The following is a 109,109-nucleotide window of genomic DNA, read 5'->3' on the forward strand; positions in this document are numbered from 1 at the left end:
CGACGCAGAACCTGCCGGAGGACGAGCGGGGCAATCCGAGCGTTTCCGAGATCATCAGCGCCACCGAGGACGGCATGACGCTGGTCTATACCGATAGCCCCGGCAAGCGGCTCGGTCTCGTCGACATCGCCGATCCCAAGGCCCCGAAGCCGGCCGGCGTGGTGGCGCTGGAAGGTGAGCCGACCTCGGTGAAGGTGGTGGGCGGCAAGGCCTTCGTCGGCGTCGTCACCTCTGAGAGCAAGACGAACCCGTCCGGCCATCTCGCCATCGTCGATATCGCCAGCAAGGCGGTCGAGGCGAAGTGCGACCTCGGCGGCCAGCCCGATTCGGTCGCCGTGTCACCCGACAAGGCCTATCTCGCCATCGCCATCGAGAACGAGCGTGACGAGGATCTCAACGAAGGCAAGCTGCCGCAGATGCCGGCCGGCTTCCTGGCGGTTCTCGCCGTGAAGGGCGGCGTTGCCGACTGCGCCAGCCTGCAGCGGGTCGACCTCACGGGCATCACCGAAGTGGCGCCGGAGGATCCGGAACCGGAGTTCGTGGCGATCAACGGCAAGAATGAAGCCGTTCTGACGCTGCAGGAGAACAACCACATCGCCATCATCGACCTCGCCACGGCGAAGGTGGCGCGGCACTTCTCGGCCGGCGCGGTGGATCTCGACAAGATCGACACCAAGAAGGACGGCAAGATTGAGCTGACGGGCAAGATCGAGGGCGCGCTGCGTGAGCCCGATGGCGTGGTCTGGCTCGACGACGACCGTTTCGTCACCGCCAACGAAGGTGATTACGAAGGCGGTTCGCGCGGCTTCACCATCTGGAACGCCGACGGATCGGTCGCCTGGGAATCGGGCGCCAGCCTCGAACACGAGGTGGTGTCGCTCGGTCACTATCCGGACAAGCGCAACAAGAAGGGCATCGAGATCGAGGGCGTCGAGGCTGGTACCTACGGCGGCGACCGTCTGATCTTCGCGGCTTCGGAGCGCGCCTCAGTCGTCGGCGTCTACAAGGACACCGGCGCGGCGCCAGAGCTTTTGCAGGTGCTGCCGTCCGGTATCGGTCCCGAGGGTGTGCTGGCCATCCCGTCGCGCAACCTCTTGGTCACCGCCAACGAGACCGATCTCGTCGAGGACGGCGGCGTCCGCGCCCACGTGATGATTTACGAGCGCGCCGAAGGCGTCGCGCAATATCCGACCATTCGCTCGGCTTCGGCCGGTGCCGACACCATTCCGTTCGGCGCCCTGTCGGGCCTCGCCGCCGACCGGACCACGGCGGCCAAGCTCTACGCCGTCACCGACAGCTTCTACTCGGCCGCGCCGCGCATCCTCACAATCGATGCCGGCAAGTCGCCTGCGGAGATCGTCGCCGCCACGCCGGTGACCCGCAACGGCGCCGCCGCCGAAGGTCTCGACCTTGAGGGTATCGCCACCCGCGACGACGGCGGCTTCTGGCTTGCCTCCGAGGGTAATCCGAAGAAGGATGTGAAGAACCTGCTCCTCAAGGTTGCCGCCGACGGCGCCATCCTTGAGGAGATCGAGCTGCCGGCGGACCTCGTCAAGGGCGCCACCAACTACGGCTTCGAGGGCGTGACGACGGTCGGTTCGGGTGCCGACGAGGTGGTCTGGCTGGCCGTCCAGCGCGCATGGGCCGACGATGCCAAGGGTGAGACCAAGCTCCTCGCCTACACGCCGGCCAGCAAGAGCTGGGGCGCGGTGCGCTATCCGCTCGACAAGGCGGCCGATGGCGCCTGGATCGGCTTGTCGGAGATCACGGCGGCGGGCGACAAGTTCGTGCTGATCGAACGCGACAACCAGATCGGTGGCAAGGCAGCGCTCAAGGCGCTCACCATCGTCGACGCGGCGGCCATGAAGCCTGCGGCGCTCGGCGGCGACCTGCCGCTCGTGACCAAGACCGTCGCCCGTGATCTCATCCCCGATCTCAAGGCGTTCAACGGCTATGTGGTCGACAAGGCCGAGGGCTTCGCCATCGACGCGGCCGGCGACGCCTATGTCGTCACCGACAACGACGGTGTCGACGATTCCTCGGGCGAGACGCTGTTCCTGAAGCTCGGCAAGGACTGGGCGGCGAATTGATCCGGATAGGTCGCACGGAGTGAGACATGCCGGCGGCGGCCTCGGGAGAACCCGGGGCCGCCGCAGCATTTGATACCGTTTCCGTCGGGTTTCGACCTTTCGGCCGGAACCTGACGGAAGCGGTATCATGGCGGATCATGGCCGGCAGTGACTCCCGGTGAATCGCGATGAACCCGCATGGACTTCAGCGAGTCCTCAGGATGGGGAAATCGGCTGGGCCGGCGCGCTGTCAGTCAGTTGGCAACCTTTTGGCCGTCCGTCGCCAGCACCTCGACATCGGCGTTTTCGCCCGAGACGACGCTGACCACGCGCTGGAACTGACCGTCCTCATGGTTGGCGATGACGGTGTAGTCGCCTTCGGCCAGGACGAAGGAGGGGAAGGCGCCGACGCCGGTGGTGACGAGGTCGCCGGCCTGGGTCAGGATCGACCAGCGGGTGTCGGCGATGGCTTCGCCGCCCTCCGTGCTCACCAGCTTCAGAGTGACCTTGGCGGCCTTCTCGGTCAGCGTGATGTCCGAGAGTTTGCCCGCCTTGACGTCGATATCGGCGGTGGTGCGGGCGTTGGCATCGCCATAGTTGGCGACGACGTTGTAGACTTGGGCCGGCAGGCGCACGATCTGGCCCGGGGCGACGTCGAGCGCGACCGCCTTCGGCTCGCCGTGCGCGTCGAGCTCCTGGGAGAAAATGTCGAAGCTGAGATCGCTGCTATCGAGCGGCGGCCGGTCCTTGCCCGTCACTGCGGCGAGGCGCACGCCACCGGCGTTGAGAATCACCGACTCCGCTTTCAGGCCGGTTCCGACCACGACGTGCTCGGTGGTGCCGGCGTAGCCGAAGCCGCAATAGACGAAATAGCCACCCGGTTTCAGAACGAAGTCGGCCGAACCGCCGCGCCGTTCGGCCACCAGCTCACGGCTGCCGTTTGGCCCCTGCGCCTCGGCGAACACCCGCCAGACGACGCCGGCGCCAAGCGGCGGACCGTCGGGGGTGAGACGCGCCGTCATCGACAGCGTTCCCGTTTCGCGAGGAGCGACGGTGGAGAGAGGTCTCGTCTCGATGGTGGGTTCGGTGCTGGGCGCGTAGGGCGTCGCCGCCTCAGGAAGCGCCGGCGCCGAGCCGTCGCTCGGCGGTGGCATGAGCTGCAACGGGCCCGATCCCGGCTGCATGAAGCCGGGCATCGGCGCATCGCCCGGTCCACCGGGTGACGCCAACCCACCGGGCGGCGGTGGGGTCTGGGCCAGGGCCGGCGTCGCAACCACGGTCGCCAGCGCAACGGCCATGACGATCCATCCGTCGCGGGCAACGTTCCACCATGCCATGCGTCGCAGTCTCGCTACAGCCAAGCTCTTCATGGCGTCAGTCTTGGCCGATCATCGTGTTGATTTCAAGTCCGGCTCGGGGTGCGGGCACCACCATCGACGCTGCCCTGATGCTCTTGCAATCATAGGGTTCAACCCGAGTGGCTTCCGATCTAGGTATTTCCATGAGGGTCGAACGGGGATATGTCGTTTCGGCGATCCCATTCTCCTCGGAGCCCTCCGTTCATGAACGCCACGCTCGACCTGTTGCTCACCCGCCGTTCCGTTCCGGCCCAGATGCTCGCCGCGCCCGGTCCGAGCTCCGATGAGCTGCGAACGCTCCTGACCATCGCCTCGCGGGTGCCCGACCACGGCAAGCTCGCGCCGTGGCGTTTCATCGTCTTCGAGGGTGAGGCGCGTGTCGAGGCCGGGCGACGGCTGAGCGAGATCGTCGTGGAGCGCCGCCCGGAAATCTCCGAGGCGCGGCTCGATGAAGAGCGTCGTCGCTTCTCCATGGCGCCGTTGGTGATCGCAGTCGTCGGCCGGGCGGCCGAGCATGCCAAGATTCCGGTCATCGAACAGATCTATTCGGCCGGTGCCGTCTGCCTCAACCTGGAGATCGCCGCTCACGCCATGGGCTATGCCGCCTGCTGGCTGACCGACTGGCCGGCCTATGACGCAGAGGCGCGGGCCGCGCTCGGGCTGGCCGAAGGCGAGACCCTGGTCGGCTTCATCCACATCGGCACACCGACCATTACGCCGACCGACCGACCGCGTCCGGCGCTGGAAGATATCGTCAGCCGCTTTGGAGATTGAGGCGGGCCCCAGCACCTTCGGCGCCGCAGGCCACAAAAAAAACGCCGCGGGGATGTCCCGCGGCGCTCGTTCAACTCAAGAAGGCCGAAGTCACACGCGAGCGGCACCGGCGAGGGCCGAGAAGCGCGGCGCCGGCTGCGCGGTCGCGGCGGTGGCCGGAACGTAGAGGCCGCGCCGGTCGGGGGCCGGCTTGAAGGCGTCGGTGAGGCCGACCACCGTCTCGGCGGCGCCCAGCACCAGGTAGCCGTCCGGCGCCATGGTCTTGGCGATGCGGCCGAGAATGTCGACCTTGGTGGCCTGATCGAAGTAGATCAGCACGTTGCGGCAGAAGACGATGTCGAACTGTCCGAAGCTGGCGAAGCTGTCGAGCAGGTTGAACTTCTTCCACTGCACCATGGAGCGGAGCTGCGGCGAGATGGTCCAGCTTTCGCCCTGCTGGGTGAAGTATTTCAGCAGCAGTTGGATGGGCAGGCCGCGCTGCACCTCGAACTGGGTGTAGGTACCGGCCTTGGCGCGATCCAGCACCTCGTTGGAGATGTCGGTGCCGAGGATCTCGATCCGCCAGCCGGCGAGCTTGCTCTCCATCTCCTTGAGGCACATGGCGAGCGTGTAGGGCTCCTGGCCGGTGGAGGCGGCGGCGCACCAGATGCGGATCTTCTTTTGCGAGGCGCGGGCCTTCAGAAGCTCCGGCATCATCATCTGCGTGAAGTGTTCGAAGGGCGTCTTGTCGCGGTAGAAGAAGCTCTCGTTGGTGGTCATCGCCTCGACGACGGCCTCGGCGAGCGCCGTTTCGCGCGGTTCCTTCAGCTTGGCGACCAGCGCGGCGATCGACTGCAGGCCGGCCTTGCGGGCCACCGGCAGAAGACGGCTTTCGATGAGATACTGCTTCTCGTTCGACAGGACGAGGCCGGAACGGCTCTTCAGGAACTGACGCAGGTAGTCGTATTCCGCCGGACTCATGGACGGCCTCCGAGCAGGATCTTGGACACCTTCCGGCCGATTTCGTTGAGCGGCAGAACGTCCGAGCACATTCCGGTATGGGCGGCGGCGCCGGGCATGCCCCAGACCACCGACGTTTCCTCGTCCTGGGCGATGGCGCTTCCGCCGATTTCGCCGATCTTGCGCACGCCTTCGGCGCCGTCGGAGCCCATGCCGGTCAGCACGACGGCCAGCGTCGCGGTCCCGTAGATTTCGGCCACCGACTTGAACAGCGGGTCGACGGCCGGCTTGCAGAAGTTGACCGGCGGCGCGTCGGAAAGCTTGACGACGACGTCGTTGCCGTTCTTGACCAGCAGCATGTGCTTGCCGCCGGGCGCCACGTAGATGTGCCCGGGCTGGATCACCTCGCCGTCGCGGCCTTCGCTGGCCGGACGGCCGGCCGCCTTGGTGATGTGTTCGGCCAGGATGGCGGTGAACGTCGGCGGCATGTGCTGGGTGATCACCACCGGAACCATGCCGATGGACGAGCCGATTTCGCCGAACAGCGTGTTGAGCGCCTGCGGACCGCCGGTGGACGAGCCGATGGCGAGGATGCGCGGGCGCACCGAGGAATAGGATCGGATGGTGAAGCTGGCGGGGCGCGAGGCGCGCAGCGCGCTCGGCGGGACGGGCGCGTTGGACTGCATCGCGCCGGTCAGCGACCGGGCCATCGGCCGCCCGCCAAGAGTCTGGCCGGGCAGGCCGCGCTTCCTGGCCCGCTGGCCAAGGTTGATCACCTTCTCGATGAGCTCGCGGCGGAACTCGGCCGACGTCGTGACGCCGGAGTTGGATTCGGGCTTGGGAACGTAGTCGGCGGCGCCGAGCGACAGAGCCTTGAGCGAGATCTCGGCATTGCGGCGGGTCAGCGTCGAGGCGACGACGACGACGAGGTTCTTCTTCTTCTCGATGAGAAGGGGCAGGGCGGTGAGCCCGTCCATGTCGGGCATCTCGATGTCGAGGATCACGACGTCGGGGTTGGACCGCAGGACGTCGTCCACCGCGAGGCGTCCGTTGCGATGGCTCGCGACCACGGCGAGGTTCGGCTCTTCGTCGAGCCAGCGGCCGACCAGACCGCGAATGACAACGGAGTCGTCGACGACCATCACGCGGATGGGGTCGGTTACGGTTCCGGAAGATGAAGGCGCGCGCGCGATGGCCGACATTAAATCGGTCTCCAATTTCGCATCGATCTGTGAACCGTCAGAGAAGCCCGACTTCCTGGAACTTGGCTTCGACAATTTCCCGATCAAAGGGCTTCATGATGTATTCGTTGGCGCCGGCGCGGATGGCCCGGGCGATGTGGCCGACGTCGTTTTCCGTCGTGCAGAACACCACCTTCGGCGTATCGCCGCCATCCAGCTTGCGCAACTGGGCGAGGAACTCCAGGCCGTCCATGACGGGCATGTTCCAGTCGAGCAGGATGGCGTCCGGCATCGTCTCCTGACACTTCTCAAGGGCCTGCTGGCCATCCTCGGCCTCGAGAATGGTGAAGGACAGGTCTTCGAGAATGCGCCGGGCCACCTTGCGGATGACGCTCGAGTCGTCGACCACGAGACAGGTCTTCATTGTTTCGCTCCTCACGGCGGTGAAGCCGGCTTTCTTGCGTCGTGACGTCAGGCGGCCATGTCGCCCTGCATGCGGCCGAGCACGCGCTCGACATCCAGGATGACCATCAGCTGACCCGACAGGCGATGGACCCCGCCAGAGATTTCGGCCCAGCGACCATCGAGGTTGGCCGGGTTGGCCTCGCGGCCGGCGGCGTCGAGGTTGAGCACTTCGCCGACCTCGTCGATGATGAGGCCGTAGGACTCGCCGCGATACTCGATGCCGACGGCCATGATGCCGTGGTTGCCTTCGCGCTGCGGCAGGCCGAGGCGGCGGCGCATGTTGATCGCCGTCACGATGCGGCCGCGCAGGTTCAGCACGCCGGCGACTTCCGGCGCCGACAGCGGCACGCGCGTCATGCTCTCGGGCACGAAGACGTCATGCACCTTGTGGATGGGCAGGCCGAACAGCTGGCCGCCGATGAACACGGTCACATACTGGATCTGGCCGGAGTGGCTGTCGTTGGCGGCAGCGCCCGGGGTGTGGCTGGTGGCGGTCATGCTGCAATCCCATAGTCAGCGCTGGTGATTTCCTTGAGGGCGGCGATCAGGCCCGGACGGTCGAACTTGGCGACATATTCGTCGAAGCCGGACTGGCGGCCGCGCTCGATCGAGGCTGGCGTGCAGAGAGCCGACAGGGCGATGATCGGCGTGTTCTTGAAGCGGGCGTCGCGACGCAGCATCTCGGCGAACTCGAAGCCGTTGACCACCGGCATCTCGATGTCGGAGACGATGACGTCGAAGGCGGCGCCCTCGCCCAGGAGGCGCATGGCCTCGGTGGCCGACGAGCAGACCGTCACGTCGAAGCCGGCCGCCTTCATCACCGGGCCCAGCATGTTGCGGAAGAAGGCGCTGTCGTCGAGGAACAGGAGCTTGCGCGTCAGCGCGGCCGACGAGATTTCCTTGCGCTTGAACCAGTCCTCGAAGGCCAGCGGCAGGTAGTGGCCGATGTCGAGGATCTCGGTGGCCTTGCCCTTGATCACCGCCGAACCGAGCACGCCCGGCACGTCGGAACCGACCTGGATGTTGAGCGACTCCTCGACGATGTCGACGATCTCATCGACGACGAGGCCCATCGAGCGGCCGGCGTCGGAGAACACCAGCATCGGCTGGGTGCCTTCCTCGCGGCGGCGCACGTCGTAGTTCGGGTAGACCAGCGGCATCAGAGAGCCGCGGTACTGCACGAGGTCGCGGCCGTTGGAATGCTCGATCTTCTCGATCTCGAACTCCTCGAGGCGGGTGACCAGCGACAGCGGCACTGCCTTCGGCTCGGGCGAACCGGCGCGGAACAGCAGCATGGAGATCTTGGCGTCGTTGTCGACACCGCGCGCGGCGTCGGCATCGGCGTGGTTGTCGAGCGCGTCGGTGGCGACGGCCGTGCCGATGGCGCTGGCGACACCGTTGGGATCGACGATCATGATCACCGAGCCGTCACCGAGGATGGTGTTGCCCGAGAACATGGTGATGTGACGCAGCATCTTCGACATCGGCTTGACGACGATTTCCTCCGTGTGGAAGACGCCGTCGACCACCAGGCCGAAGGTGACGTTGCCGACCTGCATGACGACGATGAAGCCTTCGTCCTCGCTCTTCTCGGCCGACACGTCGACCTTGAGGAGGCCGGCCAGCGGCACCAGCGGCAGCAGCTTGTTGCGCAGGCGGAGGACCGGAGTGTCCTTGATGCGCTCGATGCGGTGCTCGGAGTTGTTCTGCACTCGCACCAGCTCGACCACGGAGAGCTGCGGGATGGCGAAGCGGTCGCCGCAGCTTTCGACGATCAGCGTCGAGACGATGGCCAGCGTCAGCGGGATCTTGATGGTGAAGGTGGTGCCCTTGCCCTGCGTCGACTTGAGGTCGACGGTGCCGCCGATGGTCTCGATGTTGGTGCGGACGACGTCCATGCCGACGCCGCGTCCGGACACCGACGTCACCTTGGCGGCGGTCGAGAAGCCGGGGGCGAAGATGTACTTGTAGATCTGGCTTTCGCTCATCTTCTCGAGTTCGGCTTCGCCGGCGAGGCCGTTCTCGACGATCTTCTGCTTGATGCGGTCGAGGTTGAGACCGCGGCCGTCGTCGGCGATCTCGATGATGATGTGGCCACCCTCATGGTAGGCGGCGAGGCGGATGGTGCCCTTCTCGGTCTTGCCGTTCTTGCGCCGGTCCTCGGGACGCTCGAGGCCATGGTCGGCAGAGTTGCGGACCATGTGGGTGAGCGGGTCCTTGATCAGCTCCAGCACCTGACGGTCGAGTTCGGTGTCGGCGCCGACCATCTCGAGCTCGATCTGCTTGCCGAGCTCCTGGGCGAGGTCGCGTACGATGCGCGGCAGCTTCTGCCAGGCGTTGCCGATCGGCTGCATGCGCGTCTTCATGACGCCTTCCTGCAGCTCGGCGGTGACGTTGGAAAGGCGCTGCAGCGGCACCTTGAATTCGCTGTCCTCGTGACGACGGACGATTTCCAGGAGCTGGTTGCGGGTCAGCACCAGCTCGGAGACCATGGTCATCAGGTGTTCGAGCGTCTCGACGTTGACGCGGATCGACTGGCTGGAGACCGAGCCCTTCTCGCTCTTGGCTTCGGCCTCGGCCTCGCCTTCCTCGGCGGACTTGGCCTTGCCCTGCTTGTCGTCCGGATTGGCCTGCTTCATGCGCGCCTCGATCTCGGCGGCGACGCGGGCGAAGTCGATGCCGGCGGGGGCAGGGGCGGCCGCTTCCTCGGCGGCGGGTTCGTCGGCGGCGACCTCCACTTCGACGGCCGTCTCGCGGAAGGCGCGCTCAAGCTCGTCGAGCGACACTTCGCCGGGGCGAAGCTCGCGCTCCAGCACTTGGGCCACCAGCGTGCCGGCGGTCTCCTTCTTGTCCTTCTTGGGCGGCTCCTTGCGGGGCGCGGCCTCGGCCATCGACATGGCCTCAAGCTGCGAGATCAGGTCGCGGTCTTCGCCCTTGGGCTCTTCGCCTTCGGCAGCTTCGAGCTCGGCCAGGATGCCCTTGATGCGGTCGATGGTCTGCAAGACGAGGCTCACGGCCTCTTCCGTGACGGCGGCGCCCTCGCGGAACTTGCCCATCAGCGTCTCGGCGGCGTGCGCCAGCGCCTCGAGGCGCGGCAGACCGAGGAACCCGCAGGTTCCCTTGATCGTGTGAACGAGACGGAAAATGTTGTCGAGAATGCGGGCGTTGTTCGGCTCCTGCTCGAACTTCACCAGTTCCACGTCCACGGTATCGAGCGACTCGTTTGTCTCGGTGAGAAATTCACGCAAAAGGTCGTCCATACTTCACCCCCAGGGAAGGCCGAACCGGAGGCGCCGCATCCTTCTGGGGCGCTCGCTCTACCAGCCGCTTTGGGAGGAAGTGTCCCGTCAAACTGTTAATATTGATTGAAGTGTCGGCTTCAAACGTGCGTTTGCGGCGCACATGTCGACGAGGGTCGACGCGCGCCACATGGCATGATCATCAGGAGGATGCCGGGACTATCAGTAATTGTGGAGGCGCTTAACGCTTTATTCAGTTTGCTCGACCGGAAGGGCGGTCTCGATCGCCTTCGCCTCGAAGATCACGGTGTCGCCGTCCTTGGAGATGTCGATGGCGAGGCCGGCCTCGCGGGCGAGTGCGCCGGCGTAGTAGGGCTGAATGGCGTGGGCGTCGACATGGTCGCCGAGATCGCCGGCCAGGAGCTCGGCGACGCGGGGCGGAATGCGCGAGGCGGAGCCGGTGGCCTCGATGCGTTGGGTCGGGAAGGGTAGGTCGCCTTCGACACGCACCACCACCCGGCCGCCGCGGGGAACCGCCTGCAGCGAGATCAGCAGCAGGTTCAGAAGCAGCTTGACCTGGTTCTTCGGCAACAGGCGGCGGGTCGCCTGCCAGTCGATGTCGGCCTTCTCGCTTTCCATGTAGCGCTTGGCCACGGTTTCGGCGTCGCCGAGGTCGACTTCGGCGCCGACAGAGCCGGCGGCGCCGAAGGCGAGGCGGGCGAACTGCAGCTTGGAGGAGGCGGTGCGGGCGCTCTTGCGGATGAGGTCGAAGGCGAAGGCCTTCATTTCCTCGTTGTTTTCCTCGTCGAGAACCTCGAGGCCGTTGGTGATCGCGCCGACCGGCGAGATGATGTCATGGCAGACGCGCGAGCAGAGCAGGGCGGCAAAATCCAGGGCTTCCAGCTTGGCCAGGTCGGACATGGGCGGTTCCATTGGGTTCAGGGCCGACGACGGGCATGGCCCACCGACGAATCGGGCGATTGTTTGGGCTCATGGATAACGCCCGCTGCCGGTGCTCACAAGCATCGGAAGCCGGCAGACAGCGCAAAGATCGATGACATGTTGGTCAGGGCGCCCGGTTTGTGGCGGCGGCATGCACCGGCGCGCGGGGAAACCTGACGATTTCAGTAGGCCAGCACCCTCAGCACCTCGGGCCAGCGGGCCGCCGCGGCGGCGATCATCGCGTCGGGGTTGGCGCGGAAGGTCTGTCGTTCGTCCTCTGAGGCGAAGAGGTAGAGGCGGCTGCGGTGGATGGCGAACAGCGTCGGATTGCCGGGCTGGGCGACGCCGCGCGCCACGGCCGCCAGCGCGTAGCCGCCGAAGCCGGGGATGTAGGCCGCCGGGGCGGCGCGGAAGGCGGCGGCGTTGGCTTCGCTGGCGAAATGCCAGTAGGTATCGCCATAGACGACTTCGTAATCGGGAAGGCCCTGGATGGCCGCGTCGCTGACGAAAAAGGCCACCGGGTCGTAGCCACCGAGCGACAAACCGGTGTAGGGATCGAACACTATCCTTTCGTCCAGTGCGTTTACCGGCTGGCAGGGGATGAGGAGAAACAGCGACAAGACAATGGCGCGGGCGATAAAACTCGCCCAATCTTGCCGTCGTGATGTCTGATTCGTCTGTATGCTCATGATGCCACCGGCCGTCCCCAGGGTTCATCTTGGCAGGGCCGGGTGTCGGCTAGGTTAATGTTAGGAAGGTCTCGTCGCCCCGTCATGACGGGCGGTTGGCAGGCGGGACATGGAGGGAATGCCGATGTCGTTGCGTCTGTCGGCGCTGAAAGCGCTGCCGTTCCTCCTGCTGGCCTTCGTTGTCGCGGCGGTGGTGCCTGCCGCCGCCCAGCAGGCCCAGCAGACCTACTCGTCGTCGGAGCTGGTCGACACCGGCCACAAGTTCTTCGGCGAAATGTCGAGTGGGCTTGCCTCGGCCATCGAGCGGGCGGCGTCCGAATACGGACAGCCCAATGGATATATCCTCGGCCAGGAAGGCTCGGGCGCCGTGTTCGGCGGTCTGCGCTACGGCGAGGGCGTTCTCTACACCCGCAATGCCGGCAACACGCGCGTCTACTGGCAGGGGCCGACCTTCGGCATCGACTTCGGCGGCGATGGCGCCCGGACCATGATCCTCGTCTACAATCTGCCGTCGGTTCAGTCGATCTATCAGCGCTTCGGCGGCGTCAACGGCTCGGCCTATCTGGTCGGCGGCTTCGGCATTACCGCGCTTCGCCAGGGCAACATCACCCTGGTCCCGGTGCGCACCGGCGTCGGCGCCCGCCTCGGCATCAATGTTGGCTATCTCAAGTTTACGCCGCAGGCCACCTGGAACCCATTCTGACGGTCGAACGGCAACGAACGGCGGCGTCCGCCACTTTTTTCGCCATGGGATGGGCGCGGATGTCGGTCCGCCCTTGACCGTTTCGTTACCAATGCGCGACAAAAGGTGGATTGGTCGGGGACTGATCTGCCGCGGGATGGCATGACGTGATCGAGACGGTGCTGATCTTTCTGGCGGGAATGCTGACGGCGGGGCTTGGCGCGTTGCTGCTGATGCCGGCGATCAACTCGCGCGCCGTGCGTCTCTATCGTCGCCGGCTCGACCAGCAACTGCCCCGTTCGGTCGCCGAGATGGCGGCGGCAAAGGACGCGATCCGGGCCGAGATGGCCGCGCGCATGGCGCGGATCGAGGTCGAGCTCGACATCGCGCGACGGGCGGTGGCCAGCGCCCAACTTCGCAGCTCCGAGGACCGGCGGCTGACCCGCGCACTCGAGGCGGAGAAGGCGAACTTCGAGGCGACCATCGCCGATTACGAGAAGCGCCTCGAGGAGGCTCACTCGATCGCCCGCTACGCCCACGAGGCGGTTGCGCGCGTCGATGCCGAACGGCGCGACCTGCAGCGCCAGATCAGCACCCGGGCCATGGAGGCGGAAACGAGCCGCGACGAGGCGGAGTCACTGGCCGCCGACATGAAGATGGCGCTGGTCGAGGCCGAGGCGCGCATCGCCGTGTTGTCCGAGACCATCGCCGATCTCACCCACACGCCGCCACTGATCCAGCCGTCGGCGGTTTCCAGTGCGCCGCCCGCTCCGGTCATTCACGTCGACTTCGGGGCGAAGGCCGAGCGGCAGGCGGACAAGCCTGCGGCCAAGGGCAACGCTGCCGACGAGGCGGACGACGAGGCCCGCATCGACGACCTCGCCAACCGGCTCAAGCTGTTGCGCGCCCGCAATGCCGTCGCGCGCCAGCGCATCGAGTCGGCGCTCGCCAAGGGAACCGAGCCGTCCGGAAAGGGCGACGCCCCTCAGTCGGGCTCCTCCTGACCCCTTCCATTTTGCCGAGGGCGGTCCAGCCGCGCCTTCAGCCGGTGCGGTGGCGTGCCGGCCGCAGCCGCGCGATCAGGCCGCCTGTGGGGCCGAAGGCGACGGACAGCGCGTAGAGGATGCCGGCGGCGACGATGATCGCCGGTCCTGACGGCAGGTTGGCGGCGAAGGACGCGGTGAGGCCGGCGACCGACGACAGCGCTGCGAAGGCCATGGCCAGCGCCGTCATGGCGCCGAGCGAGCGCGTCCAGAAGCGGGCGCTGGCGGCCGGCAGCATCATCAGACCGACGGACAGCAGCGTGCCGAGCGCCTGGAAGCCGGCAATGAGATTCAGCACCATTACCAGCATGAAGGCGACGTGGATGATCGCGCCGCGACCTCCAACCGCCTTCAGGAAGCCGGGGTCGACGCACTCCAGCACCAGCGGCCGCCACATGACGGCGAAGGCCAGGACGGTGATCGAGGCGACGATGCCGATGAAGACGAGCGCGGTGTCGTCGATGGCCAGCACCGAGCCGAACAACAGATGCATCACGTCGACCGCCGAACCGCGCGCCGAGATCAGGATGACGCCCAGCGCCAGCGATACGAGATAGAGGGTGGCGAGCGAGGCGTCTTCGCGGAGTGGCGTCAGGCGGGTGACGGCGCTGGCCATCAGGGCGATGGCGAGGCCCGCCGCGAGACCGCCCGCCGTCATGGCCCAGAGGTTGAGCCCGGCGAGCAGGTAGCCGGCGGCGACGCCCGGCAGGATGGCGTGGGCCATGGCGTCGCCGGTCAGCGACAGGCGGCGCAGCATGAGGAACACGCCGACGGGCGCTGCGGCGACCGAAAGCACCAGGCAGCCGGCAAGCGCCCGCCGCATGAAGGCGAAGTCGGAAAAGGCGGCGAGGAGATCGGCGGCGGTCATGGGGCGGGCTCGGCCTCGCAGAAGGGGGCGGCTTCGTCCCAGGCTTCGATGTGGCGGCGGGCGGCGGCGAGGTTCTCGGCCGTCAGTACGTCGGCGGTGGCGCCCTCGGCGATCAATCGGCGGGCGATCAGCAGCGTCCGCTGAAACCGGCGGCGCACCAGTTCGAGGTCGTGCAGCACGGCCACCACGGTGCGCCCCTCGGCGTTCCAGCGATCGATGAGATCCATCAGTTCGCCGATGGTGCGGTCGTCGACGGCTGTGAACGGTTCGTCCAGCAGGATCAGCGGCGCGTCCTGGAGGGAAAGGCGGGCAAAGAGCACCCGCTGCAGCTGGCCGCCTGACAGCGTGTCGAGCGGGCGCTGTTCGAAGCCGACGAGGCCGACGCCGGCAAGCGCCCGCGCCACGTCTTCGTCGTCATCGCGGCGGAAGCCGCCGAAGGCGCCGCGCCGTTGCCACAGGCCCATGGCCACGAAGTCGAACACCGGCAGCGGGAAGGTGCGATCGATCTCGCTGAGTTGCGGCAAATAGGCGATCTCGGTTCGCCGACAGCCGCTGACATGTATCTCGCCGCCGATCGGCCGGATGTGCCCGATCGCCGCCTTGAGCAGGGTGGACTTGCCGGCGCCGTTGGGGCCGACGACGGCCGTCATGCTGCCAGCGGGAAAGCTGGCGGAGAGATGGTGAAGCGCCGGGTGGCGGTCATAGCCGATCGTGGCGTTCCTGAGGGTGAGCGAGGCGCCGCCGGTCGGCCGGCCCTGTCGGGCGAAATCCATTATCGCAGCACCCATCCGATGATCGTCCAGATGCCGGCGACGAGAAGGCCGGCGCCGGCGAGGCGGGCAGCGAGACCGAAGCGCAACACCGACGGCCGTATGGCGATGGTGACGGATCGACCGGGGTCGGCGGACGAGGAAGACCTGGAACGAAGGGAGGATTGCGGCATGGCGGCCCCGGGCTCGAAGGCAAGATCGAGGCGGAAACCGTTATAGTATAACGTTTTGCCGGTCAACTGCCGTCACCGCTGTGCCGCAGGGTACCTTAAAATGCATCGAGAGTGGCGCGGATCAAATCTTATTTACCCGGCAAGATCATCCACATACATTCCTGTATGTAAATGTAATTATGTCAGCGAACAGGAAACAATTTTCACAGATAGTTCGGTTAACGGAAACTTGATGGAAGCCTTCGCCGAGCAAGAGCTATTTACGACATATGCGAGGTGCATGCTTGAAGTCTCGGAGGTTATTGTTTACTAGGTATAAAAGGCAACACGATTCCCCCAAGGTCGCAGCAAGTGGTCACCAGCATCCTCTTTTCCTCCGTTCGGCAAAATGCAGGGGAGGCGGCCGTCGCGGCCGAGCCCGACCTCATGAAAACCTTCCTGCTCGCCTATGAGTCGGTGATCGAGACACTCCGGCCGAGCATGAAGGTGGCCGGCCTCACCGAGCCACAGTGGCGGGTTCTGCACGAGCTGAGAGCGCGGTCTCCGATGATCGCCTCCGAGCTCGCGGCCAACACCTTCGTCAGGGCGTCCAGCCTGTCGCGCATCCTGCGCGACCTTGAGGCGCGCGACCTGATCGCCCGAGCCCAGCAGTTCGAAGATCTCAGGAAGACGCTCGTGTCGCTGACCGACTACGGTCGCAAGACGATCGCGCCGATCGAGACGGCCTATGCCGAGCTTGGCCAGCGCATCGCCGGCGCCGTCGGCCGCGAGGCGGTGGACGCCTGTGCCGCCGCCTGTTCGGGCATCGTCGAGCAGATCGGCGCCCGTCCCGGCGTCGACTGAAAGCCGTTTCATCTTCGTGTTGCGTGATGTTCCGCCGGGTGTGCCGTCTTGACGGACCTCCCGGCGGATTTTTGTCAGCTCTGCGGCTGCGCCGGCGCGGTGACCAGCACCTTGTCGATGCGGCGGCCGTCCATGTCGACGATCTCGAACCGCCAGCCGCGCCAGTCGACGACGTCGCCGGTGGACGGGATGGCCTTGGTCACCGACAGCACGAAGCCGGCCAGCGTCTCGTAGTCGCGCTCGGGATCGTCGAGACCCTTGCAGTTGATCTTCTCGGCCACGAGATCGACGCCGAGGTCGGCGTCGATCAGCCAGCTGCCATCGCTGCGTTGGACGATCTCGCTGAGCTCCTCGTCGGCCTCGCCGCCGAGATTGCCGACGATGGCCGTCAGGATGTCGGCGGCGGTCACCATGCCCTCCACCGAGCCGTATTCGTCGATCACCATCACCATCTGCAGCGGCGAGCGGCGCAGCGTGTCGAGCACGTCCAGCGCGGAGGCGGTGTCGGGCACCATGTCCACCTGGCGGATGCGGCTCCGGATGTCGAGCGGTTCGCCCTTCAGGTGCTGGTCGAGCAGGTCCTTGGCCTGGATGACGCCCTGCACCATGTCGATCGAGCCGGTGAACACCGGATAACGCGAGTGGGAGGAGGTGGCGATCGCCTCGATGATGCGCCGGTCGTCCCAGTCGAGGTCGATGCCGGTGATGTCGGGGCGGGGGATCATGACGGCGCGGATCGACCGGTCGCTGAAGCGCATGACGCCGGCCATCAGCTCCTTCTCCTCGGGTTCGAGGATGCCGGAGTTGGTGCCTTCGGCGATCACCGCCTTGATTTCTTCTTCGGTCACCGTGCTCTCGCCGGTCGCCTTCAGGCCGAGAATGCCGATGATGAGGCGGCTGGAGCGCTCGAGCACGAAGACTAGCGGCGCCGCGATGAAGGCGACGCCCAGCATCGGCCGCGCCATCAGGGAAGCGACCGCTTCGGGGTTGGTGAGCGCGATCTGCTTGGGCACCAGCTCGCCGATCACCAGCGAGAAGTAGGTGATGAGGCCGACCACGACGGCGATGGACAGGGCCGAGGCGAAGGAGGCGGGAACGCCTTCGTCCAGCAGGAACTCGGCGAAGGGCTCCGACAGGGTGGCGCCCGAATAGGCGCCGGCCAGGATGCCGACCAGCGTGATGCCGATCTGCACCGAGGACAGGAAACGGCCGGGATTGGCGGCGAGCTTCAGCACCGTCGCTGCGCCCTTCGATCCCCTGCCGGCCATGGCTTCGAGGCGCGGACGGCGGGAGGAAACCACCGCCAGCTCGGACATGGCAAAAAGACCGTTCAATATCAGGAGGATGAAGATAACGCCGATTTCAAAGAGGTAGCCCATGGGGTGCGGGGGTGACCCGGCTGCTCCGTCACAAGTTGCAAGTCCACGAAAAATACAGGCTGTTCGGCCTTCCCGCTAGGGGTTCGACGCCGACATTTGCGTCGCGCCGGGCGGCGGCCCGATCTATCACCGGCGAATCGACCGTCTTTCGCCGGCCGGGGAGTGCGCAATCCCCTCGGCGTCGACGAGCAGATGGGTGAAGCCGGCGATGGCCGGCTTGCCGGCCGGCGACAGGCTGCCGGCGCCTGTAAGGTAGACGGGCAGGCGCAGGGCCGCGCCCGCGAGCGCCACGAGGCCGGCGGCGACCGAACGCGGAGCATCAATGCCGCCGGGGGCGCCGAGGGCGAAGCCGTCGAGATCGATGCCGATGGCGGCAAGTCGGCGCGACGCGAGGTGGTCTCGACCGAGCCGGAGCGCGGCCGCCGGACCGGCGATTTCCAGGATCAGCGACAGGGCGCCGTCGGCGAGGCCGAGTTCCGCCTCGGTGACCGACAGGGCGACCGCCATCCGGTCGGCCGGCGTGAAATCGTCGTGAACCGGAACCAGAACCGCCCGGGCGCCGACGGCGATTGCGGCGCGCGCGGCGTCGGGGTCGGCCGTTGCGACGGTGAAGGTGACGCCCGGCACCTCGTCGCCGCTCGCAATCAGCGGCCATAACAAGGTCGGTCGATTTACCAAGTCTTTTCTGATGTTTCTGCTGAGTAACTGGAAGATGAACGACATTTACTAATCCTTAACCATTCTTGATGAGAATGATTAACAAATAACTAACCGAGGCTGCAGAGCCTCGCCCTTCGACTTGCTGGAGTATTCGGAGGGCTCTTGCTGGTGAATGCCCATGAATCCGGTTTTCCAATGGGTCTACGGGACGCCGGCGCAGAAGACGACGGCGCCGCCGACCGCGTCAACAGGCATTTCGGGTCGCATCGAGCAGGCGTTCGACGCGGCGAGCGATACCACCGGTACCTCCTTCCAGTATCTTCTCGACACCGCCCAGCGGGAATCCTCGCTGCGGCCCGACGCCAAGGCCGCGACATCCTCAGCCACCGGCCTGTTCCAGTTCGTCGAAGGCACCTGGCTGCAGACGCTGAAGGAAGAGGGGCCGTCGCTGGGCCTCGGGCAGTACAGCGCCGAAATCACCCGGACGACCGGAGGCCGCTATCAGGTGGCGGACCCGGCCATGCGGGAGAAGATTCTGGCGCTGCGCGAGGATCCGGACGTCTCGTCTCTGGTGGCCGGCGCCTTCACCCGCCGCAATGCCGAATCCTTGCGCGACGACATCGGCCGCGACGCCACGGCCGGCGAGCTCTACATCGCCCATTTCCTCGGCGCAAAGGGCGCCTCGTCGCTGATCGGCGCCGCTGGCAGCGATCCGACGTCGAGCGCCGCCGACCTTTTCCCGCAGGCGGCGCGGGCCAATCCGGCCATTTTCTACGAGGGCGGGCGCGAGCGGACCGTCGCCGAGGTCTACGCCAACCTGACCGGCAAGCACGGTGGCTCGGCGCCGGTCGCCGTCGATGCCGGTCATGTCGTCGCCCGGCTGGACAGGCCGGACGAGCCGGTCTCCACCCGATGGGATCCGGCGCTCGGCTATACGGATGCCGAGACCGGCGGCGGCGCGTCGCGACGCATCGCCGAGGCGGAATCGGCGCTCACCGCGCTCACCTCGACGGATAGCACGCCCAGCTCCGGCTGGACGGCGGCTGAACCGACCGATGCCTTCTCGGCCATCTATCGCACTGACGCGCCTGCCACGACCACGGCCGCCTCCGCCTTCTGGCAGGGCTTCAGTCTGTCGCCGAACCTGTTCCACACGGCCGTCTCCGACGACGCCTCCAGCCTCGCCGCCACCGTCGCCCAGGCGGCCGATACCAGCGCGGCGCTGAGGGCCAGCCAGCCCGGACAGATTCTCAATCGCGGCTTCAAGGCCAGCGGACCGCTCGACCTCGCCAGCTTCCTCAACGACGGCTGACGTGTTCGCCGCGTCCTGTCCGAGCCTGCGACGCATCCGCCTGCCGGGGCGGATGCCGTCATGATCGATCTCGCCGCCCTCGCAGGTTTGTTCCTGGCGGCGCTGATGGCCGCCACCGTCCTGCCGATGCAGTCGGAGGCGGCGCTGGTCGCGCTTCTCGTTGCCAGCACGCATCCGGCCTGGCTTCTGGTGGCAATCGCCGGCTTGGGCAACGTGCTCGGCTCGCTCGTCAACTGGCTCATCGGGCGCGGCATCGAGCGGTTCCGCGATCGCCCGTGGTTTCCGGTGAAGCCCGCCGCCCTCGACCGCGCCCAAGGCTGGTACCGGCGCTATGGCAAGTGGTCGCTGCTCCTCAGCTGGGCTCCGATCGTCGGCGATCCGCTCACCGTCGTCGCCGGCCTGGCCCGCGAGCCTCTTCCCGTGTTCCTCGCCCTGGTCACCGTCGCCAAGGTCGGCCGCTACGCGGTTCTGGCGGCGGCAACCCTCAGCGTGATCTGAGCGCGACCGCCAAATATCATGGTGAACCAATCCTTAAGGGTCGGCATGGGATCATCCCGTCGATGACCGCTGGCGCGTGATGCCGGCGCATGAGCGTAACGGGGCGAGGGCATGGGGCGGTTTCGGCTCATCGACTGGATGGACAACGCACCGGCTCCGGCGCGGGCGTCGGCGGTGCCGGCACTGGTCAGGAGCTATGTCCACGGCGACCTCACGCCCGAGGCGCGCGAGATGATGGAAGCGGCGCTGACGCTCATCGCCGACGACCCTTCGCCAGACGTCCGCCGCGCGCTTGCCGAGGCGCTGTCGATCCACGAGACGGCGCCGCGCCACCTGATCGTAGCGCTGTCGCAGGATCTGCCGGCCATCGCCGAGCCGATCTTCCGCCGCTCGCCCTGCCTGATCGACAGCGAACTCACGGCAGCGGTCGCGCTGGGTACGCCGTCGATCGTCAAGGCCGTCGCCAGCCGTCCCTGGATTTCCTTCGAAGTGGCCGACGCCATCGCCGCCGAGGGCGACCGAGAGGCCGTGCTCGCCATGCTCGCCAACCCCGGCGCTGATCTCGACGGCGAGGCCTTCGCCGCCATTGCCGACCGCCTGGGCGCCGACGGCGAGATCCGAGAGGCGCTGTTCGCCCGCCGCGACCTGCCGCTCGCCGTGCGTCAGTCGCTGATTTCGGCGCTGGGCGAAAAACTCGGCCGCTTCCTGGTCGGCCGCGCCTGGATCGCGCCCAAGCGAGCCGGTGTCGTGCTGCGCGAGGCCTGCGACAAGGCGACGGTGTTTCTCGCCGGTTCCGCAGAGGAGGCCGAGCTGTCCGCACTGGTCGAGCATCTGCGGTCAACGGGGCAACTGACGACGGCCCTGCTCATCCGCTCGATGTGCGAGGGCCACATCCGCTTTCTCGAGGCGGCGCTCGCCCGCCTGTCCGGCCTGCCGGCCACCCGCGTCTACGCCCTGCTGATGGACGGCCGGGCCGGCGCGCTCCGTGCGCTGTTCACGCGGGCCGGCTTGCCGGAGCGCAGCCATGCCGCGTTTCTCGCCGCTCTCGAGGTTTGGCGCGAACTCGATTACGACGGCCGCGAGGGCGACAAGCCGCGCTTCGGCCGCCGCATGGTCGAGCGCATCCTCACCCGCTATCAGGAGTTTGCGCCGGGCGAGGTGGACGACCTCCTCGCGATGCTGAGGCGGCTCGCCGCCGAGAGCGCCCGCACGGCGGCACGCGAGATCCTCGAATCGCGACGCGAGGGCCGCTCAAGGGCAGCGTGACCCATCAGTCGGTCGCTTCGATCCGCACCGATATGGCGTCGTGGCGCCAGTATTCGAGATCGCAGTCGATGATGCGTCCGCGCTGGTCGTGGTTGATGCGGGTGATCTTCAGGCCATAGGCGCCGTCGGCGCAGCGAAGTTCGGCCGCCGGCAGGCCGCGAAGGGCGATGGGCGTGATCTCGAAATAGGCCGAACCGTAGTCGATGCCGTAGTGCTCGAGATAAATCCCGGTCAGCGAGCGGTTGAGATCGAACTCCAGGATATCGGGAAAGACCGCCTTCGACAGATAATGCTCGACGAACAGCACCAGCCGGCCGTCGATGCGCCGACGGCGCCGGACCCGCCAGAACTCGGTGCCGTCGGGGCATTCCATCAGGCGACAGACGGTGGCCGGTGCCGGCGCCGAGAGCGCCTCAATCAGTTCGGTCTCCGCCCGTCGCCCCTGGTCGGCGGCCATGACGTGGAAGTTGGATCGCTGCAAGGGGTTGTAGACCATGCGCGGGCCGGTGGCATACCAGCCGCGGCGATTCTCCCGGAAGATCAACCCGTCGATTTCCATGTGCAGCAGCGCCTCGCGCAGCGTGATGCGGGTCGTCGAGTAGATCTCCACCATCCGCCGCTCGGACGGCAGGCGCCCTGTCGTGGCAAGGCGCCCCGCCGCGAGATCGCGCCGCAGGGTCTGTTCCAGACCATCCTCGGCCCTGTCTGTTTCCATCGCCTCGCGTCCTCCATGCGTCGACGTCATGCGCCTGTCATCGCCTCTCGCTAATAGCAGGTCGTCTGGTCTAGACCAAGGAGGCAAGTCGTGAAACGTCACGCCGCTATTTCGCTCCCGCTCTTCGCCCTTCTCATCGGCACCGGTAGCGCCCAATCCCAGGACATCAAGGCGCTTGAAGACGCCGCCCGCGCCGAGGGCGCCATCTACAGCGTCGGCATGCCCGACGGCTGGGCCAACTGGAAGGACACCTGGGCCCAGCTGACCGAGAAATACGGCCTCAAGCACAGCGACACCGACATGAGCTCCGGCGAGGAAATCGCCAAGTTTGCCAACGAGGGCGTCAACGCCACCGCCGACATCGGCGACGTCGGCCTGGAATTCGGCCCGATCGCCGTGGCGCGCGGGGTGACGCAGCCCTACAAGCCCACCACCTGGGATGACATTCCGGCCTGGGCCAAGGACGCTGACGGCCACTGGATCATCGGCTACACCGGCACCATCGCCTTCCTGATCGCCGCCGACGTCGCCAACCCGCCGGCCTCCTGGGCCGATCTCCTCAAGGGCGACTACAAGGTGTCCATGGGCATGGTGGGCTCAGGCGCGCAGGACAACGCCGCCGCGCTGGCCGCCGCCATCGCCATGGGCGGCAGCGAAAGCGACCTGCGTCCGGGCGTCGAGCTGTTCGCCAAGCTGGCCGAGCAGGGCCGGCTTCTGGCCAATGGCGTCAATCCGGCGATGATGGAGAAGGGCGAGGTCCAGGTGGCGCCGATCTGGGACTTCAACGCCCTCAACTACCGCGACGTGGTCGGCCGCGACAAGTTCAAGGTGGTGATCCCCGCCGACGGTTCGGTAACCTCGGGCTATGCGACGATCATCAACAAGTACGCCAAGCAGCCGAACGCCGCCAAGCTGGCCCGCGAGTACATCCTGAGCGACGCCGGCCAGATCAACCTCGCCAACGGCTATGCCCGTCCGATCCGCGTCGATCGCCTGACGTTGCCGGCCGAGACCACCGAGAAGCTGCTTCCGGCCGAACAGTATGCCAAGGCCCGGCCGATCAACCCGGAACTGTGGACGAAGAAGGAAGCGACCGAGTTGACCCGGTTGTGGCGCGAACTGGTCGTTCCCAAGCTGTGACGGCTTGAGGGGCTCGCCCTTCAGGATCGCCTTCGGCGCCGCTCCGGCGCCGGAGGCATCGTCAAATCCACCCGCGGATGGCGGGCCATGGGGGACACGGCATGACGAAGATGGTTTTCATCCTGCTCGACGGGCTGCGCCACGGCACGGCGCGCGACTGCCTCGGCTATATGGAAGGGTTGGTGGCGGCCGGCGAGGCGCAGGTTTACGAGGTGCGAAGCGAGTTGCCGTCCATATCGCGACCGCTCTACGAGACGCTGATGAGCGGGTTGCCGCCGGTCGTCCATGGAGTCACCAGCAATGCCGTCGTGCGCCGCTCCAAAGTGAGAAACGTTTTCTCGCTGGCAACCGAAGCCGGCCTCGCCACCGCCGCGGCGGCCTATCATTGGTATTTCGAGCTTTACAATCAGGCGCCGTTCTCCCCGGAGTTCCGGCATGTCGAGGATTTTCCCGGCGACATCCGGCACGGCAGCTTCTACTGGGCCGATCCCTATCCCGACGACCATCTGTTCGCAGATGCCGACGTACTCATCCGTCGCCACGATCCGGATTTCCTGCTGCTGCATCCGATGAACATCGACGATGCCGGCCATCGATATGGCGGAGCCTCGCGCGAGTACCGCAATGCCGCCCGCAATGCCGGCGACCTCCTGGCACGCTATCTGCCGCAATGGCGGCAGGCAGGCTATGCAGTGCTGGTCACCAGCGACCATGGCATGAGCGACGACGGCAGTCATGGCGGGCCACACGAGACCGAGACCCATGTGCCGCTCTACACCGTCGGCGCCGACGTCTTCACGCTGGCGCCCGATGCCAAGCCGGCGCAGACGGATATCGCCGGCCTCGCCTGCGCTGTCCTTGGCATTGCCGACCACGGCTTGCCGGTTCCCGAGGGGGTGCTGAGGTCCGAGGGGCGGGGCCATGGGCGTGCATAACCTCTCCATGCGCCTTCTGGCGCTGCCCTTCCTGATCGTGCTGGCGGTGCTGGTCGTCTGGCCGCTCGGCAGCGTGGTGCGCGACAGTTTCCTGTCGGGAAGTGCCTGGTCGTTCGACAACTACCAGTCCATTCTGTCGGATCCTTACTATCGACAGTCCTTCATCATCTCGCTCGCCCTTTCCGTGGTCACCACGGCGATCGGCGTGCTGCTCGGCTTGCTCACCGCCGTCAGCCTTCGTCGCCGGTCCGGTCGGCTTCGGCGCAGCGCCATGGCCTTTGCCAACATCGGCGCCAACTTTGCCGGCGTGCCCCTCGCCATGGCCATCATTTTCCTGTTCGGCATGAACGGCGCGTTCACGCTCATCCTCAAGGGACTCGGGCTGATCGGCGAGTTCAACGTCTATTCGGTGACCGGGCTGGTCATCGCTTACAGCTATTTCCAGGTGGCGCTGGCGACGCTGCTGATCACGCCGCTTCTGGACTCCGTCGGCCGTGACCTCGAGGAGGCTGCGATGCTGATGGGGTGCGGCCCCTTGCGCTTCTGGCTCCGGATCGGCCTGCCCGGCGTGGCGCGGCAATTGATTGCCGTCGCCACCTTGCTGTTTGCCAACGCCATGGGCACCTATGCCACCACCACGGCGCTCACCGGCACCAGCGTCAATGTCGTGACGATCCGCATCAGCGAGCTGGTGTCCGGGGATGTCTTCTCCGATCCCAACCTTGCCAACGCCATTGCCATGCTGCTGCTGGCGGTGCTGCTGGTGCCCATCGTCGGCAGTCAGTTCGCCGCACGGGAGAGGCGATCATGAGAGCGCCGCGCATCGACGCGTCGCGCGTCTTTCTGGCATTGATGGCTCTGGCGCTGCTGCTGCCGCTCGTCGCCACCTTCCTCAACTCCATCGCCTCCGACTGGTCGGGCACGGCGCTGCCCGCCGGCTGGACAGGGCGCTATTACGCCGACATCCTTTCCGACGAACGTTTCCACGCCGCCGTCCTGCGGTCGGTTGCCGTGTCGGCGATCGCCCTGGTGCTCGCAACGCTCATCATGGTGCCGGCGGTTGTTGCCGCCCACATCTACTGGCCGATGCTCGACCGGTGGATGGCAAGACTGGTGATCCTGCCCTATGCGGTGCCCGGCATCATCCTGATGGTCGGCTATCTCCGGGTCTTCTCCGGGCCGCCACTGCAGATCGTCGGCACGCCGCTGGTGCTGGTCCTGACCTACGTGCCGGCCTGCTTTCCGATGTTCTACATCAGCCTCAAGAACAGCCTGCGCGGCCTCGATACAGCCGAACTTCTCGACGCCGGCCGTCTGCTCGGCATCAGCGACCTGGCCATCCTGTGGCGAGTCGTGCTGCCATGCATCCTGCCCGGCGTGGCGCTGGCGGTGGTCCTCAACTTCGCCGGCCTCATCTCCGAGTTCGTCTATGCCAAGATGCTGGTCGGCGGCAACTTCGAGACGCTGCAGATGTACATGTTCGCGCAGCGCAGCCTCAGCGGCCGCGTCTCCAGCGTCATCGTCATCCTCTACTTCCTGATCATCCTCGTCATCACGCTGGGCGCGTTCCGGCTGGTGCGGGAAACGGAGCGTCGGCCATGAGCCACCTTTCTCTCAGCGGCATTTCGGCCGGCTATGACGGCGTGACCATCCTCGACGACATCGACCTCGCGGTCGGCAAGGGCGAGATGCACGTGCTGCTCGGCCCGTCCGGTTGCGGCAAGACGACGCTGCTGCGCTCGATCGCCGGCCTCGTGCGTCCAAGCCAGGGCGAGATGGTGCTCGATGGCCGGTCGATCGGACGGCTGGCACCAAGGGATCGCGGCATCGGCATGGTGTTCCAGCACTATGCGCTGTTCCCCAACATGACGGTGCGTCAGAACCTCGCCTTCGGCCTGCAGCATCGCCGCATCGACAAGCGGGCGATCGCCGACAAGGTCGACGGCGTGCTGGAGACGGTGTCCCTGACCGACCGGGCCGACATGCGCCCGCACCAGCTGTCGGGCGGCCAGAAACAGCGCGTGGCGCTCGCCCGCGCTTTGGTGCTCGAACCCAAGCTGCTGCTCCTCGACGAACCGTTGTCGGCGCTCGACGCCCAGATCCGCAAACGTCTGCGCGACGAGCTGAAGCGCATACAGCGGGACATCGGCCTCACCAGCATCCTGGTGACGCACGATCAGGACGAGGCTCTGACGCTGGGTGACCGGATTTCCGTCATGGAGGGCGGCAGGATCGCCCAGACCGGTGATGGAACGGACATCTACTACCGCCCCGCCAGCCTGTTCGTGGCAAGGTTCATCGGCGACGCGAACATCATCGAGGCCTCGGACCTGGGGCGTCTCACCGGCCGGCGCGAGCAAAGGACCGCGGTCATCCAGCCGCATGCCATGCGGATCGGCGAGGAAAAGGGCGAGGATATCCTGGTCCTCCGTGCGACCGTTCGCGAGACCAGCGTTGCCGGCGCAACCGTGCGCTACCTGCTGGAAGCGGCCGGCGTTCCGCTGAAGGTCGAAGGCCAGACGTCGGCCGAGGGGAATTACCTCGCAACGGGGGAGGAGACCAAGGTGTCGCTGCGAACGAGGGACGTTCACTTCATCTGAGTCAGCGGACGCGTGGCAAGCCGCTCGCACAGGCGAGCCGGCGGCGACTCACAAATCGCGGATGATGACGCCGTCGTCTTCCTCGTCGACGTGCCCATGCTTGGCGATATAGGCCTCGGTCACGTCGAGCAGCGTCTGCGTCAGCGCCGAGCCGACGCGGTTCTGCTCGTCCTTGGCGCGTTCGCGGACGATGGCGCGGATGGCGTCGACATGCTGGTTGACGAGATCGATCGGCGTCAGCGCGCGGTCGGTGATGCGTTCGAGCAGGGCGCACAGGCTGCCGGCGACCCGGGTGGCCAGCGGGAAGCCGAGCGTGGTCGACTGGCCCTTGATGTCGTGGACGGCGCGGTGGAAGGCGCGCTTTTCCTCGCCTTCGCGATAGTCGATGGCGGCCCAGGCGTCGCGCGTCGCGAACATCGTCTTGACCTCGTCGAGCATCCAGTCGTCGAAATGCGTCGACAGGATCTGCAGCGCCGCCTCGGCGCGCTTCACCGGATCGTCGGCCGGCGAGCGACGACGGATCTCCCGCACCTTCTTGCGGAGGTCGTTCTTGGCCTCGATGTACTCGGGAGCGTCGGAAGGCTTGGACATCGGCGTTGGTTCCGTCGATTGCACGGTAGAAGACCGCAAGGGTCGATTGTCGTCGTCGTCGCTTAAGGAAACGTAACGGACCTCAGGTCCGGAACTGTTCGGTCAGGACGCGCTCCTCCCAGCCGTGGTTGCGATCGAACAGGATGAGGCTGCGCTGGCGCACGTCGGCCTTGATGGCGACGCGCAGCACGTCGCGCACTTCCTGGTGGTCGGCGGCCACCGAGACCGGCCGCTTCTGGTGCTCCAGCACGTCGATGACGATGGAGCAGCGGTCGGGAATGACAGCGCCGCGCCAGCCGCGCGGACGGAAGGCGCTGATCGGCGTGACGGCGAGCAGCGGCACGTGAATCGGCAGGATGGGGCCGTGGGCAGACAGATTGTAGGCCGTCGAGCCGGCAGGCGTCGCCACCAGCACGCCGTCGCAGCTCATTTCCTCGAGGCGCACCTTGTCGTCGATCGAGATCCGGAGCTTAGCCGCCTGATAGGTCTGCCGCATCAGCGACACTTCGTTGAAGGCGTGGGCGAGATGGGTGTCGCCGATCACCGTCCTCGCCTCCATGGCGAGCGGGTGCAGGGCGGTGACGACCGAATCGGCCAGGCGCTCCCGAAGCCCCTCGACGCGGAACTCGTTCATCAGGAAACCGACCGAGCCGCAGTTGAGCCCGTAGATCGGCTTGTCGGAGTTGATGAAACGGTGGAGCGTCTGCAGCATCAGTCCGTCGCCGCCCAGCGCCACGATGGTGTCGGCGTCGTCGGCATCGACATCGCCGTATTCGGCGACGAGGAGGGCCCTGGCTTCCTGGGCCTCTGGCGTGTCGCTGGCAACGAAGGAAAGGTGCTCGAAGGAAGGGCGTCCGTTATGCGGCATCAGGTCCGTCGCGTCAGTCGTCCGGTGGTTCAATCGCTCCGACAGGCCGCCACCGTCCCCTGCCACACGCGACATTCGGACGATGCGCCCGCCGCAATTGGGGGTCCACTTTCGTAGGATATGATCTAGCATGGCCCCGTTGAAAAGGAAACGTGCCGCGCCGGCCCCCGATTCTCGCCGACCCGGCAACCTTCGGAAGTTGCGGGAGAAGCCATGTCGAAATCCGTCGACGACCTGCGTATCGTCAGCGTCACCTGTCCGGACGAGGCGACGGCGCTCGCCATCGCCCGCCTCGTCGTGGATCGACGCCTCGCCGCCTGCGCCAACATCGTGCCGGGCGTGCGCAGCGTCTATCGCTGGATGGGCGAGATCAGCGAGGACAACGAGGTGCTCCTCACCATGAAGACGCGCGAGGATTTCGTGGAGTCGCTGTTCACCGCCATCGTCGCCAACCACCCCTTCCAACAGCCGGCCATCGAGGTGATGGCGCTAGCCGGCGTCGGTCGTGGCGTCGCCGCCTGGATCCGGGCGGAAACCGGTGGGGAGGGCAGCACGGCGCTGCCGAAGGGGTTCAAGTCCGTCGAGTAGGTGCGGGTGCCTCTTTCGGGCAACAAAAAACCCCGGCGAGGCCGGGGCGAAACCGAGCGCGGCGCGAAAGGGGAAAACGCGCCGCTGCTCGCTTGGCTCGATCGTGTCAGACCGCTTCCTGGATCTCGTCCGGCTCGCGCAGCACGTAGCCGCGGCCCCAGACGGTCTCGATGTAGTTGCGGCCGTCGGTGGCGTTCGCCAGCTTCTTGCGCAGCTTGCAGATGAACACGTCGATGATCTTGAGTTCCGGCTCGTCCATGCCGCCGTAGAGATGGTTGAGGAACATCTCCTTGGTGAGCGTCGTTCCCTTGCGCAGGGAAAGCAGCTCCAGCATCTGGTATTCCTTGCCGGTCAGATGCACGCGGTTGCCGTTGACCTCGACGGTCTTGGTGTCGAGGTTGACCACCAGATCGCCGGTGACGATGACCGACTGGGCATGACCCTTGGACCGGCGAACGATCGCATGGATGCGGGCGATCAGCTCGTCCTTGTGGAACGGCTTGGTCATGTAGTCGTCGGCGCCGAAGCCGAGGCCGCGCACCTTGTCCTCGATGTTGCCCAGACCGGACAGGATGAGGATCGGCGTCTTGACCTTCGACACGCGCAGCGTCCTGAGAACCTCGTAACCGGACATGTCCGGCAGGTTGAGGTCGAGCAGGATGATGTCGTAGTCATAGAGTTTGCCGAGGTCGATACCTTCCTCGCCAAGATCCGTCGTATAGACATTGAAGCTCTCGGACTTCAGCATCAACTCGATGCTTTGTGCGGTCGCGCTGTCGTCCTCGATCAGCAAAACTCGCATTCCGTTATCCCCTTTTTCTAGGGCCTCGGGCCCGACCTTCTGTCGGAAGCGTGTCCGGTCTTCCGCCGGACATGGGCTATCGGGGCCAAGGCTAGTACCGAATGGTTAACAAACAATGATTCTCGGCCGCAAGCTTTTTGACGCCATTCCGCCAAAAGTCCGGGCAGGTCCTTAAGAATCAACGATAAATTGGCTTCGGTTGTCCTCATGCGACAAATTAAGAAATTTGCCTAAGCGATTCTGCCGACTCCACGAAGATTCCTTGTCCACACCCCGGTCGCCCCGCGCCGGTCTCCATCGCACTCATGAGCAAAGTATTAACGCCGGACCTTAACGAAGCGTTACACTCCCCCCATGGACGCGAATCATTTCGGAAACCTTTTGCCCGGAACACGCCGATGACGCTGGATCGTCTCGCCGCTGAAATCGCCGCCCTCCGCCCGCTCGAGATTTACGGGCGGGTTGCCAGCGTGCAGGGCATGCTGGTGGAGGTGGCCGGTCCGGTGCAGGAGATGAGCGTCGGCGCCCGCCTGTCGGTCAGCGGTTTCGGCGGCGCCCAGGTGCCGGTCGAGGTGGTCGGCTTCAACAACGGCAAGGCGCTGTGTCTGCCCTTCGCCTCCATGGAGGGCGTGCGGCTCGGCGCCAAGGCGACCATCGCCACGTCGTCGGCATCGGTGCGCCCCTCGGAAGGCTGGCTCGGTCGGGTGATCAATGCCTTCGGCGAACCGATCGACGGCAAGGGACCGTTGCCGCTGGGGCCGAGCGAGATGCCGCTCAGGGCCTCGCCGCCCCAGGCGGCCGAGCGGGCGAGGGTGGGCGATCCGATCGACCTCGGGGTGCGCGTCCTCAATACGTTCGCCACCTGCTGTCGCGGCCAGCGCATGGGCATCTTCGCCGGTTCGGGCGTCGGCAAGTCGGTTCTCCTGTCCATGCTGGCCCGCTACACCGCCTGCGACGTATCGGTGATCGGTCTCGTCGGCGAGCGCGGCCGCGAGGTGCAGGAGTTCATCGAGGACGACCTCGGCGAGGAGGGGCTTGCCCGCTCGGTGGTGGTGGTCGCCACCTCCGACGAAACGGCGCTGATGCGGCGCCAGGCCGCCTACATGACTCTGACGGTCGCCGAGTATTTCCGCGACCAGGGGCAGGACGTCCTCTGTCTTATGGACTCGGTGACGCGCTTTGCCATGGCCCAGCGCGAGATCGGCCTGTCGGCCGGCGAGCCGCCGACGTCCAAGGGCTATACGCCGACGGTGTTCGCCGAGCTGCCGCGCCTCCTGGAGCGCGCCGGGCCCGGCCCGGTGGGCGGCGGCACCATCACCGGTCTCTTCACCGTTCTGGTCGACGGCGACAATCATAACGAGCCGGTGGCCGACGCGGTGCGCGGCATTCTCGACGGCCATATCGTCATGGAGCGCGCCATCGCCGAGCGTGGCCGCTACCCGGCGGTCAACGTTCTGAAGACGGTGTCGCGCACCATGCCCGGCTGCGTCGAGCCGGAGATCCGGCCGATGATCCGCGACGCGAAACGGCTGATGGCCACCTTCGCCGACATGGAGGAACTGATCCGCCTCGGCGCCTACAGGCGCGGAAGCAACCCGGACGTCGACCAGTCGATCGACGTCTCCGCCCCGCTCGAGGCCTTCCTGACGCAGGGAAAAGACGAATGCACCCGTCGTTATGATGGCTATCGCGATCTTGCTCACCTTTTGGAAAGCACTGTCGGTTTACGATACGGGCATTCCGGGGAGTAACTTGAAATGAAATCTCGCAACAGTCTCATCCGACTCAAGCGGTTTCAGGTCGACGAGAAGCGTCGGCAGGTGATGCAGATCGAGATGATGATCGCCGAGTTCGAGCGCATGGCCTCCGAGCTCGACGAGCAGATTCTGGCCGAGCAAAAGCGCAGCGGCATTACCGACATCACCCACTTCGCCTATCCGACCTTCGCCAAGGCGGCGATGAGCCGTCGCGACAACCTCATGGGGTCGGCCAACGATCTCAGAGGGCAGCTCGAGGCCGCGCAGGCGGCGCTCAGCGAGGCCGTCGAGGAGATGAAGAAGATCGAGCTTCTGGAGGAGCGCGATCAGATGCGCGAAAAGACGGCCCAGGACGCGGCCGAGCAGGACGCGCTCGACGAAGTGGCGGCCCGCCGCTCCTATCATCACGCCGGCTGATTCATCGGCCGGCTTTCGTCGTCTTTCAATCGCTCCGGATCGTTTTCGGGCGGGCATGCCGAGCATGCCCGCCTTTTCGTTCGGCTAACCGAACCTCGCGTCGGTCAGGGCGCCTGCCAGCTGGTGGCGACACCGGCGCCGGCGGTGCCCGAGATCTCGATCGTCACGGTGAGGTCGCCCGGCCACATCCTGTCGGGCAGGGCGCGGGCGGCGACCACGGTGGTCAGCGCCACCAGCGCGGCGGCGATCCAGCTCAGGAGTTTGGTCTTGCGGGCCATGGCGTGCTGCCGTTCTCGTCGGGCGCGGCCCCTTCCGCGCCATGATGTCACCTTATTGCCACCGGCTTGAACGAGCCCCGAACCCGTCGTTCATCTGCCGTTCATCGCAGTAAACGAATGGTAAACGGGCTGTTTGGGCCGAAAACGGCAAAGCGATACCGGCATTGGAAACGCCAACGCCGCCATGAAAGTTCCATGGCGGCGTCAAAAATGTGGCGAAAACGGGTCTGATGACGCGCGTCAGGTATTGAACTTGAACAGCATGACGTCGCCGTCGGCGACGACATACTCCTTGCCTTCGTCGCGGGCCTTGCCGAGTTCCTTGGCCTTGGCCTCGCCATAGGCGATGTAGTCCTCATAGGCGATGGTCTGGGCGCGAATGAAGCCGCGCTCGAAGTCGGTGTGGATGACGCCGGCGGCCTGGGGCGCCTTGGTGCCCTTGACGATCGTCCAGGCGCGCGTCTCTTTCGGGCCGACGGTGAAATAGGTGATCAGGCCGAGGAGGTCGTAGCCGGCACGGATCAGCCGGTCGAGGCCGGGCTCTTCCAGGCCGAGCGTTTCCAGGAACTCCTTCTGCTCGGCGTCGTCCAACTGGGCCACTTCCGCTTCGATGGCGGCCGAGATGACCACCGCCTTGGCGCCGAGCCTTTCGGCCATCTCGAAGACGCGGGCCGACTGGCTGTTGCCGGTGGCCGCCGCCGCTTCCTCGACGTTGCAGACGTAGAGCACCGGCTTGGACGTCAGGAGGTTGAGCGCGTCGAAGGCTGCCTCCGATCCCTTGGGGATGCTGGCGGTGCGGGCCGGGCGGCCGTTGCGCAGCTCCTCGAGGGCGAGGTCCATCAGCTCGACCTGTTCCTTGATGTCCTTGTCGCCGCTCTGGGCACGCTTCCGAAGAGGCACCACGCGACGCTCGAGGCTGTCGAGGTCCGAGAGCATCAGCTCGGTTTCCACCGTCTCGGCGTCGCTCACCGGATCGATGCGTCCCTCGACGTGGGTGATGTCGTCGTCCTCGAAGCACCTGACGACGTGGACGATGGCGTCGACCTCGCGGATGTTGCCGAGAAACTGGTTGCCGAGGCCTTCGCCCTTGGAGGCGCCGCGCACCAGGCCGGCGATGTCGACGAAGGTGATGCGGGTCGGCACGATCTGCGCCGACTTGCCCTTCTCGGCCAGCACGGTGAGGCGCGGGTCGGGAACGGCCACCTCGCCGGTGTTCGGCTCGATGGTGCAGAAGGGATAGTTGGCCGCCTGGGCGGCCGCGGTCTTGGTGAGCGCGTTGAAGAGCGTGGACTTGCCGACGTTGGGCAGGCCGACGATGCCGCACTTGAAACCCATGGTGATCAGGCTTTCGTCTGGAGCGATGTGTTGGCCGAGGTGTTAGGGAAGCCTGCCGCCGGCCGTCAAGCGATTTATCTGTGAAGGCGTGCCGAGGCGGTCGCCATCAGCGCCGGGTTCTCTGGGCCAGAAGACCTTTCAGGATGGCGGCCATGGCGTTCTTTTCCGGCGGCTTTTCCTCTGTCGTCTCGCCGGCCGATGCCGGCCGGGCGACGGTCGCGTCCGGCTTGGGCTTGCGCTCGGGCTTCGGCTCGGTGATGGCGTGGACGCGGTTGGCGAAGGTGGCGTCGGCGCCTTTCACCAACTCGCCGGCGTTGTCGGCGATGGCGTCGAGCAGGCGCACCAGCCAGTCGCGGTCGGCCTTGGCGAAGTCGGAGAGAACGTGGGCGTGGACGAGGGCCTTGTCGCCGGGGTGGCCGATGCCGAGCCGCATGCGACGATAGCCGTCGGTGATCTGCGAGGTGATGGACCTCAGGCCGTTGTGGCCGCCATGGCCGCCGCCGACCTTCATCCGGAGCTTGCCGGGCGGCAGGTCGAGCTCGTCATGGATGACGACGACGTCGGACGGGGCGAGCTTCAGGAAGCGCACGGCGTCGCCCACCGAACGGCCGCTCTCGTTCATGTAGGTCTGCGGCTTCATGAGCAGCACGCGTTCGCCGTCGATGGTGCCTTCGGCGACCTCGGCCTGAAAGTTCTTCCGCCAGGGAGGAAAGCGGTGGCGCGTATGGATGACGTCGGCCGCCATGAAGCCGATGTTGTGGCGGTTCGACGCATACTTGGCGCCGGGATTGCCGAGACCGACCAGAATGAGCACGCGCCTCTCCCGAAAAGATCAGGGGTTCCGACCTTGCGACCGGAACCCCGAATGTCAAACCGAAGACCTGAGTAATCAGGCCTTGGGGGCCTCGGCGGCGGCCGGAGCGGCCGTCTCTTCCGAGGTGCCGGCAGCCGAGCCGACGATGGTGGCGACGGAGAAGTCGTCGTGATCGACCAGCTTGGCGCCTTCCGGCAGCGTCACGGCGGAGATGTGCACGGAATCGCCGATATCGAGCGTGCTGACGTCGACCGTCAGGTGCTCGGGGATGTTGTTGGCGGACACCAGGAGCGCCACTTCGTGGGCGGTGATGTTCAGCACGCCACCGCGCTTGATGCCGTTCGACTTGTCCTGGCCGACGAAATGCACCGGCACGTCAACGGTCACCTTGGTGGTGTCGGACACGCGGATGAAGTCGACGTGGACGAGGAAGTCGGTCACCGGGTCGAGCTGGTAGTCGCGCGGCAGGGCCTTGATCTCCTTGCCGTCGACCTTGAGGGTGACGACGTGGGTCAGGAAGCCACCGGCGTGCAGCTTCAGGAAGGTTTCCTTGGTGTCGACCGCGATCGACAGCGGCGGCTGCTTGTCGCCATAAACGACGGCGGGCGTCTTGCCTTCACGGCGCAGGGCGCGGGCGGACCCCTTTCCCACCCGGTCACGCGGCGAGGCGACGAGCTCGTAGGTCTGAGCCATTTTCTCGTGCTTTCATCTTCGGATTACTGGCGGCGGCGGCCACGCGGCCGATGCCGATCCGGCGCTCCCTCCAGGGGGGTCGGCGCGGATGCGGGCGCTATAGCGGAAACGCTCGGCGAAGGCAAGGGAATGCGAGGGTTTCCGGGCCATTGGGCGGCGGGAGACGGCCGCCTTTTCGAACCACCCGCCGGTGGACGGGCATCTCCTGCGTCATCGGACGGATGCGCGGCATTCCGATCTGGAAAACTCGATGAAAACGTTTAGGAAAGGCGGGGCTGGCATTTCCACGTGCGGCATGACAGGAGCAGGGGCGATGGCGACGGACGGCAAGAGCATGCGGGAAGAGATTTTTCGCGAGCTCACGGAGAACATCCTTCCCTTCTGGCAGGGCCGCATGCGCGATCCGAAGGGCGGCTTCTTCGGCGCCGCCGATTGCGATGGTATCGTTGACAAGGCCGCGCCGCGCGCCGCCGTGGTCAACGCCCGCATTCTCTGGACCTTCGCCACCGCGACGCGCGTGCTCGGCGCGAGTTACGCCGCCACCGCCGACTGGGCCTTCGACGACCTTCGCAGCCGCTTCATCGACGGCGAGCATGGCGGGCTCTACTGGCTCGTCGACGCCGAGGGGCGGCCGCTGTCGGACCGCAAGCAGATCTACGCCCAGGCCTTCGCCATCTACGCCTTCTCCGAATATGCCCGCGCCACCGGCAACCGCGAAGCCCTGGGGCTGGCGATCGAGCTGTTCCGGCTGATCGAGAAGCATGCCGCCGACCGCGAGCGCGGCGGCTATATCGAGGCGCTCGACCGCGCCTGGGGCGCGCTCGACGACATGCGCCTGTCGGAGAAGGATATCAACAGCCCGAAGTCGATGAACACCCACCTCCACATCATGGAGGCCTACACTAACCTCCTGAGGATCTGGCGCGATCCGGCGCTGGTGGCGCGGCAGTCGGCGCTGATCGCCGTCACGCTCGACCGCATCGTCGACAGCCGCACCGGGCACTTCAAGCTGTTCTTCGACATGGGCTGGCGCTCTCTGAACGACCATGTTTCCTACGGCCATGACATCGAGGGCAGCTGGCTGCTGGTCGAGGCCGCCGAGGTGCTGGGCGACGAGGTATTGATCGCAAGGGCGAGGGCGGCCGCCGTGATGATGGCCGAGCGGACGCTGGCCGAGGGGCGCGACCGCGACGGCAGCCTTCACTACGAGGCGCATGGCGACGGCAGCCTGATCGACGCCAACAAGCATTGGTGGCCACAGGCCGAGGCGCTGGTCGGCTTCCAGAACGCCTGGGAGATGACCGGCAACCCGGCGTTCCGGGATGCGGTGCGCGACGTCTGGGCCTTCATCCGCGATCATGTTGCCGACCATGCCCATGGCGAATGGCATGCCAAGCTGACGCCCGACGGACGGCCCTACACGGCGGAAGAAGATGCCGACGCCTGCCTCGCCGGTCCGTGGAAGTGCCCCTATCACAACGCCCGCGCCTGCTTCGAGATGCTGGCCCGGCTCAAGGGGTGAGCGCGTAGAGAGGCGTGGAAAGCTCGGAGGCTGGATGCCCTATATATGCCGAGCGCTCCATTCTGCCTGAGATCCTGCGCCTTCGCGCAGGATGACAAAATTATATAATTAAAACAAACATATAGTCGTCATCCTGCGCGAAGGCGCAGGATCTCGGGCCGGAAGAAGCGCAAGATCGATATAGGGCGCCCAAACCTGGCGCCCACCATCTAAATGAACAGGCTCGACACCGACTGCTCGGCGGCGGTGCGCGAGATGGCCTCGCCGATCAGCGGGGCGATGGAGATCCAGCGCAGCTTGGGGCTGTTCTCGAAGTCCTCGGTCGGCTGGATGGAGTTGGTGAACACCATTTCCTTCAGCTTCGAGGCGGTGATGCGGGCGATGGCGCCGCCGGTCAGAACGCCATGGGTGGCGTAGGCGGTGACCGACTTGGCGCCCTGGGCGAGCAGCGCCTCGGCGGCGTTGCACAGCGTGCCGCCGGAATCGACGATGTCGTCGACGAGAATGCAGTCGCGGCCATTGACGTCGCCGATGATGTTCATCACCTCCGACTCGCCGGGCCGCTCACGGCGCTTGTCGACGATGGCGAGCGGCGCGTCGATGCGCTTGGCCAGCGCGCGGGCGCGGACCACGCCGCCGACGTCGGGCGACACGATCACCACGTTGTCGGTGGCGTAACGCTCCTTGATGTCGCGTACGAACACCGGCGCGGCGAACAGGTTGTCGGTGGGGATGTCGAAGAAGCCCTGGATCTGGCCCGCGTGCAGGTCGAGGGTGAGGACGCGGTCGACGCCAGCGTTGGTGATCAGGTTGGCGACCAGCTTGGCCGAGATCGGCGTGCGGCCCTGCGAGCGGCGATCCTGCCGGGCGTAGCCGAAGTAGGGCAGGACGGCCGTGATGCGCTTGGCCGAGGAACGACGGAGCGCATCGGTGATGATCAACAGCTCCATCAGGTTGTCGTTGGCCGGGTAGCTGGTCGACTGGAGGACGAAGACGTCCTCGCCGCGCACATTCTCGAGGATTTCGACGAAAATCTCCTGGTCGGCGAAGCGGCGCACCGAGGTCTTGGTGAGCGGTTTCTCCAGATAATCGGAGACCTGTTCGGCCAGCTTCGGGTTGGAGTTTCCAGCGACAAGTTTCATGAACGTCGACCTCGCGAAAAGACCACGCCGCCCTGAACGGGGCGGCGACCGGCTGGCTGGCTCAGATTTGCGCGCCTTTTAGCAGCGCGGCGGGGACGCGTAAACACGCGATCTCGCGAATGCAGCCATGCTCCCGGCGTTTTGCGCCGACTTATTAATGAGTCAGAGCGTGCCGGCCAGCGGGTTCGTCTGGGCGGTGCCTGCCTGGGCGGTCGGGGCGCCCGCCACGGACGGGCGCGGCAGACGGTTGATCCAGGCGTAAACGTCCTCGACGGTGCGGGCTGCCACGTTGTCGAGCGCCGTTCCGTCGACGCTGTTCCAGGGATCGTTGCCGGCGGCGCCGGTGATCTCGACGCCGGAGAAGCGCAACACGCGAGCGCCGCTCTGATCGATGATGTCCCAGACGTAGGTGACGTTGGTGCCGACGTCGCCACCGACGGCCGACAGATATCCCCAGACGTGATAGGTGGCCGAAGGATCGGTGCGACGGACGAGGCGCAGGTTGCGCGCCTGGGCGTGCTTGGCGATCGCCCGGGCCAGTTCATCCTGCTTGTTGGTCGGCACGCCCTTGATCTGATCGAAGGAGAAGGTGGCGACGGCCGCCGGGACGGCGGGCGCGGCCGGCTGGGTCGCCTCGGGCGGCGCCGGCACGGTCGGTCCGGCAACGGCGGCGGCTTTCGGCCGGGCGGGAGCGGTCGACTGGCAGGCGGCGAGGACGGAGGCGAGGGCGATCGCCAGGACCACGCCCGGCAGCCGGAGCGATCCGGTACGCTTCGTTCCGCTCAGAAAACCCATCCATCAGCCTCCCGGCAAATCACAGCCGTGTGCGGTTAGAGCATTTTTCGGCTCGTCTGGAAACCGTTTTTGCGTTGTGTAGCCCTTGGTTGGAGGACAGGCGTCACGATCCCTCGAGCGCGATGGCGGCGAGATGCCGGCCGTAGTCGGCCTCGCCGTTCAGCGTCATGCGGCGATAGGAAAAGAAGCGCGCCTCGTCGCCATAGGTGCAAAGGGCGAGGTTGGTGGCGCGGATGCCGGCCCGCTCCAGCCGGAAGATGATGTAGCCGGGCAGATCGAACATGGCGTGCCCCGCTCGCTTCGAAGGCGAGAACCAGCGGTCGATGGCCTCGCCGGCCTCGCGGAATCGGGCGACGAACTCCGGCCCCACCTCGTAGGCGGCGGCGGAGATCGTCGGGCCGAGGCTGGCCATGATGTCGCCGCGCCGGCTGCCGAGCCTGACCATGGCGTCGATGGTCGCTTCGAGAACGCCGGTGAAGGCGCCCTTCCAGCCGGCATGGGCGGCGCCGACGACGCGCGCCTCGGCGTCGGCGAACAGCACCGGGCCGCAGTCGGCGTGGCTGGTGCCCAGCGCGATGCCGGGAACGCGGGTGACGAGGGCGTCGGCCTCGGGATTGTCCTCGACGGCCCAGGGATCGGTCACCACCACGACGTCGGGCGAATGCACCTGGTAGAGCGTGACCAGCTTGTGGCGCGGAACGCCGATGGCATCGGCGATGCGGCCGCGGTTCTCGGTGACGTTGGCGCGGGCGTCCTTGGAGCCATAGCCGGTGTTGAGGCTGGCGTAGAGCCCGCCCGACACGCCGCCCTCGCGGGTGAACCAGCCGTGGCGGATGCCGGGGAGGGCCGAAAGGACGGGCGAACGGACGATCATCGGTGTGTTCCGGAGAAGGGCGTTTGGTGCGGCTTATCTTCCTCAAATGACGATGCAATCGCGACGATTTTCGGGCGGCCTTCGGGAAAGAGGGTGAAGTTTCCCTAAACGTGCCCGAGGACGCTTGCCCTAGGAAGCTTGCCCGAGAAGCTTGCGCGAAGATGCCTGCATGGATCGCCACGCCGTGCGTCAGAACCCCGGCAGGGCCAGCGGCGGGTGCGTCACCGCCATCGCCTTGAACAGCGTGCCCATTTCGTCCGGGCCGGCCAGCCGCTCCACGGCGGCGACGATGTTCGCTTGATCCTCGGCGCTACGGCCGGAGCCGAGCGCGCCCGCCCGTTCGGTGAGGCCCATGGCCAGCAGGAAGTCGCCCTGCGTCACCGGCCCCAGCACGGCGGCGCCCTCGGCAGTCGCGGCGCGAGCGAGGCGGTCGAAATCGACGTGGGCGGTGAGGTCGCATTCACCGGGTTCGCGCAACGGATCGGCGTAGTGGTGGGCGCGCACCGCTTGCAGCGTCTCGCCGAAGCCGCTCTTCACGTGACCGTAGTCGAAGATCAGCGCCGCGCCGCCGTGCTGCACGAGGCGGTGGGCAAGCGTGCCGACGATCGCCTCGGCCGGTCGATTGATTTCGGCCACGGCGCCGAGCGGCGCCTCGGCCGCGCCGGCCGGCAGCAGCGCCAGATCGGGGGCGGCGGCGCCGATGCCGAAGGCGAGATTGCCGTCATCGTCGAGGCCGACGACGCGCTCGCGCCAGCCGCGTTCGCTCCGGACGAACTGGCGGATCGGCAGGGCGTCGAAGAACTCGTTGGCGACGACGATCAGCGGCCCGTCGGGCAGGTCGTCGATGCGGTCGTGCCAGATGGGGCTGGCAAGACCGGTGAGGCCGGCGGCCTGCCGGCGGCGCAGCTCGGGGCTGATCTCGACGAGATGGACCTCGGCGGCGCGGATGAAGCCGGGGTCGACGCGGCCGGCCCTGAGCAGATCGGCCATCAGCGTGCCGCGTCCGGGGCCAAGCTCGACCAGCGACAGGCGCGCCGGCCGGCCCAGCGCCTCGTAGGCGGCGACGCACCAGATGCCGATCAGCTCGCCGAACATCTGGCTGATCTCAGGCGCGGTGATGAAATCGCCCTCAAGGCCGATGGCGGTGCGGGTGGTGTAGTAGCCGTGGTCCGGGTCGGACAGGACGAGGCTCATGTAGTCGGCGACCGAGATGGGGCCGACGGCGCCGATCAGCCTGATGATCTTGTCTTCGAGCGCCGTCATGACGATGGCTCCGGCCGCCGCGTCCGGCCGCCGAGCGCCAGGGCGATCAGGATGACGGCCGCGATGGCGGTGACGATCGACAAGAGCATGCCCATGGTCAGGAAGTTGTCGAAGAGGAAGCCGACCTGCGGGTCGGGCTCGCGCACCGTTTCGACCAGCGTACGGGCGGCGGCATAGATCAGGCCGAAGATGCCGACGGCAAGACCTGGCTTCTTGAGAATACCGGCCTTCCAGACGAGCGGCGTCAGCACGGCGAAGATCAGGAGGCCTTCGAGACCGGCCTCGTAGAGCTGGCTCGGGTGGCGGGGCAGGCCGTCGGAGTTGGGGAAGATGAAGGCCCAGGGCACGTCGGTGACGCGGCCGTAGAGCTCGCCGTTGACGAAGTTGGCGAGCCGGCCGAGGAAGAGGCCGACGGGCACGGCGGTGGCCGTGAGGTCGAATACCGTCAAGACGTTGAGGCCGCGCCGTCGGGCGAACAGGTATTGGGCGATGGCTGTGCCGATGAAGCCGCCGTGCACCGACATGCCGCCGTGCCAGATTTGCAGGATCTCCCAGGGATTCTCGCGATAGGCCTCGAAATTGTAGAACAGGATGTAGCCGATGCGGCCGCCCAGCACGACGCCGAGCGTCATCCACACCAGGAGATCGTCGATGTCGGTGGCCTTTGGCCGCTTGAGGCCGTCCCAGAGCCGCTCCTTGTCGACCATGCGGATGATGTACCACCAGCCGAAGATCAGCCCGGTCACGTAGGCGAGTCCGTACCAGCGGATGGAGATCGGACCGAACTCCAGGAGAACGGGGCTGATCGGCGGGAAGGGCAGGGCGAAGAGCGGCATCGTGGTCCTTCTGTCGGATGTCGGCGCGGAACCCCGAAGGTGACATCTCCCGCGAGCGAGGATTGATGGGCGTTTCCGGACTCGTCAAGCCTGATCAGGGCTTAACTTTGGCAATCGCCCGTCCGGTTTTGGTCTTCCAGCCAAAATATGGGGGTTATCGGCCCTCCCGACGACTTCTCCGGGTCTCCCTGCATCTTCCGCTTGAAGCGGAGCCGGCGAGGGGCCAAATAGAGGGTCTGGCCCGCCATTCGGAGACGACTGCCATGACGACCGGCCCGCAGGGACGCATCTACGACGAATTCGCCAAGCTGATGAACGACGCCGCCGGCCTCGCCCAGTCGGCCGGGCGTGAGGTTTCCTCGGTCTTCCGTGCCCAGGGCGAGAAGTTCGCGTCCGAACTCGATCTCGTGCGTCGCGAAGACCTGGAAACGGTGCAGGACATCGCCACGCGCGCGCTGGCCGAGGTGGAGCGGCTCAACGCCCGCGTCGCCGAGCTGGAGAAGCGGCTTTCCCACAACGAGGCGGAGGTTGCAGCCGTCGCCGAGGAGGCCGTGGGTCCCGAAGGCCCGTGAGGGCTTCCGTTTTCATGCCCTTCCGGCTTATCCTGTCGTCAACGTGAGATTCGTGCGCTCCTGTATTTCGGATCGGCGCATGTCGGGTTGCTGCATTCCGGGGCGGTTTCGGCCGCTTCGGTGTTGTCGGTAGGCGTTTTGCGGCCACCGGCTAAAAGGTGTCGGCGTCGGCGTTCCCGCCCCGGTGCGGAGCAACGAAGGTCGACATCGGTATCGGCACACGCTGTTCCGCAGCGGCAACCCTGGAGGTCAAGATGACCCTCATCGACGTGCATCCCGAGCGAACCGCCAATCCCGTGGACGAGATCGAGCTCCTCGCCGCGCAGAACGACTGGACGTTCGAGCGCTCCGACGAGGACGAGATCGCCATCTCCATCGCTGGCGACGACACGGACTACAACGTCGCCGTCACCTGGCTCTCCGAGATCGAGGCGCTGCATGTCGCCTGCGCCTTCGACATCAAGGTGCCGGCCGCCCGCCGGAACGAGGTGACCAAGCTCCTGGCGCTGATCAACGAGCAGCTCTGGATCGGCCATTTCGACATCTGGCAGGCCGAGGGCGTGGTCATGTACCGCAACACGCTGCTGCTGACTGGGCAGGCCGAGGTGACCAACGAACAGATGGAGGCGCTGATCGAAACGGCGGTCGACACCTGTGAACGGCACCGCCTCGCCTTCGATTTCGCGGTGCGCGGCGGTCGCAACGCCAAGGAGGCGCTGACCCTGGCGCTGATGGAAACCGTCGGCGAGGCCTGAGCCTTTCAGGCATGAAACGACCAAGGTCCCGGTCGCGTCGGCGGTCGGGACCTTGCTTTTGAGCCCGGTCGCTCAGCCCGGTCGCTCAGCCATGGGCCTTCTTTTTGGTGATGCTGCCGCCATCGGCTGACGCAGCGGTCGCTGATATGATAGAGAGCCGCCCCGTCACGAATCCCAGAGACCATGACAGACGATCCCGATTTCACTGCCGATACCGACGCCGACGACGCCCCGACCGCCGAGCTGCCCGAGCTCGAGGACGCGGTGGAGGAAGAGGGGGGCGAGATCGATCTGTCGACGGCGGAGACCCGGCGCGGCGTCGAGGTGGTGCAGGCCATGGTGCGCCTGTTGCCCAACAGCCCCGGCGTCTATCGCATGCTGTCGCCGTCGGGCGACGTGCTCTACGTCGGCAAGGCGAAGAGCCTCAAGAAGCGGGTGACCAACTACACCCGGCTCGGCCAGCTGCCGACCCGCATCATCCGCATGGTGCAGGCGACGGCGGCGATGGAATTCGTCGTCACCAAGACCGAGACGGAAGCGCTGCTTCTCGAAGCCAACCTGATCAAGCAGCTCCGGCCGCGCTTCAACGTGCTCTTGCGCGACGACAAGAGCTTCCCTTATATCCTGATCACCGGCGATCACGTGGCGCCGCAGCTCGTCAAGCATCGCGGCGCCCGCTCGCGCAAGGGCAGCTTCTTCGGCCCCTTCGCCTCGGCATCGGCGGTGACGGCCACCATCAACGCCATGCAGAAGGCCTTCCTGATCCGCACCTGCTCGGACGGCGAGTTCGAGACGCGGACGCGCCCCTGCATGCTCTACCAGATCAAGCGTTGCTCGGCGCCCTGCACCGGCGAGATCGACGCCGTCGGCTATGCCCGGCTCGTGGGCGAGGCCAAGGATTTCCTCTCCGGCAAGAGCCGCCAGATCAAGGAGCAGCTGGCGATCGAGATGCACGCGGCGTCCGAGAACCTCGATTTCGAGCGAGCCGCCCGCTGCCGTGATCGCCTCGCCGCGCTATCCCACGTGCAGAGCCGGCAGGGCATCAATCCGCAAGGCATCGAGGAGGCCGACGTGTTCGCCGTCCATCAGGAGGGCGGGCAGACCTGCGTCGAGGTGTTCTTCTTCCGCACCGGCCAGAACTGGGGCAACCACGCCTTCTTCCCCAAGGCCGGCGGCACCGAGGCCGGCGAGGCGCTGTCTTCGTTCATCGCCCAGTTCTACGACGACAAGCCATGCCCATCGCTGATCCTGGTCAGCCATGCCTTCGAGGACATGGCGCTGATGACCGAGGCGCTCACAGAGAAGGCCGGCCGGCGCGTCGAGGTTCTCAGGCCGCAGCGCGGCGAGAAGAAAGAGGTCGTCGAGCAGGCGGTGCAGAACGCCCGCGAGGCGCTGGCCCGCCGCATGGCCGACACGTCGAGTCAGCTGAAGCTCTTGGAAGGGGTCGGCCGGGTGTTCGGTCTTGCCGAGACGCCGAAGCGCATCGAGGTCTACGACAACGCCCATATCATGGGCTCCAACCCGGTGGGCGGCATGATCGTCGCCGGCCCGGGCGGCTTCGTGAAGAACCAGTATCGCAAGTTCAACATCCGCTCGACCGACATCACGCCGGGCGACGACTTCGGCATGATGCGCGAGGTGATGGAGCGGCGCTTCTCCCGCCTGGTCAAGGAGCATGGCAGCCGCGCCGAGGCGCCGCGCGACGAGGACGGCTTCGGGCCATGGCCGGACCTGGTGCTGATCGACGGCGGCGCCGGTCAATTGTCGGCGGTGAAATCGATCATCGACGAACTCGGCATCACCGACATCCCCTTGGTGGGCGTCGCCAAGGGGCCGGACCGCGACGCCGGCCGCGAGCGCTTCTTCGTGCCGGGCCGGCCGGATTTCATGCTGCCGACCCGCGACCCGGTGCTCTACTTCATCCAGCGCATGCGCGACGAGGCGCACCGCTTCGCCAACGGCAGCCATGCCGTCAGGCGCTCCAAGCAGATTTCCGAGGGCGGCCTGCAGGAGATCCCCGGCGTCGGCCCGACGCGCAAGCGGGCGCTGCTCAACCATTTCGGCACGCTGAAGGAAATCGAGCGTGCGGCGCTCACCGATCTCGAAAAGGTGCCCGGCATCTCAGCCGCCACCGCCAAGGCCATCCACGACTATTTCCGGAAAGGGTAAGGGTCGGCGGCGCTTCGGCTATCGCCACCGAGAGAATCCGGGCACAAGAAAGTCGGCTGTCTGCGAATCGCGAGCGTGGCGGTCTGGCGTTGCCCGGAGTTTCCGATGATAGGTCTGAAGGCTTTTGGTCTGGCCCTGCCGCTGATGCTGTTGATCGCAGGCTGCGCTTCCGTTCCCTTGAAACAAGCGGGCACGCTGTCGTCCTACGACAGGCTTGGCGAGCCGAAGGGAAGCCTGTCGAAGGCACGGGTCTATGTGGACGGCAACGGCCTCGCCCCGTTGCAGAAGGCCCGGATCGTGCCGACGGTTTTTGCCTTCGGTGCATTGCCGCGAATTGCGGACCCGGCGGATCGAACCCTGGTGACCAACGCCATCGATCGTGCGCTGTGTGTCGCCCTCAGCGACAGGTACCAGATGGTGCCGACCGGACAACCGGCCGACCTGACGGTGCGGGCCGTGGTCACCGACGTCGTGCCGACCAACAAGGCGATGGCCGGGGTTTCGGCCGTGGTCTCGCTTGGAACCGGCTTCGTCCTGCCCGTGGGCATTCCGCGCCTTCCGATCGGGCTGGGTGGACTTGCCGTCGAAGCCGAAGCGCTGGACAAGGCGGGGGTGCAGCGCGCCGCAATCGTCTGGGCGCGCGGCGCCAACTCCATCCAGGACAATCCCTTGGTTTCCGAGGTCGGCGACGCCTATGGCATGGCCGCCAGTTTCAGCAACGAGTTTGCGCGACTGCTGGTGCTCGGCAAGGAACCCGAGGGACTGGACCTGTCGCTGCCGTCGGGGCAGCGGCTGCAGTCCTGGTTCGGAGGCAAGCCCAAGTATCCGGCCTGCGACGCATTCGGCCGGGCGCCTGGGCTGGCCGGCGTCGTTGCCGGCAAGGTCGGCGCGCCGCCGGAGTGGACCGACAGGCGTCCGGCGCCGACCGCCCAGTACTGATTGCCCGTTGCTGTTCGGAGAGAGAGGAGCGGCACCTACAGCAGGCTGGCGCCCACGTTGATCGCCAGGGCCAGGATGGCGGTGTTGAAGAAGAAGGCCAGCACCGAGTGGGCGAGCGCCACGCGGCGGATGCGCGGCGAGGCGATGGCGACGTCGGCCGTCTGGGCGGCGACGCCGATGGTGAAGGCGAAATAGGCGAAGTCCCAGTAGCCGGGTTCCTCAATGCGGTCGGGGAAGATCAGGCCCGGCTTTTCCCTGAGATACCCCTCGCGCAGATAGTAGTCATGGGCATAGTGCAGGGCCATGATCGTGTGGACGAACAGCCAGCTCATCACGATGGTGAGGGCGGCGATTCCCGCCCGCCAGAAGCGGAAGGGATCGCCGGCGCCGGCCTGCAGGAGCTCGGCGCCGATGGCGACGAGGCTCGACAGCGTCGCCGCCATCGACAGGAGAATGATCGTCCATTCGCCCTCGTCGTGCTGGGCGGCCCGGCGCCGCAGCTCATGGACGTCGGATCGGATCATCATCGTCCAGGTGGATGCAAGATAGAGGGCGACGCCGGCGTCCCAGCCGACCAGCAGGCGGCTCTGGCCGGTGAAGACGGTTGACGAGGCGATGCCGGCGGCGATGCCGACGGCAATGCTGGTCAACAGACGCGGCCTTATCTTGAGGGCATGCAGTCCTCGGAGAACGAAGGGGCGTCGAGGCTTGGGTACGATCATGGCGCCTCGCGGTGGCGGTTGGTTGCCGCAGCTTGATCCGGCTTTCCGCCGGAAGCAATCGGTGTTCGTCTCGCACTCCTGCGACGATTGTCTCCGTTCTATGAACAGTCTGTTCTGAAAAAGATGATATTATAGCTCATATTAATTGACATGAATCACAGAGGTCGATCTGGCGTGAGTTCAGGCTGTCCACATGCCCTGAACGGCAATGGAGATTGATCATGCCTCATCCGACCGATACAGACCGCGACCGCCTCATCATCCCGGCGCTCGGGCCGTTTTACCAGAGGGTTGCCCAGCCGTTGGCCTTTGTGGCGCTTCGGATTGCCGTTGGCCTGACACTGGCTGTCGAGGGGTGGCCGAAGATTGCCGCGCCGCTGGCCCAGGTCGGCTTCGTCGAGGGCATCGGCTTTCATCCCGGTTGGGTGTGGTCGCCGGTGTTGGCTGCGTTGCAGTTCTTCGGCGGGATTTTGATCGCCATCGGATTGTTCACCCGGGCGGCGGCTCTGGCCAATGGCGTAATGCTGGCCGTCACCCTGTGGTTTCACTTTGCCCATCCTTATGGCGAGACCTTTCTGACCTCGGCCGGCATCGACGCGTTGAAGGCCGGAGGCGATCTCTTCACGCCGCCGGCGATCGCTCGTCTGGCGGACGGAGGCAAGGCCTTCTTGGAGACCGTTCAGACGAAGGCGGAGCAGGCCTCGCTGTTCTGGGCGGGCGCGACGTTTCTGTTCGCGGCGTTCGGCGGGGGCTGGCTTTCGCTCGACCAGCGGCTTCGCAAGGTGTTCTGAAGGGGGCGGGGTTGGCGGTCGTTCTCCGATCGCTGACGCTCCGATTGTCCGGGCGTAACGGGGTGGCTGGTCGCCCCCTTGCGCTCAGGCCTCTTCGACCAGCGTTTGCCGCAAGAGGAAGTCGCGAAGCTCGGCCCGTTCCTCGACATTGACGCTGGTCAGGTCGGCCAGCCATACGCCGTCCGCCGCGAGGCGGATGGCGGCAAGTGCGACCGTGCCGTCGGTGGTCCGATGTCGGTCCGATCGGCCCTGCACCCAGTTCGCCCAACGTTCGCGGAGGTGCGGGTCGGTCAGCATGGAGATGGCGATCGCCGCCCAGGCGGCGCCACCTGTCTCCGGTTCTAGATCGAAGACCGAGTCGAGATAGGCTCGTGTGAAGGCGCCTTGGGGGATCGGATCGGCGCCGATCTTTTCGTCCAGTTGGCGGTCGAGTTCTTCCAGCAGGTCGTTGAAGACCGCGTCGATCAGGGCCTGCTTGTTCGGGAAGTGATGGAGCAGGCCGCCCTTGGTGACGCCGGCCGCGTCGGCGACGGACTGCATGGTAACGGCGGCAAGCCCCTGTTCGACAGCCAGTTTTGCTGCGTGATCGAGGAGGGCACGGTGCACGAGCTCCGGCTGCTTTCTTCGCCGGTAGCCTGTTTCCGGATACTCCTTTTTCATCTCAGTGAACTGCGCTTCGCGACATGGTGTTGAGGACGATGGCCCCTAGCACAATCAGGCTCATGCCGACCATTGCCCAGAGGTCGAGGGCCTGACGGAAGACGAGAACGCCGACGGCGGCGGTCAGCACGATGCCGACACCGCTCCAGATCGCATAGGCGATGGCGAGCGGGATCACCTTCAGCGCCTGCGACAGGAAGAAGAAGGCGGCGGTGAAACAGATGGCCATGCCGATCGTGGGCAGCGCCTTGGAGAACTGCTCGCTCTTCTGAAGTAGCGAAGAGCCCGTCACTTCCGAGACGATGGCAAGCGCGAGAAAGCCGTAGGCGGCGAGCGGTGGATTCATTATTGGCTCCTGAAAGCGATTGAAAAGATACCGGATGGTCGGTTTCTTTTCAAGCGCCGGAGCGGCCGTCATTCAAGGGACGCATGCGCGTGTGATGGCTTCACGCCACGGTGATCGCCGAACTCTCGGCGGGCGCGTTTCTTCCTCGCTCCGACCCTTGCCCTCGGGATGGCATCGTGCAATGTCATTGGCGGATCAACAGATGTCGGCGCCATGAAATTCGTTTGGTCCCTGCCCAATATTCTCACCTATCTCCGCATCGTCGCCGTTCCGGCGGTGGTCGCCGCTTTCTATCTGGAAGGCGACACGGGGCGCTGGTTGGCCTTCGGCCTGTTCGCCGCCGCGTCGATCACCGACTATTTCGACGGCTATCTGGCCCGCCTGTGGAAGCAGCAATCGACGCTCGGGCGTATGCTCGACCCGATTGCCGACAAGCTTCTGGTGTCGGTCTGCCTGCTGGTGCTCACCTATCACGGCACCATCGGCGGTTTCTCGCTGTGGGCGGCGGTGATCATCCTGATGCGCGAGATCTTCGTCTCCGGCCTCAGGGAGTTTCTCGCCGACCTCAAGGTCAGCGTGCCCGTCACGCGCCTTGCCAAGTGGAAGACGACGCTGCAACTGATCGCCATCGGCATCCTGCTGCTCGGGCCGACCGGCGACAAGCTGGTGAACGGCATCACCGAGCTCGGCATCGCCATGCTGTGGACGGCGGCGCTCGTCACGCTCTACACGGGCTACGACTACTTCCGCAGCGGCGTTGTCTACCTGATGGAGGAGAGCCATGAGCCGTGAGCCGGTGCTGATCCGCTATTTCGCCTGGGTGCGCGAGCGTATCGGTCTTTCCGAGGAGCGACTGGCGCTGCCGGAGACGGTGGCGACGGCGGGCGATCTCGTCCGTTGGCTGTCGGAGCGCGGCGAGGCCTATGCCTATGCCTTCGAGGCGCCCGAGACGATCCGCGTCGCCGTCGACCAACTGCACATCGAGCAGGACGAGCCGCTTGGCAACGCCCGCGAGATCGCCTTGTTCCCGCCGATGACGGGCGGCTGACGCCATGGACGCCGCGACGCCGCGCATCACCGTCCGCGTCGGGCCCGACGATTTCGACGTCGGCGCCGAGATCGACGCCCTGCAGGCCGGAGACCCCGCCGTCGGCGCCGTCACCAGCTTCGTCGGCTATTGCCGCGACGAGGGTGGTCGTCTCTCCGCGCTGGAACTGGAGTATTATCCCGGCATGGCCGAGGCGGAGATCGGCCGCGTGGTAGGCGAGGCCGTCGCCCGCTGGCCGCTTCTCGCTGTCACCGTCATCCATCGCGGCGGCCGCATCAGGCCGGGCGAACGCATCGTGCTGGTCGTCGTGTCGTCAAGCCACCGCGAGGCGGCCTTCGCCGCCTGCGACTACATCATGGACTTCCTCAAGACCCGCGCCCCCTTCTGGAAGAAGGAGCACCCGGCCGACCGCAGCGAAGGCGGCTGGGTGGAGGCGAAGGCCCACGACGACGCGCGGGCCGAGCGTTGGGGCGAGAAGGGTTAGGATCTAGCCTCGTCAGTTTTTGCCGCAGCGGCCGTTTTCGGCACGTATCGGACGCCATCCAGGTCCTTGAAGTGCGCATCGCAAGTCAGGAGGTCAGCCTCGAATAGCTGCGCTGTCGCGTACACGATGGCGTCGGCCATTGCCAGCTTGTGTCGCAGCCCGATTTCGGCGGCTGTCAGAGCCATATCGGTGTCAAGCGGAACGACAATGCACTTCTGGCTGAAGGCGGCCACGTCTTCGGCCAGGCTCTCTCCTGCGGTGCGCAGAAGAAATTTCGCCATTTCGAGCTGCACGATGGTCGGAACCAGCCACTCATGACGGCCCGGGAGCTCGGCGGCAATGAGTTGCCCTGTCGTGGAGCCACTCATGTACTCGAGCCATGCGGATGTGTCGACGACGCGCATCAGTAACGGTCGTTGCGGTCGCGGTAATCCTCAACGTCCACGCCGGCCAGCGTACCGGCGAGGTCTTCGATCTTCGGCACGGGAACGAGAAGGACGCCGGAGCCCTTGGGGATAAATGCGAACTCTTGGCCCGGCTTCCACTTCCGGGCGTTTCGGACGGCCTTCGGGATGGAAATCTGGAACTTTGATGAGAGAGTGGCGGTTTCGGACATTGGCAGCATCCACGATCGATCGGCTATCGGTAAGACAGTATCACCGATAGCCCTGTTCCTGTAGGTGCCAAAGCCCACGACGACGCGTGGGCCGAGCGGTGGGGCGAGAAGGGTTAGGAGCCCGCCCTGATCAGCTTGGCCGGGTCGCCGAACTTGCCGTCGCGATAGTCGGCGTAGGCTTGGCGAATCTCGTCTTCGCTGTTCATGACGAAGGGGCCGTGCGCCACCAGGGGCGCGTCGATCGGCGTGGCATGGCCGAACAGCAGCACGGCGTCGTCGGCGGCGCCGACCACGAAGCTGTCGTCATCGTCGGTGAGTTCCACGAGGTGGTACTTGTCGACCGCCGTGCCCGCGACGTCGACTCGGCCGGCGACGACATAGAGGAAGACGTGCCGCCCTTTCGCGGCCTGAAGGGCCGCTTTGGCGCCGGCCTTCAGCTCCACCCAGGACATGAAGACCTCCGTCAGCGACTTGACCGGGCCGGTTGCCCCGCCGAATTCGCCGGAGACCAGGTTGAGCGTGCCTTTGCCGGCGGCGATCGACAGGGCGGGAATGTCGGCCCGCTGCACGCCGGTGTAGTGCGGATCGGTCATCTTCAGAGACGGCGGCAGATTCACCCAGAGCTGCAAGATTTCCAGCGGTCCGCCTTCGCGCTTGAAGGCGTCGGGCGACAGTTCTGCGTGGACGAGGCCCGAGCCGGCCGTCATCCATTGCACGCCACCGGCTTCAATGATGCTCTCGTGGCCGCCGGTGTCGAGATGGGAGAGGCTGCCCTCGAGAATGAAGGTCACCGTCTCGAAGCCGCGGTGGGGGTGCGGGCCGAAGGGCAGGCCGCGATTGCCGGGCGGGTAGGTCTGCGGACCGTGGTGGTTGAGGAACAGGAAGGGATCCACCTGCTCGACGTCCGGTCCCGGCAGCGGCCGGCGGGTGACGAGATCGGCGATGTCGTCGCGATGGGCAGGGTGGACGGCGAGAACGCTACGCATGAAGGACCCTTCCGGCTGGCTACGCACTTCCGCCTAATATAGGCCACATTCGGAAACGGGCAACTTGCATCGATCGGTATCTTCCAGGCGAAGCGACGCGAGCGCACCGGCGGAGAAAGGTCTCGGCAGGCGGCGCGAAGATGGCTATGAGGCATGCACGGCGCTCCACAAGGCAAACTGGCTGGCGCCGGAAGGCGGGGACGACATGAAAGACGTGATGCGGTCCGGTTCGAGAAAAATCGTCCTGAGGCTCCTGCCGCTGCTTTGTCTCGGCTATGTGGCCGCCTATCTCGACCGCATCAACGTCAGCTTCGCCGCCCTGCAGCTCAATGAGGATCTCAGCCTGTCGCCGGCCGCCTATGGCCTCGGCGCCGGATTGTTCTTTGCCGGCTACGTGCTGTTCGAGGTGCCGAGCAACCTCATCCTGCGGCGCGTCGGGGCGAAGCTGTGGATCTCCCGGATCATGATCAGCTGGGGCGTCATCTCCGCCCTGACGGCCTTCGTCCACAACGAGGCCACGTTCTATCTCTGTCGCTTTCTGCTGGGCATCGCGGAGGCGGGCTTCCTGCCGGGCGTCATCCTCTACCTCAACCAGTGGCTACTGCCGCAGGACCGGGCGCGGGCCTTGTCGGTGCTTGCGTCCTCGACGGCGGTGGCCGGGCTGGTGGGCAGCCCGTTGTCGATGTGGCTCCTCGGCATGGACGGCCTCTGGGGCTTGCGCGGCTGGCAATGGCTGTTCGTCCTCGAAGGCCTGCCGGCGGTCATCCTCGGCGCGGCCATTCTCCTGACGCTGCCGAACACGCCGATGGCGGCGAAGTGGCTGACGAGCGCCGAGAAGTCGGCTCTCCAGGCCGCGCTGGACAGGGAAGCCGGATACCTGGAGCTCCACCAGTTCAACCGGCTCGGGCCGAACCTGTTCTGGACTGTCGGCCTGCTGGGGCTCGTCTATTTCTGCATGGTGCTGGGCATGTATGGCGTCGCTTTCTGGATGCCGCAGATCCTGAAGGACATCCTCGGCGGCGCGGACCTGTCGCTGCTCGGCTGGTACAACGCCATACCGTTCCTGGCGGCGATTCTGGGCATGCTGGCGATCGGCTGGAGTTCCGACCGTCTCGGCGAGCGAAAGCTGCATGTGATCGGCGCGCTCGCCCTGGCATCCGTCGGCTGCGTTCTCGCCGGCATGGCCACCGGGCTCGTCGGGACCCTCGTCGCACTGTCGCTGGCGTTGATCGGGCTCTGGTCGGTGATCGGGCCGTTCTGGGCCTTCACCACCGCGCGCATGGGTGGCCTTGCCGCGGCGGTCGGCGTGGCGCTGATCAACTCGATCGGCAACACCGGCGGCTTCTTCGGGCCCTACGTCATGGGTTGGCTGAAGAGCGCCACCGCCGACTATCGGGCCGGGCTCTACGTGCTGGCGCTCGTCCTCGTCGTCGGCGTGGTCTCGATGGCGCTGGTGCGTGGCGACAGGGCGGCGGAGACCGCCATCAAAGCCTGAGGGGAGGCCGTTCGTCGGCCCGGCCCCATCGGTCGAGGACGTTGGCGATGCGCCGCTCAAAACGCACTACCCGCTCGGCTGGCGGCTTCTCGGCCGAGTGAAGCGACAGCATGTTGAAGCGGACGCCCCGGGCGCAGGCGCCGAGGATGGCGATGCGCAGGATGCGCCGCACCGGCTGCCACAGCACCAGCGTGTCGATCCACCAGGGCGAGCCGAGCGTGGTGATCGCCAGCACGTGTGTAAGCTTGAGGCGCGGCTTGATCGGCCCGAAATTGCTGGAATGGTCGAAGGCGATGCCCGGCGACCAGACGCGGTCGAACCAGCCCTTGAGAATGGCCGGAAATCCGTACCACCAGGTGGGAAACACCAGCACCAGCGCCTCTGCTTCGGTGAGTCGCGCCGCCTCGCCCGCTACGGCCGAGCTATCGAAGGCGTCGGCGTAATAGCTGCGACGCTCGGCCTCCGTAAGCGCGGCGCCGAAACCGTTGCCGTAGAGATCCTCCACCGTCACCTCATGGCCGGCCGCTTCGAGCCGCTCGATGGCAAAGCGGGCCAGCGAACGGCAGAGGCTGTCCGGCAGCGGGTGGGCGACGACGACAAGGCATTTCATGGACGGGACTCGGGAGGAGGAAGATGCACGAACTTGGCATGTTCACGTTGTCCCGCCTACCCGATTTCCGAACCGGCCCCGAGTCTCGCGGATATCCGACCCGTTGTTGCCGCTCATGCCGCAGGTGTGATCGCGCCACCGATTGACAGCGGCCGGAAGCTATTTATCTTGATGTCGAGATAACTGGAGTGATCATGAACCGGCCGTCCGATATCGCGCTCACCGCCCTGGCGCCGCTCATCTGGGGCAGCACCTATATCGTGACGGTGACCTTCCTGCCGGGGCTCGATCCGCTGCTGGTCTCTCTTCTCCGGGCCTTGCCGGCCGGTCTGCTGCTGTTGCTGGTCACCCGGCAACTGCCGGCGGGTGTCTGGTGGCCGCGTGTCTTCGTGCTCGGCGCGCTCAACTTTTCTCTCTTCTGGTGGATGTTGTTCATCGCCGCCTATCGGCTGCCCGGCGGCGTCGCCGCTACGGTGGGCGCGATCCAGCCGCTGGTGGTGGTGTTCCTGGCGCGGTTCTTCGTGGGCACGCCGATCATGTCCGTCTCGATCGTCGCGGCGGTGGGCGGCGCCTTGGGTGTTGGTCTGTTGATCCTGCAGCCAAGCGCGGAGCTCGACGCCATCGGCATCACGGCGGGGCTGTTGGGCGCCTTGTCGATGGCGCTCGGCACCGTGCTGACACGGCGTTGGCAGCCGCCGGTGCCGCTGCTCACCTTCACCGCCTGGCAACTGACGGCGGGCGGCATCCTGCTGTTGCCAGCGCTCATCGGAAACATGCCGGCGCTCGCCGCCTTCACGACCGACAACCTGATCGGCATCGCCTATCTCGGCCTGATCGGCGCCGGCCTCACCTACGTCGTCTGGTTCCGCGGCATCGCCCGCCTCAATCCCAACCTCGTGGCGCAGCTCGGATTCCTGAGCCCGGTCACGGCCGTGGCCCTCGGCTGGCTGTTCAAGGACGAGACCCTGTCGCTCGCGCAGTGGCTCGGCATCGCCCTGATCTTCGGCAGCATCGTGCTGGGGCAGAGGGGACTGCGGCGGGGGAGGCAGGAGTAAGGACGCCGCTTACGCGGCTTCTTGGCTCAAGACGTCCAGCAGACTGGGGTCACGATCAAGCAGACGCAGAAGGTTGCTCATCGCCTGGCTGACCAGGACATCACCGGCTTCGTACTTCTGAAAAGCGGCGGGGCCGCCTCCAAGCCGGGCCGATGCGTCGCGCTGGCTGAGCTTCAGCTTGCGGCGGATGCGCCTGACATCGGATGGCTCCAGCAGCCCGCCGGCGCGCGCCTTCAGGATCGTCATCGCCCGGTGATAGGCAGTCTGACCAGCCTTGTCGAAGATGGCGTCGTCCTCGTCTTCGCCATACCAGCCGGGCATGTCGACCGTCAGGCTGCCACCGCCGAAGGTGATTGTCAGCGGCCGGATCTCAAAAGTCAGCGGACGGCCCGTCTCGGGAGAAATCATGGTGTCCATGGCGCTATCCTCGGGTTTCATTCCTTCGCCTTGAACGACAAGAGGTGGAAGGCGGCGAGCTTGCCATCCGTGAACTTCACATAGACGACGCCGGCAGGGGACGGCACGTGATAGACATCCTGCCACTGGCGATGATCGAAGTTCGAGGTCGTAGACTTGTAGAAGTGCCGCGCCTCCATGGTGTCAATCACCCGGCGGATATCGCCCATGTCGAAGCCGAGACCTGCCGCGCCGACAAGGGCAACTCGCGTAACGAAGAAGCCTTCACCTGAGCTTGCCGCTCGTTTGAACGCGGCCAGATCGTGCGAAGGCTTCCGCTTGTCGTTCATAATCTGAATTATACCATAATGGTGTCATTGTACGCAACTTGCGAGATCTGAATGTGGCTTGCCCGTTCAGATCGGCGGGACAATCGTTCCCTGATGAAAGAGCATCTGCCAACGGCCATCGATCCGTTTCCAGATCGAGCTGCGCAGCGTGGTCCTTGCCGCCGTTCCCTCAGGGAGATTGCGGCTGCTGCGGTAGGTCACGAGCACGAGGTCGGACGATATCTCGCGAGCGACGAAATCATGCACATCCGGGACGAGAGCTGCCTCGGCCATGGACTCCTCGGCCAATGCCTTGATGATGGACGCCTTGTCGTAGACCCGACCCGAGCTGCCGAACTCGATGAACTCGTCGGCCAGCAACGCTTGCACGGCGTCCGGCGAGCGCCGAACCTCCGGTCGGTGCAGCTTCTGTTCAAGACGGCGAAAGACCTCTGCGTCCGGAGCGTTCGCTGCCATTCTCGTCCTCTCGACATGTTCCGGGTTGGCATGAGGCGGATCGCCTACTTCCCCCACCGCCCGCGCTTCTTGCCTGCCACCGTCCCCGCCGCCGTGCTCGGCGGTGGGCGCTTGGGCGGTTCGCTACCCATCGGCACCTCGGTGCGGCCGACGGTCATTTCGTCGAGGTTGTTCTTGCGAATGCGGGAGGGCGGCGTGTTGGCGGACTTGCCGTATTTCTTGCCGCCTCCGAAGCCGCCGCCGGCGGCGTCGACGTCGCTCTGGCGGGCCATGGGGTCTTCGGCAATGGTCAGCTCGGCCGCCTGAAGGCGCTTCAGTTCGTCGCGCAGGCGCGCCGCTTCCTCGAACTCCAGGTCGGCGGCGGCCTTGCGCATCCGCCCTTCCAGGTCGGCCATGTAGGCCTTGAGGTTGTGGCCGATCATCTCGCCTTCCTCGGCGAGGCCGGTATCGACGCGGACGTGATCCTGCTCGTAGACCGAGTTCAGCACGTCGCCGATCGAACGCTTGACACTTTCCGGCGTGATGCCGTTCTCGGCGTTGTAGGCCATCTGCTTTTCGCGGCGGCGGTTGGTCTCGGCGATGGCCCGCTCCATGGAGCCGGTCATGTTATCGGCGTAGAGGATGACCTTGCCGTCGACGTTACGGGCGGCGCGGCCGATGGTCTGGACCAGCGAGGTTTCCGACCGCAGGAAGCCTTCCTTGTCGGCGTCGAGAATGGCGACCAGGGCGCATTCGGGAATGTCGAGGCCCTCGCGCAGCAGGTTGATGCCGACCAGCACGTCGAAGGCGCCGAGGCGCAGGTCGCGCAGGATCTCGATGCGCTCCAGCGTGTCGATATCGGAGTGCATGTAGCGCACCTTCACGCCCTGTTCGTGCAGGTATTCGGTGAGGTCCTCGGCCATGCGCTTGGTCAGCACGGTGACCAGCGTGCGGTAGCCGGCGTTGGTGACCTGCCGTACTTCGCCGAGGAGGTCGTCGACCTGGGTGCGGGCCGGACGGATCTCCACCGGTGGGTCGATCAGGCCGGTGGGGCGGATCACCTGCTCGGCGAACACGCCGCCCGACTGGTCGAGCTCCCAGCCGCCGGGGGTGGCCGACACGCAGACGGTCTGCGGCCGCATGGCGTCCCACTCCTCGAAACGCAGCGGGCGGTTGTCCATGCAGGAGGGCAGGCGGAAGCCGTATTCGGCCAGTGTCGCCTTGCGGCGGAAGTCGCCACGATACATGGCGCCGATCTGCGGCACGGTGACATGGCTCTCGTCGATGAAGACGAGGGCGTTGTCCGGCAGGTACTCGAACAGGGTCGGCGGCGGCTCGCCGGGCGCGCGGCCCGTCAGGTAGCGCGAATAGTTCTCGATGCCGGCGCAGGCGCCGGTGGCCTCCATCATTTCCATGTCGAAGGTGCAGCGCTGTTCGAGGCGCTGCGCTTCCAGAAGACGGCCGTGGGCGTTGAGTTCGACCAGGCGGTCGCGCAGTTCCGCCTTGATCGACTTGATGGCCTGGGCCAGCGTCGGCTTGGGCGTCACATAGTGCGAGTTGGCGTAGATCTTGACGAACTTCATGTCGGCCGACTTGTGGCCGGTCAGCGGATCGAACTCGGTGATCGCCTCCACCTCGTCGCCGAACAGCGAGATGCGCCAGGCACGGTCCTCCAAGTGGGCCGGGAAGACTTCGATGGTGTCGCCACGCACCCGGAAGGTGCCGCGGGCGAAGCCGACGTCGGCGCGCTTGTATTGCAGCGCCACGAGGTCGGCCAGGAGCTGCCGCTGGTCGATGCGGTCGCCGACTTCGAGGCCGAAGGTCATGGCGGTGTAGGTCTCGACCGAGCCGATACCGTAGATGCAGGACACCGAGGCGACGATGATGACGTCGTCGCGTTCGAGCAGAGCGCGCGTCGCCGAGTGGCGCATGCGGTCGATCTGCTCGTTGATGGTCGATTCCTTCTCGATATAGGTGTCGGTGCGCGGAACGTAGGCTTCCGGCTGGTAGTAGTCGTAGTAGGAAACGAAATACTCGACGGCGTTGTCGGGGAAGAAGCTCTTGAACTCGGAATAGAGCTGGGCGGCCAGCGTCTTGTTCGGCGCGAGGATCAGGGCCGGGCGGTTGGTGGCGGCGATGATGTTGGCCACCGTGAAGGTCTTGCCCGAGCCGGTGACGCCCAGAAGCACCTGCGTCTTGTCGTTCTGCTCGATGCCGGCCAAGAGGTCGGCGATGGCGGTCGGCTGGTCGCCTTTCGGCTCGTAGGCTGATGACAGCTTGAAGGTGATGCCGCCTTCCGACTTGGGCGGCCGCTCCGGCCGGTGCGGCACCCAGGGCTGGCCGTCGCGGAAGATGTCGCGGCCCTTCTGGATCATCTCTTCCAGCGCCTTGACCGTGGCGGTGACGCCGCCGAGCGGCAGCGCCTGGGCCTCCTCCATCGACACGGACATGCCGGAAACGGGGTTGAGGCCGCCGGCGGCGCGCACCTTGGGATCGGTCGAGCCGCCCAGCGAACCGCCGCGCGACGACTTGCGCGAGGTCAGCTCCGCCTTGGCCTTGCGCTTGCCGGGCTTGACGACCGTTTCCTCGACCACGCGAGATTCGAAAGGCTGAGGCTTGGGAGGCTCGTCGGAGACGTCCTTCAGCCAGTCCGAGAAGGACCCCTTCATCGGCGTTCCCTCGAACGGCGCCTGCGGCATCTCGGAAAATCCGGGCGCCGGATCGTTATCGGGGGCGGAGGCGGGCTTGCGGGGTGCCATGAGCAGACTCGTCGGTTCCTGAGCGAACGAAGAGCTTATCACATTGACTGCGGTCAGAGCATGGCAGCAGGGCGACAGCTGTTGGCGATTGGGCGGCGATTTTCAATCGGGATGAAGTGTGGTTTATGGCGCTAGCGTTGAGACGGGGGAGAGTTCGACCGTGAAGAAGTTCGTCATCGACCAGGGCAGCGGGCGCCTGGGCAACCAGATGATGCAGCTGATGGTGGCCAAGCGCCTGACCGAGGATTTGCCCAATTTCGAGGTCTTCGGCTACCACATGCCGGAGTGGCGCCTGTCGAAGCCGGTCATCGTCGGCCAGCCCTACGTGCCGTTGCTGGTTCGGGGCGGCGCCGTTTCACCCGATCACGTGTATCGTCTCTGTCGGTCGGGGCTGGCAACCTCCGTGATGATGCGGTCGATTACGGTCGACTATCGGCGCTTCCTGTCGCGCGAGGACGCCAATGCGTTGTTCCGGCCTCTCCCAGAGGAAGACGCACCGGGTTTCGACGACGCGCATATCGTCATCAACATCCGCGGCGAGGATATCCTGTTCGGCAAGTCCGCCGACTACGGGCCGATCCCGCTCACCTATTATCGATCGATCATCGAGGAGACGGGCAAGACACCGGTCTTCATGGGCCAGCTGTTCGACGATTACTACAGCAACATGATCCGGGCGGAGTTCCCCGACGCGATCTACGTCCCGCACACGACGCCGATCCGCGATTTCCAGATCATTCGCAATTCGCAGAACATCGTCGTCAGTCTCAGCACGTTTTCCTGGCTGGCGGCGTGGATGTCCGACGCCAAGCGGATCTACATGCCGCTGATCGGCGGCTGGAACCCCGAACAACGACCGGACGGCAACCTGACGCCGGCCGACGATCCCCGTTTCGTCTACGATCTCTTCCCGATCCGCAAATGGAAGGCGACGCCTGAGCAGATCGCCGGGCTGACGACCGAGAGCGATTTCCGCCGGGTGACGGTCGCCGAAATCGACGCGCTGCGAGATCGCGCCTCGGGCAAACTCCTGCCGAAGCGGCTGCGCAAGACGACGCAGCTCTATCTCTACCTGCTGATGCACCTCGCCGGCCGCGCCTTCGACTGAGGCGCGGGCCGTCAATCGTTGCGGCAGACGCCGTTCACCCACTTGCAGGGCGCGCCGGGCTTGCCGACGGCGCTGCCGTATTTCGGCTTGGCATCGGTCGGCGACGGCGTGGTCGGTGCTGCCGGCTGGGCGGAGCTGGCGGACGACTGACCGGTCGTACCGGCTTGGGGCGTTGCCGACGGCTGGGTGACCGTCGCGGGAGGTGAGGTCGGCTGGGTCGCCGGAGGCGTGCTGGCGACGACCGGTGGTCGCGCGCTTGCCGGTGGCGCGGTCTGGGCGCGCGGCTGCTCGGGGTAGATGCCGACGTCCGGCTGGGGAAGGGCCGGCATCGGCGGGCCGACCACCACCGGCGGCCGGTAGACGTAGCCCGGCGGCGGTTCGATGTAGACCTCGCCCTGGTAGACGTCCGGCGGTCCCCACTCGGGCTCGCGGTAGACGGGTGGCGGGTTGGCATAGACCGGCGGCTCGCGATAGATCGGCGGCGGCGTCAGCACCGGCGGCCGCAGGATGCGTCGTTCGGGCGACCAGTTGCGGACGGTGCCGAGGTAGCGCGAGGCGATCCAGCCTCTTGTCCGCCCGTAGCCGACGTCGCACCAGTTGTCGTCGTTGAGGCAGCCGTAGATCTCGACCGGCGTCCCGGGTGGCAGCACCATGATGGCATAGTACTGCGCGCCCGGCCCGGTGCGGAGGTTGACGGCGGCCAGCACTTCGGCCGGCGCGGCCAGCGCGCCGGTCGTCGAGGAGATCAGGCAGGCCAGGCAGAGCGTCGCGGCCAGACGTCGCATCCTCATCGTGTTCCATCCTCGATCATGGCGTGGCTCTTTGCGAGCCACGATCGCCTATCCGGGTTCAGCGGTCCCAGTCTCGGTGATCCCGATCCCTGTCGCGGTGGTCGCGATCGCGGTTCCAGTCGGGGCCGGGGCGACCCGGACGCGGACGATCTTGATACCACGGCCGCTTGGCATAGTGGTTGTCCCAGTAGCCGAAATTGAAGGTCAGGAACGGCACCGAGGCATAGGGGCGCGGACGATAGACCGGGCCGCGGTAGAAGGTGGAGAGATAGCGCGACGACACCCATCCGCGCTCGCGACCGTAGGAAACGTCGCACCAGGTGTAGCCCTGCAGGCAGCCGTAAAGGTTGACCGGCGCGCCGGCCGGCAGCACGAGGATCGGGTAATACTGCGTTCCCGGACCGGCCCGGAGGTTGACGTTGGCCGTGACGCGGGCGGGTGCCGCCGTGGCCACCGCCGGAGCCGCTATGGTCGCGGCGGCGAGCACGGCAATCGACAGAAGGGGTTTCAACATGGCTCTTGCTCCTGGGTCGATCCGGGCGACCGGATATTCAATGGTCAACCTTATCTCACCCTTGCCTTGAGCGTGGGCTGAACTGGTCATTCATGAACCGTTCATGTCCGATTCAAGGCTCGATCCGAAATCTGGAGGGCAGATGCGGCGGCAGTGCGGCTGGCGGCGACAATGGCGAATTTCCTTGCCGGCGACCGGGCCCCTGGTCTAGCTCTCGCGCCATGAACTACCGCCACGCCTTTCATGCCGGGAACTTCGCCGACGTGCTGAAGCACGCCGTGCTCGCCCGCATCCTCGCCTATCTCGGCCGCAAGGACGCCGGCTATCGCGTCATCGACAGCCACGCCGGCATCGGTCTCTACGACCTCGCCGCCGACGAGGCGCTCAGGACGGGCGAATGGGAGGGCGGCGTCGGCCGCATCCGGGCGGCGCGCCTGTCGCCGGCGCTTGGCGATTGGCTTGCCCCCTGGCAATCGGCCCTTCGCGCCGTCAACGGCGGCGACGATCTACTCGTCTATCCCGGTTCGCCGGCCATCGCCACGGCGCTCGGCCGGCTGCAGGATCGCTACCATTTCAACGAGTTGCACCCGCAGGACGCGGCGACGCTTGCCGCGCTCTTTGCCGGCGACCGGCGGGTGCGCGTCGGCTCGGAGGACGGCTACGTCACCGTCCGCGCCCAGTTGCCGCCGCGCGAGCGGCGCGGCGTCGTGGTCATCGATCCGCCCTTCGAGGAACCCGGCGAGTTCGACCGCCTGCTCCGCGCCGTTCATGACGCCCGCAAGCGCTTCGCCACCGGCTGCCTGCTGATCTGGTATCCGATCAAGGACATTGCCGCCGTCGACGCCTTCCTGAAAGGGGCGGCCGAGGCCGGCTATCCGCGCCTCGTCGCCATCGAACAATGGGTGCGCGAGCCGGGCGGCGACGGGCCGCTCTCCGGCGCCGGCGTGCTCTGCGCCAACCCGCCCTTCACGCTGGCGGACGAAACCGAGGCCATCCTGCCGGAACTGACCCGCCTTCTTGCCCTCGACGATGGCGCGGGCGGCCGCGTTCTGAGACTAGCCGAAGACGGCTGATCGGCCAGGACACTCGGCTCTCTCCCGGATTTCCGCCGAGACGCGGTAATAGTTTCTCAATGTGCAAGGATTACAAGCCGTAAGGCAACGGGGAAAGCCGCGTCCGCCGAAGCGAATTCCATTCGCGTGTCGGACGGCGTGGCCTGGTTGGCGTTCCGCCTTGGCGGCGCACCTCCATCTGGCAGGAACAGCCGGGCCGCCGGGACTTCCGGGGCCAAGCGGTTCAACTGAAGGCCGCGGACAGCGGCCACGATCCAGAACGCTTTGCTGCCTTCGCCACGCCCGCTTCGTCCGACGCGCGGCCGGGAGGCTTGGCGAGCCAGGCGCGACACAAACACTACCGGGAAGCGGTCAGATGGGACGATCTCGTGTTGGCATCCAGCTCATGGGCGAGCCCCAGGCGGAGGTCGACGTGTATCTCGCGGGCTTGCTGTCGCACGGTTTCGAGGCGCGCCGAATGTCCCCCGGTGAGCGCGAGATTGCCAGGGCCGGCAAGCAGGACATTCTGGTGTTCGCCGGCAGGTACCGGCCGGATCACCATGTCCCCGCCCGCCTTTCGGATCTCGTCGGACCCTTGAAGGCGCGGACGATCCTGTTCCTCAGCGATATGGATCCGCGCAGTTTCGTCGCCTTCGAGCAGGCGGGCTTTTCCTTCATCAACGTCACCACCGACCTGAGCGCGAAGAGCCTTGTCGCATTGATTGCCCAGGTCGATCCGCACGCGGTCTACCAGGCGTCCAAGGCGGCGGCCTTGCGGTCGTCGGTATCGAACGGCATCGCCGACGCGGTCGTCGACCTGTTCGGTCGCCTCAGGGCCAACCCCGTGGCGCCGGCCCTCGAAGAGTCGGCGCGCCAGCGCCGGGCGATGAACGAACTGATCGGCAAGTCGCCGATGTCGGTGTGGATCGATCTGATCCAGAACTATCACGACGGCACGGCGCAGCACTGCGCGCTCGTCTCCGGATACACGCTCGCCTTCGCGCGGGCGCTCGGCGCCGGCGAACGGCAGACGGGGCGCCTGTTCGACGCCGCCTTCTTCCACGACGTGGGCAAGGCGATGATCCCGCTGGAGATCCTCGACAAGCCGGGTGCGCTCGACGCGGCCGAATGGGAGATCATGAAGCGGCATGTCGTTCACGGTTACGACATTCTCTCCCGTGATGCGGATACGAACGGCGAAATCGCCCGCGTCGCCCGCGATCACCACGAGTATCTCGACGGCTCCGGCTACCCGCTGGGCATCCGCGCCGGAGAGATCGACGACATTACCCGCATCATCACCATCTGCGACATCTTCGCGGCGCTGACCGAAAGGCGAGCCTACAAGCCGCCCAAACCGGCCGAGGAAGCCTACTCGATCCTCCTGTCGATGGCTGGCGCGAAGCTCGATCCGGATCTGGTGCGCGTGTTCGAGAGAGTGGCCGCCGAATGCGACGGCGGCCGTCGGCCCGTCCTGTCGGCTGCCTGACGGGGGCGAGGCGCAAGACGTGGCAAGGTTGTTCGGTTCGACCGAGGAAAGAAGATGCTGAACCTCAGGGCACTCATTGTGGACGACTCCGCGATCGTCCGAACGCAGTTGCGGAACGAGATCCGGGAAATCGTGCCGGATTGCCACGTCTTCGAGGTCGAAAGCGTTCTCGAAGCCGGGCGGTTCCTGCTGCGCGGCGTGCCCGACGTGCTGTTCCTCGATCTCAACATGCCCCATATCAACGGCATCGAGCTGCTGAAGAAGTTCGATTCCGTGCTCGGTGGGCGGCGGCCTCCTATCGTGGTCTCCATCTCCACCGACATGCGGCAGGCCACGCTGGAAGCACTGAAGGCGCGCGGCGCCTATGCGCTGCTGCCCAAGCCCTTCGACAAGTCGAAAGTGGCGATGATGCTGCTGCGCGTCGTCAAGATGGTCCAGTCGCGCCGCGTGCTGATCGTCGACGACAGCGCCACCGTGCGCTCGGTGGTCAAGCGCATCATCAAGCACAGCCGGTTCAAGCTCGACGTCGAGGAAGCGGCCAACGGCGCCGACGCCATCCGTCAGTTTCGGAGCGGTGGTTTCGATCTCGCCTTCATCGACGTGGAGATGCCGGGCATCGACGGCCTCGAGGCGGCGGGCGAAATTCTGTATTCGTCCGGCGATGCGCATGTCGTGCTGATGTCCGGCAAGGCTGACGAGGCGATCCGTCGCGCGGCGGCCCACATCGGCGTGGACTTCTTCCTCAAGAAACCCTTCTACGCCAGGGATGTCGATGAAGTGCTGCACAATCTCTACAGCGTGGCCGAAACGGAGTTCGTCACGACGCGGGAGCCGGACGTGTTCGAGGAACCGGAAACCAACATCGTCTATCTGCCGTGATCGGCGCCGGGGAATGTCCGACGTCGAGCCGTCGGCTTCGCGCAAGCTACCCTGGGTAAAGATGACGCGGTAATATTTATCAAGGATAGATTAAACATTCTTAAGTAAATTTTTATTAGCCTGGAGAGAATTCGCAGCAGGAGCCGAAATGAACCGCCTGACCGTCAGCCTCACTCTGAGAATAACCATCGCCGTGCTCGTGGCCGGCATTCTGGTCCAGTTGGGGATCGGCGCCTGGACGTCTTGGCAGAGCGCCCGGACGGCGGCTCGCATCGAAACGGTTTCTCGCGCCACGACGCAGATGTTCCAGGCCCTGCCGAACCTCAGGATCGATCGAAGCAGCACCGTCAGAGCCATCAAGGCCGAAGAAGGGCTGGAGGGTTTCGTCAAGCAGTTGAGCGATGCCCGGAATGCCGAGATGCCGGCCATCGAGGCGGCCATCGCGACGCTCCAGGGCGCCGACCTTCCCGACGGCGGGAAGCTCGCCGGGTCGCTTCGCGGCGCGTTCGACACGCTCAAGGCGCTTCAGGCCAAGACCGACGACGCTTTCAAGCAGGACAAGGCCAGCCGCCAGGCATCGCTTGCCGACGATTACACCAAGGCCGCGACGGCGATGATCGACCAGCTGTCTTCGGCGTCTTCCAGGATCGCCGAGGAAGTCCGCTTGGCCGACGGGCTGATCGACCGGCTGCTCGACATCAAGGCGCTCGCCTGGGTGATGCGCAACACCGCCGGCGACGCCTCCTCCATCACCGCCAACGCCCTGGGTCCGATCGGCGTTCCCGAAAACGGCCTGGAAACCTACTTCACGCACATGGCGTCCGCCCAGGTGGCGTTCGCGACCATCAAGGACATGTCGTCGGGCGTCGACCTGCCGCCGGCCTTTGCCGACGCGGTCGCCGCCGCCGATCGGGAGTATTTCAGCTCGGGCGCCATCGAGCGGCAGACCAAGCTGCTCAAGACGGTCATCGCCGGCGAGACGGCCGACACCGACACGCTGGGCTGGAGCACCTATAACGCGCCTCGGCTGATGTCGCTGCTCAACGTCGCCAATGTCGCGCTCTCCATCGCCGAAACCAAGGCCATCGAGGTCAACAGGCAGGCGACGCTGTCGCTGTGGACGAAACTCGGCCTGTTCGTCGGTGCGCTGGCGCTGGCCATCGGCGTCGCCATTCTGGTGCAGCGGCGCATCATCCGGCCGCTCGACGTCATCGGCGACCGCATGATGGCGCTGTCGAGGGGCGAGTTCTCGATCGAAGCGCCCTACACGGAGCGCAACGACGAGATCGGCGCGCTCGGCAAGACCATGGCGGTGTTCCGCGACAGTATGCAGGAGACCGAGCGGCTGCGCGCCGAGCGGGCCGATCAGGAGCGCCTCGAACAGGAGCGCCGCGCGGCGGACATGAACGCGCTGGCGCTGCGCTTCGATGAGGCGGTGGGCGATATCGTGACCATGGTGGCCTCCGCTTCCACCGAGCTTCAGTTGTCGGCCAAGTCGCTGACCTCGCTGGCCGACTCGACGCAGAACCAGTCGGCCTCGGTGGCCGCCGCCGCCGAGCAGGCGTCGGCCAACGTCGCCTCGGTGGCGTCGGCGACCGAGGAGCTGTCGTCGTCGGTGTCGGAAATCGCCCGGCAGGTGGAAAAGTCGTCGGAGATCGCCTCCAAGGCGGTGAGCGAGGCCGAACACACCAACGACAAGGTCAAGGGGCTGGCCGCGGCGGCCGAGAAGATCGGCGCGGTGGTCGAACTCATCAACAATATCGCCGGCCAGACCAACCTTCTGGCGCTCAACGCCACCATCGAGGCGGCGCGCGCCGGCGAGGCCGGCAAGGGCTTCGCCGTGGTCGCCGCCGAAGTCAAGCAGCTCGCCGACCAGACCGCCAAGGCCACGGCCGAGATCGGCGCTCAGATCGGCGCCATCCAGGCGGCGACGACCGAGGCGGCGGAGGCCATTCGCGACATCGGCGCCACCATCGAAACCATGAACGACATCTCCAAGTCGATCACCGGCGCGGTGGACGGGCAGAACGCCGCCACGGTGGAGATCGCCCGCAACGTTCAGGAAGCCTCGATCGGAACGGGCACGGTGTCGGAGAACATCACGTCCGTCACCATGGCCGCCAGCGAGTCGAGCAGCGCCGCGACCCAGGTGCTGGCCTCGGCGTCCGAGCTCAGCAAGAATGCCGAGCGGCTGCGGCACGAGCTCACGACTTTCCTCGGCTCGATCCGCGCCGCGTGAGGCGTTGGGGCGCCCATTCCGGCGCGACGCGGCACTGAACCGAACCCGTGTTCCCGGCGGACATCGTCTGCCGGGAAGGCGCGAGGGGCGGGCAGCATGGTCCAGAAACATTTTCCTGTGTCGCGGAAGTATCTCAGTCCTTTGAATCTACGTAGTTTCTTTGAACGCAGCGGCATCCGCTCCGCTCGAGATCGCGCTATGATCCCCCGCCGAACCGAAAGCGCGACGCGCCGAACCGGGTGTCGGCGGAGATCCTTCCAATGGCTGACGATCAGAAGCCCTTCCGAGTCGTGTCGAGCATCACCTTCGGCGTGGCCGACCTCCCTCGTGCCCGCGCCTTCTACGACGCCCTTGGCTTCGTGGCCGACCCGGCATCGAACGACGAGTACGTGATCTACGCGCTCGAAAATCTGAAGCTTTCGCTCTTTCCAAGGACGCTGTTGGCCAAGGACGCCGCAGTCGCCAACGACGGTCATGGCTTCGACGGCATCACCTTCGCTCACGGCTACCCGTCCGAAGCCGCCGTCGACGCGGCGATGGCCCACGCGCTCGCGGCCGGCGCAGTTCTGCGCCGACCGGCGCAGACGGTGTTCTGGGGCGGCTATTCGGGCTACATCGCCGACCCGGACGGTCACCTCTGGGAGCTGGTGTACGACCCATTCCGTTAGCAACGTGCCTCGGCTTTGGCGAAAACGCGTCGCGGAATGGTTGTTTTTCCTGCCGTCGTCATCCAATAGGCCTATGTTCAGCCTCGCGGAGTTGAGCGATGAACAGACGATCCGTTCTTCTTGGGCTTGGTGGGCTCGCGGTGCTGGCCGGCGCTGGCGGGGCAGGGCTTTACGCGACGACCGGTTCGGCCGCCGCCTATGCGCGCTATGCCGGTGGCTTGCGCGCGCTCGTCGCGCGGCCCGGCGTCACCGATCTCGTCCGTCTGGCGACGCTCGCCGCCAACGGCCACAACACGCAACCATGGCGCTTCCACGTCACCGACGCGGAGATCGGAATCCGACCCGACCCGTCGCGCGCCACGCCGGTGGTCGATCCGGACGACCACCACCTGTTCGTCAGCCTCGGCTGTGCGGCGGAGAATCTGGTCATTGCCGGCGCGGCAACCGGCATGCCCGGCGTGCTGGAGACCGCCCCGGATGGCAGCTCGCGCTACGCGTACGCGCGGGGTGCGCCGCAGCCCGACCCGCTGCTGGCGGCCATCGCCGAGCGCCAGTCGACACGCGGCGTCTATGACGGACGCGCCATTGCCGCCGGGGAGATGGAGGCCTTGCGCCGTGCCGGAGAGATGGAGGGCGTGCGCCTCGTCCTCATCGACGACCGGGCGCGGATCGATCAGGTCCGGGACCTCGTGGTCGCCGGCAACGACGCGCAGATGCGGGATCCGGCCTTCCTGGCCGAACTCAAGCAGTGGCTGCGCTTCAGCCCGCGCAGTGCCATGGCGACGGGCGATGGGCTCTATGCGCCGGCAAGCGGCAACCCGGCCCTGCCGGATTTTCTTGACCGACGTGCGTTCGACCTGTTCGTCACGGCCGCCGCCGAGAACGACAAGTATGCAAGGCAGATCGATTCCTCGGCTGGGATTGCCATCTTCCTGGGCGATCGGGCCGACCCTCTCCATTGGGTCAAGGTTGGCCAAGCCTGCCAGCGTTTCGCCCTGACGGCGACGTTGCTCGGGCTCAGGCACGCGTTCGTCAACCAGCCGGTCGAGGTGGTGCGTCTGCGCCCCGAACTCGCATCGCTGGCCGGAGAACCCGGTCTGCGCCCCGACATCGTCATGCGCTTCGGTCATGGGGCGAGCATGCCGCTTTCGCCGCGTCGCCCGGTCGCCACGGTGATGGCGTGACGGGTGAGCCCGCAACCGTGCCCGCGATTCCAACCTCGCGGGAAATGAGCTAGTGTTCCGAACAGGCTTTCCCTCCGAGGATCGATCATGCGCCTTGCCTTTGCCTTGCTCGCGCTTACAAGCTCCACCGTGATGGCCGCCGCCGGGGAACTTCCCGGCTGCGACGACGCCTCGGTTCTCTCCACCCTGTCGAGCCGGCAGGCTTGGGCCGAGGCTCATACCTGGAAGGACGGCGTCACCATCGCCGTGCTCGACCGGGTGGGTGAGCGGCGTCTGGTGACCGAAGGCTTCAGCGCCATCGACCGACGCTATTGCGCCGCCCGTGCCGCGCTCACCTCGGCGCGCCCGACGACGCTCTACTACGTGGTGTCGGCGGGCGAGGGCTTTGCCGGCTATGGCTGGAACGTCGAGTTCTGCCTGTCCGGCCACGATCCCTACAGGGTCTACGGTGCCGACTGCCAGGTCCTGAAGTGATCGTCCGTCTGGTTCGGCTGCTGATCCTGCTGGCCGCGTGGCCGGTTGCCGCGCTGGCCGGCGACGCGCCGGGGCGGTTCGATTTCTACGTTCTGTCGCTCACCTGGTCGCCGAGCTACTGCGAGGCCGAGGGTGGCGCGCGGAATGACGCCCAATGCGAGACCGGCCGCCGTTACGGTTTCCTGGTGCACGGCCTGTGGCCGCAATACGAGCGCGGCTATCCCGAGGATTGCCCGACGCGCCTTACGCCGGATGCGGCGGAGATCCGCGCCGTTGCTGACCTGATGCCGGCGCCCGGCCTCGTTCGTCACGAATGGCGCAAGCACGGATCCTGTTCCGGCCTTTCGCCCGCCGACTATCTCAAGACGGTCCGGGCGGCGCGCGAGGCGGTCCGCATTCCGGCCGCCTTTCGGCGGCTCGATAACTATGTCATGGTCTCCCCCGCCGAGGTGGAGGCGGCTTTCGTCGCCGCCAATCCCGGGCTCCGGCCCGGCGGCGTCGCCGTCACCTGCGACGGGCGTCGTCTCAGGGAGGTGCGTGTCTGCCTGACGCGCGGCCTTGGCTTTCGCGCCTGCGAGGAGGTCGACAGGCGGGCCTGCCGCGCCAGCCGGGTGGTTCTGCCGCCGGTAAGGTGAGGCGATCGGGGGAGTCATGTCGCGGCGGTTGGTTTTTGCAGTAGCGTTTTTCGCTTTCGCCCTCGGCGCGGCAGCCGATGCGTCGGCGGCGGTCTCCAAGCGGTTCGGCTCCGTCACGGTCACCTGTGACGACGAGCGGCATTGCGCCGCCAGCATACAGGCGGCGAACGCGGACAAGGCCAGCGTCGTCGTGCTTCAGCGGTCGCCGGAGAGCCGGGCGCGCTGGACGGTGTCGATCTCGACGCTGGGCGTGCTTGCCGATCGCGACCGCCCCGTGGCGCTCTCGGTCGACAACGGCGTCGACAGCACGCTCTATCCGGGTTCGGATTACGCGCCCTTCGTCCATCCATCCGACTATTACATCGTGTCGCCCGCCGCGCTCGGGCGGCTGATGCTGCAGATCCAGCGCGGTCACATGCTGCGCTTCTCGTTCATCGATATCGCCGGCAACGCGCACACGGACCGCTTCCCGCTCGACGGGTTGGCGGATGCCCTCAACGAGATCGACCGCCAGCAGGGGCGCATTCCCGGCGACCGTCGCGCCGGGCCACCGGAGAACCTGCCGGAGGCGCCGGACGTCGATGCCGGCGCCCACCTCTCGGCGGCCGGCGTGCCGCCGCGCCTTCTGGAGCTGCATCTGGCCTCGGCCGCCTGCGAGAAGCCCGATGCGGCCGACATCGCCGGCGCGGAACCGCTGATCGCGCCGCTTGGCGAGACGGCGACGCTCTATGTCATCCCCTGCTATCGCAACGCCTCGGGGCTCGCCTCCCGCCTCTACACGATCGATAGAGGCGAGATCGGGGGCATCAATCCGCTCCTCTTCGCCGGCTTCTCCGAACGGCTCGGCTGGTATGGCGTCGACGTGCTGTTCGACGTCGCCTATGACGCGGAGAGCCGCCGCCTGGAGGCGAGTGGCGCCGACGACCAAGGCTGCGCCTTCCGAGCCGGCTGGACCTTCACCGACACTGCATTTCGCCTCGACCGTCTCTCGGCCGCCACCAGCTGCGGCGGCGCCGCGTCCGGCTGGACGGATGTCTATCCGGCGCGTTGACCTTACTGGACTTTTGCCATGGCCGACATGATCCTGCGTACCAGTCTCACGTCCCCCTTCGGCCGCAAGCCGCGCCTTGCCGCCGCCGTTCTCGGCCTGTCCGGATGGATCGAGGTGACGCCGGCCGACACCTTCGACGACAATGACAGCCTCAGGGCGCAGAACCCGCTCGGCAAGGTGCCGACGCTGGTGCTCGCCGATGGCTCGACGCTCTACGACAGCCGCGTCATCCTCGAATACTTCGACCACCTCGCCGGTGGCGGCCGCATCATTCCCAGCGAGCCGGAGGCGCGCTTCGCGGCGCTGAAGCTGCAGGCGCTCGGCGACGGCATTCTCGATGCCGGCGTGCTCCGTCGGCTCGAAACCCTGTTCCGCGACGAGCCCTCGTGGTCGCAGCGCTGGCTCGGCTACCAGAGCGGCAAGATGAACCGCGCCCTTGATGTGCTGGACATGGCGCCGCCGTCGGACACCGACATTCTGGTGGGCGAGATCGCGGTTGCCTGTGGCCTCGGCTTCATCGACTTCCGCCTTGGCGACGACTGGCGGGCGGGCCGTTCGCGTCTTGCCGGCTGGTACGAGCGCTTCGCCGCCCGCTGTCCCGGCTTTGCAGAGACCGCGCCGCGTTGAGACTCAATGTACGGTGCCGGTCAGCAGGTTTCCCAATAGCGAAGCGAGCAGGCCATCTCCTCGCCCAACCATTCGCGGAACTGACGCACGGCCGGCTTTTGAACCGACCATCGATTGGTGATGAACCAATAGCTGGCTCCGGAGAGCACGCGGTTCGGAAAGGGCGCCACGACTTGCCCCCTTTCCAGGGCGTCGCTTGCCAGTGTCTGCCAGGCCATGAATATGCCTTGCCCTAGCATTGCCGCATCCAGACAGAGCGATCCGTCCGCGTAGGTTGGACCGGCTTTCATTTCCGGGTGGCCGAGGCCAAGTGCCGCGAGCCACACCTCCCACCCCGAAAGCTGATCGTTTTCGCGGATGATCGGAAACTGGAACAGGTCCTGGGGCTTCTGGATGGATCGGGAGAGCTCGGGTGAGCAGACGGGAAACACGCGCTGGTCGATAAGCTTGAAGGCTCCGTCCATCGCCGCGGAGTCGCGGCCGAAGCGGATGCCCACGTCGACATCCGAATGATCGAGGTCGATAACGTCGGCGGTTGGCAGCAGCCTCAGGCTGATGGTTGGGTATTTCTGATTGAACCTGCCGATCCTCCAGATCAGCCAGCGGCTTGCAAAGATTGGTGCGACGGTGACTGTCAGCGTCGTGCTTTCCGACCGCTTCAGTTCCGTCAGGGACGCGGACAACTCGGTCAGGGCCAGCGTGAGCCGGGGAACGATGCGGGCGCAGCTTTCCGTCGGGCGCAAGCCGGTCGACAAGCGAACGAACAGCGGTTGTCCCAGGCTCGCCTCCGCTTTCGAAAGGCGTTGACTGAGCGCGCCGGGTGTGGCGCCCAGTTCCTCCGCCGCGCGAACGAGCGAGCCGGTTCGTGCGATGGCTTCAATCACGCGGATGGCGGAAAGGGACACGGAATTGAGGTTTCGCATTTAGAAAATCTAAATGCGATCGATCAAGAAGTCGATTCCCCTCGACCGAGGAACCGGGCAATGCTGGCCCATCATGAGACGGATTCTCACTTTCTTTCGGCACGCAAAAAGGGAACGTCGCCCAGACGCCGTCTGGCGGCGGGATCCGCTGATTCATCCGGATATCGCTCGCATGACGGAGCGTGAGCGCGCCGATCTGCCGTTTTGTCCGGAGTTGGTGGCAAGCGAGTAGGGGCGGATGTTGGAGATTTGCCGATGCGCGTCGTCGTAACCGGTAGTTCAGGGCGGATCGGTAGCGCCATCTGCAGGGCCTTGGGCTCCGTCTGCGAGATTGTTGGAGCCGATAATCGCCCCTCGTCTGCGACGCCTTTCGTGGGCGACATTTCCGACCGGGTCTTTCTGGCAAGGCTGCTGGAGGGTGCCGACGCCGTCATTCATACGGCGGCGCTTCATGCACCACACGTGGGCGCTGTGCCGGATTCCGAGTTTCAGCGGATCAATGTGGATGCAACGTTTCTAGTTGCAGCGATGGCGCGGGATGCGGGGGTTCGACGGCTGGTCTTCACCAGTACGACGGCGCTCTATGGTGCGGTGATCGGCGTTGGCGCCTGTGCCTGGATAGACGAGGAGGTTCGTCCAGTTCCCAGGACCGTCTACCATCGAACCAAACTCGCGGCCGAGAATATCCTCGAAGAAATGGCCGCTCCGGACCTCTCCATTCGCATCTTGCGATTGTCGCGCTGCTTTCCCGAACCGGCAAATCTCATGGCGCTCTACCGCCTCCACCGAGGCGTGGACCTGCGTGACGCTGTCGAGGCGCATGTGATGGCGCTGCGGAATGGTGGGGCGGCATTCCAGCGCTATGTGATCTCGGCCCAAACGCCGTTCTCCCGAGAAGATCTGCCAGAACTCGCGATAGACGCGCCTCGTGTCATCGCGAGACGCGCTCCAGGACTGTTTGAGGACTTTGCCAGACGCGGTTGGGCGCTGCCTTTGGGGATCGACCGTGTGTACGCGTCGATGAACGCTGCCGAAGACCTCGGATGGCGAGCGGAGCACGGCTTTGAAGCTGTGATTGAATCGCTGAGCATCGGGGATACGGACGTCTTGCCTCCAACCTCCTTGACGGGACGGCAAACGCCATAAGGGCACCCTTCGGCACGAGACATTGGAGCGGCAGACGCGCGGAAATCGAAGCTGGATGTTCGCCCAGTGGAGGCCCGGTTCAGATTCTGAAGCATAGGTACCGTTGGGACGCCATGCGTTGTTACCGCTCCCCGGCCCGCCTGCTCCCCGGTCCGAACTCCTCGACCACGGCGTCGACGAAGCTGCGAAGCTTGACGGTCGGCCTGCGACCGGCGGGGTAGAGGACGTGCATGGGCTTGGCCGGTCCTTCGTAGTCCGGCAGCACGCGCACGAGGCGGCCGGCGGCGATCTCGCCGTTCAATATGCTCTCCGGCCCCAGCGTGACGCCGAAACCCTCGACGGCCGCGTGCAGCAAGGCCTTCCAGTCGTTGCTGCGGAAGCGGCCGTTCGCCCTGACTTCCTCGGTCTTGCCCGCGCGCGAGAACAGCCATCGGCAGGGGATGCTGGGCGACCAATAGCCATAGGCGAGGCAATCGTGCCCTTCGAGGTCGACCGGCGTTTCCGGCGTGCCGCGTCGCTGAAGATAGGCGGGCGAGGCGCAGGCGATGAGCCGATAGGGCGCGAGCGGATGGACGACCAGCGCGTTGTCGTCGACCTCGCCAACGCGGATCATCACCTCGAATGCCTCTTCCAGCGGGTCGATGAACCGATCATTGAGCGTCAGGTCGACCCGCATGCCGGGGTAGCGGTCGAGATAGCGCGTGACGAAGGGGGCGAGGCTGAAGGCGCCGAAGGTCACCGGCGCGTTGACCCGCAGCACGCCTTCCGGCCGCGACCGCATGTCAAGCGCCAGCGTGTCGGCGGCCTCGGCTTCGGCCAGTACCAGCTTGCAGCGGTCATAGTATGCGCGCCCGACGTCGGTCAGGCTTTGCCGGCGCGTCGTGCGATGAAGCAGCGTGGCGCCGAGGCGGTCCTCCAGAAAGACGACGTGCTTGGCCACCATCTGGGGCGACATGCCCATGGCCTCGGCGGCGGATGCGAAGGAGCCTAGATCGGAGGCCTTCACGAAGACCGCCATGCTGGTGAGCCGATCCACGATTATTCCCTTCTGGTGTGGAATGTAGTTCGTTCAAGGATATTTATCGCGTTTGCGTGCTCAATTAAACCTCCATGTGACGGGACACACGGAGAAACGGAATGAAGATTGGTATTATCGGCGCGGGCTTTGTCGGGCGCGCCATCGGCAAGCTGGCGGTTCAGGCGGGGCATCAGGTGATGCTCAGCAACTCGCGCGGGCCTCAGACGATGTTCAGCCTGCGCTACGCGGTGGGCGCCGAGGTCGGCACGGTGGACGAGGCGGTGGCGTTTGGCGACGTCGTTGTGGTCGCCATTCCGCTTTCGGCCTATCGCGCGGTGCCGGTCGAGCCGCTTGCCGGCAAGATCGTGATCGACACCAACAACTACTATCACGAGCGGGATGGCCGGTTTCCCGAACTCGACGCGCGCGCGACGACGACCAGCGAACTGCTGGCCGGTCACCTGCCGCGATCGAAGATCGTCAAGGCGTTCAACGCCATCACCATGAAGGATCTGGAAAGCGAGGGTAAGCCGGCGGGCGTGCCCGACCGCCGCGCCCTGCCCTTGGCGGGGGACGATGCCGACACCAAGGCGGTGGCCGTCAAACTCTATGACGAGTTCGGGTTCGATGCGGTAGATGTCGGACCGCTGTCCGAGGGGTGGCGGTTCGAGCGGGGAACGCCGGCCTATTGCGTGCCGTTTACCAAGGCGGATCTTCAGAAGGTTCTCGCGTCCACGATGCGCGATGGGCCGCTCTCGGCATAAGCCCAGGCCACTCATGGAAAAGGCCCCGGAAGCCGAAGCTGCCGGGGCCATTCCATTGTTCGGTCCGAAGAGGATCAGAACTTGTAGCCGACGCCGACCTTGACGGCGTTGCCGTCCAGATCACCCTTGTCGCCGTTGTAGTCGCGGCTGTTGGTGTCGGTGTAGAGGTACTCGGCGCGGGCCGTGATGTTGGTGGTCAGAGCGGCTTCGATACCGGCGCCGACCTGATAACCGACGTGGGTGCGGGTCTCGTCACCGCCGCTGTTCTTCATCTCGCCCTGGCCGACCAGACCGCCGACGGCGCCGTAGACCAGGATGTTGTCGAAGGCATAGCCGGCGCGGCCGCGGACGGCGCCCGTCCAGGTGGCCAGCGGGTCGGCGCCACCATAGGCGACTTCGGCTTCGCCACCGACGACGACGTTGTTCGGCATCTGGTAGTTATAGCCGGCGAACACGCCGCCAACGGCAGCGTCACGATCCTTGCCGCCAGCCTCGGGCTGGTTGGCCCAGGTGTAGCCGACGTTGGCGCCGACATAGGCGCCGGTCCAGTCGAAGGTGGAGCTGGTCACCGGGGCCGCATAGGGAGCCTGGGGGATCGGCTCGTTGAGGTCGGCGGCGAAAACGGGAGCCGACAGGAGAAGGGCCGAACCGGCGACGGCGCCAAGAAGCAGCTTGCTCATTACTTTCACTCCTTACATCCGGTGCGGTGACACTGGGAGGACGTCCCGCACGCTTTCCATCAGGCCGTAAGCAATTGCTGCCCGGCTGTTCGATGGGTTGAAGATGATGTTCAAATGAGGCGATGTCCATGCGAGAATTTGACGAAATCGGGGCAAGACGACGGCGCATTTTGGTTGATGTATTGATGCAACAGTATGGTTACTGATCTGAAACGGTGCATCAATCGAACTTTAATACAAATGAATATTATCACGATTTCGCGATTGTCGGTCACATTCGATTAACCATAAATGTGGCTGCTCCGGAGGGGAGGGGCGCGAGCGAGGGGATGGACGTTCGGCGATTCGGAGCCTTCACGACCCTCGCGCGGCCTGCCTCGGCTTTTCTGACGAGCCGATTTGTGGCAGACCGGAGGCAGTCGGATCGTCGGCCCCGCGCATGAGGTCGGGGCCGGACGGGGAGATCATCATGCCATTTTCGGAAATCGGTTCGCTCGTGCTCGTCGGTGCCGGCAAGATGGGCGGCGCCATGCTGCACGGCTGGCTCAAGAAGGGGATGAACCCCAAGTCGGTGTCGATCGTCGACCCGCACATCGGGTCCGAAGCCTTCTCGATGCTGATCGAATACTCGGTCAGCCATTACAAGGACGCCGCCGACATCTCCGAACCGGCCGACGTGGTGATGCTCGCCGTCAAGCCGCAGCAGATGGGCGAGGCGCTGCCGGCGCTGAAGCGCGTGGTGGGGCCGTCGACGCTGGTGGTGTCGATCGCCGCCGGCACGACGCTGGCCACTCTCGCGGCGGCGCTGGGCGACGGACCGATCATCCGCGTCATGCCCAACACGCCGGCCCAGGTGGGGCAGGGCATGTCGGTGGCCGTCGGCAACGGCGCCGTCACCGAGACGCATCGGCGCGTCGTGACCAGCCTGCTCAACGCCGTCGGCAAGTCGGCCTGGATCGGCGATGAGTCGCTGATCGATGCGGTGACCGGCCTGTCGGGCAGCGGGCCTGCCTATGTCTTCCTGCTGGTTGAGGCGATGGCGGCGGCCGGCGAGAAGGCCGGCCTTGCGCCCGATCTCGCCATGCAGCTGGCCCGGCAGACCGTCGTCGGCGCCGGCGCACTGCTTGGCGGCGTGCCGACCGACGCCGCGACGCTCAGGAAGAACGTCACCTCGCCCGGCGGCACCACCGCCGCCGGACTGGCCGTGCTGATGGGCGAGGAAGGCTGGCAGCCGCTGGTCGACGCGGCCATCGCCGCCGCCACCCATCGCTCGCGCGAACTGGCGGGCTGAGCGGTGAGCGACCTGATCGACTACGACGACTTCCTGAAAGTCGACATCCGCGTCGGCCGCATCATCGCGGCCGAGGTGTTCAAGGAGGCGCGGCGGCCTGCTTACAAGCTCCGCATCGACTTCGGGCCGGAGATCGGCGAGCGGCGTTCGTCGGCGCAGATCACCGAGAACTACAAGGTCGAGGACCTCGTGGGGCGGCTGGTGCTGGGCGTCGTCAACTTCCCGCCCAAGCAGATCGGGCCGATGCGCTCGGAGGTGCTGACGCTGGGCGTTCCCGACGCCGCCGGGCATGTGGTGCTGGTGGTGCCGGACAAGGACGCCGTGGTCGGCGGCCGTCTCTACTAAAGGCATTGTGGACATTCTTGCGCATCGGAGGTACTTCGCGCGGACTTTGAATCAATTCAAATTTGAGGTTCTCAGTGGACATTCCGCGAATATTCAACATCACCGAAAGCGCCCATCGCATCCATAATCCGATGACGGCCGACAAGCTCGCCACGCTCGGCGCGGCGCTGCGCCTGGAGCCGGGCGCGCGCGTGCTCGACCTCGGCAGCGGTTCGGGCGAGATGCTCTGCACCTGGGCGCGCGATCATGGCGTCGTCGGCACCGGCGTCGATCTGAGCCGGCTGTTCACCGAGCAGGCGAAGCGCCGGGCCGCGGAACTCGGCGTTGCCGACAAGGTCACGTTCATCCATGGCGACGCCGCCGGCCATGTCTCTGACGAGAAGGTCGACGTGGCGGCCTGCGTCGGCGCCACATGGATCGCTGGTGGCGTCGGCGGCTGCATCGAGCTCTTGTCGCGGAGCCTGCGTCCGGGCGGCATCATCCTGATCGGCGAGCCCTACTGGCGGACGCTGCCTGCGACGGATGCGGTCGCCAAGGGCTGTCTTGCCCACTCTGTCTCCGACTTCCTCGCACTGCCGGAGCTCGTGGCGTCCTTCGGCGCTCTCGGCTGCGATGTCGTCGAAATGGTCCTGGCCGACCAGGACGGTTGGGACCGCTACGAGGCGGCCAAATGGCTGACCATGCGCCGCTGGCTCGACGCCAACCCGGACGACGAACTGGCGGGCGAGGTGCGCGCCAAGCTCACCTCGGAGCCCGAGCGCTACGCCGCCTACACTCGAGAGTATCTGGGGTGGGGCGTGTTCGCGCTGATGAAGCGCTGACGGGAGGCTCGCGGCCCCTCGTCCTCTCTCTCAGCCCGCCATCGCCAGGCGTCGTCGGGACGGATCGGGGATCGGAACGGCGTCGATCAGGCGTCGGGTGTAGTCCTGCCCGGGGTTTTCGAAGACGGCGCGGCGCGGGCCGTATTCGACGATCCGGCCGCCGTTCATCACCGCGACGTCGTGCGACATGCGCTCGATGACCGCCATGTCGTGCGAGATGAACAGATAGGCCAGCCCCTCCGTCTCCTGAAGCTCCAGCATCAGATCGAGCACTTTGGCGCGAACCGACACGTCGAGCGCGGCGACGCTCTCGTCGGCGACGATCAGCTTGGGCTTCAGCGACAACGCACGGGCGATGCAGATGCGCTGGCGCTGGCCGCCGGAAAACTCGTGCGGATAGCGGCTGGCCACATCCGGCGTCAGGCCAACGCGGCGCAAGAGCTCCGCGACCCGGTCGGCGCGATCGGACCTGTCGCCAATGCCGTGGATCGCCATGGGCTCGGCAATGGCGGCGCCCACCGTCATGCGGCTGTCGAGCGAGGCATAGGGGTCCTGGAAGATCATCTGGGCGAGACGACGGACCGGCCGCATCGCCTTGACCGAGAAGTCCATCAGCTCTTCGCCGCCGATGGCGACATAGCCTTCGTAGGGGATCAGGCCGAGCACGGCCTTGCCGGTGGTCGATTTGCCCGAGCCACTCTCGCCGACGAGGCCGAGCGTCCGCCCGGCCCTGAGCTCGAAGGAAACGCCGTCGACTGCGAGCTGGCCGGCCTTGCGGCCGAACAGGCTGGCGCGGGCGCCATAGGTGACCTTGAGGTTCTGGACGGCGAGGACCGGTTCAAGCGACTTATCGGCTCGCGGCGCCGCCATCGCTTCCGCCGTGACAGCCGGCGGCCCATCGGTGCCGGTGCGGGCGCCGATGCGGGGGACGGCGGCGATCAGCTCGCGCGTGTAGGTCTGGGTCGGCTGTTCGAAAATGTCGACCGCCGAGCCGATCTCGACGAGGCGCCCATCCTTCATGACCGCGACCCGATCGGCCATCTCGGCGACGACGCCCATGTCGTGGGTGATCAGGATGGTGGACGTGCCGAACTCGCCCTTCAATTCTCGCATCAGCTTCAGGATCTGCGCCTGCACGGTGACGTCGAGGGCGGTGGTCGGTTCGTCGGCGATCAGCACCTTGGGCCGGCAGGACAGCGCCATGGCGATCATCACTCGCTGGCGCATGCCGCCGGAGAGTTCGTGCGGATACTGACCGAGGCGCCTTGCCGGTTCGGTGAGCTGCACCGCATCCAGCATGCGCAGCGCCTGGGCGCGGGCGGAAGCTTCGTTGCCACCCTGGTGGATCAGAATTGGCTCCAGAAGCTGCTTGCCGATGGTCATCACCGGGTTGAGCGATGTCATCGGTTCCTGGAAGATCATGGCGATGTCGCGGCCACGCACCTCCCGCATGGTCCGCTCGCCGAGGGTGGTGAGGTCACGCTCCTCAAGCTTGATCGAGCCGGAGACGATGCGCAGCGAGGCGCGCGGCAGAAGCCGCATCACGGACAGCGACGTGACCGACTTGCCGGAGCCGCTTTCGCCGGCCAGGCAGAGCGTCTCTCCCGCCGCCAGCTCGAAGCTCACGGCGTCGAGCACGCGCTTTGCCCCGCGATCGGTCAACGCGTCCACGGTCAGCCCGTCGACGGTGAGAACCGGTGCTGCCTTGAAGTCTCCGCTCATGTCCGTCACGACAGCACGATCCTTGGGAAATAGAAGCTCACCACCACGTTCGGCATGTCGACGATCTCGGAAATGCGCAGATCGCCGGCCACCGAACAGAGCATGTAGGCGTCGGCCGGATTGTAGCCGTGCTCGGCGGCGAGAAGATCGATCATCCGGCTGAGCGCCTCGCGCGACGCGGTCAGCAGGTCGGGACCGACACCGGTGGTCACCTCGTAGCCGGCGGCGTCGAGATGGCGCGTCACAGGTCCCGGCGTGGTGAAGCGGGGGCTTTCGAGCGTCTGTCCCTTGAGAATGCTGAGCGTCAGCGTGACGTTCATGGCGCTTTCGATGGCGGTGCCGCAGACCTCGCCGTCGCCCTGGGCGGCGTGCGTGTCGCCGACCGAAAACAGGGCGCCCTCGACCTCGACCGGCAGATAGAGCGTAACGCCCGAGGAGAGATCGCGGATGTCGAGATTGCCGCCGACGCGGCGTGGCGGAACGACCGAATGGACGCCCGGCTCGGCCGGGGCGACGCCGATGGTGCCGGCGAACGGCTTGAGCGGTACGCGGCCGCCGGGACCGAACAGCGAAGGCGCCATCGTGCCGGGCTCGTATGTCCAGACGTGCAGCGCCGGATCGGTGAACTGATCGGCCAGCAGGCCGAAGCCGGGGATTACCGCCGTCCAGCCGATGCCGGAGGGAACGAATTCGCGGATCTCGACCTTCAGCACGTCGCCGGGCTCGGCGCCTTCGACGTAGACCGGGCCGGTGACCGGGTTGACCTTGGCGAAATCGAGGTTGACCACGTCGGCCACCGTCGAGCCCGTGCCGAGCTGGCCGCCGGAGCTGTCGAGACACTCGAAATGGATGGTCGAGCCGGATTTCGCCAAGGCGGCCGGCGTGAAATCGCGGCTCCAGCCATAATGATGATCGCGGCGATGGATGGTGTAGTCGCAGGCAACGCACATGGCGATTTCTCCCTGTCGCCAGTTGACGGGGGAAGACAAGTCTCCCCCCGCGCTGGCGCGGACTTGCGGTCAAATCCTTGTTATTGCTTCACATAGATGGCGTCGTAGTTGATGACGCGCGTCGGATCGATGTAGATGTTGCCCGGCCCGCCCATGCGCTTGGACTTGGCGACGACGCGGCGCTCGTTGAACACCGGGATCCACGGCGCATCGGCCATGAGGTCGGTGAACACCGAACCCCAGAGCTTGGCGCGCTCGTCCTTCTTGGCCGGATCGGACATCGAGTCGGCCTCGATGGCGCGGGCGTCGAGATCCTTGTTGCAGTACCAGGACCAGTTCCAGCCGCCCTGGACGGCGCCGGCGCAGCCCAGGATCGGGCCGTAGAAGTTCGAGGGATCGGGGAAGTCGGCGATCCAGGCCATGCCGCCCGACCAGATCATCGGCGCCTCGCCCTCGGTTCCACCGGCGGCGATCACGTTGGCGTTGGCCAGCGCCTTGATCTCGGCCTTGACGCCGATGGCGGCAAAATCCTGCTGCAGCGCCTGGGCGATGCGCGGATTGGGATCGGTCGACGAAGCGTAGAGCGCGGTCTCGAAGCCATCGGGGAAGCCGGCTTCGGCAAGCAGCGCCTTGGCCTTCTCGATGTCGTAGGCGTAGCCCTTGAAGTCCTTGTCGTAGCCGGGCATCAGCGGCGGCAACGGCTGGTTGGCCGGCGTGGCTCTGCCGTTGACGATGCGGGTGATGCGCTCCTTGTTGACGGCCATGTTGAGGGCCTGGCGCACCTTGACGTTGTCGAGCGGCTTGACGCGGGTGTTGATCGCGACATAGCCGGTCTGAAGCTGCTCGCCATCGACGATGATGTCGGCGGCATCCGGGCCATTCTTGATCTCCAGGAACTTGGCCGGAGGAATGCCGTCGCCGGCGATGTCGACCTCGCCCTGCTGAAGGCGCAGGAGAGCCACCAGCGGCTCCTGGCCGACCTCGACGGTGAAGCCGTCGATCTTCGGCGTGTCGGCAACGTAGAAGCTCGGGTTCTTTTCGAACACCAGCCTCTGGCCGATCACCCACTCCTTCAGGACGAAGGCGCCCGAACCGACCGGCTTCTTGCCGAAGTCCTGGCCTTCCGCCTCGACGACTTCCTTCGGCACGATCGAGGCGAAGTTGATGGCGAGCACATGCAGGAAGGTGGCGTCGGGACGGCTGAGCTTGAAGATGACGGTGCCGTCGTCGGGCGTCTCGATGCCGGAGAGCCCCTCGGCCTTGCCGCCGGAGAGGTCTTCGAAGCCGGCGATGGCGCCGAAGAAGCCGGCGCCGGGGCCCTGCGTCTTGGGATTGACGGCGCGTTCGATGGAATACTTGACGTCGGAGGCCACCACCTCGCGACCGTTGGAGAACTTCACGCCCTTGCGGAGCTTGAAGGTGTAGGTCAGGCCGTCCGGCGTGATCTCGAAGCTCTCGGCCAGCGACGGCACCAGATCGGCCGTGCCGGGCGTATACTCCATCAGGCGGGAAAACAGGCTCTTGATCATCGACCAGTTCTGCCAGTCGTAGCCGATGGCCGGGTCGAGGGTGGCGATGTCGTCCTTGTAGGTGACGACGATGGTGGCGCCCTTGACGGGCGTCTCGTCGGCCAGCGCAACGAGTGGCGTCAGCGCCATCAGTCCGGCCAGCGCGGTTCTTTGCAGCCAATGTGTCATGCGGGTTCCCCTTTGTTGTTTGACTGGTTTTTGTTGTCGTTGACCGGGCTGCGGCCCGGCGTCATCGGGGCCTATCGGGCCCGAATTTCTTTTGCTCCCCGGGCCCTATCGGGCCCGGATTCTGGGATCGATTAGCGGCGCGACAAGGTCGGCGACCAGGTTGCCGATCACGATGGCGAGCGAGGAGATGAGCGTGACGCCCATGATGATGGGAATGTCGACCTGCTGGATCGCCTGCCAGGCGAGCTGGCCGATGCCGGGCCAGCCGTAGACGGCTTCGACCACCACCACGCCGCCCATGAACTGGCCGATGTCGATGCCGATCATGGCGACGATCGGCAACAGTGCGTTGGGCACGGCATGGCGCAGGATGACCGCGCGCTCGGCGACGCCCTTGGCCCGTGCCGTGCGCACATAGTCCTGGTTGAGCACGTCGATCATCGCCGAGCGCACCATGCGGGCATACCAGCCGGCGCCCAGCACGCCGAGGGTCAGCGCCGGCAGCACGACGTGGCTGAAGGTGCCGAAGCCCGACATCGGGAACCATTGCAGCGTCGCCGCGAAGACGTAGAGCAGCAGCAGGGCGACGACGAACTGCGGGGCCGACACGCCGACGAAGGAGACGGTCATCACCAGCCGGTCGACGAAGCCGCCGCGATTGAGGGCGGCGACGGTGCCGAGGGTCAGGCCGATCGCCACCTCGACCAGGATGCCGGAGACCATCAGGATCAGCGTCGCCGGCAGGCGGGCAAGGATCAGCGTCATCACCTCGGTCTTCTGGGTGTAGGAGCGGCCGAGATCGCCCTGCACGAGGTTGCCGAGATAATGGATGAACTGGACGATCAGCGGCTGGTCGAGGCCGAGCTCGTGTCGGATGTTGGCGACCGTCTGGGCGGTGGCCGAGCGGCCGGCAAGCTGCACCGCCGGGTCCGCCGGCAAGGCGTAGAGCAGCACGAAGGTGATCGCCGCGACGCCGAACAGGATCATCAGCGCGCCGCCGAGCCGGCGCAGGATCAGCTCGATCATCTCACATCCTCCCACGCTGGGTCGGGTCGAGGATGTCGCGCAAGGCATCGCCGACCAGATTGAAGGAGAGAGCCGTCAGCAGGATGGCGATGCCCGGGAAGATCACCAGCCAGGGCGCCGCCGTGAAGAAGCTTTGGCTTTCGAAGATGATGTTGCCCCAGGAAGGTTCGGGCGGCTGCACGCCGACGCCGAGGAAGGACAGCGTTGCCTCGAGCAGAACCGTGGTGGCAATGCCAAGCGTGCCCCAGACGATGGCGGTGGGCATCAGGTGCGGCAGGATATGACGGAAGACGATGCGTCCGTGTCCGGCGCCGAGCGACCGTTCGGCGAGGATGAAGTCGCGCTCCACCAGCCCGCGTGTTTCGGTGTAGACGATGCGCGCCACCTGCACCCAGTTGACCATGGCGATCACCATGGCGACGATCCAGAGGCTGGGGTGGAACAGCGCCGCCAGTACGATGGCGAGCAGCAGGGCGGGAAAGGCCATCATCAGGTCGGTGAAGCGCATCAGGGCATTGCCCGCCGGGCCGCGCAGGTAGCCGGCCAGCATGCCGATGCCGAGGCCGATGGTCACGGCCGTGCCGTTGGCGACGACGCCGATGATCAGGGAGGTGCGGGCGCCGAACAGCAGGCGGGTCAGGAGATCGCGGCCGAGCGTGTCGGTGCCGAGCAGAAAGGCCGCGTCGGGGCCGATGGGCGCGCCTTCGAGGGTCAGGCCGTCGAACAGTTGCTCGTCGGGGGCATAGGGGGCGATCAGCGGGGCGGTGAGGGCGCCGATCACCACCAGGAGCACCACGACGAGGCCGAAAACGGCCGTGGGGCGGCGCAGGAATTCACGGGCGATGCGCATCAGCCGGCCTCCGACAGGGGAATGACGCCGGCCAGCATCTCGGCGGCCGTCTGTTCGATGGTGATGCGCCGCTTCATGGCCGCGCGGCGGAGAGAGGCGTAGGCCGCTTCCTCGTCGCACTGGGCCGCCATCTCGATGGACCTGACGGCGGCATGCACCAGGGGGCGCATGCGGAGCCGCTCCTCCAGGCGTTCCATGCGGGCGGCCGCTTCGACCGCGCGGGCATGGGCGGCGACGGCCAGCACCAGCGCCGGATAGACTGCGGCGGGCACCACCGGCTTGGGCAGGATGGAAAGCGCGCCTTCCGAGATCGCCCAGGCGACGCGGCCGGGCGCTTCCGATTGCAGCAAGGCGACCATCGGCACCGGCGCCGGCTCGCCCGCCCAGGGCAGCAGGCCCGACCAGCCCTGGTCGGCATCCACCAGCACGATGTCGGCCGGCGTCGCCTCAAGATCCAGCGGCGTCCACTGCACATGTGCCTCAAGACCAAGCAGACCAAGCTGACGGACGAGGCGCGCGGTCCCTTCGTCTGGGCGGTGGAGGATGGCGGCCTTCAGGCCGACGAGGTCGGGGATCACCGTCATGAGACCACCCTCAGGCTGGAGCGGCCGCCGTCGCGCGGCGCCGTCATGTAGGGGTCGGCCGCCATGGCGGGGCGGCTGGCGATGATGTCGAAGTTTCCATCGTCGCGGATGCGGCCGAGATGGAACGGCAGGGCCGCGTGGTTGGTACGCGGATCGATGCGCATCGGCCCGTGCGGCGTTTCGAACAGGCGGGCGTGGACTGCCGCGCGCACGGCGGCCGGCTCATCGGTTCCGGCGGACCGAACCGCGTCCATCAGCATGTGGGCGGCGACATAGGCGCCTTCGACGAAGGACGAGAGCCGACGATCGGCGCCCAGAGCCGTGGCGGCGCGCGCCCGAAAGCGCTCGTTCTCCGGCGTTGCCAGGGTGCCGAAGTAGCTGGCGGCCGACAGGTGGCCGGTGGAGAGACCAAGGCCGATCTCGCCGATCTCGGCCTCGGTGAGATCGCAGCTCACCACTGGCCGCACCTCCGGCCGGAAAGCGGGATCGGCATCGCCGAGCGCCTTGTAGGCCCTCAGGAAGGCATGGCTCGAGGGGCCGATCATGTTGTTGAGGATGAAGTCGGGACGGCGGCTCTGGATGTCGGCGATCAGCCTGTCGACATCGGTTTCCTCGATGGGGAGGCAACGCTCGCCGACCACCTCGCCGCCGGCATCCCGCAAGAGGTCGCGGGCGATGCGGTTCATCTCCCAGCCCCAGACGTAGTTGGCGCCGATGAGATAAACCCGCCGCCCCTGCTTGGGCAGCAGATGCTCGAACAGCGGCATCAGGTGCTGGTTGGGACAGGCGCCGGTGTAGATGACGTTCTCGTTGGCTTCGAAGCCTTCGTAAGGGCAGATATACCAGAGCAGGCCGTCGTGCTTCTCGATGAGCGGAATGACTTCCTTGCGGGCGAGCGAGGTGATGGTCCCGATGATCAGGCGGCATCCGTCGCGCAGCATGGCGCGCGCCTGTTCCAGATAGGCGCGCGGCTCACCTTCCGGATCGGTGTAGACGGGCTCGAACGACATCCCCTCGCCGGCCATCTCGCTGGCCTCGGCAAAGGCAAGCGCCGCACCATCGCGACAATCGCGCCCTATGGAGCTGTAGGGTCCGGTGCAGGAGAACAAGATCCCGACCTTGATCGTGCCGACCATTGCAAACCTCAATGCAACGACCAACGCAAAAAGCCCCATGACACGCTCCGGCTCGCTCGAACGATCGCCGAAAGGTCATGGGGCCATGCTGCCCGTTGCTCTGGAAGAGCTCATGTCATGGGCGCGATACATCGCCGCCCATCAATTAGGCATGTATGTTATCTGAGCTTCTTTGCCGCTGTCAAGGATGGAAAGAACGGCATCAGTCCTCGTCGACCGATGCGCTGCCTCTCTCCTGTGCATGAAGGCGAGTGCCTGGAGTTTCACCCTGCCTCGTTCATCTCCTCTACTTGCGCGTAGAGCCACTCGACGAAGCGCGTCACTTCGGGCTTGGGGCGGATGCGGTCGCGGCGGACGAGGTAGAGATTGTCGACGCCGCCGGTGACGATGTTGAACGGCGCCACCAAGCGGCCGAGGGCGATGTCGTCACCGATCATCGAGAGGTCGCCGATGGCAAAGCCGCGCCCGGCCTCGGCGGCGCGCAGGGCCGTGTCCATGGTGTCGAAGATCTCGCCATGCTCGACGTCGAGCGCCTCGTCGCCGAAGGCTCTCGCCACCCAACGCTTCCAGTCGGCAAAGCCCGATCCATGCAGGATCTGGCCGCGGCGGATTCGCTCGGGCGGCTCAAGATGGGCGACGGTCTGGTAGTAGGCCGGCGAGCAGACCGGCGTCAGCCGCTCCATCAGGAAGGGCACCAGTTCCTCTGGCTGCCATTGGCGCGACTCGTAGAGGATGCCGACGTCGTTCTCGACGTCGCTGGGATCCATGTTCTCCCACAGCACCGACACGCGCACCGAGAGATCGGGGTTGGCGGTCTCGAAACTCCTGAGGCGCGGCAGCAGCCAGCGGGCGCCGAAGGTGGGCGGCGTGCGGACGCGGACGACGCCGGGGCGGGCGCGGATCTGCTCGACGCCGCGCCGGATCGCCTCGAAGGCGGTGCCGAGCGACAGCGCCAGCTGTTCGCCCTCCGGCGACAGCCTGACGCCACGATGGACGCGGCGGAACAGCTCGACGCGCAAGTCGTCCTCCAGCGCGCGGATCTGCCGGCTGACGGCGCTCTCGGTGACGTTGAGTTCCTCGGCGGCGCGGTTGAGCGCGCCGAGGCGGGCGACGCTTTCGAAGGCTTTGAGGGCGTTGAGGCTGGGCAGGCGGCTGACGGCCACGTTCGGCACTCCCCGTAGTCGGTTCCGGTTGATTTTCACGCACGAGCAAATGCCGCGGGAACCTACGGCGATCGTGTATCGACCAAGGTATCAGCGGCGTACCACCATCCTGCAAATCCCGTAGACTGCAGCCGAAAAAGGGCTGGTTTGTCAGAAATATGGCAGATCGACACGCAGTTTCACCTAGAGATCGTCCCCTCGCGCCGACCGGCCGGACGCGTTTGGCAAGGATTTGTTTACGGTTGAGTTTTTGGAACGTCAAGCGGGCGAAAAAGGCGTTTGAAGCGGCACAGTCGCATCGTCATATAGAAGCCAAGCGAAGCTCACGGAGTTCTATCATGATCTTCTCGATGTCCCTCCGCCAATGGGCCGGCAGCACCTTCAACCCGGGGCAGCTTTATCGGCAGTGGCGCAAGCGCAGCCTGCTCAGGCACGACCTGCAGCGGTTGGTCGAGGATCCGTATCTGCTCGACGACGTCGGCTTCTGTCGCGAGACCGCCGAGCGCGAGCTCGACCGCGCCGTCTGGGAGCCGGTGGCCAACCTGCGCCAACCGCCGCACAAGCGCGCCGCCTGACGGATCCAAGATCTCAAGCAGTTCGAAACGCCTCGGTGCCGACCGCGCCGGGGCGTTTTCATTGTGTGGCCTTCCAGGCTGGATGTTCCCAGAAGCGCCGGTCAAGACACTCGAACCCTCATCCCTCGGGGGAGAGGCCGGCGGCCCTTCCGATCCGCAGGATCAGCTCGTCCTCATCGGCGGCCGCAAGCGTCTCGACGTCGACGACGGGCCAGAGTCCGATGGGCGTGGCGCGGGCCGCCAGTTCCGCTAGCTCGGGGGCGTAGCTGGCGGGCGGATGGCCGGCGTGGCGAAACGCGGCGCGGGCACGATAGCGTTCGGCGCAGACCTCGGGCGGGGCGTGGCACCAGATCTCCACCACCGGGCCGGCTCCTGCCCGGGCAAGATGGGCCTCCAGCACGTCGAGGGGCACGAACTTGTGCCAGGCGTCGACAACGGCGCCGAGACCGTCCGGAAAGCCGGCGATGCTCGAGAAGATCGCGTGATAGCTCGCCCGCCCGAGCTTGCGGCTATAGTCCCTGTCACCGATGCCGAGATGGTCGAAGAAGGCTTCCTTGATGGTGTCGACCGTCAGGATGGGCAGGGACATGCGCCTTGCGATGATGGCTGCGACGGTGGACTTGCCGCTGGCGGGCACGCCATTGACGAGAAAGACCGGATGCATGGGGGCTCTCACGGCTGCGGATTGAAAACGGGTAGGTGGCCGGCCTCGGCCGCGAAGGCCGGCAGGCTCGCTTGGGGCGCCTTGCCGCGACGGAGCGAGGCGAGCGCCCAGAGGCCGCCGCCGATGATGCCGGCATCGTCGCCAAGCGCGGCCGGTCGGATGTCGTAGTTGTACCAACTGGTCTCGGGTGGAAGGCGTCCAAGCGCCCGGACCATCGCACCACCGAGACCGCCGCCGAACACGACGAGGTCGGGGTCGAACGCGGCGGCCATCGACGTGGCCGCGTCCCGCATCGGTTCCGCCCAGGCCCGCAATACGGCCGTCGCCACATCGTCCCCGGCGTCGGACCGGGCGAACAGACCCTGCACCGTCGTGTCCGTGGCGAGTCCGGCCTCGCGGATCAGCCGCCCCAGCGACGTGCCGGAACTGGTCGTTTCGACGCAGCCCTGCCGACCGCAGTTGCACCGCTCCCCTCCGGGACGAACCGTGATGTGGCCGAGCTGGCCGGCGGTGGCGTGCCCATGGAGCGGGCGGCCGCCCTGGATGATGGCGCCGCCGATGCCGGTGCCGATGGTGAACATGACCACGTTTTCGGCCCCACGGGCGGCGCCGACGGCGCATTCGCCAATCAGCGCCATGGAACAGTCGTTCTCGACAACGACGGGAAGCCTGGTGGCGGTGCCGAGCCATCCGGCCAGAGGCAGTCCGCCGATGTCCAGATAGCCCGCCGACAGGACCAGCCCGGCCGCCGCGTCGACGCGGCCCGGAATGCCGATGCCGATGGCCGCGACGTTGGGGCTCCGGTGGGTTGCGACGAGTTCGGCCAGCCGGTTCGAGAAGGCGTCCCGGCCGTTGGTCACCCGCTCGGCATGTCGCGACAGGATGCGACCGGCCGCGTCGATTTCGGCGATGCGCAGGTTCGTGCCGCCAACGTCGATTCCAAGAGCGGTAGCGCTATCCGTCATGGGGACCTCGTCTTTTTCGCGGGAGGCATAGTTTGAGAATGCACGAAAGCGCGTGCGAGGAGGCGGCCTTTCGGCCGCTCCTTTCGGCTATGCTCAAGCCGGCACGAGCGCCGGCGCGGCGAAGGCTTGCAGGATCTTCTGGATCTCCCTGAGGCGCGGCGTCGCGATGTTGGCGAGCCGGTCCTGCTCGACCTTGCGATCGAGCGAGATGCAGTCCTTCCAGAGCGCACGGCCAGCGATGACGCCGGAGGCGCCGTTCCGCATGGCCGTTTCCACCTGACCGAGGAAGGTGTTGTGGTCGACGCCGGCCGACAGCACGGCCCACGGCACGTCGCCGGCCATGTCGGAAATGGCGCGGCAGGAGGCGGCGCTGCCGGGGAACGGCAGTTTCAGCACCTTGGAGCCGTTGTCGAGCGCGATGCGGGCACAGCCCACGATCAGTTCGCCGAACTTCGCCTTGTAGGCGGCCTCGTCCTCGCCGTCGAAGGCGTAGGTCAGGATCTCGACGACCAGCAGCAGGTCTTCCTTGGCGAAGTCGGCGACGCAATCGCGAATGATCTTGATGTTGTGCGTGTTGGCTTCGGGGCGGTCGGGGCGCAGGTAGACCATCAGCTTGCCGCCGGTGCCGCCCAGTTCGCGGACCCGGCGGGCGTCGACGCCCGGCACCAGCTTGGACAGGCGGTAGCCCTTGGCGTCGACGTCCCAGCCGGACGCATCGAGGCCGATCAGCAGCGCGGTGTTCCGGCCGAGAACGCCTTCGTCAATGACGCGCGGCACGGCGCAGACGGGATCGAGCAGCACGCAAGAGGCCGAGTTGGCGAGATAGGCGACGATGTCGGACTTGACGTCGCCAAGCTTGTTCTCGTCGATCCTGGCCCGCTCCTCGGGGGTCGATGCGAGGATCTGTCGCATGGCGCCGCGCTGGTCGCAGGCAACGACCATCATGTGGCCGTCGGGGCCGCAAATCTGCTGGTAACCGCGATATTCCGCGGTTGTCATCCTGTTGGGCATTTTGTGTTCCTGTCGTGTGTTGATTGGATTTGCCGGACGACGGTCAGCCGACCATCAGGCGGACGACTTCGTTGGCGTTGGTGTCGGCGGCGCGGAGGTCGGCGACGGCCCGGCCGCGGCGCATGATGAACAGCCGGTCGGCGACCTCGAAAACGTCCTGCATGTTGTGGGAGATGACGATCACCGGGACGCCGCGCGACTTCAGCGTCTCGATCAGCGACAGGACCTTCTTCTGCTCGGGCACGCCGAGGGCGGCTGTCGGCTCGTCCATGATCATCAGCTTGGCCTTCCAGTAGACGGCGCGTGCGATGGCCGTCGCCTGGCGCTGCCCGCCGGACAGCGTGCGAACCGGGGCTTCGAGGTTGCGGATGTTGATATGCAGTTCCGACAGGACGGTCTTTGCCTCGGAACGCATCCGGGCGTTGTTGAGGCCAGGCAGGAAACCGTAGGCCTTGCCGGGGAGCTCGCGGCCAAGGAAGATGTTCTCCGCCGCGCCAAGGTTGTCGCAGAGCGCGAGATCCTGGAACACCGTTTCGATGCCGAGGTCGCGCGCCTGCAATGGCGAGGGAATGTCGACTTCCTTGCCGTCGAGCTCGATGGTGCCGCCGTCCGGCCGGTGGACGCCGGCGACCGTCTGGATCAGCGTCGACTTGCCGGCGCCGTTGTCGCCGAGCAGGGCGACGGTCTCGCCGGGGTAGACGTCGAAGTCCACCTGGTCGACGGCGACGAGGCCGCCGAAGCGCTTGGTGATCTTGCGGCAGCGCAGGACCGGGGTGAGACCTTCGGGATGCGGAACCTGGGGGATCGACACGGGGGCGGAGACGGGGTGGGGGGCGAGCGTGGTCATGGGAAGAACCTCCCCTTGGCCTGATCCACCAGGACGGCCATGATGATGACGGCGCCGACGGCGACGTATTGCCAGAAGGGGTCGATGCCGAGGATGACGAGGCCGTTCTGGATGACGGCGATCACCAGGGCGCCGACGACGGTGCCAAGGATGCGGCCCTGCCCGCCCAGCATCGACGCGCCGCCGATGGCGATGGCCGCGACCGACGACAGCATCAGCGCGTCGCCGGCATTGGCGACGCCACCGTTGAAGCGCAGCACGTAGAGAAAGCCGGCGAGCGACGCCGAGACGGAGCAGAGCACGTAGATCTTGAACAGCGTCCAGGCGAGCGGAATGCCGGCGCGGGAGGCGGCCTTGGGGTTGCCGCCGACGGCGTAGACGTGCCGACCGAAGCGGGTGCTGCCGAGCAGCCAGCCGCAGAAGGAGGCGAGGACGACGATGTAGAGGACCTGCAGCGGAAAGAAGCCGACAACATCGCGCACGGCCGTTCCCGTCACGCTGTCGGGCATGCCCAGGAAGCTGACGCCGGCCTCGGGATGGAAGTAGGCGAGGAAGCCGTTGCCGAAGAAGCCGAGACCGCGCGTGCTGATGGAGACCGGCGGGCCGCCGGACAGCACGTAGGCGACGCCTTCGGCCACCGACAGGGTGCCGAGCGTGGCGATGAACGGCGGCACGCGCATGTAGGCGACGAGCACGCCGTTGACCGTGCCGGCGGCGAGCCCGATGAGCAGCGTCGTCATCAGGCCGAGCAGGATGATCACCGGCAGCGGATAGCCGGTCAGCGACTGCATGACGATGGCGCTGGCGACGCTTGCAAGCCCCATGACGAAACCGGTCGACAGGTCGATGCCGGCGGAGATGATGACGAAGGTCTGCCCCAGGCCGAGCACCAGCAGCACGGCCATGTTGGCGCCGACGGCCTGGAAGTTGAACAGGTCGAAGAAGCCCGGCGCGGCGATCGAGAAGAAGACGATCAGCGCGATCAGGAACAGAACCGCCCACATCCGGCCGGCGAAGGCGACGAGATTGGAGGGCGCCAGAACTTCGTCCTGCGACGCGGATGCTTCTGAGGCCGGGGACGAAAGGCTGGTTGATTTGACACTCATGGAGCGCGTCCTTGAGCTGGAAGGTGAAGGAGGGGCACACCGCGCCGAGCGCCATCGATCTGTCGATGGGCGGATCAGAGGCCGCCGAGGCGGCTCCGGGTCGCTTGGAGGGGATGACCCGGCGCCGCGCCTGGGCGGTCGTCCGGGAGAGTGGAGTCTCCCGGGCGGGCCTTGGGGGTTACTTGGCCTTGTAGATCGCCGACTGCGCTTCCGGGCTGTCGACGTTGTCGCGGGTGATCGTCACGAAGGGGATGGCGATCTTGGCGGCGATGTCGGTCTCGCCCATGAGAGAGTCGTAGACCGACTGGACGGCGACCGCGCCGATCTGACCGGGCTGCTGGGCGATGACGATGTCGATCAGGCCGTCCCTCAGGCTGGCGATGGCTTCTTCGGGCGCGTCGAAGCTGGCGATCTTGACGGTGCCCTGCAGGTTGGCCGTGCGAACGGCGGCTGCCGCTCCTTGGGCGCTGAACAGGTTGCCGCCGAAGACGGCGCCGATGTCCTTGTCGCGCTGGAGCGCGGCCTGCGTCAGGTTGGTCGCCGTCGTGGCGTTGCTCTGGGTGTAGTCGACGCCGGCCAGCTTCACCGCGCCGTTGGTCGCCTCGACGGCGGCCTTGCAGCCATCGCGGCGCAGCGTGTCGGACGGAACGTTCGGCGTCGAGACGAGCACGTAGAGCGAGCCTTTGCCGCCCATGCTGTCGATGAGCGCCTTGCAGGCCGTCTCGCCGCCGGCGAAGTTGTCGGACGATACGCCGGCCACCGGGAAGGTCACGCTGCCGGTCTTGTAGTCGCCGTCGCCGACGAACGTGTCGGCCGTGGCGATGACGATGCCGGCCTGGGATGCGCGCTCCAGCACGGCGATCATGGCGGTGGGATCGTTGGGCACGGCGACCATGCCGTTGACCTTCTTGGCGATCATGGCGTCGATCAGCGGCGTCTGCAGGCTGGGGTTCCACTGCGACGGGCCGTCGGCGACCAGCGTGATGCCGAGCTCTTCGGCCTTGGCGCGGGCGCCCTTTTCCATGGTGACGTAGAAGGGGTCGCCCTTGATGCCGTAGATGAGGGCGATGGTGACGTCGGCGGGCTTCAGCGAAGCCGCCGTGACGGCGGTCGTCGAAACGAGAACGGCGGCGAGCGCGGCTGCAATCTTCTTCATGTGTTTCCTCCCAAATCCGGCAACGTTTCCTCAAACGCGCCTTCCGCCTGGGCGGCCATGTTGGTCGCACGAGATCGGCGACACATGCGTAACATCTTTCCGAAACAAATTTCAATAGGTCGTGACGAAAATTTCTGAAATCGTCCAGCTGCTATGAAATAACTTGCGGAGACCGGTATCAGGGTTATGCCGGCACGATGGGACGACCGCATGACGATGCGGCGCCGGCGAACAGCCGGTGGCGTTTCGTTGGTTTGCCCCGGCGTGAACTCAGGGAGCCGCGCGCCGTGGCAGGTCGACTATGTGATTGTATTGCTGGGGCTATCTGCCGTCTGCCTCGTCCCTGACAGCGATCATCTAGCTGCAGAGATCGAGCACGGCCTGAGCGGTTCGCACATCAGTGACCAGGGTGTTGATCAGCCGAGACCGGGCGGCGCCGACGATGGCGGCGGCCTTGGCGGTGGAGACGGCAACGCCGATGACCGCCGGAATCCGCCTCAGCTGCTCGACCGACAGGGCGATCAGGCGGTCGGCCCCGCTCCAGGAGACGAGCTGTCCGTGGGCGTCGAAGTAATGGCGGATGACGTCGCCCACCGCATTGGTGAGTTGACGCTCGTCGGCCGTTACGCCGAGTTGGCCGGGTGTCGGCGATACGTGCGGCAGACCGATGCCGACGAGAGCCGCATCCGCCTTTTCCCAGAGCGCAATGGTCTCGCGGATGCTGGGATCGCTCAGGAAGGCTTCGCGCAGAGCGGTCGACGGCAGGTAAGGGGCGTGCAGGAAGCGCGGCGTGCCGCCCATCTGCTCGGCTGCCAGACGGACGAACTCGTTGATCTGAAAGTGATCCGCCGTCTCCTGCATACCGCCGTTGGCCGGGACGGTGATGACGCCGGGACATTTTTGCAGGCCGCCCTGGATGATGTCCCGGACCGCGCGGCCCCAACCGATGGCGACCACCGAGCCGGGGTGCAGCCCCGCGTCGGCAAGGCAGCCCGAAACGGCGCCGGCCAGCGAACTCACCGCGTTGGCCTCGGGAACCTCGGCGACGACGGCCCGCTTCAGCCCGAGGGCGCGTTCAAGGTCTCGTGCCAGATCGTCCGGTCCCACCAGATCCCGCACCTCGATCCGGACGATGCCTTCCTCGCGCGCCCGCTTGAGCAACCGCGAGATCGTGGCTGTCGAGAGGTCGAGCTGTCTGGCGATCTCGTTCTGGGGGATGTTCGACAGGTAGTACAACTTGGCGACGGTGTGCAGCAGCGCGCGCGACGAACCCGACTCCTGTCCCATGGACTCTGACAGATCGACCTCCGTGAAATAGATTGCAGCCACCCATAACATCGAAGGAAATTTATTGAAACAAGGAAATCCGTCGATAGACTACGCATAGTCGATGCGCTTTGGGGTTGCACGATTCTGCGGAGATGCGGTGTTTCCGCCGACTTGAGGTGTCTTGCGCGAACTTGTGTCGCAGCCGGAACCGTTCAGGCTTCCACGTCCCAATAAGGGATGTCGGAGAGAACAGTCGATTGTCAGATGCCATCGTCGATGGCGCGTTTCTACTTAGCTGCTCAATATAGCGTCAGGCATACCAAATCATTCGGAAAATTGTTGTGTGGGGAGGGGAACCACTCGGTTGCGAAAAGCTGTGCCGTAAAGGAATATATACTTGTTCAGTTAGGCTTGCGGGTTTGGTGGATCCACGAATGGCTGACGACGAAATTGAGGAACTGGGGGCAGAGAGAGAGGAGTCCGACGATTCCGGGCCTTCCTCGGACGCTGTCGCCGGCAAGCAGACAAAGTTGACTGGGGCCGTCAACGACAACCTTTATTATGTTGGTATCGGGGCATCGGCCGGTGGCCTGGAGGCGCTTCGGCCGTTTGTCGCCAACCTGCCGCAACAGGCCGACATGACCTATGTCGTCGCCCAGCACATGTCGCCCGATCACAAGAGCCTGATGGTCGATTTGCTGGCGCGGGAAACCGCTCTTGTCGTTCTTGAGGCGACCAACAATCAGATTCCCCGGCCTGACACCATTTACGTTGCCCCGCCGAACGCCGACATCACCGTCGTCAAGGGGCGCTTCCGCGTCAGCCGGCCGACGAACACGATCGGCCCCAAGCCGTCGGTCGACCGCTTTTTCATGAGCCTCGCCGAAGACCGGCGCGATCATGCCATCGGCATCGTGTTGTCGGGAACGGGCTCGGATGGCGCCCATGGCCTCAAGGCGATCAAGGCGGCCGGTGGCATCTCCATTGCCCAGGATCCCAAGACAGCCAAGTATGACTCGATGCCGCGCGCCGCCATTCGAGTCGGTGGGGCCGATCTGGTTTTGTCGCCCAAGGATGCCGCCAACAAGCTGCCTTCGCTGGTGCAGTGGCCGCATCAGCGCCTGTCGACCGACGACGAGGAACTCGATCCGCCGCCGCCAACCGTCCAGGGAATCATCCAGCAGATCGCCTCGCAGACGGGTATGGATTTCGCCAACTACAAGGATGCGACCATCTCGCGGCAGATCATGCGTCGGATGGCGGCACTTCAGATTCCGACGCTGGAGGCCTATGGCAAGCATGTCACCAGCCAGCGCGACGAGCTGGAGATCCTTGCCGGCAACTTCCTGATCTGCGTGACGTCCTTCTTCCGCGATCCGGACGCTTTCGAAATGGTCCGGAAGTTTCTCCGCGACCTGTTGAAGAAGAAGCGGCCGGGCGACGAGATCCGCATATGGATTCCGGGCTGCGCCACCGGCGAGGAAGTCTACTCCATCGCCATCATCCTCGACGAGGAGCTGGGCGAGGCGCGAGACAGATATCGCATCCAGATTTTTGCCACCGACATCAACAACGACGCGGTGGCCGTGGCCCGTGCCGGCGTCTATCCGGAAGCGGCGCTGGCCGACATCGACGCGGACAGGATCAGCCGTTATTTCAGCGAACGCGACGGCATGTATGTCGTTCACAAGTGGCTGCGAGACAGCGTGCTTTTTGCCCGTCAGGACCTGGTACAGGATCCACCGTTCCTGCGCCTCGACATGATCAGCTGCCGCAACCTGCTGATCTATTTCAAGCATGACCTGCAAGACCGCGTCCTCAAACTGTTTCATTACTCGCTGCGGGACAATGGGTTGCTGTTCCTCGGCAAGTCGGAGTCGGTGGCCCGCCTCGGCGGTCTGTTCATCGAGCTGGATCGAAGGGGCAAGGTCTACCTGAAGCGGGCCATCGCCACACCGATCATTGCCGGCTTCTCGCGAACGCGGGGCGCCGGGAGCATGCAGAGCGATGCGTTCCCACTGGCCGACAAGGACGTCGAGCACCTCAACAGCGCCGCGGTGGGACGCAACCGGCTGTTCGACATCTATGCGCCGCCGAGCATCCTGATGACCACGGCCGGCGAGATCGTCGAGATATTCGGAGATTGCTCGGCCTTTCTCGCCGTTCGCGTGGGCAAGGCCGATTTCAACGCCTTCTCGCTGATCCTGCCGTCGGCGAGGCCGGAACTGCGCGCATTTGCTTATCGGGTGTCGCGCGACAAGCAAACCATGGTCTCCGGCGTTTTCGAGGTGATGATCGACGGCAAGTCGGAGTTCATGCGGCTCGCGGTACACTACTGCGGCGAGAGTGTCGCCGAGGATGAGGCCCTGCTTCTGGTCAGTTTCGAGAAGGTCGAGAGCCGGCCGCCGGTCGCTCAGGATCTGGCTGCTGTCGACCTGGAGGTAGCCGAGCGGGTCCGGCAGCTCGAGCACGAGTTGGTTCTCAATCGCGAGTATCTTCAGACGGTGATCGAGGAGCTGGAGACCGCCAACGAGGAGCTGCAGGCGACCAACGAGGAGGCTCAATCGGCCAATGAGGAACTGCAGGCCTCAAATGAAGAACTGGAGACGGCCAACGAGGAGCTTCAGGCGTCCAACGAAGAGCTGACGACGGTCAATGACGAGCTTGCCTCAAGGACCGGCGAGCTGAGCGAGGCGTGCAGCGATCTCGCCAATGTCCTCGACAGTCTTGACCATGGCATTCTCGTCGTCGATCAGCAGTTGCAGATTGTGCGTTACAACGCCATCGCTCAGGTTTTCTTCAGGCTGCCCATCGACAGCCCGCCCAACTTCACGCTGGCGTTGACCGGGGTTCCGGTCGCCGAGCTGCTGCCCAGGATCCAGCGCGTTCTAGGCAAGCGCCGGATCGAAGAGTTCGAATTCCGCCACGAGAATCGCAGCGTCTACCTGTTCCGCCTTGTTCCTTATCTCGACTCCTATCGAGGAACGAAAGCCCAGAGCGTTGTGATCTGCATTCACGACATCACCGAACGAAAGGAAGCGGAAGAAAAGATTCTGCTTTCGGCATCGGTGTTCGAGCACGCTTTCGAGGGCACCATCGTAACCGACGCCGACAATCGGATCCTGTCGGTCAATCCCGCTTTCACGCGCATAACGGGCTACACGGAGGCAGAGGTCGTCGGATGCAATCCAAGCATGCTGTCGGCCGGAGAGCATCCGCCCGAGTTCTACCGGGCCATGTGGGAGGCCATTCACGGCACCGGGGTGTGGAAAGGCGAAATCACCAATCGCCGCAAGAGCGGAGAGACGTTCCCGGAGTGGCTCTCCATTTGCGCAGTCCGGTCGGCGGAAGGGAAGATCGTTCGTTACGTCGCCGTCTTCAGTGACCTGACCGAGGAGAAGAAGGCGCTGAGCACGATCCAGCGCCAGGCCAACTTCGACGCCCTGACCAAGTTGCCGAACCGCAGCCTGACGTCGGATCGATTGCAGCAGATGCTGGTGTCGAACCGCCACAACGGTCGCCTGTTCGCCGTGCTGTTCATAGACCTCGATCATTTCAAGGATATCAACGACGCGCTGGGGCATACCGTCGGAGACGCGGTTCTGATCGAGACGGGCAGCAGGATCGCTCAGAACTTGCGCGACACCGACACGGTGGGGCGGCTCGGCGGTGACGAGTTCATCGTTCTCCTGAACAATCTCACCGGCATCGACGATATCCTGCCCATCGTCCGGGGCATTCTCCAGACGGTCAACCTGCCGCTTTCCGCGGCGGGTCACACCGTGCAGACGTCGGCGAGCATCGGCATCACCGTTTATCCGATGGACGGCGACACCCCAGGCAAGTTGTTGAAGAACGCCGACGGGGCCATGTATGAGGCCAAGAGACACGGCCGCAACACCTACTGCTTCTTCACCCAAGAGATGCAGGACGAGGCGAACCGCAGGCTTTGGATCAGCAGCGAGATGACGGCGGCCGTACAGGCCGGCCACATGCAGCTGCATTATCAGCCGATCATTCGGATCTCCGATCTGGACATCGTCGGCGCCGAAGCCTTGCTGAGGTGGCGGCATCCGGCGCATGGCATGATTGCTCCGGATACCTTCATTCCGATCGCCGAGCAGAACGGCTCCATACTTCAGATCAGCAAGTGGGTCTTCAAGAACGGGCTTGACGCATGGGAGGCGTATTCCAGGGTTCAGCCCGGCCTCAGTCTCGCCTTCAACATGTCAGCGGTGGAATTCGTCTCGCACGAACACATCGAAGAGCTGCGGTCCTTGCTGCAAGACAGTCCGCTCACGGCCCAGGGGTTGGTGAAGCTGGAGATCACCGAGAGCGTGAAGTTCTCCGATTATGCCGACTATGTGGAAACCTTGGGCATGTTTCGTCGCCTTGGCTGCGGCGTGGCGATCGACGACTTCGGAACCGGCTTCTCGTCGATCAGCTATCTCAAGCGGATGCCGATCGACGTCGTGAAGATCGACCGCTCGTTTATCCGCGACATCGGTCACAGCGAAAGCGGCGACGCGATGATCGTGGCTCTGATCCAGATGATCCTCGCCATGTCCAAGGAGTGCATCGCCGAGGGGGTCGAAACGCGGGAGCAGTTGGAGTTCCTGAAGGCGTGCGGCTGCAATTACGCCCAGGGTTTCCTGTTCGGGCGCGCCATGCCGCTGTCCGAGTTCGAAGCCCTGAGGGCGGCGGGCATTCGGCCGCCCGAGTGACCGCTCCAGGCCCTCCTTACGCCGGCAGGCGGATGGTTGCCTTGAGGCCGCCGTGCGGGCTTTGGCCGAGTTCGATGTCGCCGCCGTGGCTGCGGGCGACGTCGCGGGCGATGGCAAGGCCCAAGCCGGTACCGGGGACATCCTGGTTGCGCGCGGCGTCGAGCCGATAGAAGGGGCGGAACACCGCTTCCATTTCGTCCTCGGGAATGCCGGGGCCGTCGTCCTCGATGGATATCGACAGCCAGCCCTCGCGCCGCTCGCCGGTCACCCACACCGCCGCGCGACCGTAGCGGACGGCGTTGCCGACGAGGTTGGCGATCAGCCTGCGGAAGGCGGTGGGGCGCAGCGTCAAGTGGCCGTCGCCGGTGAAGGCGAAGTGGGCCTCCCGTCCCACCGGCTCGGCCATCTGGCGCAGGCAGTCGGCAAGCGTCGCCTCGACGTCGAGCGGTTGCGGCGCCTCGTCGGCGTCGCCCCTGGCGAAGTCGACGTAGGCTTCCAGCATTGCCTCCATCTCGGCGACGTCGGCGCGGAGGTCGGCGGTCTCCTCGCCTTCGGGCAGCAGCGCGAGGCCGAGGCGGAAGCGGGTGAGGATGGTCTTGAGGTCGTGGCCGACGCCGGCCAGCATGGTGGTGCGCTGTTCGATCTGGCGCTCGATGCGCCGGCGCATGCCGATGAAGGCGTGCGCAGCCTGCCGCACCTCGCGGGCGCCGGTCGGCGCGAAGCCCTCCACGGGGCGCCCTCGGCCGAAGGCCTCGGCGGCGGCGGCCAGCCGTTCGATCGGCTTGATCTGGTTGCGCAGGAAGATCAGCGACACCAGCACCAGGAACAGGGCCGTGCTGACCATCCACACCAGGAAGAAGTGCCAGTTGGCGGCATAGGCGAGGCTGCGCGGAAAATCCACGCGCAGCACGCCGGCATGGACGATCATCCGCACCTCGATGCGTTTGCCGTCGGGCAGGTCGTGGATCGAGAACGGCATGGACAGCGGCCGCTTCTGGAGCGCGCCGGCCAGCATGGTGTGGACGATGTCGGCCGAGGCCCGCCGGGTCCGGCCGATCTCGCTGGGCGGAAGCACCTCGGCGGTCAGCCCCATGGCCTGGCCGGTGGTGGCGACGGTGTCGATCCTGACTTCATCGGGGATGGCGGTGTTGTCGGCGATGTTGGCGAGGCCGAGGATGGAGGCGGCGACGGCGTCCGACAGACGCTGGGTGACCAGCATCCAGTGGCGATCCATGAACACGCCGGTCAGCACGCCGAGCAGGATCAGCATCGGCACGACGACGATCAGGAGCGACCGGCCGAGAAGGCCCTTGGGCAGCGCCCGGTTGATGGCATGGCCGGTGCCGATCCAGGCCCGCCGCAGCACCGTGGGGCTGTTGCGGGCGATGAAGTTGCGGACGTGGCGGATGCCGTCGTCGATCCGGTCGAGACCGGCGGCGACTCGGCCACGGGGCTCGGTCGGTTCTGGCGTTTGCGACATCTCGCTCACTCGAAGCGCAGGCGATAGCCGACGCCGCGCACGGTCTGCAGGAACATGGGGTTGCCGGGGTCGGTCTCGATCTTGCGGCGCAGGCGATTGATCTGCACGTCGATGGTCCGTTCTCCCACCTCTCCGGCTTCGCCGCTCAGCGCCTCGCGCGACAGCGTGCCGTCCGGACTGGCGGCGAACTGGCCGAGCAACTGACGCTCGCGGTCGGTGAGGCGTACCGGCATCTCGCCGTCGCAGAGTTCCTCGCGCTTGGCGTTGAAGACGAAGCGGCCGAAGCGGATCTCCTCGCGCGTGAGCGGCGCCTCGGGGAGCGGCCGGCGTTTCAGGATGTTGTTGAGGCGCAACAGGAGCTCGCGCGGCTCGAACGGCTTGGTGAGGTAGTCGTCGGCGCCGGCTTCGAGGCCGCGAATGCGGTCGGAGCCATCGGATTTTGCGGTGAGCAGCAGGATCGGCACGTCCTGCTCCGATCTCAGCGACTGGGTGAGGCTGAGGCCGTCTTCCCCCGGCATCATCACGTCGACCACCAGGATGTCGAACTCGATGGCGGAGATCTTGCGCCGGGCCTCGGCGGCGTCGGCGGCAGCGGTGACGCGATAGCCGTGGCCGCCGAGATACTTGGCGAGCAACTGGCGGATGCGGCTGTCGTCATCGACGACGAGAACATGGCTGGCGCTGTCGGCGGGGGCGATGGAGACCATGGTTCAGCCTTCGCTGCCGGCCGGCGCGCCGGGCGCGCGGGCATCGATCATGTTGCTCAGGAAGTCGCGCACGGTGGCGCGCGAGCCCGGCGGCAGCGTGGCCAGCGCCTTGACGATGCGGACATGCTGGCGGGCCGAGAGATCGTTTGCCAGTTGCTCGCCCTTCTCGGAGGCATAGAGAAGCCGCTCGCGCCGGTCGACCGGGCCGGGGCGCTGCTCGATGTAGCCGTCGTCGACGAGCTGCTTCAGCACGCGACCGAGGCTCTGCTTGGTGATCTGCAGGATATCCAGGAGGTCGGAGACGCGCAGGCCGGGGTTGCGCATCACGAAATAGACCACGCGATGATGGGCGCGGCCGTAGCCGATCGATTCCAGGATGTGGTCGGCCTCGCCGACGAAGTCGCGATAGGCAAAGAACAAAAGCTCGATCAGCTCAAGGTCGAGCTCTCCGCCGCTGCCGCCGGGGTGTTCCGCTTCGGGCTTTTCGGACGGACGAATGGCGTCGGAGGGAAAATTTATGGCAGTCATGTTGACATACTTCGATTCATTTGTTACTAGAATACCCGTCACGACGAAACGATCGTTCGCACGACGCGGTCGCAAGGGACATCCGGCACACAAGGGATCCACTGATCCGCGAGCATAGCCGCTTGTCGACGCCGAGGCAAAACGTGTCCCGTGCAAGAGGTCGCCCGCCTGTCGGGCAAAGACAAAAGAAAAGGTCTGGGAGTTCAAGATGGCCAGTGTCCCCTTTGACAGCCGCGACGGTGTGATCTGGTACGACGGCAAGTTCGTCGACTGGAAGGACGCCAAGGTGCACATTCTGACCCACGCGCTTCACTATGGCAGCGCCGTCTTCGAGGGCGAGCGCGCTTATGGCGGCGAGGTCTACAAGCTCCGGGAGCACAGCCAGCGCCTGATCGAGTCGGCCGAGATCCTCGGTTTCAAGCTGCCCTACAGCCTTGAGGAGATCGAGGCGGCGACCAACGAGGCGCTCGCCCGTTCGGGTCTCGTCGACGCCTATGTCCGGCCGATCGCCTGGCGCGGTTCGGAAGCCATGGGCGTCGCCGCCCCCAACAATACCATCCACATGGCCATCGCCGTCTGGGAGTGGCCGAGCTACTTCAGCCCGGCCGAGAAGCTGAAGGGCATCCGCCTGACCTGGGCGCCCTATCGCCGTCCGGACCCGATGACCATCCCGTGCAAGTCGAAGGCCGCCGGTCTCTACATGATCTGCACCATCTCCAAGCACGCGGCGGAGGCCGAGGGCTATACCGATGCGCTGATGCTCGACTATCGGGGCTATGTGGCGGAATCGACCGGCGCCAACATCGTCTTCGTCCGCGACGGCGAGCTCTACACGCCGGATCCGGACTGCTTCCTCGACAGCATCACCCGCCAGTCGGTGGAGGCGATCGCCGCCCGCCACGGCATCAGGGTCAATCGCAAGCACATCCTGCCCGAAGAGCTCTCGACCTTCACCGAGGCCTTCCTGGTCGGTACGGCCGCCGAGGTGACCCCGATCTCCGAGATCGGCGAGTATCGCTTCAAGCCGGCGAAGATCAGCGAGCTGTTGATGCACGCCTATCTCGACGAAGTGCAGCCCAAGAAGGTTGCCGCCGAGTAATCGATCCGTTAGAGTTTTTCCGGTGAACTTGGGTTCGCCGGAAAAACTCTATCTCTTTGTTAAGACGCAGTTCCGGACGCAAAACCGGTACCCACTTTTGCTGGAACTGCTCTAGAACGACAAGAACCCCGCTGCGCCTGTGCGCGGCGGGGTTTTTCATGCGCCGGTCAGCGGTACCAGGTTGGCCCGACCACCAGCCGCTGGATGGTGAAGATGGCCAGCCCCAGGGCAACGGTGGCCGCCAGCCAGAAGGGCAGGCCCATGCCCTGGAAGTAGAACAGGAATGGCAGCACGACGGCCAGCGGGATCAGAAGACCGAAAGCGAACAGGAAGACGAGGCCCCGGGATCTCCGGTTGAAATACAGGTAACCCTTCTCGGCGCCGCAGGCGGGGCAGACGACGTCCTTCTTCGAAACGGGGCTTAGGCAGTACGGGCAATGCGCCATTTCACGATCTACCTTAAGGCTAGAGATAAAAACAACAAAACCGGATCGATTTATCTGTACTCGCGGTCATGGATACGGTCCAAGTCATGCCTGAACCGGTCGAGTTCGCCGCGCCGGGAGGCCATTGCCGCACTGGCCCAAGGGGCCTGGAACACGGCCGAGAGGTGGTCTTCCAGCTCGATCAGTTTGCCGATCAGCTCTCGACGGACGATCCGGCCATCTTCCGAGGCGGCCGGAATCCGGACGACGTGGTCCACGCTGGCTCGAAACTGCCTCTCGAGAAGGCTCGCTTCCTGCTCGCCGAGACATATCGAGCCGGCGAGCCGAACCCGGTGGGCAAGAGAGAGACATGCGGCCTTGATGTCTCGGTCCACCTGGGCGAGCTGCCTGGACAGTATGGCCCCACGCCTCTCCTTTATTTTCGGATGCATGACGTCCTCAATATAGTTCTATGAAACAAAGACGATGAAAGGGAATTCGGTATTTGGAACTATTTTTCTTGAGTAATGCTTCTCAGTATCAACTTCTGAAAGTCCGATAGACCGCGCTTTTCGTCGGTCTTTCGGAAGGTGCCCGGCCGATATGTGCCCGCTACTTGCGGTCACGCCACTCCGCGCGCGAAACCTGTTTTCACATCTTGCCGGATCTGTTCCGGAAGCCTGGGGCGTGATCGAGCCCGTCGCGTCCGGGTGGGCGTCGCTTTTTCTACGACTTGAAAACGCGCTGTCGAATGACGGACTTGACGGTCATGATGAAAACCCATCCCGTGGTTCTGTCGCCGATAAAACGAACGAAAAAGTTTCAAAACAAATGCAACGGCAAAACGCCTGAATCCCTTCGCGCGTTCGAGGCGCGTCAGGCATATGCTCTCCGTATATATGACAGGATAGAACGTTGCAAGGGACTCGATGACCTTTTAGGTTTCTGCCGAGGCAGACTGTAACACATCAGGCAACAGATGACATTTGCTTTCCCGTGGCTGAACGTGCCAGTCATTTGAGCAATAAGTCATTCTATACTGAGCCCGAAGCCGAGGCGCCATGGCGGGCCGACCGTCCCGGAGACGCAAGCATGATCCCTTCCGATCCTTGGGACCGCGAGACCGCGAGGTCCTACGACACGCCGGACACAGGCATGTTCGCGCCCGAACTCCTCAGGCAAACCGTCGATCGGCTGGCCGCGCTGGCCGGTGGCGGCCGGGTGCTGGAGTTCGCCATCGGAACCGGGCGGGTTGCCGTCCCGCTCCGTGAAAGAGGCGTCTCCGTCACGGGCATCGAGCTGTCGACGGCGATGATCGACGAGCTGCGCGCCAAGGCCGACGAGGCGGCGATCCCGGTGATCGTCGGAGACATGGCCACGGTCTTGGCGCCGGGCCGGTTCAGCCTCGTCTACCTCGTCTACAACACCATAACCAACCTCCTGACCCAGAAGGAACAGGTCGCCTGCTTCCGCAACGCGGCGCGGCACCTGGAGGCCGGCGGGCGCTTCGTGGTGGAACTTGGCGTTCCCGACCTGCGCAAACTGCCGCCCGGCCAGACCGCCGTCGTCTTCGCCGACGAGCCCGGCTACATCGGCCTCGACACCTACGACGTGCTCAACCAGCGCGTCGTGTCGCACCATTTCCGCTTCGGCGACGACCGTCAGGCGAACCTGCTGCGGTCTGCCCACCGCTACATCTGGCCGTCCGAGCTGGATCTGATGGCCGAGCTGGCCGGCTTCGATCTCGAAGAGCGGTCGGCGGACTGGACGGGAACGCCCTTCACCGCCGAGTCCGGCTCGCACGTATCCGTCTATCGGCTTGCCACGCGCTGACTCTCGGGGTGGCCAGCGGCCGAGCGGTCTTGCGTCGCCGGTCGACTTGAACCAAACAACGGCGGGGCGGCGGAAGGCAGTTTCGCCGCGGGCGGTTTGGGGAGGTTTGCGTGCAGGCGCTCGAAGGCGGACGCGAGGGGAAGATCTGGCGCGACGGCGATAGCGTGACGCGGCCGGCCGGCCCGTGGACGCCGACGGTGCATCGCTTCCTCGCCCACATCCGCACGGCCGGATTTACCGGCGCTCCCGTTCCCATCGGTATCACCGAGGCGGGGCAGGAGGTGGTGAGCTTCGTCGAGGGGCGCGTCTCCGAGGACCTCCGCGATCCGCTCGTCGGCTCCGAGCGGATGCTTCGGTCGGCCGCCGGGCTGCTGCGTGCTTTCCATGCGGCCTCCCGGGGCTTCCTGGAGCGCGACCGCCAGGCGCAGGTCTGGATGCTGGAGCCGAGAGAGCCACGCGAGGTCGTCTGCCACGGCGACTTCGCGCCCTACAACGTCGCCGGCAAGGGTGGGGTGGCCGTCGGCCTCATCGACTTCGACACCATCCATCCTGCGCCGGCCCTGTGGGATCTCGCCTATGCGGTCTACCGATGGGCGCCGCTGTTCTCGCCCGGCCATCAGGGCGGCGTGTTCGATCAGGAGATGCAGCTGTCGCGGGCGCGGATCTTCTGCGACGCCTACGGCGCGACGGCGGACGAGCGGTGGCAGCTGCCGGGCATGATTGTCGAGCGCCTGCGGACGCTGGTCGCCTTCATGCGGGGACGGGCCGAGGCGGGCGACGAGACCTTCGTCGAGGACGTGGAAGCCGGCGAAGCCGCGCTCTACCTTGCCGACATCGCCCACGTGGAACAACTCGGAGAGCGGCTCACCCAAGCCCTTCTCGGCTGAGAACGGATTTTTACCTATAGGAAATCTGAAAGCGGCTTTCAGAAGTTGCGATTAGGTCAGGGCGGCTGACGGGTCTATATTGAGGGCGTCAAAGAGATGAGAGAAAGAGGCCGGAAACCTCCGGTCAGGAAAGAAGGAAAGAAGAAATGTTCGCCACCCTCAAGCGTGCTGCCAAGGCCCTCCGCGTTCCCTCCCAGGCCGAGCTCGACCTCGCCTACCTGAACGAAGCCGGCGACCGCTACGACCTCGAAGCCCGCGAGCGCAACCTCAGCCGCCGCGCGCCGAACCGGGGCCTCGGCCTCTGAGGACTGGACGGCAACAAGCCGACACTTCGATACGACGTCGAGCGCTCGATACCTGACCGGTTCGGGCGCTTTGTCGTATCCGGCTTCCGGCAACAAAAAAACGGCCCCCCTTTCGGGAAGCCGTCTTCGTTTGATCCTGGAACGCTCGGCCTTACTTGGTCAGAACGATCGTGTTCTTGAACTGCGGCTCGTTGTCGCGGGCGGCCGGATCGAAGGTCGTCACGACGCTGTAGCCCTGCGAACCGTGGGTGCCGACGACGGCGCCGGACTTCAGGCTCTGCTCGGCCGCCGCATAGCGGGCGGCGTCGGCCTTGGCGGCAGCGGCGTTGGTCGAGCCCTTGACGACCACGGCGCTGACGAACTGCGGGTCGTTGTCACGGGCGGCCGGGTCGAAGGTCGTCACGACGCCGTAGCCTTCCGATCCATGGGTGCCGATGACGGCGCCCGACTTCACGCTCTGCTCGGCGGCGGCGTAGCGAGCGGCGTCGGCCTTGGCAGCGGCGGCGTTGACGCCGTCAGTGTGGACGACGGCGACGAACTGCGGGTCGTTGTCACGGGCGGCGGGGTCGAACTGGACGAGGGAGGCGGCGCTGGCGACCGAGGGGAGAAGGGCGGCGGCCAGGGCGAGGGAGGCGAGGAGGGAGGTCTTCATTTTCAAAACTCCTAAAGACGTAACGTACTGATTTGTTTCATGGTGTGGCAGCGGGGGAGGTCACTGGAGGTCTGTGCTCGCTGCCGATGACCGTGATTTAGGTCGCTTTCGATCACGCGCAAATGGGCGCCGGATGACACTTGCGGGCAGGCGATTTGACAATTGATCGCAAAAGCGTGTGCGGGCGCGTGAACGCGGCGTAGCGCAGCCCGCAGTAGGGGAATTCACGAAGCCGATTATTTCATGTTATGAAGGATTTGCCGGTGGCCGGGGGCATGAGAATCCGCGGCGGCCGGTCCATCCGGAAGGGAAACATCATGAAGTTTGCATTTGTTGCCGGCGCGCTGGTCACCGCGCTGCCGACGCTGGCGGTTGCCGGCGAGAAGGTCGACATGGCCGACCTCACCTGTCAGCAGTTCCTGGCCGACGAGGAAGGCATCCTGCCGACGGTGGTCTGGATCGACGGCTATCTCAGCCACCAGAGCGGCAACACGGTGATCGACCTGGATCAGCTGATCGCCAACGTGAAAAAGATCGCCGACGAGTGCGCAGGCCAGCCCGACATGAAGATCATGGATCTGGTGCCGGAAGAGGAATAGACGCTGGCGTCGATCGATCGGGGACCGCTTTCGGCAAAGCCGGGGGCGGTCCCCGTCACTGCGCGGGAGAGGGCTGGGCGGCGGCAGGGGCCGTTGGCTGGGCTGCGGCGAGCTCGGCGTCGATGCCGGACAGCAGCGACACGATGTTGGTCATGTTGCGCCCCAGGTCGTAATAGCCGATCTGGCTGCGCGAATAGACATAGAGGAACGAGCCGCCGCCGCGGGCCGGCGTCACCATCACCGACAGCGTCGAGGGCATGCGCAGCAGGGGGGAATAGACGATCACCCGGAAGCGGGTGTTGACCGGATTGGCGCCCACCATCCGAACCTTGCCCGGCAGGCGTTTGATCGCCTTTTCGGCCACCGCGAACAGCACGGCCGGCGGCAGGTTGTAGCGGCGCGTCTCGATGTCGGGGATGCCCTTCTTGCAGTCGTCGGCCGGGCAGGCGAGCGTGTCGTTGAGCTTGCCGGTGCGCGAGGGCACCGCGAAATCATAAGGGCCGAGATCGGCCGCGCCGAACACCGCGTCCCAGCTCGCTTCCCGGCCGTAGGTATAGAAGGCCAGCACCAGGAGCAGGAATGCTCCGAACAGGGCCGCGAGCACCAAACCGAGGAAACGCAAAGGGGACATTGGATACCGGGGTCACGAGTGCGAGCGATCCCAGCTTTTAACCCGATTGAACAGGGCGCGCCAGAGGTCGGCCGAAACCGCGAGCCAGCCGGCGACAACGGCCATGACGACGATCATGGCAAGGCTGTTCGACCGGTTGGGGGCCGGCGTCGGCGTGATGGAATAGCTCATGTCGCGCGGCAACGCCTTGACGAAGGGAACGGGATCGCCGGCCGGGCGGATGGCGCCGGTCTCCGTATCCAGCGTCGCGATGGCCGGTACGGTCTCGGCCGCCCGTACCGGGCTGAGGCTGGCGAACAGCAGCGTGACCGCCAAAATCAGCGAGGCGGCGACGGCGACGACGATGGACGCGCCCGCGCCGACGGACAGCTCGTGGGGGCCGATGTTTGCATTGAAGGGGGTGTCGTCGATCCTGTCCATCATCTTTCTCGTCCTTGCCGCTTTATCGCTTCGTCACCGAACCGGGCCTTCGGTCGGTGTCTTCCGATGGGCAATTGATGCCTTGCGAATGGGTCG

Annotated in this window: 117 protein-coding genes (1 of these 117 running past the window's edge); 52 read left to right on the forward strand and 65 right to left on the reverse strand. The window is 65.9% G+C overall.

The features are described from left to right. Positions 1–2,090, forward strand: the 3' portion of a protein-coding gene (locus M4J39_RS17560) for an esterase-like activity of phytase family protein (protein WP_251729711.1). It extends 100 nt beyond the left edge of the window; only the last 2,090 of its 2,190 coding nucleotides appear in the window; the start codon falls outside the window, past its left edge; its stop codon occupies positions 2,088–2,090. 233 nt (positions 2,091–2,323) lie between these two features. Here the strand turns inward: M4J39_RS17560 and M4J39_RS17565 are convergent, their stop codons facing one another. Next, a complete protein-coding gene (locus M4J39_RS17565) occupies positions 2,324–3,406 on the reverse strand; it encodes a hypothetical protein (protein ID WP_251729712.1) in 1,083 nt (360 codons plus the stop codon). A gap of 225 nt (positions 3,407–3,631) precedes the next feature. Here M4J39_RS17565 and M4J39_RS17570 point away from each other — a divergent pair, with 225 nt between their 5' ends. Continuing rightward, on the forward strand, positions 3,632–4,201 hold the full coding sequence (locus M4J39_RS17570; RefSeq protein WP_251729713.1) for a nitroreductase: 570 nt from the start codon (positions 3,632–3,634) through the stop codon (positions 4,199–4,201). 90 nt (positions 4,202–4,291) lie between these two features. Here M4J39_RS17570 and M4J39_RS17575 read toward each other — a convergent pair whose 3' ends face one another. The 7 genes from M4J39_RS17575 to M4J39_RS17605 all read right to left on the reverse strand — a co-directional run bounded on the left by M4J39_RS17575 (position 4,292) and on the right by M4J39_RS17605 (position 11,530). Continuing rightward, positions 4,292–5,161: a protein-glutamate O-methyltransferase CheR gene (locus tag M4J39_RS17575; protein WP_251729714.1), complete on the reverse strand. Its 870-nt coding sequence runs from the start codon at positions 5,159–5,161 to the stop codon at positions 4,292–4,294. Beyond that, complete coding sequence (locus M4J39_RS17580; RefSeq protein WP_251729715.1) at positions 5,158–6,342, reverse strand: chemotaxis response regulator protein-glutamate methylesterase; 1,185 nt, start codon at positions 6,340–6,342, stop codon at positions 5,158–5,160. Before M4J39_RS17580 ends, M4J39_RS17575 begins: the two co-directional genes overlap by 4 nt. A 37-nt stretch (positions 6,343–6,379) precedes the next feature. After that, on the reverse strand, positions 6,380–6,745 hold the full coding sequence (locus tag M4J39_RS17585; protein WP_101290277.1) for a PleD family two-component system response regulator: 366 nt from the start codon (positions 6,743–6,745) through the stop codon (positions 6,380–6,382). A 47-nt stretch (positions 6,746–6,792) separates the two neighbouring features. Beyond that, on the reverse strand, positions 6,793–7,284 hold the full coding sequence (locus M4J39_RS17590) for a chemotaxis protein CheW (protein ID WP_101290278.1): 492 nt from the start codon (positions 7,282–7,284) through the stop codon (positions 6,793–6,795). Then, complete coding sequence (locus M4J39_RS17595; RefSeq protein WP_251729716.1) at positions 7,281–10,046, reverse strand: chemotaxis protein CheW; 2,766 nt, start codon at positions 10,044–10,046, stop codon at positions 7,281–7,283. The genes M4J39_RS17590 and M4J39_RS17595 overlap by 4 nt, the downstream gene beginning before the upstream one ends. Positions 10,047–10,274: 228 nt before the next feature. After that, positions 10,275–10,946 (reverse strand): histidine phosphotransferase ChpT, encoded by a 672-nt coding sequence (gene chpT / locus M4J39_RS17600; RefSeq protein WP_251729717.1) that lies wholly within the window; start codon positions 10,944–10,946, stop codon positions 10,275–10,277. A 203-nt stretch (positions 10,947–11,149) separates the two neighbouring features. Continuing rightward, complete coding sequence (locus M4J39_RS17605; protein WP_251729718.1) at positions 11,150–11,530, reverse strand: YHS domain-containing (seleno)protein; 381 nt, start codon at positions 11,528–11,530, stop codon at positions 11,150–11,152. Between the two features lie 244 nt (positions 11,531–11,774). Between M4J39_RS17605 and M4J39_RS17610 the strand changes: the two genes are divergently transcribed. Then, complete coding sequence (locus M4J39_RS17610) at positions 11,775–12,359, forward strand: DUF1134 domain-containing protein (protein ID WP_251729719.1); 585 nt, start codon at positions 11,775–11,777, stop codon at positions 12,357–12,359. 146 nt (positions 12,360–12,505) lie between these two features. Then, positions 12,506–13,342, forward strand: a complete 837-nt coding sequence (locus tag M4J39_RS17615) for a hypothetical protein (protein WP_251729720.1) — start codon at positions 12,506–12,508, stop codon at positions 13,340–13,342. Between the two features lie 37 nt (positions 13,343–13,379). Here M4J39_RS17615 and M4J39_RS17620 read toward each other — a convergent pair whose 3' ends face one another. The 3 genes from M4J39_RS17620 to M4J39_RS17630 are packed head-to-tail and all read right to left on the reverse strand — an operon-like array spanning position 13,380 to position 15,192. Continuing rightward, positions 13,380–14,249 carry a metal ABC transporter permease gene (locus M4J39_RS17620; RefSeq protein WP_251729721.1) on the reverse strand — a complete coding sequence of 290 codons (870 nt, stop codon included), beginning with the start codon at positions 14,247–14,249 and terminating at the stop codon, positions 13,380–13,382. Further along, positions 14,246–15,037, reverse strand: a complete 792-nt coding sequence (locus M4J39_RS17625) for a metal ABC transporter ATP-binding protein (protein WP_251729722.1) — start codon at positions 15,035–15,037, stop codon at positions 14,246–14,248. Before M4J39_RS17625 ends, M4J39_RS17620 begins: the two co-directional genes overlap by 4 nt. Further along, positions 15,022–15,192 carry a hypothetical protein gene (locus tag M4J39_RS17630; protein WP_251729723.1) on the reverse strand — a complete coding sequence of 57 codons (171 nt, stop codon included), beginning with the start codon at positions 15,190–15,192 and terminating at the stop codon, positions 15,022–15,024. The genes M4J39_RS17625 and M4J39_RS17630 overlap by 16 nt, the downstream gene beginning before the upstream one ends. Positions 15,193–15,618: 426 nt before the next feature. On the opposite strand from M4J39_RS17630, the gene M4J39_RS17635 reads away from it, so the two are divergent. Then, positions 15,619–16,035 carry a MarR family transcriptional regulator gene (locus tag M4J39_RS17635; protein WP_251729724.1) on the forward strand — a complete coding sequence of 139 codons (417 nt, stop codon included), beginning with the start codon at positions 15,619–15,621 and terminating at the stop codon, positions 16,033–16,035. Between the two features lie 74 nt (positions 16,036–16,109). On the opposite strand, the gene M4J39_RS17640 is transcribed toward M4J39_RS17635, so the two are convergent. Next, the gene (locus M4J39_RS17640) at positions 16,110–17,414 is read right to left on the reverse strand and encodes a hemolysin family protein (RefSeq protein WP_251729725.1); all 1,305 of its coding nucleotides are present in this window, start codon (positions 17,412–17,414) and stop codon (positions 16,110–16,112) included. A gap of 126 nt (positions 17,415–17,540) precedes the next feature. After that, on the reverse strand, positions 17,541–18,074 hold the full coding sequence (locus tag M4J39_RS17645; protein WP_251729726.1) for a hypothetical protein: 534 nt from the start codon (positions 18,072–18,074) through the stop codon (positions 17,541–17,543). A gap of 178 nt (positions 18,075–18,252) precedes the next feature. On the opposite strand from M4J39_RS17645, the gene M4J39_RS17650 reads away from it, so the two are divergent. The 3 genes from M4J39_RS17650 to M4J39_RS17660 all read left to right on the forward strand — a co-directional run bounded on the left by M4J39_RS17650 (position 18,253) and on the right by M4J39_RS17660 (position 21,150). Beyond that, on the forward strand, positions 18,253–19,386 hold the full coding sequence (locus tag M4J39_RS17650; protein ID WP_251729727.1) for a lytic transglycosylase domain-containing protein: 1,134 nt from the start codon (positions 18,253–18,255) through the stop codon (positions 19,384–19,386). 60 nt (positions 19,387–19,446) lie between these two features. Then, complete coding sequence (locus M4J39_RS17655) at positions 19,447–19,884, forward strand: YqaA family protein (RefSeq protein ID WP_251729728.1); 438 nt, start codon at positions 19,447–19,449, stop codon at positions 19,882–19,884. 111 nt (positions 19,885–19,995) lie between these two features. Then, positions 19,996–21,150, forward strand: a complete 1,155-nt coding sequence (locus M4J39_RS17660; protein ID WP_251729729.1) for a DUF2336 domain-containing protein — start codon at positions 19,996–19,998, stop codon at positions 21,148–21,150. A gap of 4 nt (positions 21,151–21,154) precedes the next feature. On the opposite strand, the gene M4J39_RS17665 is transcribed toward M4J39_RS17660, so the two are convergent. Next, positions 21,155–21,865, reverse strand: coding sequence for a UTRA domain-containing protein (locus M4J39_RS17665; RefSeq protein ID WP_251729730.1), 711 nt, complete (start codon positions 21,863–21,865; stop codon positions 21,155–21,157). Positions 21,866–21,955: 90 nt separating this feature from the next. Here M4J39_RS17665 and M4J39_RS17670 point away from each other — a divergent pair, with 90 nt between their 5' ends. The 5 genes from M4J39_RS17670 to M4J39_RS17690 all read left to right on the forward strand — a co-directional run bounded on the left by M4J39_RS17670 (position 21,956) and on the right by M4J39_RS17690 (position 26,540). Further along, positions 21,956–23,005 (forward strand): ABC transporter substrate-binding protein, encoded by a 1,050-nt coding sequence (locus M4J39_RS17670; protein ID WP_251729731.1) that lies wholly within the window; start codon positions 21,956–21,958, stop codon positions 23,003–23,005. Between the two features lie 101 nt (positions 23,006–23,106). Continuing rightward, positions 23,107–23,940 carry an alkaline phosphatase family protein gene (locus M4J39_RS17675; protein WP_251729732.1) on the forward strand — a complete coding sequence of 278 codons (834 nt, stop codon included), beginning with the start codon at positions 23,107–23,109 and terminating at the stop codon, positions 23,938–23,940. Continuing rightward, positions 23,927–24,751 carry an ABC transporter permease subunit gene (locus tag M4J39_RS17680; protein WP_251729733.1) on the forward strand — a complete coding sequence of 275 codons (825 nt, stop codon included), beginning with the start codon at positions 23,927–23,929 and terminating at the stop codon, positions 24,749–24,751. Before M4J39_RS17675 ends, M4J39_RS17680 begins: the two co-directional genes overlap by 14 nt. Beyond that, the gene (locus M4J39_RS17685; protein ID WP_251729734.1) at positions 24,748–25,542 is read left to right on the forward strand and encodes an ABC transporter permease; all 795 of its coding nucleotides are present in this window, start codon (positions 24,748–24,750) and stop codon (positions 25,540–25,542) included. Before M4J39_RS17680 ends, M4J39_RS17685 begins: the two co-directional genes overlap by 4 nt. After that, complete coding sequence (locus M4J39_RS17690; RefSeq protein WP_251729735.1) at positions 25,539–26,540, forward strand: ABC transporter ATP-binding protein; 1,002 nt, start codon at positions 25,539–25,541, stop codon at positions 26,538–26,540. Before M4J39_RS17685 ends, M4J39_RS17690 begins: the two co-directional genes overlap by 4 nt. Before the next feature lie 48 nt (positions 26,541–26,588). Here the strand turns inward: M4J39_RS17690 and M4J39_RS17695 are convergent, their stop codons facing one another. Together M4J39_RS17695 and M4J39_RS17700 are read right to left on the reverse strand one after the other, a co-directional pair. Continuing rightward, positions 26,589–27,131 (reverse strand): Hpt domain-containing protein, encoded by a 543-nt coding sequence (locus tag M4J39_RS17695; RefSeq protein ID WP_251729736.1) that lies wholly within the window; start codon positions 27,129–27,131, stop codon positions 26,589–26,591. An 82-nt stretch (positions 27,132–27,213) separates the two neighbouring features. Beyond that, positions 27,214–27,999, reverse strand: a complete 786-nt coding sequence (locus M4J39_RS17700) for an NAD kinase (RefSeq protein WP_251729737.1) — start codon at positions 27,997–27,999, stop codon at positions 27,214–27,216. 213 nt (positions 28,000–28,212) lie between these two features. Here M4J39_RS17700 and cutA point away from each other — a divergent pair, with 213 nt between their 5' ends. Continuing rightward, the gene (cutA, locus tag M4J39_RS17705) at positions 28,213–28,587 is read left to right on the forward strand and encodes a divalent-cation tolerance protein CutA (RefSeq protein ID WP_251729739.1); all 375 of its coding nucleotides are present in this window, start codon (positions 28,213–28,215) and stop codon (positions 28,585–28,587) included. A 106-nt stretch (positions 28,588–28,693) separates the two neighbouring features. Here cutA and ctrA read toward each other — a convergent pair whose 3' ends face one another. After that, a complete protein-coding gene (gene ctrA / locus M4J39_RS17710) occupies positions 28,694–29,389 on the reverse strand; it encodes a response regulator transcription factor CtrA (protein WP_026792093.1) in 696 nt (231 codons plus the stop codon). Positions 29,390–29,793: 404 nt separating this feature from the next. On the opposite strand from ctrA, the gene fliI reads away from it, so the two are divergent. After that, positions 29,794–31,140, forward strand: coding sequence for a flagellar protein export ATPase FliI (fliI, locus tag M4J39_RS17715; protein ID WP_251729947.1), 1,347 nt, complete (start codon positions 29,794–29,796; stop codon positions 31,138–31,140). Positions 31,141–31,146: 6 nt separating this feature from the next. Then, positions 31,147–31,563, forward strand: coding sequence for a flagellar export protein FliJ (gene fliJ / locus M4J39_RS17720; protein WP_251729740.1), 417 nt, complete (start codon positions 31,147–31,149; stop codon positions 31,561–31,563). Between the two features lie 104 nt (positions 31,564–31,667). Here fliJ and M4J39_RS17725 read toward each other — a convergent pair whose 3' ends face one another. From M4J39_RS17725 to M4J39_RS17740, 4 genes are all read right to left on the reverse strand, one after another. Continuing rightward, complete coding sequence (locus M4J39_RS17725; protein WP_251729742.1) at positions 31,668–31,841, reverse strand: hypothetical protein; 174 nt, start codon at positions 31,839–31,841, stop codon at positions 31,668–31,670. 240 nt (positions 31,842–32,081) lie between these two features. After that, complete coding sequence (gene ychF / locus M4J39_RS17730; RefSeq protein WP_251729749.1) at positions 32,082–33,176, reverse strand: redox-regulated ATPase YchF; 1,095 nt, start codon at positions 33,174–33,176, stop codon at positions 32,082–32,084. Positions 33,177–33,282: 106 nt separating this feature from the next. After that, positions 33,283–33,990, reverse strand: coding sequence for an aminoacyl-tRNA hydrolase (gene pth / locus M4J39_RS17735; protein ID WP_251729750.1), 708 nt, complete (start codon positions 33,988–33,990; stop codon positions 33,283–33,285). A 75-nt stretch (positions 33,991–34,065) separates the two neighbouring features. Beyond that, positions 34,066–34,683: a 50S ribosomal protein L25/general stress protein Ctc gene (locus M4J39_RS17740; RefSeq protein WP_251729751.1), complete on the reverse strand. Its 618-nt coding sequence runs from the start codon at positions 34,681–34,683 to the stop codon at positions 34,066–34,068. A 313-nt stretch (positions 34,684–34,996) separates the two neighbouring features. Here M4J39_RS17740 and M4J39_RS17745 point away from each other — a divergent pair, with 313 nt between their 5' ends. Beyond that, positions 34,997–36,205 (forward strand): AGE family epimerase/isomerase, encoded by a 1,209-nt coding sequence (locus M4J39_RS17745; protein ID WP_251729753.1) that lies wholly within the window; start codon positions 34,997–34,999, stop codon positions 36,203–36,205. A 209-nt stretch (positions 36,206–36,414) separates the two neighbouring features. Here the strand turns inward: M4J39_RS17745 and M4J39_RS17750 are convergent, their stop codons facing one another. The 5 genes from M4J39_RS17750 to lgt form a co-directional block, all read right to left on the reverse strand. Continuing rightward, positions 36,415–37,347 carry a ribose-phosphate pyrophosphokinase gene (locus M4J39_RS17750; protein WP_251729754.1) on the reverse strand — a complete coding sequence of 311 codons (933 nt, stop codon included), beginning with the start codon at positions 37,345–37,347 and terminating at the stop codon, positions 36,415–36,417. Positions 37,348–37,509: 162 nt separating this feature from the next. Further along, on the reverse strand, positions 37,510–38,142 hold the full coding sequence (locus M4J39_RS17755; RefSeq protein ID WP_251729755.1) for a hypothetical protein: 633 nt from the start codon (positions 38,140–38,142) through the stop codon (positions 37,510–37,512). Positions 38,143–38,245: 103 nt separating this feature from the next. Then, on the reverse strand, positions 38,246–39,016 hold the full coding sequence (pgeF, locus tag M4J39_RS17760) for a peptidoglycan editing factor PgeF (RefSeq protein WP_251729756.1): 771 nt from the start codon (positions 39,014–39,016) through the stop codon (positions 38,246–38,248). 189 nt (positions 39,017–39,205) lie between these two features. Continuing rightward, the gene (locus M4J39_RS17765; RefSeq protein ID WP_251729757.1) at positions 39,206–40,279 is read right to left on the reverse strand and encodes a class I SAM-dependent methyltransferase; all 1,074 of its coding nucleotides are present in this window, start codon (positions 40,277–40,279) and stop codon (positions 39,206–39,208) included. Then, on the reverse strand, positions 40,276–41,115 hold the full coding sequence (gene lgt, locus M4J39_RS17770) for a prolipoprotein diacylglyceryl transferase (RefSeq protein WP_251729759.1): 840 nt from the start codon (positions 41,113–41,115) through the stop codon (positions 40,276–40,278). Before lgt ends, M4J39_RS17765 begins: the two co-directional genes overlap by 4 nt. A gap of 263 nt (positions 41,116–41,378) precedes the next feature. Here lgt and M4J39_RS17775 point away from each other — a divergent pair, with 263 nt between their 5' ends. The 4 genes from M4J39_RS17775 (at position 41,379) to M4J39_RS17790 (ending at position 45,550) form a co-directional block, all read left to right on the forward strand. After that, on the forward strand, positions 41,379–41,687 hold the full coding sequence (locus tag M4J39_RS17775) for an accessory factor UbiK family protein (RefSeq protein ID WP_251729760.1): 309 nt from the start codon (positions 41,379–41,381) through the stop codon (positions 41,685–41,687). A 254-nt stretch (positions 41,688–41,941) separates the two neighbouring features. Beyond that, the gene (locus M4J39_RS17780) at positions 41,942–42,442 is read left to right on the forward strand and encodes a YbjN domain-containing protein (RefSeq protein WP_251729762.1); all 501 of its coding nucleotides are present in this window, start codon (positions 41,942–41,944) and stop codon (positions 42,440–42,442) included. Positions 42,443–42,625: 183 nt separating this feature from the next. Then, positions 42,626–44,611 carry an excinuclease ABC subunit UvrC gene (gene uvrC / locus M4J39_RS17785; protein WP_251729764.1) on the forward strand — a complete coding sequence of 662 codons (1,986 nt, stop codon included), beginning with the start codon at positions 42,626–42,628 and terminating at the stop codon, positions 44,609–44,611. A gap of 105 nt (positions 44,612–44,716) precedes the next feature. Continuing rightward, on the forward strand, positions 44,717–45,550 hold the full coding sequence (locus M4J39_RS17790) for a DUF3313 domain-containing protein (protein ID WP_251729765.1): 834 nt from the start codon (positions 44,717–44,719) through the stop codon (positions 45,548–45,550). A 35-nt stretch (positions 45,551–45,585) separates the two neighbouring features. Here the strand turns inward: M4J39_RS17790 and M4J39_RS17795 are convergent, their stop codons facing one another. After that, entirely contained in the window at positions 45,586–46,272 is a 687-nt protein-coding gene (locus tag M4J39_RS17795) for a DUF1345 domain-containing protein (RefSeq protein WP_251729766.1), read from the reverse strand. Positions 46,273–46,493: 221 nt separating this feature from the next. On the opposite strand from M4J39_RS17795, the gene M4J39_RS17800 reads away from it, so the two are divergent. After that, on the forward strand, positions 46,494–47,063 hold the full coding sequence (locus M4J39_RS17800) for a DoxX family protein (RefSeq protein ID WP_251729768.1): 570 nt from the start codon (positions 46,494–46,496) through the stop codon (positions 47,061–47,063). 84 nt (positions 47,064–47,147) lie between these two features. Here the strand turns inward: M4J39_RS17800 and M4J39_RS17805 are convergent, their stop codons facing one another. Further along, positions 47,148–47,669, reverse strand: coding sequence for a TetR family transcriptional regulator (locus M4J39_RS17805; RefSeq protein ID WP_251729769.1), 522 nt, complete (start codon positions 47,667–47,669; stop codon positions 47,148–47,150). A 55-nt stretch (positions 47,670–47,724) separates the two neighbouring features. Then, complete coding sequence (locus tag M4J39_RS17810) at positions 47,725–48,069, reverse strand: multidrug efflux SMR transporter (RefSeq protein WP_251729770.1); 345 nt, start codon at positions 48,067–48,069, stop codon at positions 47,725–47,727. Positions 48,070–48,282: 213 nt separating this feature from the next. Here M4J39_RS17810 and pgsA point away from each other — a divergent pair, with 213 nt between their 5' ends. Genes pgsA through M4J39_RS17825 form a run of 3 tightly spaced genes read left to right on the forward strand, consistent with a single transcriptional unit; the run spans position 48,283 to position 49,601 of the window. Further along, a complete protein-coding gene (gene pgsA, locus M4J39_RS17815; RefSeq protein ID WP_251729771.1) occupies positions 48,283–48,861 on the forward strand; it encodes a CDP-diacylglycerol--glycerol-3-phosphate 3-phosphatidyltransferase in 579 nt (192 codons plus the stop codon). Between the two features lie 4 nt (positions 48,862–48,865). Continuing rightward, the gene (gene moaD / locus M4J39_RS17820; protein ID WP_251729948.1) at positions 48,866–49,117 is read left to right on the forward strand and encodes a molybdopterin converting factor subunit 1; all 252 of its coding nucleotides are present in this window, start codon (positions 48,866–48,868) and stop codon (positions 49,115–49,117) included. A 4-nt stretch (positions 49,118–49,121) separates the two neighbouring features. Next, complete coding sequence (locus tag M4J39_RS17825; RefSeq protein WP_251729772.1) at positions 49,122–49,601, forward strand: molybdenum cofactor biosynthesis protein MoaE; 480 nt, start codon at positions 49,122–49,124, stop codon at positions 49,599–49,601. Here the strand turns inward: M4J39_RS17825 and M4J39_RS17830 are convergent. The 3 genes from M4J39_RS17830 to M4J39_RS17840 form a co-directional block, all read right to left on the reverse strand. Then, the gene (locus M4J39_RS17830) at positions 49,598–50,005 is read right to left on the reverse strand and encodes a type II toxin-antitoxin system VapC family toxin (RefSeq protein ID WP_251729773.1); all 408 of its coding nucleotides are present in this window, start codon (positions 50,003–50,005) and stop codon (positions 49,598–49,600) included. The two genes, M4J39_RS17825 and M4J39_RS17830, sit on opposite strands and share 4 nt — an antisense overlap. After that, positions 50,005–50,217 carry an AbrB/MazE/SpoVT family DNA-binding domain-containing protein gene (locus M4J39_RS17835; RefSeq protein ID WP_251729775.1) on the reverse strand — a complete coding sequence of 71 codons (213 nt, stop codon included), beginning with the start codon at positions 50,215–50,217 and terminating at the stop codon, positions 50,005–50,007. Before M4J39_RS17835 ends, M4J39_RS17830 begins: the two co-directional genes overlap by 1 nt. Before the next feature lie 113 nt (positions 50,218–50,330). After that, positions 50,331–51,203: a pirin family protein gene (locus tag M4J39_RS17840; protein WP_251729777.1), complete on the reverse strand. Its 873-nt coding sequence runs from the start codon at positions 51,201–51,203 to the stop codon at positions 50,331–50,333. A 205-nt stretch (positions 51,204–51,408) separates the two neighbouring features. Between M4J39_RS17840 and M4J39_RS17845 the strand changes: the two genes are divergently transcribed. Further along, positions 51,409–52,698, forward strand: a complete 1,290-nt coding sequence (locus M4J39_RS17845) for an MFS transporter (protein WP_251729778.1) — start codon at positions 51,409–51,411, stop codon at positions 52,696–52,698. Here the strand turns inward: M4J39_RS17845 and M4J39_RS17850 are convergent. Continuing rightward, positions 52,688–53,308, reverse strand: coding sequence for an NAD(P)H-dependent oxidoreductase (locus M4J39_RS17850; protein WP_251729780.1), 621 nt, complete (start codon positions 53,306–53,308; stop codon positions 52,688–52,690). The genes M4J39_RS17845 and M4J39_RS17850 overlap by 11 nt on opposite strands. Positions 53,309–53,499: 191 nt before the next feature. Here M4J39_RS17850 and M4J39_RS17855 point away from each other — a divergent pair, with 191 nt between their 5' ends. Next, a complete protein-coding gene (locus M4J39_RS17855; RefSeq protein ID WP_371875480.1) occupies positions 53,500–54,363 on the forward strand; it encodes a DMT family transporter in 864 nt (287 codons plus the stop codon). 9 nt (positions 54,364–54,372) lie between these two features. Here the strand turns inward: M4J39_RS17855 and M4J39_RS17860 are convergent, their stop codons facing one another. The 4 genes from M4J39_RS17860 to uvrB form a co-directional block, all read right to left on the reverse strand. After that, the gene (locus M4J39_RS17860; protein WP_251729783.1) at positions 54,373–54,780 is read right to left on the reverse strand and encodes a type II toxin-antitoxin system MqsA family antitoxin; all 408 of its coding nucleotides are present in this window, start codon (positions 54,778–54,780) and stop codon (positions 54,373–54,375) included. A gap of 17 nt (positions 54,781–54,797) precedes the next feature. Next, positions 54,798–55,109, reverse strand: coding sequence for a type II toxin-antitoxin system MqsR family toxin (locus M4J39_RS17865; protein WP_251729785.1), 312 nt, complete (start codon positions 55,107–55,109; stop codon positions 54,798–54,800). A gap of 66 nt (positions 55,110–55,175) precedes the next feature. After that, positions 55,176–55,565 (reverse strand): DUF4440 domain-containing protein, encoded by a 390-nt coding sequence (locus M4J39_RS17870; RefSeq protein ID WP_251729786.1) that lies wholly within the window; start codon positions 55,563–55,565, stop codon positions 55,176–55,178. Positions 55,566–55,609: 44 nt separating this feature from the next. Continuing rightward, a complete protein-coding gene (gene uvrB / locus M4J39_RS17875) occupies positions 55,610–58,303 on the reverse strand; it encodes an excinuclease ABC subunit UvrB (RefSeq protein ID WP_251729788.1) in 2,694 nt (897 codons plus the stop codon). A 160-nt stretch (positions 58,304–58,463) separates the two neighbouring features. On the opposite strand from uvrB, the gene M4J39_RS17880 reads away from it, so the two are divergent. Continuing rightward, positions 58,464–59,411, forward strand: a complete 948-nt coding sequence (locus M4J39_RS17880; protein WP_251729789.1) for a hypothetical protein — start codon at positions 58,464–58,466, stop codon at positions 59,409–59,411. A gap of 11 nt (positions 59,412–59,422) precedes the next feature. Here M4J39_RS17880 and M4J39_RS17885 read toward each other — a convergent pair whose 3' ends face one another. Both M4J39_RS17885 and M4J39_RS17890 read right to left on the reverse strand, forming a co-directional pair. After that, positions 59,423–60,202, reverse strand: coding sequence for an SH3 domain-containing protein (locus M4J39_RS17885; protein WP_251729790.1), 780 nt, complete (start codon positions 60,200–60,202; stop codon positions 59,423–59,425). Between the two features lie 58 nt (positions 60,203–60,260). Then, positions 60,261–60,716, reverse strand: coding sequence for an SH3 domain-containing protein (locus M4J39_RS17890; RefSeq protein ID WP_251729792.1), 456 nt, complete (start codon positions 60,714–60,716; stop codon positions 60,261–60,263). Between the two features lie 221 nt (positions 60,717–60,937). Here M4J39_RS17890 and M4J39_RS17895 point away from each other — a divergent pair, with 221 nt between their 5' ends. From M4J39_RS17895 to M4J39_RS17940, 10 genes are all read left to right on the forward strand, one after another. Then, a complete protein-coding gene (locus M4J39_RS17895) occupies positions 60,938–61,789 on the forward strand; it encodes a 23S rRNA (adenine(2030)-N(6))-methyltransferase RlmJ (RefSeq protein ID WP_251729793.1) in 852 nt (283 codons plus the stop codon). Positions 61,790–62,144: 355 nt separating this feature from the next. Next, a complete protein-coding gene (locus M4J39_RS17900) occupies positions 62,145–63,257 on the forward strand; it encodes an HD-GYP domain-containing protein (RefSeq protein WP_251729794.1) in 1,113 nt (370 codons plus the stop codon). 54 nt (positions 63,258–63,311) lie between these two features. Next, complete coding sequence (locus M4J39_RS17905; RefSeq protein WP_251729795.1) at positions 63,312–64,136, forward strand: response regulator; 825 nt, start codon at positions 63,312–63,314, stop codon at positions 64,134–64,136. Positions 64,137–64,284: 148 nt separating this feature from the next. After that, on the forward strand, positions 64,285–66,375 hold the full coding sequence (locus M4J39_RS17910; RefSeq protein WP_251729796.1) for a methyl-accepting chemotaxis protein: 2,091 nt from the start codon (positions 64,285–64,287) through the stop codon (positions 66,373–66,375). A 260-nt stretch (positions 66,376–66,635) separates the two neighbouring features. After that, a complete protein-coding gene (locus M4J39_RS17915; RefSeq protein ID WP_251729797.1) occupies positions 66,636–67,043 on the forward strand; it encodes a VOC family protein in 408 nt (135 codons plus the stop codon). A 98-nt stretch (positions 67,044–67,141) separates the two neighbouring features. After that, complete coding sequence (locus M4J39_RS17920; protein WP_251729799.1) at positions 67,142–68,227, forward strand: nitroreductase family protein; 1,086 nt, start codon at positions 67,142–67,144, stop codon at positions 68,225–68,227. 87 nt (positions 68,228–68,314) lie between these two features. Then, positions 68,315–68,701 (forward strand): hypothetical protein, encoded by a 387-nt coding sequence (locus tag M4J39_RS17925; protein WP_251729800.1) that lies wholly within the window; start codon positions 68,315–68,317, stop codon positions 68,699–68,701. Beyond that, positions 68,698–69,336 carry a ribonuclease T gene (locus tag M4J39_RS17930; protein ID WP_371875476.1) on the forward strand — a complete coding sequence of 213 codons (639 nt, stop codon included), beginning with the start codon at positions 68,698–68,700 and terminating at the stop codon, positions 69,334–69,336. Before M4J39_RS17925 ends, M4J39_RS17930 begins: the two co-directional genes overlap by 4 nt. Before the next feature lie 16 nt (positions 69,337–69,352). Beyond that, positions 69,353–70,387: a DUF1176 domain-containing protein gene (locus M4J39_RS17935; protein ID WP_251729802.1), complete on the forward strand. Its 1,035-nt coding sequence runs from the start codon at positions 69,353–69,355 to the stop codon at positions 70,385–70,387. 18 nt (positions 70,388–70,405) lie between these two features. Continuing rightward, complete coding sequence (locus M4J39_RS17940; RefSeq protein WP_251729803.1) at positions 70,406–71,014, forward strand: glutathione S-transferase family protein; 609 nt, start codon at positions 70,406–70,408, stop codon at positions 71,012–71,014. A 20-nt stretch (positions 71,015–71,034) separates the two neighbouring features. Here the strand turns inward: M4J39_RS17940 and M4J39_RS17945 are convergent, their stop codons facing one another. Continuing rightward, positions 71,035–71,919 carry a LysR substrate-binding domain-containing protein gene (locus M4J39_RS17945; protein ID WP_251729805.1) on the reverse strand — a complete coding sequence of 295 codons (885 nt, stop codon included), beginning with the start codon at positions 71,917–71,919 and terminating at the stop codon, positions 71,035–71,037. 273 nt (positions 71,920–72,192) lie between these two features. Here M4J39_RS17945 and M4J39_RS17950 point away from each other — a divergent pair, with 273 nt between their 5' ends. Then, positions 72,193–73,083 (forward strand): NAD(P)-dependent oxidoreductase, encoded by an 891-nt coding sequence (locus tag M4J39_RS17950; protein ID WP_251729806.1) that lies wholly within the window; start codon positions 72,193–72,195, stop codon positions 73,081–73,083. Between the two features lie 121 nt (positions 73,084–73,204). On the opposite strand, the gene M4J39_RS17955 is transcribed toward M4J39_RS17950, so the two are convergent. After that, positions 73,205–74,119, reverse strand: coding sequence for a LysR substrate-binding domain-containing protein (locus M4J39_RS17955; protein WP_251729807.1), 915 nt, complete (start codon positions 74,117–74,119; stop codon positions 73,205–73,207). A 101-nt stretch (positions 74,120–74,220) separates the two neighbouring features. On the opposite strand from M4J39_RS17955, the gene M4J39_RS17960 reads away from it, so the two are divergent. Then, complete coding sequence (locus tag M4J39_RS17960; protein ID WP_251729809.1) at positions 74,221–74,865, forward strand: NADPH-dependent F420 reductase; 645 nt, start codon at positions 74,221–74,223, stop codon at positions 74,863–74,865. Between the two features lie 74 nt (positions 74,866–74,939). Here the strand turns inward: M4J39_RS17960 and M4J39_RS17965 are convergent, their stop codons facing one another. Beyond that, a complete protein-coding gene (locus tag M4J39_RS17965; protein WP_251729813.1) occupies positions 74,940–75,545 on the reverse strand; it encodes an outer membrane protein in 606 nt (201 codons plus the stop codon). A gap of 469 nt (positions 75,546–76,014) precedes the next feature. Here M4J39_RS17965 and proC point away from each other — a divergent pair, with 469 nt between their 5' ends. The 3 genes from proC to M4J39_RS17980 all read left to right on the forward strand — a co-directional run bounded on the left by proC (position 76,015) and on the right by M4J39_RS17980 (position 78,002). Beyond that, positions 76,015–76,836, forward strand: coding sequence for a pyrroline-5-carboxylate reductase (proC, locus tag M4J39_RS17970; RefSeq protein ID WP_251729814.1), 822 nt, complete (start codon positions 76,015–76,017; stop codon positions 76,834–76,836). Positions 76,837–76,839: 3 nt separating this feature from the next. Continuing rightward, positions 76,840–77,181, forward strand: a complete 342-nt coding sequence (locus tag M4J39_RS17975; protein ID WP_251729816.1) for a tRNA-binding protein — start codon at positions 76,840–76,842, stop codon at positions 77,179–77,181. 74 nt (positions 77,182–77,255) lie between these two features. Continuing rightward, positions 77,256–78,002, forward strand: coding sequence for a methyltransferase domain-containing protein (locus tag M4J39_RS17980; protein ID WP_251729817.1), 747 nt, complete (start codon positions 77,256–77,258; stop codon positions 78,000–78,002). Between the two features lie 30 nt (positions 78,003–78,032). Here M4J39_RS17980 and M4J39_RS17985 read toward each other — a convergent pair whose 3' ends face one another. The 7 genes from M4J39_RS17985 to M4J39_RS18015 all read right to left on the reverse strand — a co-directional run bounded on the left by M4J39_RS17985 (position 78,033) and on the right by M4J39_RS18015 (position 85,967). Next, positions 78,033–79,724 carry an ABC transporter ATP-binding protein gene (locus M4J39_RS17985; RefSeq protein ID WP_251729950.1) on the reverse strand — a complete coding sequence of 564 codons (1,692 nt, stop codon included), beginning with the start codon at positions 79,722–79,724 and terminating at the stop codon, positions 78,033–78,035. A 5-nt stretch (positions 79,725–79,729) separates the two neighbouring features. After that, positions 79,730–80,674: an acetamidase/formamidase family protein gene (locus M4J39_RS17990; protein ID WP_251729818.1), complete on the reverse strand. Its 945-nt coding sequence runs from the start codon at positions 80,672–80,674 to the stop codon at positions 79,730–79,732. 80 nt (positions 80,675–80,754) lie between these two features. Then, a complete protein-coding gene (locus M4J39_RS17995) occupies positions 80,755–82,371 on the reverse strand; it encodes an ABC transporter substrate-binding protein (RefSeq protein ID WP_251729820.1) in 1,617 nt (538 codons plus the stop codon). Positions 82,372–82,476: 105 nt separating this feature from the next. Next, positions 82,477–83,397, reverse strand: coding sequence for an ABC transporter permease (locus M4J39_RS18000; protein WP_251729822.1), 921 nt, complete (start codon positions 83,395–83,397; stop codon positions 82,477–82,479). A 1-nt stretch (position 83,398) separates the two neighbouring features. After that, positions 83,399–84,247 (reverse strand): ABC transporter permease, encoded by an 849-nt coding sequence (locus M4J39_RS18005; protein WP_251729823.1) that lies wholly within the window; start codon positions 84,245–84,247, stop codon positions 83,399–83,401. Next, positions 84,247–84,831 (reverse strand): ANTAR domain-containing response regulator, encoded by a 585-nt coding sequence (locus tag M4J39_RS18010; protein ID WP_251729824.1) that lies wholly within the window; start codon positions 84,829–84,831, stop codon positions 84,247–84,249. The genes M4J39_RS18005 and M4J39_RS18010 overlap by 1 nt, the downstream gene beginning before the upstream one ends. Continuing rightward, complete coding sequence (locus M4J39_RS18015; RefSeq protein ID WP_251729825.1) at positions 84,828–85,967, reverse strand: transporter substrate-binding domain-containing protein; 1,140 nt, start codon at positions 85,965–85,967, stop codon at positions 84,828–84,830. The genes M4J39_RS18010 and M4J39_RS18015 overlap by 4 nt, the downstream gene beginning before the upstream one ends. Here M4J39_RS18015 and M4J39_RS18020 point away from each other — a divergent pair. Then, positions 85,951–86,133, forward strand: coding sequence for a hypothetical protein (locus M4J39_RS18020; protein WP_251729826.1), 183 nt, complete (start codon positions 85,951–85,953; stop codon positions 86,131–86,133). The two genes, M4J39_RS18015 and M4J39_RS18020, sit on opposite strands and share 17 nt — an antisense overlap. Positions 86,134–86,230: 97 nt before the next feature. Here M4J39_RS18020 and M4J39_RS18025 read toward each other — a convergent pair whose 3' ends face one another. Continuing rightward, on the reverse strand, positions 86,231–87,130 hold the full coding sequence (locus tag M4J39_RS18025) for a LysR substrate-binding domain-containing protein (protein WP_251729827.1): 900 nt from the start codon (positions 87,128–87,130) through the stop codon (positions 86,231–86,233). A 338-nt stretch (positions 87,131–87,468) separates the two neighbouring features. On the opposite strand from M4J39_RS18025, the gene M4J39_RS18030 reads away from it, so the two are divergent. Continuing rightward, entirely contained in the window at positions 87,469–87,705 is a 237-nt protein-coding gene (locus M4J39_RS18030; protein WP_251729828.1) for a hypothetical protein, read from the forward strand. Positions 87,706–87,823: 118 nt separating this feature from the next. Here M4J39_RS18030 and M4J39_RS18035 read toward each other — a convergent pair whose 3' ends face one another. From M4J39_RS18035 to M4J39_RS18065, 7 genes are all read right to left on the reverse strand, one after another. Continuing rightward, positions 87,824–88,369 carry an AAA family ATPase gene (locus M4J39_RS18035; RefSeq protein ID WP_251729829.1) on the reverse strand — a complete coding sequence of 182 codons (546 nt, stop codon included), beginning with the start codon at positions 88,367–88,369 and terminating at the stop codon, positions 87,824–87,826. 8 nt (positions 88,370–88,377) lie between these two features. Beyond that, positions 88,378–89,334, reverse strand: a complete 957-nt coding sequence (locus tag M4J39_RS18040) for an ROK family protein (protein ID WP_251729831.1) — start codon at positions 89,332–89,334, stop codon at positions 88,378–88,380. A 93-nt stretch (positions 89,335–89,427) separates the two neighbouring features. Continuing rightward, positions 89,428–90,345 carry a tagatose-bisphosphate aldolase gene (locus M4J39_RS18045; RefSeq protein WP_251729832.1) on the reverse strand — a complete coding sequence of 306 codons (918 nt, stop codon included), beginning with the start codon at positions 90,343–90,345 and terminating at the stop codon, positions 89,428–89,430. Between the two features lie 43 nt (positions 90,346–90,388). Beyond that, positions 90,389–91,192: an ATP-binding cassette domain-containing protein gene (locus tag M4J39_RS18050; protein ID WP_251729833.1), complete on the reverse strand. Its 804-nt coding sequence runs from the start codon at positions 91,190–91,192 to the stop codon at positions 90,389–90,391. Continuing rightward, entirely contained in the window at positions 91,189–92,298 is a 1,110-nt protein-coding gene (locus M4J39_RS18055; RefSeq protein WP_251729834.1) for an ABC transporter permease, read from the reverse strand. The genes M4J39_RS18050 and M4J39_RS18055 overlap by 4 nt, the downstream gene beginning before the upstream one ends. Before the next feature lie 178 nt (positions 92,299–92,476). Beyond that, entirely contained in the window at positions 92,477–93,454 is a 978-nt protein-coding gene (locus tag M4J39_RS18060) for an ABC transporter substrate-binding protein (RefSeq protein WP_251729835.1), read from the reverse strand. A 357-nt stretch (positions 93,455–93,811) separates the two neighbouring features. Then, entirely contained in the window at positions 93,812–94,711 is a 900-nt protein-coding gene (locus M4J39_RS18065; RefSeq protein ID WP_251729951.1) for a sugar-binding transcriptional regulator, read from the reverse strand. A gap of 446 nt (positions 94,712–95,157) precedes the next feature. Here M4J39_RS18065 and M4J39_RS18070 point away from each other — a divergent pair, with 446 nt between their 5' ends. Beyond that, positions 95,158–99,447 carry an EAL domain-containing protein gene (locus M4J39_RS18070; RefSeq protein ID WP_251729837.1) on the forward strand — a complete coding sequence of 1,430 codons (4,290 nt, stop codon included), beginning with the start codon at positions 95,158–95,160 and terminating at the stop codon, positions 99,445–99,447. 16 nt (positions 99,448–99,463) lie between these two features. On the opposite strand, the gene M4J39_RS18075 is transcribed toward M4J39_RS18070, so the two are convergent. The 3 genes from M4J39_RS18075 to M4J39_RS18085 are packed head-to-tail and all read right to left on the reverse strand — an operon-like array spanning position 99,464 to position 102,162. Further along, the gene (locus M4J39_RS18075; RefSeq protein ID WP_251729838.1) at positions 99,464–100,927 is read right to left on the reverse strand and encodes an ATP-binding protein; all 1,464 of its coding nucleotides are present in this window, start codon (positions 100,925–100,927) and stop codon (positions 99,464–99,466) included. A gap of 5 nt (positions 100,928–100,932) precedes the next feature. After that, positions 100,933–101,634 (reverse strand): response regulator, encoded by a 702-nt coding sequence (locus M4J39_RS18080; protein WP_251729839.1) that lies wholly within the window; start codon positions 101,632–101,634, stop codon positions 100,933–100,935. A gap of 3 nt (positions 101,635–101,637) precedes the next feature. Beyond that, the gene (locus tag M4J39_RS18085; protein ID WP_251729841.1) at positions 101,638–102,162 is read right to left on the reverse strand and encodes a MarR family winged helix-turn-helix transcriptional regulator; all 525 of its coding nucleotides are present in this window, start codon (positions 102,160–102,162) and stop codon (positions 101,638–101,640) included. Between the two features lie 208 nt (positions 102,163–102,370). On the opposite strand from M4J39_RS18085, the gene M4J39_RS18090 reads away from it, so the two are divergent. Continuing rightward, complete coding sequence (locus tag M4J39_RS18090; RefSeq protein ID WP_251729842.1) at positions 102,371–103,261, forward strand: branched-chain amino acid aminotransferase; 891 nt, start codon at positions 102,371–102,373, stop codon at positions 103,259–103,261. Positions 103,262–103,428: 167 nt separating this feature from the next. Here M4J39_RS18090 and M4J39_RS18095 read toward each other — a convergent pair whose 3' ends face one another. Next, the gene (locus M4J39_RS18095; protein WP_251729843.1) at positions 103,429–103,707 is read right to left on the reverse strand and encodes a zinc ribbon domain-containing protein; all 279 of its coding nucleotides are present in this window, start codon (positions 103,705–103,707) and stop codon (positions 103,429–103,431) included. A 50-nt stretch (positions 103,708–103,757) separates the two neighbouring features. Then, positions 103,758–103,964: a hypothetical protein gene (locus M4J39_RS18100; protein ID WP_251729845.1), complete on the reverse strand. Its 207-nt coding sequence runs from the start codon at positions 103,962–103,964 to the stop codon at positions 103,758–103,760. Positions 103,965–104,373: 409 nt separating this feature from the next. Here M4J39_RS18100 and M4J39_RS18105 point away from each other — a divergent pair, with 409 nt between their 5' ends. The 4 genes from M4J39_RS18105 (at position 104,374) to M4J39_RS18120 (ending at position 106,711) form a co-directional block, all read left to right on the forward strand. After that, positions 104,374–104,538 (forward strand): hypothetical protein, encoded by a 165-nt coding sequence (locus M4J39_RS18105; RefSeq protein WP_251729848.1) that lies wholly within the window; start codon positions 104,374–104,376, stop codon positions 104,536–104,538. 240 nt (positions 104,539–104,778) lie between these two features. Next, complete coding sequence (locus M4J39_RS18110; protein ID WP_251729850.1) at positions 104,779–105,519, forward strand: bifunctional 2-polyprenyl-6-hydroxyphenol methylase/3-demethylubiquinol 3-O-methyltransferase UbiG; 741 nt, start codon at positions 104,779–104,781, stop codon at positions 105,517–105,519. A 110-nt stretch (positions 105,520–105,629) separates the two neighbouring features. Further along, on the forward strand, positions 105,630–106,406 hold the full coding sequence (locus tag M4J39_RS18115) for a phosphotransferase (RefSeq protein ID WP_251729851.1): 777 nt from the start codon (positions 105,630–105,632) through the stop codon (positions 106,404–106,406). Between the two features lie 146 nt (positions 106,407–106,552). Continuing rightward, positions 106,553–106,711: a DUF3563 domain-containing protein gene (locus tag M4J39_RS18120; RefSeq protein ID WP_251729853.1), complete on the forward strand. Its 159-nt coding sequence runs from the start codon at positions 106,553–106,555 to the stop codon at positions 106,709–106,711. 151 nt (positions 106,712–106,862) lie between these two features. On the opposite strand, the gene M4J39_RS18125 is transcribed toward M4J39_RS18120, so the two are convergent. Further along, complete coding sequence (locus M4J39_RS18125; RefSeq protein WP_251729854.1) at positions 106,863–107,363, reverse strand: hypothetical protein; 501 nt, start codon at positions 107,361–107,363, stop codon at positions 106,863–106,865. 317 nt (positions 107,364–107,680) lie between these two features. Here M4J39_RS18125 and M4J39_RS18130 point away from each other — a divergent pair, with 317 nt between their 5' ends. After that, positions 107,681–107,962, forward strand: coding sequence for an HdeA/HdeB family chaperone (locus M4J39_RS18130; RefSeq protein ID WP_251729856.1), 282 nt, complete (start codon positions 107,681–107,683; stop codon positions 107,960–107,962). 55 nt (positions 107,963–108,017) lie between these two features. Here the strand turns inward: M4J39_RS18130 and M4J39_RS18135 are convergent, their stop codons facing one another. Next, on the reverse strand, positions 108,018–108,593 hold the full coding sequence (locus tag M4J39_RS18135; RefSeq protein ID WP_251729858.1) for a DUF1499 domain-containing protein: 576 nt from the start codon (positions 108,591–108,593) through the stop codon (positions 108,018–108,020). Positions 108,594–108,605: 12 nt separating this feature from the next. After that, positions 108,606–109,016 carry a hypothetical protein gene (locus tag M4J39_RS18140; RefSeq protein ID WP_251729860.1) on the reverse strand — a complete coding sequence of 137 codons (411 nt, stop codon included), beginning with the start codon at positions 109,014–109,016 and terminating at the stop codon, positions 108,606–108,608. Positions 109,017–109,109: the final 93 nt, after the last annotated feature.

This window comes from Pleomorphomonas sp. NRK KF1, from assembly GCF_023721755.1.
In the GTDB taxonomy this organism is placed as follows: Bacteria; Pseudomonadota; Alphaproteobacteria; order Rhizobiales; family Pleomorphomonadaceae; genus Pleomorphomonas.

Coding starts and splice junctions, on each gene's coding strand:
- M4J39_RS17665 (WP_251729730.1), bottom strand. CDS start 21,865: ATGGAAACAGACAGGGCCGAGGATGGTCTGGAACAGACCCTGCGGCGC.
- M4J39_RS17580 (WP_251729715.1), bottom strand. CDS start 6,342: ATGTCGGCCATCGCGCGCGCGCCTTCATCTTCCGGAACCGTAACCGAC.
- M4J39_RS17755 (WP_251729755.1), bottom strand. CDS start 38,142: ATGGGTTTTCTGAGCGGAACGAAGCGTACCGGATCGCTCCGGCTGCCG.
- M4J39_RS17570 (WP_251729713.1), top strand. CDS start 3,632: ATGAACGCCACGCTCGACCTGTTGCTCACCCGCCGTTCCGTTCCGGCC.
- M4J39_RS17765 (WP_251729757.1), bottom strand. CDS start 40,279: ATGACGGCGCTCGAAGACAAGATCATCAGGCTGATCGGCGCCGTCGGC.
- M4J39_RS18080 (WP_251729839.1), bottom strand. CDS start 101,634: ATGGTCTCCATCGCCCCCGCCGACAGCGCCAGCCATGTTCTCGTCGTC.
- M4J39_RS17865 (WP_251729785.1), bottom strand. CDS start 55,109: ATGAACGACAAGCGGAAGCCTTCGCACGATCTGGCCGCGTTCAAACGA.
- M4J39_RS18030 (WP_251729828.1), top strand. CDS start 87,469: ATGATCTTCTCGATGTCCCTCCGCCAATGGGCCGGCAGCACCTTCAAC.
- M4J39_RS17640 (WP_251729725.1), bottom strand. CDS start 17,414: ATGGGCTACCTCTTTGAAATCGGCGTTATCTTCATCCTCCTGATATTG.
- M4J39_RS18085 (WP_251729841.1), bottom strand. CDS start 102,162: ATGACTGCCATAAATTTTCCCTCCGACGCCATTCGTCCGTCCGAAAAG.
- M4J39_RS17750 (WP_251729754.1), bottom strand. CDS start 37,347: ATGAAACTTGTCGCTGGAAACTCCAACCCGAAGCTGGCCGAACAGGTC.
- M4J39_RS17965 (WP_251729813.1), bottom strand. CDS start 75,545: ATGAGCAAGCTGCTTCTTGGCGCCGTCGCCGGTTCGGCCCTTCTCCTG.
- M4J39_RS17830 (WP_251729773.1), bottom strand. CDS start 50,005: ATGCGCGTCGTCGACACATCCGCATGGCTCGAGTACATGAGTGGCTCC.
- M4J39_RS17950 (WP_251729806.1), top strand. CDS start 72,193: ATGCGCGTCGTCGTAACCGGTAGTTCAGGGCGGATCGGTAGCGCCATC.
- M4J39_RS17870 (WP_251729786.1), bottom strand. CDS start 55,565: ATGGCAGCGAACGCTCCGGACGCAGAGGTCTTTCGCCGTCTTGAACAG.
- chpT (WP_251729717.1), bottom strand. CDS start 10,946: ATGTCCGACCTGGCCAAGCTGGAAGCCCTGGATTTTGCCGCCCTGCTC.
- M4J39_RS17595 (WP_251729716.1), bottom strand. CDS start 10,046: ATGGACGACCTTTTGCGTGAATTTCTCACCGAGACAAACGAGTCGCTC.
- M4J39_RS17725 (WP_251729742.1), bottom strand. CDS start 31,841: ATGGCCCGCAAGACCAAACTCCTGAGCTGGATCGCCGCCGCGCTGGTG.
- M4J39_RS18125 (WP_251729854.1), bottom strand. CDS start 107,363: ATGAAGACCTCCCTCCTCGCCTCCCTCGCCCTGGCCGCCGCCCTTCTC.
- M4J39_RS18120 (WP_251729853.1), top strand. CDS start 106,553: ATGTTCGCCACCCTCAAGCGTGCTGCCAAGGCCCTCCGCGTTCCCTCC.
- M4J39_RS17890 (WP_251729792.1), bottom strand. CDS start 60,716: ATGTTGAAACCCCTTCTGTCGATTGCCGTGCTCGCCGCCGCGACCATA.
- M4J39_RS17635 (WP_251729724.1), top strand. CDS start 15,619: ATGAAAACCTTCCTGCTCGCCTATGAGTCGGTGATCGAGACACTCCGG.
- M4J39_RS18130 (WP_251729856.1), top strand. CDS start 107,681: ATGAAGTTTGCATTTGTTGCCGGCGCGCTGGTCACCGCGCTGCCGACG.
- lgt (WP_251729759.1), bottom strand. CDS start 41,115: ATGCCGCTCTTCGCCCTGCCCTTCCCGCCGATCAGCCCCGTTCTCCTG.
- M4J39_RS17995 (WP_251729820.1), bottom strand. CDS start 82,371: ATGACACATTGGCTGCAAAGAACCGCGCTGGCCGGACTGATGGCGCTG.
- M4J39_RS18055 (WP_251729834.1), bottom strand. CDS start 92,298: ATGAGTGTCAAATCAACCAGCCTTTCGTCCCCGGCCTCAGAAGCATCC.
- M4J39_RS17925 (WP_251729800.1), top strand. CDS start 68,315: ATGCGCCTTGCCTTTGCCTTGCTCGCGCTTACAAGCTCCACCGTGATG.
- M4J39_RS17960 (WP_251729809.1), top strand. CDS start 74,221: ATGAAGATTGGTATTATCGGCGCGGGCTTTGTCGGGCGCGCCATCGGC.
- M4J39_RS17985 (WP_251729950.1), bottom strand. CDS start 79,724: ATGAGCGGAGACTTCAAGGCAGCACCGGTTCTCACCGTCGACGGGCTG.
- M4J39_RS17800 (WP_251729768.1), top strand. CDS start 46,494: ATGCCTCATCCGACCGATACAGACCGCGACCGCCTCATCATCCCGGCG.
- cutA (WP_251729739.1), top strand. CDS start 28,213: ATGTCGAAATCCGTCGACGACCTGCGTATCGTCAGCGTCACCTGTCCG.
- M4J39_RS17675 (WP_251729732.1), top strand. CDS start 23,107: ATGACGAAGATGGTTTTCATCCTGCTCGACGGGCTGCGCCACGGCACG.
- M4J39_RS17610 (WP_251729719.1), top strand. CDS start 11,775: ATGCCGATGTCGTTGCGTCTGTCGGCGCTGAAAGCGCTGCCGTTCCTC.
- M4J39_RS17625 (WP_251729722.1), bottom strand. CDS start 15,037: ATGGGTGCTGCGATAATGGATTTCGCCCGACAGGGCCGGCCGACCGGC.
- M4J39_RS17860 (WP_251729783.1), bottom strand. CDS start 54,780: ATGGACACCATGATTTCTCCCGAGACGGGCCGTCCGCTGACTTTTGAG.
- M4J39_RS18015 (WP_251729825.1), bottom strand. CDS start 85,967: ATGGTCGGCACGATCAAGGTCGGGATCTTGTTCTCCTGCACCGGACCC.
- M4J39_RS18050 (WP_251729833.1), bottom strand. CDS start 91,192: ATGACCACGCTCGCCCCCCACCCCGTCTCCGCCCCCGTGTCGATCCCC.
- M4J39_RS17630 (WP_251729723.1), bottom strand. CDS start 15,192: ATGCCGCAATCCTCCCTTCGTTCCAGGTCTTCCTCGTCCGCCGACCCC.
- M4J39_RS18070 (WP_251729837.1), top strand. CDS start 95,158: ATGGCTGACGACGAAATTGAGGAACTGGGGGCAGAGAGAGAGGAGTCC.
- M4J39_RS17825 (WP_251729772.1), top strand. CDS start 49,122: ATGGACGCCGCGACGCCGCGCATCACCGTCCGCGTCGGGCCCGACGAT.
- M4J39_RS17660 (WP_251729729.1), top strand. CDS start 19,996: ATGGGGCGGTTTCGGCTCATCGACTGGATGGACAACGCACCGGCTCCG.
- M4J39_RS18060 (WP_251729835.1), bottom strand. CDS start 93,454: ATGAAGAAGATTGCAGCCGCGCTCGCCGCCGTTCTCGTTTCGACGACC.
- M4J39_RS17740 (WP_251729751.1), bottom strand. CDS start 34,683: ATGGCTCAGACCTACGAGCTCGTCGCCTCGCCGCGTGACCGGGTGGGA.
- M4J39_RS18075 (WP_251729838.1), bottom strand. CDS start 100,927: ATGTCGCAAACGCCAGAACCGACCGAGCCCCGTGGCCGAGTCGCCGCC.
- M4J39_RS17845 (WP_251729778.1), top strand. CDS start 51,409: ATGAAAGACGTGATGCGGTCCGGTTCGAGAAAAATCGTCCTGAGGCTC.
- M4J39_RS17575 (WP_251729714.1), bottom strand. CDS start 5,161: ATGAGTCCGGCGGAATACGACTACCTGCGTCAGTTCCTGAAGAGCCGT.
- M4J39_RS17940 (WP_251729803.1), top strand. CDS start 70,406: ATGGCCGACATGATCCTGCGTACCAGTCTCACGTCCCCCTTCGGCCGC.
- M4J39_RS17695 (WP_251729736.1), bottom strand. CDS start 27,131: ATGTCCAAGCCTTCCGACGCTCCCGAGTACATCGAGGCCAAGAACGAC.
- ychF (WP_251729749.1), bottom strand. CDS start 33,176: ATGGGTTTCAAGTGCGGCATCGTCGGCCTGCCCAACGTCGGCAAGTCC.
- M4J39_RS17790 (WP_251729765.1), top strand. CDS start 44,717: ATGATAGGTCTGAAGGCTTTTGGTCTGGCCCTGCCGCTGATGCTGTTG.
- M4J39_RS17905 (WP_251729795.1), top strand. CDS start 63,312: ATGCTGAACCTCAGGGCACTCATTGTGGACGACTCCGCGATCGTCCGA.
- M4J39_RS17915 (WP_251729797.1), top strand. CDS start 66,636: ATGGCTGACGATCAGAAGCCCTTCCGAGTCGTGTCGAGCATCACCTTC.
- ctrA (WP_026792093.1), bottom strand. CDS start 29,389: ATGCGAGTTTTGCTGATCGAGGACGACAGCGCGACCGCACAAAGCATC.
- uvrB (WP_251729788.1), bottom strand. CDS start 58,303: ATGGCACCCCGCAAGCCCGCCTCCGCCCCCGATAACGATCCGGCGCCC.
- M4J39_RS17910 (WP_251729796.1), top strand. CDS start 64,285: ATGAACCGCCTGACCGTCAGCCTCACTCTGAGAATAACCATCGCCGTG.
- M4J39_RS17795 (WP_251729766.1), bottom strand. CDS start 46,272: ATGATCGTACCCAAGCCTCGACGCCCCTTCGTTCTCCGAGGACTGCAT.
- M4J39_RS17690 (WP_251729735.1), top strand. CDS start 25,539: ATGAGCCACCTTTCTCTCAGCGGCATTTCGGCCGGCTATGACGGCGTG.
- M4J39_RS17585 (WP_101290277.1), bottom strand. CDS start 6,745: ATGAAGACCTGTCTCGTGGTCGACGACTCGAGCGTCATCCGCAAGGTG.
- M4J39_RS17650 (WP_251729727.1), top strand. CDS start 18,253: ATGAATCCGGTTTTCCAATGGGTCTACGGGACGCCGGCGCAGAAGACG.
- M4J39_RS17775 (WP_251729760.1), top strand. CDS start 41,379: ATGACGACCGGCCCGCAGGGACGCATCTACGACGAATTCGCCAAGCTG.
- M4J39_RS18090 (WP_251729842.1), top strand. CDS start 102,371: ATGGCCAGTGTCCCCTTTGACAGCCGCGACGGTGTGATCTGGTACGAC.
- M4J39_RS17810 (WP_251729770.1), bottom strand. CDS start 48,069: ATGAATCCACCGCTCGCCGCCTACGGCTTTCTCGCGCTTGCCATCGTC.
- M4J39_RS17990 (WP_251729818.1), bottom strand. CDS start 80,674: ATGTGCGTTGCCTGCGACTACACCATCCATCGCCGCGATCATCATTAT.
- M4J39_RS17895 (WP_251729793.1), top strand. CDS start 60,938: ATGAACTACCGCCACGCCTTTCATGCCGGGAACTTCGCCGACGTGCTG.
- M4J39_RS17685 (WP_251729734.1), top strand. CDS start 24,748: ATGAGAGCGCCGCGCATCGACGCGTCGCGCGTCTTTCTGGCATTGATG.
- M4J39_RS18000 (WP_251729822.1), bottom strand. CDS start 83,397: ATGATCGAGCTGATCCTGCGCCGGCTCGGCGGCGCGCTGATGATCCTG.
- M4J39_RS17835 (WP_251729775.1), bottom strand. CDS start 50,217: ATGTCCGAAACCGCCACTCTCTCATCAAAGTTCCAGATTTCCATCCCG.
- M4J39_RS18110 (WP_251729850.1), top strand. CDS start 104,779: ATGATCCCTTCCGATCCTTGGGACCGCGAGACCGCGAGGTCCTACGAC.
- M4J39_RS17700 (WP_251729737.1), bottom strand. CDS start 27,999: ATGCCGCATAACGGACGCCCTTCCTTCGAGCACCTTTCCTTCGTTGCC.
- M4J39_RS17885 (WP_251729790.1), bottom strand. CDS start 60,202: ATGAGGATGCGACGTCTGGCCGCGACGCTCTGCCTGGCCTGCCTGATC.
- M4J39_RS17850 (WP_251729780.1), bottom strand. CDS start 53,308: ATGAAATGCCTTGTCGTCGTCGCCCACCCGCTGCCGGACAGCCTCTGC.
- M4J39_RS17590 (WP_101290278.1), bottom strand. CDS start 7,284: ATGACCGCCACCAGCCACACCCCGGGCGCTGCCGCCAACGACAGCCAC.
- M4J39_RS18005 (WP_251729823.1), bottom strand. CDS start 84,247: ATGCGCATCGCCCGTGAATTCCTGCGCCGCCCCACGGCCGTTTTCGGC.
- M4J39_RS18035 (WP_251729829.1), bottom strand. CDS start 88,369: ATGCATCCGGTCTTTCTCGTCAATGGCGTGCCCGCCAGCGGCAAGTCC.
- M4J39_RS17935 (WP_251729802.1), top strand. CDS start 69,353: ATGTCGCGGCGGTTGGTTTTTGCAGTAGCGTTTTTCGCTTTCGCCCTC.
- M4J39_RS17655 (WP_251729728.1), top strand. CDS start 19,447: ATGATCGATCTCGCCGCCCTCGCAGGTTTGTTCCTGGCGGCGCTGATG.
- M4J39_RS17840 (WP_251729777.1), bottom strand. CDS start 51,203: ATGCGTAGCGTTCTCGCCGTCCACCCTGCCCATCGCGACGACATCGCC.
- uvrC (WP_251729764.1), top strand. CDS start 42,626: ATGACAGACGATCCCGATTTCACTGCCGATACCGACGCCGACGACGCC.
- M4J39_RS18010 (WP_251729824.1), bottom strand. CDS start 84,831: ATGACGGTGATCCCCGACCTCGTCGGCCTGAAGGCCGCCATCCTCCAC.
- M4J39_RS17565 (WP_251729712.1), bottom strand. CDS start 3,406: ATGGCATGGTGGAACGTTGCCCGCGACGGATGGATCGTCATGGCCGTT.
- M4J39_RS18095 (WP_251729843.1), bottom strand. CDS start 103,707: ATGGCGCATTGCCCGTACTGCCTAAGCCCCGTTTCGAAGAAGGACGTC.
- M4J39_RS17920 (WP_251729799.1), top strand. CDS start 67,142: ATGAACAGACGATCCGTTCTTCTTGGGCTTGGTGGGCTCGCGGTGCTG.
- M4J39_RS17900 (WP_251729794.1), top strand. CDS start 62,145: ATGGGACGATCTCGTGTTGGCATCCAGCTCATGGGCGAGCCCCAGGCG.
- pgsA (WP_251729771.1), top strand. CDS start 48,283: ATGAAATTCGTTTGGTCCCTGCCCAATATTCTCACCTATCTCCGCATC.
- pgeF (WP_251729756.1), bottom strand. CDS start 39,016: ATGATCGTCCGTTCGCCCGTCCTTTCGGCCCTCCCCGGCATCCGCCAC.
- M4J39_RS18040 (WP_251729831.1), bottom strand. CDS start 89,334: ATGACGGATAGCGCTACCGCTCTTGGAATCGACGTTGGCGGCACGAAC.
- M4J39_RS17680 (WP_251729733.1), top strand. CDS start 23,927: ATGGGCGTGCATAACCTCTCCATGCGCCTTCTGGCGCTGCCCTTCCTG.
- M4J39_RS17745 (WP_251729753.1), top strand. CDS start 34,997: ATGGCGACGGACGGCAAGAGCATGCGGGAAGAGATTTTTCGCGAGCTC.
- M4J39_RS18045 (WP_251729832.1), bottom strand. CDS start 90,345: ATGCCCAACAGGATGACAACCGCGGAATATCGCGGTTACCAGCAGATT.
- M4J39_RS17620 (WP_251729721.1), bottom strand. CDS start 14,249: ATGACCGCCGCCGATCTCCTCGCCGCCTTTTCCGACTTCGCCTTCATG.
- M4J39_RS18140 (WP_251729860.1), bottom strand. CDS start 109,016: ATGATGGACAGGATCGACGACACCCCCTTCAATGCAAACATCGGCCCC.
- proC (WP_251729814.1), top strand. CDS start 76,015: ATGCCATTTTCGGAAATCGGTTCGCTCGTGCTCGTCGGTGCCGGCAAG.
- M4J39_RS17780 (WP_251729762.1), top strand. CDS start 41,942: ATGACCCTCATCGACGTGCATCCCGAGCGAACCGCCAATCCCGTGGAC.
- fliJ (WP_251729740.1), top strand. CDS start 31,147: ATGAAATCTCGCAACAGTCTCATCCGACTCAAGCGGTTTCAGGTCGAC.
- M4J39_RS18135 (WP_251729858.1), bottom strand. CDS start 108,593: ATGTCCCCTTTGCGTTTCCTCGGTTTGGTGCTCGCGGCCCTGTTCGGA.